At 72.2% G+C, this 114,160-nt stretch carries 104 protein-coding genes (1 of these 104 cut by a window edge); 63 read left to right on the forward strand and 41 right to left on the reverse strand.

From position 1 onward, the window contains the following. Window positions 1-410 (reverse strand): cbb3-type cytochrome c oxidase subunit I (locus tag AB0947_RS06795; protein ID WP_366749189.1); only part of this gene is annotated, 410 nt, incomplete at its 3' end. Then, entirely contained in the window at window positions 407-1,366 is a 960-nt protein-coding gene (coxB, locus tag AB0947_RS06800; protein ID WP_366749190.1) for a cytochrome c oxidase subunit II, read from the reverse strand. The genes coxB and AB0947_RS06795, both read right to left, overlap by 4 nt. 280 nt (window positions 1,367-1,646) lie before the next feature. On the opposite strand from coxB, the gene AB0947_RS06805 reads away from it, so the two are divergent. Further along, window positions 1,647-3,023, forward strand: coding sequence for an aminotransferase class V-fold PLP-dependent enzyme (locus AB0947_RS06805; protein ID WP_366749191.1), 1,377 nt, complete (start codon window positions 1,647-1,649; stop codon window positions 3,021-3,023). Between the two features lie 27 nt (window positions 3,024-3,050). Here the strand turns inward: AB0947_RS06805 and AB0947_RS06810 are convergent, their stop codons facing one another. Further along, the gene (locus tag AB0947_RS06810) at window positions 3,051-4,025 is read right to left on the reverse strand and encodes a carbohydrate kinase family protein (protein WP_366749192.1); all 975 of its coding nucleotides are present in this window, start codon (window positions 4,023-4,025) and stop codon (window positions 3,051-3,053) included. 183 nt (window positions 4,026-4,208) lie between these two features. Between AB0947_RS06810 and AB0947_RS06815 the strand changes: the two genes are divergently transcribed. Both AB0947_RS06815 and AB0947_RS06820 read left to right on the forward strand, forming a co-directional pair. After that, window positions 4,209-4,418, forward strand: coding sequence for a hypothetical protein (locus tag AB0947_RS06815; protein ID WP_366749193.1), 210 nt, complete (start codon window positions 4,209-4,211; stop codon window positions 4,416-4,418). A 102-nt stretch (window positions 4,419-4,520) separates the two neighbouring features. Beyond that, on the forward strand, window positions 4,521-6,053 hold the full coding sequence (locus tag AB0947_RS06820; protein ID WP_366749194.1) for a hypothetical protein: 1,533 nt from the start codon (window positions 4,521-4,523) through the stop codon (window positions 6,051-6,053). A gap of 114 nt (window positions 6,054-6,167) precedes the next feature. Here AB0947_RS06820 and AB0947_RS06825 read toward each other — a convergent pair whose 3' ends face one another. Then, complete coding sequence (locus AB0947_RS06825) at window positions 6,168-6,524, reverse strand: iron-sulfur cluster assembly accessory protein (RefSeq protein WP_028422454.1); 357 nt, start codon at window positions 6,522-6,524, stop codon at window positions 6,168-6,170. Between the two features lie 264 nt (window positions 6,525-6,788). Between AB0947_RS06825 and nadA the strand changes: the two genes are divergently transcribed. Next, on the forward strand, window positions 6,789-7,973 hold the full coding sequence (nadA, locus tag AB0947_RS06830; protein WP_366749195.1) for a quinolinate synthase NadA: 1,185 nt from the start codon (window positions 6,789-6,791) through the stop codon (window positions 7,971-7,973). Window positions 7,974-8,023: 50 nt separating this feature from the next. On the opposite strand, the gene AB0947_RS06835 is transcribed toward nadA, so the two are convergent. The 5 genes from AB0947_RS06835 to AB0947_RS06855 form a co-directional block, all read right to left on the reverse strand. Further along, window positions 8,024-11,125 carry an efflux RND transporter permease subunit gene (locus AB0947_RS06835; protein WP_366749196.1) on the reverse strand — a complete coding sequence of 1,034 codons (3,102 nt, stop codon included), beginning with the start codon at window positions 11,123-11,125 and terminating at the stop codon, window positions 8,024-8,026. A gap of 132 nt (window positions 11,126-11,257) precedes the next feature. After that, complete coding sequence (locus AB0947_RS06840; protein ID WP_366749197.1) at window positions 11,258-11,938, reverse strand: response regulator transcription factor; 681 nt, start codon at window positions 11,936-11,938, stop codon at window positions 11,258-11,260. Then, complete coding sequence (locus tag AB0947_RS06845) at window positions 11,935-13,170, reverse strand: sensor histidine kinase (RefSeq protein WP_366749198.1); 1,236 nt, start codon at window positions 13,168-13,170, stop codon at window positions 11,935-11,937. The genes AB0947_RS06840 and AB0947_RS06845 overlap by 4 nt, the downstream gene beginning before the upstream one ends. A gap of 223 nt (window positions 13,171-13,393) precedes the next feature. After that, complete coding sequence (locus AB0947_RS06850; RefSeq protein WP_366749199.1) at window positions 13,394-13,672, reverse strand: hypothetical protein; 279 nt, start codon at window positions 13,670-13,672, stop codon at window positions 13,394-13,396. A gap of 33 nt (window positions 13,673-13,705) precedes the next feature. After that, window positions 13,706-14,497, reverse strand: a complete 792-nt coding sequence (locus AB0947_RS06855; RefSeq protein ID WP_171157028.1) for a PspA/IM30 family protein — start codon at window positions 14,495-14,497, stop codon at window positions 13,706-13,708. A gap of 254 nt (window positions 14,498-14,751) precedes the next feature. Between AB0947_RS06855 and AB0947_RS06860 the strand changes: the two genes are divergently transcribed. The 3 genes from AB0947_RS06860 to AB0947_RS06870 all read left to right on the forward strand — a co-directional run bounded on the left by AB0947_RS06860 (window position 14,752) and on the right by AB0947_RS06870 (window position 17,344). Beyond that, entirely contained in the window at window positions 14,752-15,381 is a 630-nt protein-coding gene (locus AB0947_RS06860) for a DUF3043 domain-containing protein (protein WP_366749200.1), read from the forward strand. Between the two features lie 83 nt (window positions 15,382-15,464). After that, on the forward strand, window positions 15,465-16,202 hold the full coding sequence (locus AB0947_RS06865) for a methyltransferase domain-containing protein (protein WP_366749563.1): 738 nt from the start codon (window positions 15,465-15,467) through the stop codon (window positions 16,200-16,202). A 56-nt stretch (window positions 16,203-16,258) separates the two neighbouring features. Further along, window positions 16,259-17,344: a trypsin-like peptidase domain-containing protein gene (locus AB0947_RS06870; RefSeq protein WP_366749201.1), complete on the forward strand. Its 1,086-nt coding sequence runs from the start codon at window positions 16,259-16,261 to the stop codon at window positions 17,342-17,344. A 36-nt stretch (window positions 17,345-17,380) separates the two neighbouring features. On the opposite strand, the gene AB0947_RS06875 is transcribed toward AB0947_RS06870, so the two are convergent. After that, entirely contained in the window at window positions 17,381-17,590 is a 210-nt protein-coding gene (locus AB0947_RS06875) for a hypothetical protein (RefSeq protein WP_030658323.1), read from the reverse strand. Between the two features lie 126 nt (window positions 17,591-17,716). On the opposite strand from AB0947_RS06875, the gene AB0947_RS06880 reads away from it, so the two are divergent. Continuing rightward, on the forward strand, window positions 17,717-18,919 hold the full coding sequence (locus tag AB0947_RS06880; protein WP_366749202.1) for a bifunctional adenosylcobinamide kinase/adenosylcobinamide-phosphate guanylyltransferase: 1,203 nt from the start codon (window positions 17,717-17,719) through the stop codon (window positions 18,917-18,919). An 8-nt stretch (window positions 18,920-18,927) separates the two neighbouring features. On the opposite strand, the gene AB0947_RS06885 is transcribed toward AB0947_RS06880, so the two are convergent. Beyond that, a complete protein-coding gene (locus tag AB0947_RS06885) occupies window positions 18,928-19,911 on the reverse strand; it encodes a class I SAM-dependent methyltransferase (protein WP_366749203.1) in 984 nt (327 codons plus the stop codon). A 134-nt stretch (window positions 19,912-20,045) separates the two neighbouring features. On the opposite strand from AB0947_RS06885, the gene cobT reads away from it, so the two are divergent. The 3 genes from cobT (at window position 20,046) to AB0947_RS06900 (ending at window position 23,848) form a co-directional block, all read left to right on the forward strand. After that, complete coding sequence (cobT, locus tag AB0947_RS06890) at window positions 20,046-21,182, forward strand: nicotinate-nucleotide--dimethylbenzimidazole phosphoribosyltransferase (protein ID WP_366749204.1); 1,137 nt, start codon at window positions 20,046-20,048, stop codon at window positions 21,180-21,182. Between the two features lie 64 nt (window positions 21,183-21,246). Beyond that, window positions 21,247-23,043 (forward strand): phosphatidylglycerol lysyltransferase domain-containing protein, encoded by a 1,797-nt coding sequence (locus AB0947_RS06895; RefSeq protein ID WP_366749205.1) that lies wholly within the window; start codon window positions 21,247-21,249, stop codon window positions 23,041-23,043. A gap of 70 nt (window positions 23,044-23,113) precedes the next feature. Next, complete coding sequence (locus AB0947_RS06900) at window positions 23,114-23,848, forward strand: hypothetical protein (RefSeq protein ID WP_366749206.1); 735 nt, start codon at window positions 23,114-23,116, stop codon at window positions 23,846-23,848. On the opposite strand, the gene AB0947_RS06905 is transcribed toward AB0947_RS06900, so the two are convergent. Beyond that, the gene (locus tag AB0947_RS06905; protein ID WP_366749207.1) at window positions 23,788-24,552 is read right to left on the reverse strand and encodes a hypothetical protein; all 765 of its coding nucleotides are present in this window, start codon (window positions 24,550-24,552) and stop codon (window positions 23,788-23,790) included. The genes AB0947_RS06900 and AB0947_RS06905 overlap by 61 nt on opposite strands. 291 nt (window positions 24,553-24,843) lie before the next feature. On the opposite strand from AB0947_RS06905, the gene AB0947_RS06910 reads away from it, so the two are divergent. The 8 genes from AB0947_RS06910 (at window position 24,844) to AB0947_RS06945 (ending at window position 36,581) form a co-directional block, all read left to right on the forward strand. After that, window positions 24,844-25,575, forward strand: a complete 732-nt coding sequence (locus AB0947_RS06910; RefSeq protein WP_366749565.1) for an adenosylcobinamide-GDP ribazoletransferase — start codon at window positions 24,844-24,846, stop codon at window positions 25,573-25,575. Window positions 25,576-25,782: 207 nt separating this feature from the next. Then, on the forward strand, window positions 25,783-27,339 hold the full coding sequence (locus AB0947_RS06915) for a leucyl aminopeptidase (protein WP_366749208.1): 1,557 nt from the start codon (window positions 25,783-25,785) through the stop codon (window positions 27,337-27,339). Window positions 27,340-27,620: 281 nt separating this feature from the next. Continuing rightward, on the forward strand, window positions 27,621-29,009 hold the full coding sequence (gene lpdA / locus AB0947_RS06920; RefSeq protein ID WP_366749209.1) for a dihydrolipoyl dehydrogenase: 1,389 nt from the start codon (window positions 27,621-27,623) through the stop codon (window positions 29,007-29,009). A 61-nt stretch (window positions 29,010-29,070) separates the two neighbouring features. After that, window positions 29,071-30,909 carry a 2-oxoglutarate dehydrogenase, E2 component, dihydrolipoamide succinyltransferase gene (gene sucB / locus AB0947_RS06925; RefSeq protein WP_366749210.1) on the forward strand — a complete coding sequence of 613 codons (1,839 nt, stop codon included), beginning with the start codon at window positions 29,071-29,073 and terminating at the stop codon, window positions 30,907-30,909. Window positions 30,910-31,083: 174 nt separating this feature from the next. After that, window positions 31,084-31,707 carry a GntR family transcriptional regulator gene (locus AB0947_RS06930; RefSeq protein WP_132783808.1) on the forward strand — a complete coding sequence of 208 codons (624 nt, stop codon included), beginning with the start codon at window positions 31,084-31,086 and terminating at the stop codon, window positions 31,705-31,707. A 284-nt stretch (window positions 31,708-31,991) separates the two neighbouring features. After that, window positions 31,992-34,694: a pyruvate dehydrogenase (acetyl-transferring), homodimeric type gene (gene aceE / locus AB0947_RS06935; RefSeq protein WP_366749211.1), complete on the forward strand. Its 2,703-nt coding sequence runs from the start codon at window positions 31,992-31,994 to the stop codon at window positions 34,692-34,694. A gap of 61 nt (window positions 34,695-34,755) precedes the next feature. Further along, on the forward strand, window positions 34,756-35,739 hold the full coding sequence (locus AB0947_RS06940) for a WYL domain-containing protein (RefSeq protein ID WP_366749212.1): 984 nt from the start codon (window positions 34,756-34,758) through the stop codon (window positions 35,737-35,739). A gap of 323 nt (window positions 35,740-36,062) precedes the next feature. Beyond that, entirely contained in the window at window positions 36,063-36,581 is a 519-nt protein-coding gene (locus AB0947_RS06945; protein WP_366749567.1) for a DUF4240 domain-containing protein, read from the forward strand. Here AB0947_RS06945 and AB0947_RS06950 read toward each other — a convergent pair. Continuing rightward, window positions 36,571-36,795, reverse strand: a complete 225-nt coding sequence (locus AB0947_RS06950; RefSeq protein WP_366749213.1) for a hypothetical protein — start codon at window positions 36,793-36,795, stop codon at window positions 36,571-36,573. The two genes, AB0947_RS06945 and AB0947_RS06950, sit on opposite strands and share 11 nt — an antisense overlap. A gap of 276 nt (window positions 36,796-37,071) precedes the next feature. On the opposite strand from AB0947_RS06950, the gene AB0947_RS06955 reads away from it, so the two are divergent. Beyond that, window positions 37,072-38,256, forward strand: a complete 1,185-nt coding sequence (locus tag AB0947_RS06955; protein ID WP_366749214.1) for a MarP family serine protease — start codon at window positions 37,072-37,074, stop codon at window positions 38,254-38,256. Between the two features lie 12 nt (window positions 38,257-38,268). On the opposite strand, the gene AB0947_RS06960 is transcribed toward AB0947_RS06955, so the two are convergent. After that, on the reverse strand, window positions 38,269-38,757 hold the full coding sequence (locus AB0947_RS06960; protein WP_366749215.1) for a GNAT family N-acetyltransferase: 489 nt from the start codon (window positions 38,755-38,757) through the stop codon (window positions 38,269-38,271). 74 nt (window positions 38,758-38,831) lie between these two features. Here AB0947_RS06960 and AB0947_RS06965 point away from each other — a divergent pair, with 74 nt between their 5' ends. After that, window positions 38,832-39,728 (forward strand): TIGR01777 family oxidoreductase, encoded by an 897-nt coding sequence (locus AB0947_RS06965; protein WP_366749216.1) that lies wholly within the window; start codon window positions 38,832-38,834, stop codon window positions 39,726-39,728. Between the two features lie 220 nt (window positions 39,729-39,948). Continuing rightward, window positions 39,949-41,313: an NAD(P)/FAD-dependent oxidoreductase gene (locus AB0947_RS06970; protein WP_366749217.1), complete on the forward strand. Its 1,365-nt coding sequence runs from the start codon at window positions 39,949-39,951 to the stop codon at window positions 41,311-41,313. Window positions 41,314-41,340: 27 nt separating this feature from the next. Here AB0947_RS06970 and AB0947_RS06975 read toward each other — a convergent pair whose 3' ends face one another. Beyond that, the gene (locus tag AB0947_RS06975) at window positions 41,341-42,807 is read right to left on the reverse strand and encodes a regulator (RefSeq protein WP_366749218.1); all 1,467 of its coding nucleotides are present in this window, start codon (window positions 42,805-42,807) and stop codon (window positions 41,341-41,343) included. A gap of 240 nt (window positions 42,808-43,047) precedes the next feature. Here AB0947_RS06975 and lipB point away from each other — a divergent pair, with 240 nt between their 5' ends. From lipB to AB0947_RS07005, 6 genes are all read left to right on the forward strand, one after another. Next, on the forward strand, window positions 43,048-43,845 hold the full coding sequence (lipB, locus tag AB0947_RS06980; RefSeq protein ID WP_366749219.1) for a lipoyl(octanoyl) transferase LipB: 798 nt from the start codon (window positions 43,048-43,050) through the stop codon (window positions 43,843-43,845). A 144-nt stretch (window positions 43,846-43,989) separates the two neighbouring features. Next, window positions 43,990-44,949, forward strand: a complete 960-nt coding sequence (gene lipA / locus AB0947_RS06985; protein ID WP_366749220.1) for a lipoyl synthase — start codon at window positions 43,990-43,992, stop codon at window positions 44,947-44,949. Window positions 44,950-45,178: 229 nt separating this feature from the next. Then, on the forward strand, window positions 45,179-45,376 hold the full coding sequence (locus AB0947_RS06990; protein WP_366749221.1) for a hypothetical protein: 198 nt from the start codon (window positions 45,179-45,181) through the stop codon (window positions 45,374-45,376). A 78-nt stretch (window positions 45,377-45,454) separates the two neighbouring features. Further along, on the forward strand, window positions 45,455-46,156 hold the full coding sequence (locus AB0947_RS06995; protein ID WP_014672279.1) for a DUF4191 domain-containing protein: 702 nt from the start codon (window positions 45,455-45,457) through the stop codon (window positions 46,154-46,156). A gap of 79 nt (window positions 46,157-46,235) precedes the next feature. Continuing rightward, on the forward strand, window positions 46,236-47,324 hold the full coding sequence (locus AB0947_RS07000) for a right-handed parallel beta-helix repeat-containing protein (RefSeq protein ID WP_366749222.1): 1,089 nt from the start codon (window positions 46,236-46,238) through the stop codon (window positions 47,322-47,324). Window positions 47,325-47,367: 43 nt separating this feature from the next. Next, window positions 47,368-48,432: a methyltransferase gene (locus AB0947_RS07005; RefSeq protein ID WP_366749223.1), complete on the forward strand. Its 1,065-nt coding sequence runs from the start codon at window positions 47,368-47,370 to the stop codon at window positions 48,430-48,432. A gap of 60 nt (window positions 48,433-48,492) precedes the next feature. Here AB0947_RS07005 and AB0947_RS07010 read toward each other — a convergent pair whose 3' ends face one another. The 7 genes from AB0947_RS07010 to AB0947_RS07040 are packed head-to-tail and all read right to left on the reverse strand — an operon-like array spanning window position 48,493 to window position 53,662. Further along, window positions 48,493-48,822 carry a TcmI family type II polyketide cyclase gene (locus AB0947_RS07010; protein ID WP_366749224.1) on the reverse strand — a complete coding sequence of 110 codons (330 nt, stop codon included), beginning with the start codon at window positions 48,820-48,822 and terminating at the stop codon, window positions 48,493-48,495. Window positions 48,823-48,843: 21 nt separating this feature from the next. After that, complete coding sequence (locus AB0947_RS07015; RefSeq protein WP_366749225.1) at window positions 48,844-49,323, reverse strand: SRPBCC family protein; 480 nt, start codon at window positions 49,321-49,323, stop codon at window positions 48,844-48,846. A gap of 1 nt (window position 49,324) precedes the next feature. Further along, window positions 49,325-49,579, reverse strand: coding sequence for an acyl carrier protein (locus AB0947_RS07020; RefSeq protein WP_014672284.1), 255 nt, complete (start codon window positions 49,577-49,579; stop codon window positions 49,325-49,327). Window positions 49,580-49,599: 20 nt separating this feature from the next. Next, window positions 49,600-50,844 (reverse strand): ketosynthase chain-length factor, encoded by a 1,245-nt coding sequence (locus AB0947_RS07025; protein ID WP_366749226.1) that lies wholly within the window; start codon window positions 50,842-50,844, stop codon window positions 49,600-49,602. A 7-nt stretch (window positions 50,845-50,851) separates the two neighbouring features. Further along, a complete protein-coding gene (locus tag AB0947_RS07030; protein ID WP_366749227.1) occupies window positions 50,852-52,111 on the reverse strand; it encodes a beta-ketoacyl-[acyl-carrier-protein] synthase family protein in 1,260 nt (419 codons plus the stop codon). Next, on the reverse strand, window positions 52,108-52,545 hold the full coding sequence (locus tag AB0947_RS07035; protein WP_225811672.1) for a cupin domain-containing protein: 438 nt from the start codon (window positions 52,543-52,545) through the stop codon (window positions 52,108-52,110). Before AB0947_RS07035 ends, AB0947_RS07030 begins: the two co-directional genes overlap by 4 nt. A gap of 34 nt (window positions 52,546-52,579) precedes the next feature. After that, a complete protein-coding gene (locus tag AB0947_RS07040) occupies window positions 52,580-53,662 on the reverse strand; it encodes a SchA/CurD-like domain-containing protein (protein WP_366749228.1) in 1,083 nt (360 codons plus the stop codon). A gap of 200 nt (window positions 53,663-53,862) precedes the next feature. Between AB0947_RS07040 and AB0947_RS07045 the strand changes: the two genes are divergently transcribed. Next, window positions 53,863-55,521, forward strand: coding sequence for an FAD-dependent monooxygenase (locus AB0947_RS07045; RefSeq protein ID WP_366749229.1), 1,659 nt, complete (start codon window positions 53,863-53,865; stop codon window positions 55,519-55,521). Window positions 55,522-56,043: 522 nt separating this feature from the next. On the opposite strand, the gene AB0947_RS07050 is transcribed toward AB0947_RS07045, so the two are convergent. After that, entirely contained in the window at window positions 56,044-56,514 is a 471-nt protein-coding gene (locus AB0947_RS07050) for an RDD family protein (protein WP_366749230.1), read from the reverse strand. 210 nt (window positions 56,515-56,724) lie between these two features. On the opposite strand from AB0947_RS07050, the gene glnA reads away from it, so the two are divergent. After that, complete coding sequence (gene glnA, locus AB0947_RS07055) at window positions 56,725-58,134, forward strand: type I glutamate--ammonia ligase (protein ID WP_366749231.1); 1,410 nt, start codon at window positions 56,725-56,727, stop codon at window positions 58,132-58,134. A 160-nt stretch (window positions 58,135-58,294) separates the two neighbouring features. On the opposite strand, the gene AB0947_RS07060 is transcribed toward glnA, so the two are convergent. Both AB0947_RS07060 and AB0947_RS07065 read right to left on the reverse strand, forming a co-directional pair. Further along, window positions 58,295-58,495 carry a hypothetical protein gene (locus AB0947_RS07060; RefSeq protein WP_366749232.1) on the reverse strand — a complete coding sequence of 67 codons (201 nt, stop codon included), beginning with the start codon at window positions 58,493-58,495 and terminating at the stop codon, window positions 58,295-58,297. A gap of 163 nt (window positions 58,496-58,658) precedes the next feature. Next, complete coding sequence (locus AB0947_RS07065; protein ID WP_366749233.1) at window positions 58,659-59,249, reverse strand: isochorismatase family protein; 591 nt, start codon at window positions 59,247-59,249, stop codon at window positions 58,659-58,661. Between the two features lie 111 nt (window positions 59,250-59,360). On the opposite strand from AB0947_RS07065, the gene AB0947_RS07070 reads away from it, so the two are divergent. From AB0947_RS07070 to AB0947_RS07085, 4 genes are all read left to right on the forward strand, one after another. Then, window positions 59,361-60,350, forward strand: a complete 990-nt coding sequence (locus tag AB0947_RS07070; protein ID WP_366749234.1) for a helix-turn-helix domain-containing protein — start codon at window positions 59,361-59,363, stop codon at window positions 60,348-60,350. A gap of 98 nt (window positions 60,351-60,448) precedes the next feature. Further along, window positions 60,449-60,703, forward strand: coding sequence for a hypothetical protein (locus AB0947_RS07075; RefSeq protein WP_366749235.1), 255 nt, complete (start codon window positions 60,449-60,451; stop codon window positions 60,701-60,703). A 127-nt stretch (window positions 60,704-60,830) separates the two neighbouring features. After that, the gene (gene htpX, locus AB0947_RS07080) at window positions 60,831-61,751 is read left to right on the forward strand and encodes a zinc metalloprotease HtpX (RefSeq protein WP_366749236.1); all 921 of its coding nucleotides are present in this window, start codon (window positions 60,831-60,833) and stop codon (window positions 61,749-61,751) included. Window positions 61,752-61,754: 3 nt separating this feature from the next. Further along, entirely contained in the window at window positions 61,755-62,339 is a 585-nt protein-coding gene (locus tag AB0947_RS07085) for a hypothetical protein (protein WP_366749237.1), read from the forward strand. An 18-nt stretch (window positions 62,340-62,357) separates the two neighbouring features. On the opposite strand, the gene AB0947_RS07090 is transcribed toward AB0947_RS07085, so the two are convergent. After that, on the reverse strand, window positions 62,358-62,639 hold the full coding sequence (locus AB0947_RS07090) for a hypothetical protein (RefSeq protein ID WP_366749238.1): 282 nt from the start codon (window positions 62,637-62,639) through the stop codon (window positions 62,358-62,360). A gap of 116 nt (window positions 62,640-62,755) precedes the next feature. Between AB0947_RS07090 and AB0947_RS07095 the strand changes: the two genes are divergently transcribed. Further along, window positions 62,756-63,460, forward strand: coding sequence for an alpha/beta fold hydrolase (locus AB0947_RS07095; protein WP_366749239.1), 705 nt, complete (start codon window positions 62,756-62,758; stop codon window positions 63,458-63,460). Between the two features lie 97 nt (window positions 63,461-63,557). After that, window positions 63,558-64,739 carry a winged helix DNA-binding domain-containing protein gene (locus AB0947_RS07100; protein WP_366749240.1) on the forward strand — a complete coding sequence of 394 codons (1,182 nt, stop codon included), beginning with the start codon at window positions 63,558-63,560 and terminating at the stop codon, window positions 64,737-64,739. Window positions 64,740-64,819: 80 nt separating this feature from the next. Here AB0947_RS07100 and AB0947_RS07105 read toward each other — a convergent pair whose 3' ends face one another. Continuing rightward, the gene (locus tag AB0947_RS07105; protein WP_366749241.1) at window positions 64,820-65,134 is read right to left on the reverse strand and encodes a hypothetical protein; all 315 of its coding nucleotides are present in this window, start codon (window positions 65,132-65,134) and stop codon (window positions 64,820-64,822) included. A gap of 163 nt (window positions 65,135-65,297) precedes the next feature. Between AB0947_RS07105 and AB0947_RS07110 the strand changes: the two genes are divergently transcribed. The 8 genes from AB0947_RS07110 to AB0947_RS07145 all read left to right on the forward strand — a co-directional run bounded on the left by AB0947_RS07110 (window position 65,298) and on the right by AB0947_RS07145 (window position 74,563). Continuing rightward, the gene (locus AB0947_RS07110; RefSeq protein WP_366749242.1) at window positions 65,298-65,669 is read left to right on the forward strand and encodes an ArsC/Spx/MgsR family protein; all 372 of its coding nucleotides are present in this window, start codon (window positions 65,298-65,300) and stop codon (window positions 65,667-65,669) included. A gap of 119 nt (window positions 65,670-65,788) precedes the next feature. Continuing rightward, window positions 65,789-66,472, forward strand: coding sequence for a hypothetical protein (locus tag AB0947_RS07115; protein ID WP_366749243.1), 684 nt, complete (start codon window positions 65,789-65,791; stop codon window positions 66,470-66,472). Between the two features lie 349 nt (window positions 66,473-66,821). Beyond that, window positions 66,822-67,853 carry a glutamine synthetase gene (gene glnII / locus AB0947_RS07120; RefSeq protein ID WP_366749244.1) on the forward strand — a complete coding sequence of 344 codons (1,032 nt, stop codon included), beginning with the start codon at window positions 66,822-66,824 and terminating at the stop codon, window positions 67,851-67,853. Between the two features lie 493 nt (window positions 67,854-68,346). Further along, window positions 68,347-68,922, forward strand: a complete 576-nt coding sequence (locus AB0947_RS07125) for a winged helix-turn-helix domain-containing protein (protein WP_366749245.1) — start codon at window positions 68,347-68,349, stop codon at window positions 68,920-68,922. An 898-nt stretch (window positions 68,923-69,820) separates the two neighbouring features. Next, a complete protein-coding gene (locus AB0947_RS07130) occupies window positions 69,821-70,870 on the forward strand; it encodes an NAD-dependent epimerase/dehydratase family protein (protein ID WP_366749246.1) in 1,050 nt (349 codons plus the stop codon). A 31-nt stretch (window positions 70,871-70,901) separates the two neighbouring features. Then, entirely contained in the window at window positions 70,902-72,179 is a 1,278-nt protein-coding gene (locus AB0947_RS07135) for a histidine kinase (RefSeq protein ID WP_366749247.1), read from the forward strand. Beyond that, window positions 72,164-72,817: a response regulator transcription factor gene (locus AB0947_RS07140; protein ID WP_366749248.1), complete on the forward strand. Its 654-nt coding sequence runs from the start codon at window positions 72,164-72,166 to the stop codon at window positions 72,815-72,817. The genes AB0947_RS07135 and AB0947_RS07140 overlap by 16 nt, the downstream gene beginning before the upstream one ends. A gap of 135 nt (window positions 72,818-72,952) precedes the next feature. Next, on the forward strand, window positions 72,953-74,563 hold the full coding sequence (locus AB0947_RS07145) for a DUF1996 domain-containing protein (protein WP_366749249.1): 1,611 nt from the start codon (window positions 72,953-72,955) through the stop codon (window positions 74,561-74,563). A gap of 80 nt (window positions 74,564-74,643) precedes the next feature. Here the strand turns inward: AB0947_RS07145 and AB0947_RS07150 are convergent, their stop codons facing one another. Then, entirely contained in the window at window positions 74,644-75,036 is a 393-nt protein-coding gene (locus tag AB0947_RS07150; RefSeq protein ID WP_366749250.1) for a hypothetical protein, read from the reverse strand. A 115-nt stretch (window positions 75,037-75,151) separates the two neighbouring features. On the opposite strand from AB0947_RS07150, the gene AB0947_RS07155 reads away from it, so the two are divergent. The 3 genes from AB0947_RS07155 to AB0947_RS07165 all read left to right on the forward strand — a co-directional run bounded on the left by AB0947_RS07155 (window position 75,152) and on the right by AB0947_RS07165 (window position 78,415). Continuing rightward, window positions 75,152-75,652: a tetratricopeptide repeat protein gene (locus tag AB0947_RS07155; protein WP_366749251.1), complete on the forward strand. Its 501-nt coding sequence runs from the start codon at window positions 75,152-75,154 to the stop codon at window positions 75,650-75,652. Between the two features lie 49 nt (window positions 75,653-75,701). Beyond that, a complete protein-coding gene (locus AB0947_RS07160) occupies window positions 75,702-77,621 on the forward strand; it encodes a hypothetical protein (protein WP_366749252.1) in 1,920 nt (639 codons plus the stop codon). 104 nt (window positions 77,622-77,725) lie between these two features. Then, a complete protein-coding gene (locus tag AB0947_RS07165; RefSeq protein ID WP_366749253.1) occupies window positions 77,726-78,415 on the forward strand; it encodes a TetR/AcrR family transcriptional regulator in 690 nt (229 codons plus the stop codon). Between the two features lies 1 nt (window position 78,416). Here the strand turns inward: AB0947_RS07165 and AB0947_RS07170 are convergent, their stop codons facing one another. The 7 genes from AB0947_RS07170 to AB0947_RS07200 all read right to left on the reverse strand — a co-directional run bounded on the left by AB0947_RS07170 (window position 78,417) and on the right by AB0947_RS07200 (window position 90,987). Continuing rightward, a complete protein-coding gene (locus AB0947_RS07170; RefSeq protein WP_366749254.1) occupies window positions 78,417-78,779 on the reverse strand; it encodes an isomerase in 363 nt (120 codons plus the stop codon). A 32-nt stretch (window positions 78,780-78,811) separates the two neighbouring features. Next, window positions 78,812-84,217, reverse strand: coding sequence for a pullulanase-type alpha-1,6-glucosidase (gene pulA, locus AB0947_RS07175; RefSeq protein ID WP_366749255.1), 5,406 nt, complete (start codon window positions 84,215-84,217; stop codon window positions 78,812-78,814). A 91-nt stretch (window positions 84,218-84,308) separates the two neighbouring features. Beyond that, window positions 84,309-85,685 (reverse strand): alpha-amylase family protein, encoded by a 1,377-nt coding sequence (locus tag AB0947_RS07180; RefSeq protein ID WP_366749256.1) that lies wholly within the window; start codon window positions 85,683-85,685, stop codon window positions 84,309-84,311. Between the two features lie 177 nt (window positions 85,686-85,862). Then, a complete protein-coding gene (locus AB0947_RS07185) occupies window positions 85,863-87,530 on the reverse strand; it encodes an alpha-amylase family glycosyl hydrolase (protein ID WP_366749257.1) in 1,668 nt (555 codons plus the stop codon). 150 nt (window positions 87,531-87,680) lie between these two features. Then, window positions 87,681-88,586, reverse strand: coding sequence for an ABC transporter permease subunit (locus AB0947_RS07190; protein ID WP_366749258.1), 906 nt, complete (start codon window positions 88,584-88,586; stop codon window positions 87,681-87,683). A gap of 19 nt (window positions 88,587-88,605) precedes the next feature. Next, on the reverse strand, window positions 88,606-89,610 hold the full coding sequence (locus AB0947_RS07195) for a sugar ABC transporter permease (RefSeq protein WP_366749259.1): 1,005 nt from the start codon (window positions 89,608-89,610) through the stop codon (window positions 88,606-88,608). A gap of 102 nt (window positions 89,611-89,712) precedes the next feature. Continuing rightward, entirely contained in the window at window positions 89,713-90,987 is a 1,275-nt protein-coding gene (locus AB0947_RS07200) for an extracellular solute-binding protein (protein ID WP_366749260.1), read from the reverse strand. A gap of 377 nt (window positions 90,988-91,364) precedes the next feature. Here AB0947_RS07200 and AB0947_RS07205 point away from each other — a divergent pair, with 377 nt between their 5' ends. Then, the gene (locus tag AB0947_RS07205) at window positions 91,365-92,399 is read left to right on the forward strand and encodes a LacI family DNA-binding transcriptional regulator (RefSeq protein ID WP_366749261.1); all 1,035 of its coding nucleotides are present in this window, start codon (window positions 91,365-91,367) and stop codon (window positions 92,397-92,399) included. A gap of 69 nt (window positions 92,400-92,468) precedes the next feature. Continuing rightward, a complete protein-coding gene (locus AB0947_RS07210; RefSeq protein ID WP_366749262.1) occupies window positions 92,469-93,329 on the forward strand; it encodes a phosphatase PAP2 family protein in 861 nt (286 codons plus the stop codon). Here the strand turns inward: AB0947_RS07210 and AB0947_RS07215 are convergent. Next, window positions 93,311-96,331 (reverse strand): bifunctional [glutamine synthetase] adenylyltransferase/[glutamine synthetase]-adenylyl-L-tyrosine phosphorylase, encoded by a 3,021-nt coding sequence (locus tag AB0947_RS07215; protein WP_366749263.1) that lies wholly within the window; start codon window positions 96,329-96,331, stop codon window positions 93,311-93,313. The two genes, AB0947_RS07210 and AB0947_RS07215, sit on opposite strands and share 19 nt — an antisense overlap. An 862-nt stretch (window positions 96,332-97,193) precedes the next feature. Next, window positions 97,194-98,117 (reverse strand): DUF72 domain-containing protein, encoded by a 924-nt coding sequence (locus AB0947_RS07220; protein ID WP_366749264.1) that lies wholly within the window; start codon window positions 98,115-98,117, stop codon window positions 97,194-97,196. 127 nt (window positions 98,118-98,244) lie between these two features. Here AB0947_RS07220 and AB0947_RS07225 point away from each other — a divergent pair, with 127 nt between their 5' ends. From AB0947_RS07225 to AB0947_RS07240, 4 genes are all read left to right on the forward strand, one after another. Then, on the forward strand, window positions 98,245-99,141 hold the full coding sequence (locus AB0947_RS07225) for an alkaline phosphatase family protein (RefSeq protein ID WP_366749265.1): 897 nt from the start codon (window positions 98,245-98,247) through the stop codon (window positions 99,139-99,141). 1 nt (window position 99,142) lies between these two features. After that, window positions 99,143-100,396 carry an MFS transporter gene (locus AB0947_RS07230; RefSeq protein WP_366749266.1) on the forward strand — a complete coding sequence of 418 codons (1,254 nt, stop codon included), beginning with the start codon at window positions 99,143-99,145 and terminating at the stop codon, window positions 100,394-100,396. Continuing rightward, window positions 100,393-101,415 (forward strand): TolB-like translocation protein, encoded by a 1,023-nt coding sequence (locus AB0947_RS07235; protein ID WP_366749267.1) that lies wholly within the window; start codon window positions 100,393-100,395, stop codon window positions 101,413-101,415. The genes AB0947_RS07230 and AB0947_RS07235 overlap by 4 nt, the downstream gene beginning before the upstream one ends. Before the next feature lie 141 nt (window positions 101,416-101,556). Continuing rightward, window positions 101,557-103,887, forward strand: a complete 2,331-nt coding sequence (locus AB0947_RS07240; protein ID WP_366749268.1) for an Orn/Lys/Arg decarboxylase N-terminal domain-containing protein — start codon at window positions 101,557-101,559, stop codon at window positions 103,885-103,887. A 17-nt stretch (window positions 103,888-103,904) separates the two neighbouring features. Here AB0947_RS07240 and AB0947_RS07245 read toward each other — a convergent pair whose 3' ends face one another. Continuing rightward, entirely contained in the window at window positions 103,905-105,254 is a 1,350-nt protein-coding gene (locus AB0947_RS07245; RefSeq protein WP_366749269.1) for an MFS transporter, read from the reverse strand. 105 nt (window positions 105,255-105,359) lie between these two features. Next, the gene (locus AB0947_RS07250) at window positions 105,360-105,467 is read right to left on the reverse strand and encodes a glutamine synthetase (protein ID WP_366749270.1); all 108 of its coding nucleotides are present in this window, start codon (window positions 105,465-105,467) and stop codon (window positions 105,360-105,362) included. 240 nt (window positions 105,468-105,707) lie between these two features. Between AB0947_RS07250 and AB0947_RS07255 the strand changes: the two genes are divergently transcribed. The 4 genes from AB0947_RS07255 to AB0947_RS07270 all read left to right on the forward strand — a co-directional run bounded on the left by AB0947_RS07255 (window position 105,708) and on the right by AB0947_RS07270 (window position 109,295). Continuing rightward, the gene (locus AB0947_RS07255; protein ID WP_366749271.1) at window positions 105,708-107,258 is read left to right on the forward strand and encodes a proline-rich domain-containing protein; all 1,551 of its coding nucleotides are present in this window, start codon (window positions 105,708-105,710) and stop codon (window positions 107,256-107,258) included. Beyond that, window positions 107,255-108,115, forward strand: a complete 861-nt coding sequence (locus AB0947_RS07260; protein ID WP_366749272.1) for a DNA adenine methylase — start codon at window positions 107,255-107,257, stop codon at window positions 108,113-108,115. The genes AB0947_RS07255 and AB0947_RS07260 overlap by 4 nt, the downstream gene beginning before the upstream one ends. Window positions 108,116-108,267: 152 nt before the next feature. Beyond that, a complete protein-coding gene (locus AB0947_RS07265) occupies window positions 108,268-108,714 on the forward strand; it encodes a winged helix-turn-helix domain-containing protein (RefSeq protein ID WP_366749273.1) in 447 nt (148 codons plus the stop codon). An 11-nt stretch (window positions 108,715-108,725) separates the two neighbouring features. Next, window positions 108,726-109,295, forward strand: coding sequence for an HD domain-containing protein (locus AB0947_RS07270; protein ID WP_366749274.1), 570 nt, complete (start codon window positions 108,726-108,728; stop codon window positions 109,293-109,295). Here the strand turns inward: AB0947_RS07270 and AB0947_RS07275 are convergent. Both AB0947_RS07275 and AB0947_RS07280 read right to left on the reverse strand, forming a co-directional pair. Continuing rightward, window positions 109,283-109,756 (reverse strand): NUDIX domain-containing protein, encoded by a 474-nt coding sequence (locus tag AB0947_RS07275; RefSeq protein ID WP_366749275.1) that lies wholly within the window; start codon window positions 109,754-109,756, stop codon window positions 109,283-109,285. The two genes, AB0947_RS07270 and AB0947_RS07275, sit on opposite strands and share 13 nt — an antisense overlap. Beyond that, the gene (locus tag AB0947_RS07280; RefSeq protein WP_366749276.1) at window positions 109,756-110,523 is read right to left on the reverse strand and encodes a helix-turn-helix transcriptional regulator; all 768 of its coding nucleotides are present in this window, start codon (window positions 110,521-110,523) and stop codon (window positions 109,756-109,758) included. The genes AB0947_RS07275 and AB0947_RS07280 overlap by 1 nt, the downstream gene beginning before the upstream one ends. Before the next feature lie 544 nt (window positions 110,524-111,067). Between AB0947_RS07280 and AB0947_RS07285 the strand changes: the two genes are divergently transcribed. From AB0947_RS07285 to AB0947_RS07310, 6 genes are all read left to right on the forward strand, one after another. Beyond that, a complete protein-coding gene (locus AB0947_RS07285) occupies window positions 111,068-111,337 on the forward strand; it encodes a DUF6284 family protein (RefSeq protein ID WP_366749277.1) in 270 nt (89 codons plus the stop codon). Further along, entirely contained in the window at window positions 111,334-111,783 is a 450-nt protein-coding gene (locus AB0947_RS07290; RefSeq protein WP_366749278.1) for a Pycsar system effector family protein, read from the forward strand. Before AB0947_RS07285 ends, AB0947_RS07290 begins: the two co-directional genes overlap by 4 nt. After that, window positions 111,780-112,643 carry a protein spdB gene (locus AB0947_RS07295; protein WP_366749279.1) on the forward strand — a complete coding sequence of 288 codons (864 nt, stop codon included), beginning with the start codon at window positions 111,780-111,782 and terminating at the stop codon, window positions 112,641-112,643. Before AB0947_RS07290 ends, AB0947_RS07295 begins: the two co-directional genes overlap by 4 nt. Continuing rightward, window positions 112,643-112,984, forward strand: a complete 342-nt coding sequence (locus AB0947_RS07300) for an RRQRL motif-containing zinc-binding protein (RefSeq protein WP_366749280.1) — start codon at window positions 112,643-112,645, stop codon at window positions 112,982-112,984. Before AB0947_RS07295 ends, AB0947_RS07300 begins: the two co-directional genes overlap by 1 nt. 1 nt (window position 112,985) lies before the next feature. Beyond that, window positions 112,986-113,303 (forward strand): hypothetical protein, encoded by a 318-nt coding sequence (locus AB0947_RS07305; protein ID WP_366749281.1) that lies wholly within the window; start codon window positions 112,986-112,988, stop codon window positions 113,301-113,303. Window positions 113,304-113,437: 134 nt separating this feature from the next. Then, window positions 113,438-114,160, forward strand: partial view of an FtsK/SpoIIIE domain-containing protein gene (locus tag AB0947_RS07310; RefSeq protein ID WP_366749282.1) — the beginning only. Its footprint extends 1,425 nt past the window's final position; only the first 723 of its 2,148 coding nucleotides appear in the window; it begins with the start codon at window positions 113,438-113,440; its stop codon lies off the right edge, out of view.

The raw sequence follows: 114,160 nt of genomic DNA on the forward strand, positions 1-114,160 counted from the left end.
GAGCCGAACAGGTACAGCCAGTAGGCGAACATGTTCAGCCGCGGGAAGGCCACGTCCGGCGCGCCGATCTGCAGCGGCATGATCCAGTTCGCGAAGCCGGCGAACAGCGGCGTCGCGAACATCAGCAGCATGATCGTGCCGTGCATCGTGAACGCCTGGTTGAACTGCTCGTTCGACATGAACTGCAGGCCCGGCCGGGCCAGCTCGGCGCGCATCAGCAGCGCCATCACGCCACCGATCAGGAAGAACGCGAACGACGTCGCCAGATACATCGTGCCGATCGTCTTGTGGTCGGTGGTCGTCAGCCACTTCACCACGACATTGCCGGGCTGCTTGCGCCGGACCGGCAGCTCGTCGGCGTGTGAGCCTTCAGCTGCCGCGGCACCCTGGGGTTCGTTGAGGATGCTCACAGGTTGTTCGTCCTCTGGTTCTTCTCGTGGCTCGTCTGCGCGATGCCGGCCGGAATGTAACCGGTCTGACCCTTCTGCGCGAGCTCCTTGAGGTGCTGCGCGTAGCGCTCCGGGGAGACGACCTTCACGTTGAACAGCATCCGGGAGTGGTCCACGCCGCAGAGCTCGGCGCACTTGCCGAGGAAGGTGCCCTCCTTGTTGGGGGTCACCTGGAAGGCGTTGGTGTGACCGGGGATGACGTCCTGCTTCATCAGGAACGGCACCACCCAGAAGGAGTGGATGACATCACGCGAGGTCAGGACGAAGCGGACCGTCTTGCCCTTGGGCAGCCACAGCGTCGGGCCGGGGTTGTTCGTCTGCGGGTTCCGCGTGCCCGGCGTGCCGACGTCGTAGACACCGCCGGCGTTGGCCGGGAACTGCTTCCGCAGCGGGTCCGGAATGGCGTCCAGGTTCTTGTCGGTCTTCGCGTCACCGGAGGAACCAGGGACGTTCTCGATGTAGTTGAAGCCCCAGCTCCACTGGAAGCCGACCACGTTGACCGTGACGTCGGGCTTCTTCGAGGTGTCCAGGAGCTTCGACTCGTCCCGGGCCGTGAAGTAGAAGAGCACCGAGATGATGATGATCGGGACCACCGTGTACAGGGCCTCGATCGGCATGTTGTACCGGGTCTGCGGAGGAACCTCGACCTTGGTGCGGCTGCGCCGGTGGAAGAGGGCACTCCACAGGATCAGGCCCCACACCAGCACGCCGACGGCGAGCGCGGCAGCCCAGGAACCCTGCCACAGGGAGAGGATCCGCGGAGCCTCTTCCGTGGTGGGGGTGGGCATGCCAAGGCGGGGGAAGTCCTTGTATGTGCAACCGGTTGCGGTCGCCAGGACCAGGCCCGCGGTCAGTGCCTGCAGCAGCTTCCGCCGCATCGGGCGCCGCGGCGAGCGGTCGGAGCCGTTGGGACTCACGTAGCGCCTTCCCGAGAGTCTCGCCCGCGCGGTCGGCTGCGGCCTTCTCGCTGGTCGGTCGCCGCCCTGCGTCGGGCAGGGGTTTGGATGTTTATGCGGACCAAACCCTAGCCCACCCTCTCCGGGGGTTCGCGGGGAGGGGTGCCTACTGGGTGGGGTGGTTCGCTTGATTGGCCGCCGCGGGAGCGTCGTGGCTGGTCGCACCCCGCGGCGGAGCCGCTCGAGCCACCGGCCCGCGCCCCCGGGCCGGCCGCCTCCACCGGGGTCTTAACGTTGCCGTATGGCCTACTTTGACGCTGCCTCCGCCGCTCCTCTCCATCCCGTCGCCCGCCAGGCGCTGTCGGCCTCCCTGGACGAGGGATGGGCCGATCCGGCCCGGCTCTACCGGGAGGGACGCAGGGCCCGGATGCTGCTGGACGCCTCGCGGGAGGCGGCCGCCGAGGCCGTCGGCTGCCGGGCGGACGAGGTGGTGTTCACGTCGTCCGGCACCCGGGCCGTACACAGGGGCGTCGCGGGGGCGTTGGCCGGACGGCGGCGGGTGGGACACCACCTGATCGTGTCGTCCGTCGAACACTCCTCCGTACTCCATTCGGCGGAGGCGTTCGAGGCGGACGGCGGGACGGTCACCCGGGTGGCCGTCGACCGGGCGGGAGCCGTCGACCCGGCGGGGTACGCGGCCGCGCTCCGGCCGGACACCGCGCTGGCGTGCCTGCAGTCGGCCAACCACGAGGTGGGGACCGCGCAGCCGGTGGCCGAGGTGGCCGAGGTGTGCCGGGCGGCCGGGGTGCCCCTGCTGGTGGACGCGGCGCAGTCGCTGGGCTGGGGGCCGGTGGAGGGCGACTGGTCGCTGCTCGCGGCCAGCGCGCACAAGTGGGGCGGCCCGTCGGGGGTCGGGCTGCTCGTCGTGCGCAAGGGCGTGCGGTTCGCCGCCCAAGGGCCGGTGGACGAGCGGGAGTCGGGGCGGGCGCCCGGGTTCGAGAACATCCCGGCCATCGTGGCGGCCGTGGCCTCGCTGCGCGCGGTCCGGGCCGAGGCGGCCCAGGAGGCGGTACGGCTCCGGGGGCTGACGGAGCGGATCCGGGCGCGGGTGCCGGAACTGGTGCCGGACGTGGAGGTGGTCGGCGACGCCGTGCGCCGGCTGCCCGGGATCGTCACCTTCTCCTGCCTCTACGTCGACGGCGAGGCACTGCTGCACGAGCTGGACCGGGCCGGCTTCTCGGTGTCCTCCGGCTCCTCCTGCACGAGCAGCACGCTGACTCCCAGCCATGTGCTGAAGGCGATGGGGGTGCTGAGCGAGGGGAACGTACGGGTGTCCCTGCCGCCCGGCACGGCGGAGGCGGACGTGGAGCGGTTCCTGGAGGTGCTGCCCGGGGCGGTGGCCGGGGTGCGGGAGAAGCTGGGCGCGCCCGCCCCGGTCACCCGGGGCGGTCGGGAGGAACTGCTCGTCGACTCCCTCGGCAAGCGCTGCCCGATCCCGGTCATCGAACTGGCGAAGGTGTTCGGCCGGGTGCCGGTGGGCGGGACCGTCCGGGTCCTCTCCGACGACGAGGCGGCCCGCCTGGACATCCCGGCGTGGTGCGAGATGCGGGGGCAGGAGTACGTCGGAGAGGAACCGGCGGAGCGGGGGACGGCGTACCTGGTACGCCGGGTGAGCTGAGCGGTCGCCTGGGCGCCCGGGGCCGCGTCAGCGCAGGTGGGCGCGCACTTCCTGGCCGGCCTCGTCGCCGTACGCCTTCACGAACCGCTCCATGAAGTGGCCCCGGCGCAGCTGGTACTCCTGCGTGCCCACGGTCTCGATGACCAGCGTGGCCAGCATGCACCCCACCTGGGCGGCGCGCTCCAGGGAGACGCCCCAGGCCAGTCCGGACAGGAATCCCGCGCGGAACGCGTCGCCGACGCCCGTGGGGTCGGCCTTGCGCTCCTCCTCCGGGCAGCCGACCTCGATCGGGTCCTCGCCGGTCCGCTCGATGCGCACGCCCCGGGAACCGAGCGTGGTGACCCGGTGGCCGACCTTCGCCAGGATCTCCGCGTCGCTCCAGCCGGTCTTGGACTCGATGAGCCCCTTCTCGTACTCGTTGGAGAAGAGGTAGGTCGCCCCGTCCAGCAGTATCCGGATCTCCTCGCCCTCCATCCGGGCGATCTGCTGGGAGAAGTCGGCGGCGAACGGGATGTTCCGGGAGCGGCACTCCTCGGTGTGGCGGAGCATCGCCTCGGGGTCGTCGGCGCCGATGAGGACCAGGTCGAGACCGCCCACGCGCTCGGCGACCGTCTGCAGTTCGATCAGCCGGGCCTCGCTCATCGCGCCGGTGTAGAAGGAGCCGATCTGGTTGTGGTCGGAGTCGGTGGTGCACACGAACCGGGCGGTGTGCAGGGTCTCGGAGATGCGGACCGACTCGGTGTCGACGCCGTGCCGGTCGAGCCAGGCCCGGTACTCGTCGAAGTCGAAGCCGGCGGCGCCGACCAGGACGGGCCCGGTGCCGAGCTGGCCCATGCCGAAGGCGATGTTGGCGCCGACGCCGCCCCGGCGTACGTCGAGGTTGTCGACCAGGAAGGAGAGCGAAACCGTGTGCAGCTGGTCCGCGACCAACTGGTCGGCGAAGCGGCCGGGGAAGGTCATGAGATGGTCGGTGGCGATGGAGCCGGTGACTGCGATGCGCACGACGGGATTCTCCTGCGGAAATAAGAAGGTGCGCGCGTGAGCGCTCGTGGGAAGGGCGGTGGTGGCAGACGGGAGGGCGGATCGACAGTTCACGCTACCCGGTCGGAAGCCGCCACTGAAGCTGGCGAAACTACCCGATAGTAGCTCTTTTGCCGCGGCCCGGGTCGTGCCTACGGTGCGGACATGACGAACCTCGAGGTCACCTCTTCCGCCCCGGCCGATCCCGACGGCGACCTCGCCGCGCTGCGCGGCGACTGCGCCCGGATGGCCCCGCACTGGGCGGTCCCGGAGCACACCGAGTCCCGGCCGGTGCCGCCGTCCCTCATCCACGGGGTGCGCGTGCCGGCGCGGTCCGCGCGGCTGCTGGACGCGATGTCGGACTACGGCGACTGACCGAGGGCCGCGACCCGCCCGGGAACCGCGCGCTCCCCTCCCGCGTCCCATCGCCGTCCCCCGCGGGGGACCCGGGACACGAGGCAGCGAGGGAGCGATGCGGTGAACACCGAGCGGTCTGAGAACTCCGGCGCCCCCGAGGAGCGCGACCAGTCCCCCACGGACCCGCGGCCGGCGACGGCGGGACCGGGACGGGCCGGGGGCCGGCGCCCCACGGCCGTCGTCGTCGCCGTCGCCACCGCGGCCGTCCTCCTGATCGGAGGCGGTGGCGCCTACCTCGCCGCGGGCAGCGGCACGGAGCAGCGTCCGGGCGGTACGGCCGCCCCCGGCGGAGCCCACGGCACTCCCCCGCCGCTCGCCCTGGACGGCTGGGCGCGCTCCGGCACCGGCGGGATCGCGCCCGGCGAGCCGGACCCGTACGGCACCCGGTACGTGGCACGGGGCGAGCTGCCCGCCGGGCCCGGGTCGGCGCCGGTGTACGAGCCGGAGGCCGAGGTCGGCCGGGAGCGGGTGGTCCGGCTGGCGAAGGCGCTCGGGGTCGACGGCGCGCCGGTGGCCGAGGGGCGGATCTGGCGCGTCGGCGGGCAGGACGGCTCCGGGCCGAGGCTGACGGTGAACCGGGACGCGCCGGGCGGCTGGAGCTTCGACCGGTACGCGCCCGGCACCGACAACTGCCGGAAGGTGACCGTCTGCGGCCAGGACCCCGGCGCCCCGGCCGGCGACCCGGTGAGCGCGGCCGAGGCGGAGAAAGCGGCGGCACCGGTGCTGGAGGCGGCGGGGCTGGACGGCGCGAAGCTCGACGCGAGCCGGGTCATGGGCGCCCGGCGGGTGGTCGACGCGGACCCGGTGGCCGGCGGGCTGCCCACGTACGGCTGGACGACCGGTCTGACCGTCGACCGCGACGGCGAGCTGGTCGGCGGTCACGGGCTGCTGGCGGCGCCGGTGAAGGGGGACACGTATCCCGTGGTGGGCGCGGCGCAGACGCTGGCGCTGATGAACGGGACGGCGGGGGACGGCCACCGGATGGGGATCGGGGGGTGCGCGAGCCCGGAGCCGCTGAAGGACCGGCTGGAGCGGCCGTGCGGCGCGTCGACGGGGGCACCGAAGGCGGCCCGGGACACGGTGACGGTCGACAAGGCGGTGTTCGGGCTGGCCGCGCACTCCGTGGGCGGGCGGCAGACGCTGGTGCCGTCCTGGCTGTTCCGGGTGCGCGGGTCCGCTGCGGGCGGCGCGTTCACGGTGACGTATCCGGCGGTCGACCCGGCGTACCTGACCTCGGTGTCCGCGTCGCCGGCGCCGGAGCCCTCCGCGTCGTCCCCGGCGCCCGGGGAGAGCCGGAGCGTGAAGGTGAACGGCTACACGGCCGACGGGCGGACGCTGACCTTGAGCTTCTACGGCGGGGTGTGCGCCGACTACCGGACGTCGGCGCGGGAGAGCGGCGACCGGGTGACGGTGACGGTCACCGAGCGGCCCTGGCCGGGCCGGGTGTGCGTCCTGATCGCCAAGGAGTACGTGAAGACCGTGACCCTGGGCGCGCCGCTGGACGGGCGGACGGTGGTCGGCGCGGACGGTTCGGCGGTCCCGAAGGCGAAGCCGGGCTCGCTGCGGCCGGACGCGTCGGCCCAGCCGCGCTGACCGGGCGCGGCGGTCCCGCAGCGGCGGGCGGGTGAGACGTGAAGGCGGCGGCCCCCGGAAGGGGACCGCCGCCTTCTCCGGCCGTCAGACCGTGCGGCTCTGCCGGCCGTCGGCTCAGCTGAAGGAGTCGCCGCAGGCGCAGGAGCCGGTCGCGTTCGGGTTGTCGATCGTGAAGCCCTGCTTTTCGATCGTGTCGACGAAGTCGATGGTGGCGCCGCCGAGGTACGGAGCGCTCATCCGGTCCGTGACGACCTTGACCCCGCCGAAGTCCTTCTCCACGTCACCGTCGAGCGAGCGCTCGTCGAAGAAGAGCTGGTAGCGCAGGCCGGAGCAGCCGCCGGGCTGGACGGCGACGCGCAGCGCGAGGTCGTCGCGGCCTTCCTGGTCGAGCAGGGCCTTGACCTTGGCCGCGGCGGCGTCGGTCAGGATGATGCCGTCGGTGACGGTGGTGGTCTCGTCCGATACGGACATCTACATCTCTCCCGGGTTGTACGGAGACTGCTTGCCGACGATTGCAACCGGCGCTTCCGCGGATTCATTCCGGGCCGGGCATTGTCGTTGTCGCGTTTTTCCTTCCGGCTTCATGCTCGCACATGGTCCCGGGCGCCGACAGCGGCCTGTGGAGGGACCCGGGCGGGATTCACGTCACATGGACGCTATGGCCATCGTCAAAGTGACGTGAACCGGTTATGATAGATAGCGTCAGATAGACGAAAAGTAGAAAGGGTGCGTGTGGTGACCACCGCCCAGACCCCGGAGCTCGACGTGCAGCCGACTCCGCTCGCCCTGCTGCTGCTCGGCCGCGAGGCCGACCCGAAGAGCGAGCGGGGCGTCGAGTGTCCCGGAGACCTCCCGTCGCCCTCCGACCCCGACCTGGTCGAGCGCGCCCGCGCCGCCAAGGCCCGGCTCGGCGACAAGGTCTTCGTCCTCGGCCACCACTACCAGCGCGACGAGGTCATCCAGTTCGCGGACGTCACGGGCGACTCCTTCAAGCTGGCCCGGGACGCGGCCGCGCGCCCGGAGGCCGAGTACATCGTCTTCTGCGGTGTGCACTTCATGGCCGAGTCGGCCGACATCCTGACCTCCGACGACCAGAAGGTCGTGCTGCCCGACCTCGCCGCCGGCTGCTCCATGGCCGACATGGCGACGGCCGAGCAGGTCGCGGAGTGCTGGGACGTGCTGACCGAGGCGGGCGTCGCCGAGCAGGTGGTCCCGGTGTCGTACATGAACTCCTCCGCCGACATCAAGGCGTTCACCGGCAAGCACGGCGGCACCATCTGCACCTCCTCCAACGCCAGGCGCGCCCTCGACTGGGCCTTCGAGCAGGGGGATAAGGTCCTCTTCCTGCCGGACCAGCACCTGGGGCGGAACACCGCCGTCCGCGACATGGGGATGTCCCTGGACGACTGTGTGGTCTACAACCCGCACAAGCCGAACGGCGGGCTGACGGCCGAGGAGCTGCGGGCCGCCAGGATGATCCTGTGGCGCGGGCACTGCTCGGTCCACGGCCGCTTCAGCCTGGACTCGGTCGACGACGTGCGCGCGCGCATCCCCGGCGTGAACGTGCTGGTCCACCCCGAGTGCAAGCACGAGGTCGTGGCGGCGGCGGACTACGTCGGCTCGACGGAGTACATCATCAAGACCCTGGAGGCGGCCCCGGCCGGTTCCAAGTGGGCGATCGGCACGGAACTGAACCTGGTGCGCCGCCTGGCGAACCGCTTCGCTCCGGAGGGCAAGGAGATCGTCTTCCTCGACAAGACGGTCTGCTTCTGCTCGACGATGAACCGCATCGACCTGCCCCACCTGGTCTGGGCGCTGGAGTCCCTGGCCGACGGCAACCTGGTCAACCGCATCGAGGTCGACCAGGAGACGGAGGCGTTCGCCAAGCTGGCGCTGGAGCGGATGCTCGCGCTGCCCTAGCGAGCCGGAAGGGCCGGGTCCGCGACGGGACCCGGCCCTTCGTCGTGCCGTCACACCCCGGCCGGCTCCGGCTCCTTCCGCGGTGCCGGCTGGTTCCTCGCCGCCCGCTTCCGCGTCCGGCGCTCCTTGCGGAGCTCCAGCATCGCGTAGAGGGTCGGGACCAGCAGGAGCGTCAGCAGGGTCGACGTGATCAGGCCGCCGATGACGACCACGGCGAGCGGCTGGGCGATGAAGCCGCCCTCGCCGGTGACGCCCAGCGCCATGGGGAGCAGGGCGAAGATCGTCGCCAGCGCCGTCATGAGGATGGGCCGCAGCCGGTGCCGGCCGCCCTCGATCACGGCCTCCACCACGCCGTGGCCCTGCGCCCGGTACTGGTTGATCAGGTCGATCAGCACGATCGCGTTGGTCACCACGATGCCGATCAGCATCAGCATGCCGATCATCGCGGGCACGCCCATGGGGGTGCCGGTGGCGACCAGCAGACCGATCGCGCCCGTCGCCGCGAACGGGACGGAGACCAGCAGGATCAGCGGCTGGGCGAGCGAGCGGAACGTCGCGACCAGCAGCATGAACACGATCGCGATGGCGGCCAGCATGGCCAGGCCCAGGTTCTTGAACGCGTCGTCCTGGTCGGAGGAGACCCCGCCGATCTCGGCGGTGGCGCCCGCCGGCAGCTTCAGGTCCTTGATCTTCGACTGGAGCTTGGAGCTGATCGCACCCGTGTTGTCACCCGTCGGCGTGGCCGTGATCGTGGCGGCGCGCTGCCCGTCGATGCGGGTCATGGACACCGGCCCGTCCACCAGCTTGACCGTGGCGATGTCACCGAGCTTCACCGGGCCGAGGCGCAGCGCCCTGAGCTGGGCGAGCGTGGTCGCGGGCTTCGCCGACCGCACGACGACGTCCCGCTCGGTGTCGTCGAGGACCGCCTTGGCCGCCGTCGTGCCGCGCACGGCCTGCGCCACCGCGGCACCCAGCTTCTGGTCGTCGAACCCGGCCGCCGCCGCCTCGGCGTTGGCCCTGACCGAGATCCGCGGCACGCTCTGCGCGAGGTCGCTGGTGACGTCCGTGACGTGGTCGAGGCCGGCGACCGTGGAGCGGACCTGCTCGGCCGCCGTCCGCAGCACCCCGGGGTCGGACGCCTTGACCACCACGCTCAGGTTCTGGTCGCCGAAGCCGTCACCGCCCGACACGGTGGTCGTACCGCTGCCCTTGAGCTTCTTCAGGCCGTCCTCGAGCTGCTCGCGCACGTCGTCGTAGGACGCGGAGTCCTTCAGCATCACCTGGTACGACGCCTGGTTGGTGTCGGTGCCGCCGCCGAAGGCCGCCATGAAGCCGGAGGAGCCGACGGTGACCTGGTAGTCCTTCACGCCCTCGGTGGCGGCGAGCAGCTTCTCCACCCGCTTGGCCTGCGCGTTCGTGGCGGCGAGGCTGGTGCCGGGCTTCAGCCGCTGTTTGACGGTGAGGACCTCCTGGTCGCCCTGGTCGAAGAAGTTCGTCTTCAGCAGGCCGGACATGCCGAACGTGACGACCAGGACGACGAGCGCGATGAGCACGCTGGTGAGCCTGCGGCGCGTCGCGAACCGCAGGACGGGCACGTACGCCCGCTGGAGGCGGCTGCCGGCCTCCTTCTCCTCGGCCGCGCGGCGGGCCTCCGCCGCGTCCTCGGGGGTGCCCTTGGGGGCGCGCAGGAACCAGTACGACAGGACGGGCACCACCGTCAGCGACACGAGCAGGGAGGCCAGCAGGGCCGCCGTCACCGTGAGGCTGAACGAGCCGAACAGGGCGCCCACCATGCCGCCGACCAGGCCGATCGGCAGGAACACGGCGACCGTGGTGAGGGTGGAGGAGGTGACCGCGCCGGCCACCTCGCGCACCGCCGTGAGGATCGCCTCCCTGCGTTCCTCGCCGTAGCCGAGGTGCCGCTTGATGTTCTCCAGGACCACGATCGAGTCGTCGACGACCCGGCCGATGGCGATGGTCAGGGCGCCGAGCGTGAGCATGTTCAGGGACAGGCCGCGCGTCCACAGCACGATCAGGGCCAGCACCACCGACAGCGGGATGGAGACCGCCGTCACCAGCGTCGAGCGGACCGACGCGAGGAAGACCAGGATCACCAGGACCGCGAAGAGCAAGCCGAGCGCGCCCTCCGTGGTCAGGCCCTTGATGGACTTGGACACGGCCGGGCCCTGGTCGCTGACGACCGTGAGCTTCGCGCCGGTGCCGAGGTCCGCGCGCAGGCGGGGCAGCTTGTCCTCGACCGCCTTGGAGATGGACACCGCGCTGCCGTCGTGGTCCATGGTCACGTTGACGGCGAGGCTGGGCCGGCCGTCGGTGCGGGTGAGGGAGTCGGCCGGGGCCGGCTGCTCCTCGACCGTGGCGACGGCGCCGAGACGCACCGGCCGCTTCCCGCCCTCGCCGGTGACCATCAGGTCCTCGATCTGCCGCAGCGAGGTGAAGCCGCCGCCGACCCGGACGGTGCGGTTGACGCCGTCCTCGTCGAAGGAGCCGGCCGGCACGGTCGCGCCGCCCGCCTGGAGGGCCTGGCCGAGCGCGGCGGGGGTGAGGCCGGCCCGCGCCAGCTTCGCGTCGTCCGGGGTGACGGTGACCTGGAGGCCGCGGACGCCGGTGACCTGGACGCGGCCGACGCCGTCGATGTCCTTCAGGGCCGGCACGACCGTCGTGTCGAGCTGGTCGGCGAGCGCCTGCTGGTCCTTGTCGGAGGTGACGGCGAGGACCACGGTCGGCATGTCGTCCGTGGAGCCGGAGACGACCTGCGGGTCGACGTCGTCCGGGAGCTGGTTGCGGGCCCGGTTCACGGCCTGCTGGACGTCGGAGACGATCCGCTTGGTGTCGTTGCCGTACTCGAAGGACGCCATGATCACGGCGTTGCCCTCACTGGCGGTGGAGGTGACACCGGTGACGCCGTCGACGCCTTGCAGGTTGTTCTCGATGGGTTCGACGACCTGCTTCTCGACCACGTCGGGCGAGGCGCCCTGGTACGGCGCGATCACCGACACCATGGGCAGTTCGATGGTGGGCAGGAGCTGCTGTTTGATCTGGGGTATCGCGATCAGCCCGAAGGCGAGCGCGATGAGGGACACGAGCCCGACGAGGGCGCGCTGGGCGAGGCTGAACCTGGACAGCCAGGACATGGATCGGGGTCTCTCTTCTGTGAGCGGCAGAAGTCTCCACCACCCTGGGCCATCCCGGAGGGCCGTTGTGTCGGCCCCAGGTCCCGTTCCTCCGGCGGCCCCTACTCCGCGCGCAGTAGACGCGGGTGGAGATCAGTCCGTCCTCGGACGTACCAGCCCCGACTCGTACGCGATGACGACGAGCTGGGCCCGGTCCCGCGCGCCCAGCTTGGCCATGGCCCGGTTGACGTGCGTCTTCACCGTCAGCGGGCTGACCGCCAGCCGCTCGGCGATCTCGTCGTTGGAGTGGCCGCCGGCGACCAGGACGAGGACTTCCCGCTCCCGGCCGGTGAGGGTGGCGAGCCGCTCGGAGCGGGCCGGGTCGGGGCCGTCGCCGTCGTCGCCGCGGGCGAGGAAGCGGGCGATCAGGCCCTTGGTGGCGGCGGGGGACAGCAGGGCCTCGCCGCCGGCCGCGACCCGGATGGCGTTCAGCAGCTCCTCCGGTTCGCTGCCCTTGCCGAGGAAGCCGGAGGCACCGGCGCGCAGCGCCTGGACGACGTAGTCGTCGACCTCGAAGGTGGTCAGGATGACCACGCGGACCGGCGCGAGGGACGGGTCGGCGCCGATCTGCCGGGTGGCGGCCAGGCCGTCGGTGCCGGGCATCCGGATGTCCATGAGGACGACGTCGGGGCCGTGCTCCTTCGCCAGCCGGACCGCCTCCGCGCCGTCCGAGGCCTCCCCGACCACCTCCATGTCGGGCTCGGAGTCGACCAGCACCCGGAACGCGCTGCGCAGCAGGGCCTGGTCGTCGGCGAGCAGGACACGGATGGTCATACGGGTTCCCCCTGGGCCGTCGTCGTCTTGACGGGCAGGATCGCATGGACGCGGAAGCCGCCGCCGTAGCGGGGGCCGGTGGTCAGGGTGCCGCCCAGGGCGGTGACCCGCTCGCGCATGCCGAGCAGCCCGTGCCCGCCGCCGTCCTCGGACGCGTGCCCGGCCCCGGGGGCGCCGGGCTTGCCGGGGCCGTCGTCCAGGACGGTGACCTCGACGTTCGGGCCGACGCGCACGACGCTCACCTCTGCCCCGGCGTCGGGGCCCGCGTGCTTGCGCACGTTGGTCAGCGCCTCCTGGACGATCCGGTAGGCGGCCAGGTCGACGGCGGCGGGCAGTTCGGTGCCCTGGTCGGCGCGGGCCACGGACACCGGCAGCCCGGCGCTGCGGAAGGTGTCGGCCAGCTCCTCCAGGCGGCTCAGGCCCGGAGCGGGTTCGGTGGGCGCCTCGGGATCACCGCTCTGGCGGAGCAGGCCGACGGTGGCGCGCAGTTCGCCGAGCGCGCTGCGGCTGGCCTCGCGGACGTGTGCGAGGGCCTCCTTGGCCTGGTCGGGCCGCTTGTCCATGACGTGCGCGGCGACCCCGGCCTGCACGTTCACCAGGGCGATGTGGTGGGCGACGACGTCGTGCAGATCGCGGGCGATGCGCAGCCGCTCCTCGGCGACCCGGCGGCGGGCCTCCTCCTCCCGGGTGCGTTCGGCGCGCTCGGCGCGGTCCCGGATGGCCTGGACGACCGCACGGCGGCTGCGCACGGCGTCGCCCGCGGTGGCGCCGATGCCCGTCCAGGCGAGGACGCCGAGGTTCTCCTGGGCGTACCAGGGCAGCGGGCCGGCGAGCATGGCGGCGGCCGTCAGCACGGTCATGGTGAGCAGGCCGAGGCGCCAGGTGGTGGAGCGGTCGGTGGTCGCGGCGACGGTGAACAGGGCGATGACGGCGGACATCGCGACCGGGGCGCGGGGGTCGCCGGTGACGCACTCGACCAGGGAGACGGTGCCGGTGACGGCCAGGACCGTCTTGGGTGCCCGGCGCCGGAAGGCGAGCGCCGCCGCGCCGGCCAGCATGAGGACGAGGCTGAGGACGGCGGGGGCGTGGACGTCCCAGGTCAGACCGTGGTGACCCTGGGGCGCGGCGAAGGAACCGGCGACCATGCAGGCCAGCACGCCGGCGGCGAGCGCCGCGTCCGCCGCCAGGGGGTGTGCCTTGAGGCCGCACCGGGCGCGTTCGAGAGTGCTCACGGTCTGCACAGTACGGGCCCACCACCGATCCCCGGCAGAGCGCCGACCACTACCGGCACCCGGAGAGCGCCCAAGGGGCGCGGGGAACTGCGCGACCAGCCACCTACAACCCGCAGCCGCGAACCCGCGCGGCGCCCCGGACCAGTAGGCATCACCGAAGCCTGGCCGACCGCTCGACGCCCCGGGCCACCGGGTACCCCCGCCCCCAGGGGACCGCCCACGCTCAGCCGGGGATCAGCCCCTCGTCGCTGAGCATCTCCCGGACCTCCTCAAGCGTCGCGTCCGGCGACGGGAGGATCAGTTCGGAGGGTTCCAGCGCGTCGTCCGGCAGCGGGGTGCCGAGCCGGCGGACGGAGTCGAGGAGGGCGCCGAGCGTGCGGCGGAAGCCCTCCTCGTCGCCGCCCTGCACCTCCTCCAGCAGCTCGTCGTCCAGCTTGTTCAGCTCGACGACGTGGGAGTCGTCCAGCGTCACCTGGCCCTCCCCCATGATCCGTACGATCACGTCGGCCTCCTCGGCTCGGGCCCCGGCGCCGGGCTACTGCTTGTCGAAGCGCGGGGTGTCCTGCGGCTGCTGCTGGGACTGCCCCTGACCGGTGCCGCCCTCGATGGCCTGCTGCGGGGAGCCCCCGGCCAGCTCGGCCTTCATGCGCTGCAGTTCCAGCTCTACATCCGTACCACCGGAGAGCCGGTCCAGCTCGGCCTGGATGTCGTCCTTGTGCATGCCGGACGGGTCGTCCAGGGCGCCCGAGGCGAGCAGTTCGTCGATGGCGCCGGCCCGGGCCTGGAGCTGGGCGGTCTTGTCCTCGGCGCGCTGGATGGCGAGGCCGACGTCGCCCATCTCCTCGGAGATGCCGGAGAAGGCCTCGCCGATACGGGTCTGGGCCTGGGCGGCGGTGTAGGTGGCCTTGATGGTCTCCTTCCGCGTGCGGAAGGCGTCCACCTTGGCCTGGAGGCGCTGGGCCGCCAGGGTGAGCTTCTCCTCCTCGCCCTGGAGGGTCGCGTGCTGGGTCTCGAGGTCCGTGACCTGCTGCTGGAGTGCGGCGCGGCGGGACAGCGCCTCGCGGGCCAGGTCCTCACGGCCGAGGGCGAGCGCCTTGCGGCCCTGGTCCTCCAGCTTGGAGGACTGCTGCTGCAACTGGTTGAGCTGGAGTTCCAGGCGCTTGCGGGACGTGGCCACGTCCGCGACGCCACGGCGGACCTTCTGGAGCAGCTCCAGCTGCTTCTGGTACGAGTAATCGAGGGTCTCGCGCGGGTCCTCGGCCCGGTCAAGGGCCTTGTTCGCCTTCGCGCGGAAGATCATCCCCATACGCTTCATGACACCGCTCATGGGCTTCGCGCGCCCCCTTCTGACGGACTCCAGCTCACAGATCCTGCGACAGGACCCACAGTACGGGCCCTGCTTCCATTACCGCACTGTTCGCGGGGCGATGCGCTCATCCCCGAGGACGACTGCGGACCGTTCCGCTCCGGCGTAGGGAGTAGGTGATCCACCCAGATGCCGCCAGAAGCCCTCTGTGTGTCCCCTCTGTCCCCCTGAAGACGTCCGGTGTTGCCGGATCGTTCCCCAACGGGCTGGGGTCCATGCCGGTGCAGCCCTTACCCTTGGGTTTTGTGTTCCGTAGCCGTGCCAAGGAAGAGAAGGCCCCGACCGCCGACAAGGCGCAGGTGACCCTCTCCAAGCAGCCCCGCGACCCGCAGGCCCCGAAGGGCAGGCCCACTCCCAAGCGCAGTGAGGCCCAGTCCCAGCGCCGCAGCGTCGCCCGTACGCCGACCAACCGCAAGGAGGCCGCGAAGCGCCAGCGCGAGGACCGGCGCCAGGCCCTGGAGCGGCAGCGCCAGGCGCTGGCCAGCGGCGACGAGCGGTACCTGCCGGCCCGGGACAAGGGCCCGGTGCGCAAGTTCGCCCGGAACTGGGTGGACTCGCGGTTCAACGTGGCGGAGTTCTTCCTGCCGCTCGCGGTGGTCATCCTGGTGCTGAGCGTGGTGCGGGTGCCCGCGATCCAGAGCATCGCGCTGCTGCTGTGGCTGATCGTGATCGTGCTGATCGTGCTGGACGCGGCGGTCAGCGGTTTCCGGCTGAAGAAGCGGCTCGAGGAGCGCTTCCCGGACGAGAACAAGCGCGGCGCGGTCGCCTACGCCCTGATGCGGTCCCTGCAGATGCGCCGGCTCCGGCTGCCGAAGCCGCAGGTCAAGCGCGGAGAGCGGCCCTGAGCGCTGACGCTTTCGCCGGGGGCGCGGCCGATGCCTGGCTGGACGGGCTGGGCGGCCTGCGGGACGTCGTGCGCCAGGAGCTGGTGGCCCGGCAGCTGGACGAGCAGATAGCCGGGCGGTTCAAGGTCGGGCAGCGGCTGCGGGTGCTCGACGTGGGGATGGGCCAGGGCGCGCAGGCGCTGCGGCTGGCCCGGCTCGGCCACCACGTGACCGGGGTCGAGCAGGACGCGGCGATGATCGCCGCCGCGCGGGACGCCGTGGCCCGGGAGCCGGAGGGCATCCGGGAGCGGGTGCGGCTGGTGCAGGGCGACGGGCGGGACACCGGTGTGCACTTCCTGCCGGGCAGCTTCGACGTGGTGCTGTGCCACGGCGTGCTGATGTACGTGGAGGAGCCGGACCCGCTGGTGGCGGGGCTGGCCCGGGTGCTGGCGCCCGGCGGCCTCCTCTCCCTCCTGGTCCGCAACGGCGACGCGCTCGCCATGCGCCCGGGGCTGTCCGGGGACTGGTCGTCGGCCCTGGCCGCCTTCGACACCACCTCTTACCTCCCCCATCCGCGAACGGACTCGGACGGGGGGACCCCCATCCGCCTCGGCCTGGAGGTGCGGGCCGACCGGCTCGCGGCGCTCACCGCCACGCTCGACGGCATCGCCGCCCCGCTGCACGCCTGGTACGGCGTGCGGGTCTTCACGGACACGGCGGCGGACGGCGCGGCGCTCCCGGACGACCTGGAGACCCTGCTCGCGGTCGAGGAGCGGGCCGGGCGCACGGACCCCTACCGCGGGGTGGCGGCGCTGCTGCACCTGTGCGGGGTACGCGGCTGAGCACGTTCGGGGGAACAGCGCGGGACGGGTGATCACCGCGCGGTGAGACTCGGGACATGGACGCTTCCCGTACCCGCGCGCGTCGGCTCCGCAGAGCCGCCCCGGCCGCCGCGCTGGTGTGCTGCGCGGCTCTGGCTCTCGCCGCCGGCTGCACCGCCCCCGCCGCCCAGGCCGGACGGGACACCGCGGCGCCCACCCGGGCGGCCCTGCCGATGGCCGCGAACGACCTGCAGGGCCAGTACCAGAGGGTGATCCGCGAGGTGCTGCCGTCGGTCGTGCAGATCCAGGCGAGCCGGGACCTGGGCTCCGGGGTGGTGTACGACGACAAGGGGCACATCGTCACCAACGCGCACGTGGTCGGGTCGGAGAAGACCTTCCAGGTGACCACGGCCAACAGCGAGGAACCGCTCACCGCGAGCCTGGTCTACTCCTACCCCGAGCAGGATCTCGCCGTGGTCCGGCTGGACCGGGTGCCGGACGGGCTGAAGCCGGCGGTGTTCGGGGACTCCGAGAAGGTGCAGGTCGGGCAGATCGTGCTGGCCATGGGGTCGCCGCTCGGGCTGTCGTCCAGCGTGACCGAGGGCATCGTCTCGGCGACCGGGCGGACCGTCAGCGAGGGCGACTCGGGCGGCGGTACGGGCGCGACGATCGCGAACATGGTGCAGACCTCGGCCGCGATCAACCCCGGCAACAGCGGCGGCGCCCTGGTCGGCCTCACGGGGCAGGTGATCGGCATCCCGACGCTCGCGGCGGCCGACCCGACCTTCGGCAACAGCGCGGCGCCCGGCATCGGGTTCGCGATCCCGGCGTCGATGGTGCGGACGGTCGCCGACCAGATCGTCCGGGAGGGGAAGGTCGTCGAGTCCGGGCGGGCGGCCCTCGACATCACCGCGCGGACGGTCGTGAACGACCGCTACCAGCCGATCGGGGTCGCGGTGGTCACCGTACGCGCCGGCGGCGCGGCCGACCGGGCGGGCCTGCGCGCCGGCGACATCATCACCGCGGTGGGCGGCCGGTCCGTCACCACCATCACCTCGCTCGCCGAGGCGCTGGCGGACGAGAAGCCGGGCCGGCGCACCGCGGTCACCTACCAGCGGGACGGCACCGCGAAGACGGCCGAGGTGACACTGGGCGAGCAGTGAGGAGGGTGGCCCCTCCTCACCCCGTTCACGGCCGGGTCACGCGTCGGCGTGCAGGCTCATCGGGCCGTAGATCTCAGCCGTCTCCTCGAACAGCCGCACCTGGTCGGCCCCGCCCTCCAGCAGCGCCTTCCAGTGCTCGCCGATCCAGGACTCGGCATCCCCCTGCGTGGTGAACTCCTCGGGCTGCACCGCCGGCTGGACCTCCGTCCCGTCGGCCTTCTCGAACCGCCACGTCCATGCCGTCATCTGGGCCTCCTTTGATCCAACACCTGCCCCCGCAGCGTATGCGCTCAGCCGGGTCGGCCGTTAGAGGCGGTGGATCATCCGGGTGGCCGGTCGTGCGGGAGGTCGGGGGCAGGCGAAAATCGGTGCGTGGAAGTAACTCTGCTCGGTACCGGTGCCCCGGCGGGACTGCCTCGCCCCGACTGTTCCTGTGCCGTGTGCGCGACCGCGCTCGGTCCGGACGCGCGGGCCGCGACCGCGGCGCTCGTGGACGGGACGCTGCTGCTGGACCTGACGCCGGGCGCGGCGTTCGCGGCGGCGCGCGCCGGGCAGTCGCTGGGCGGGGTACGGCAGGTGCTGCTGTCGCACCCGCACGACGGCCCGGCGGTGGAGGTGCCGGCCGGGCTGCCGCAGCCCGGCCGGGTGCCGGACGGGCGGGAGTTGGCGCTGCTGACGGGGCATCGGGTGCGGGCCGTGGCGATGGACGCGGGCGGCACCGGGTACGCGGTGACCGGGCCGGACGGGCAGCGGCTGCTGTACCTGCCGCCGGGCGGGGCGCCTGCGGGGCTGGAGGGGGCGACGGCGGAGTCGTACGACATGCTCCTCGCGGACGTCGTGGGCCGTCCCGACGCGCTCGCCCGGCTCCGCGCGGTCGGCTCGGTCGGCCCCACGACGGATGTGCTCGCCGTCCACCTGGACCACGACGTGCCGCCCGGCGCGGAGTTGCGGCGCCGGCTCGCGGCGGCGGGGGCGCGGGCGGTGCCGGACGGTACGACGCTGGTGGTGGGGGCGTACGAGGAGGTGCCGGACGTGCCGCGGCGGACGCTGGTGCTGGGCGGGGCCCGCTCGGGCAAGTCGGTGGAGGCGGAGCGCCGGCTGGAGACGTTCCCGGAGGTGCTGTACGTGGCGACGGGCGGCACGCGGGGCGGGGACACCGAGTGGGCGGCCCGGGTGGCCGTGCACCGGGAGCGGCGGCCGGGGTCGTGGCGTACGGCGGAGACGACGGACCTGGTGCCGGTGCTGGCGCAGGACGGGCCGCCGGTGCTGATCGACTGCCTGTCGCTGTGGCTGACGGACGTGATGGATTCCGTGGGGGCGTGGGACGACGCGCAGTGGGCGGGCGGGGGTGAGAAGGCGCTGCGGGAGCGGGTGCGGGAGCTGACGGACGCGGTGCGGGGCACCCGGCGGACCGTGGTGGCGGTGTCCAACGAGGTCGGCTCCGGGATCGTCCCCGCGACGGCTTCCGGCCGCCGCTACCGCGACGAACTGGGCCGCCTGAACGCGGCGTTCGCGAGCGAGTGCGAGCAGGTCCTGCTGGTGGTGGCGGGCCAGGCGCTGGTGCTGCGGGGCTGACCGCCCCGTTACCCCGCGTCCTTCCGCGCCACCACCCGGTACGCGTTGGACAGGCGCGTGCGGCGGAACAGCGGGGCGCAGCCGTGGTCCAGGGCCGAGGCCAGGGACTGGACGGGGACCGCCGCCAGTTGGACGACCGGGTGGGCCTGGGCCACGGCGAGGGCGACGGCCGCCGAGAGGTCGTACGGCACGTGGGGGGTCGTGCGGTCGGTGACCAGGACCGTGCAGCCCAGGGAGCGCAGTTCCGCGCGGAGGTTGGCGAGCGGCATCAGGTGCAGATGGCGCGGCTGGCCGTACGGCAGCCACCACCTGCCCAGCAGCGTGGCGAACAGGCAGCGCGGGTCGGGGACTTCGACGACCAGGTGGCCGCCGCGCCGCAGCACGGTGAGCGCGGCGCGCAGCTCGGCCCGTGGGTCGGGGGCGTGCTGCAGATGGTGGAACATGGTGACGACGTCGTAGCGGGCGCGCAGGCGGGCCGCCATGCCGGGGGTCGTGAGGTAGCCGCGGTACGCCTCCTCCACGCGCCCCTCCAGCAGCGCCTGCTCCACCCGGGCCGTCGGGTCCAGCCCGTCGAAGCTGGTGTAGGGGAAGAACTCCTTGGCCGCCTCGGGGAACCGGGCGTGGCCGGTGCCGACGTCCAGCCAGCTCTCCGGTTCCCGCAGCTCGGACAGCCGCCAGGCGGTGGCGCGGTGCCGGCGGCGCACCGCCCGGGCGGGGAGGATCCGCGCGGCGAACTCCTCCAGGTGTCTTTCGTAGAAGTCGCGGTGGAAGAAGGCGAGCCCCTCCGCGCTGAGCCGGGGGTTCTGGAAGGCGTGCCCGCAGTCCCGGCACGCGTCGAGGACGAACCTGCCCGACCGGTGCCGCAGCGGGTCGGGCGCGCGCAGCCGGGTGCGCAGGCGGGGGGAGCCGCACCAGGGGCAGTCCGCGCGGCGGGGCTCCTGGAAGGGGTCGTGGGGGGTGGTGATCTGCGGGGTGAGGGGCGAGGTCGGCATGGGCGTGCTCCCTGTGCGACATTCCGCGGCAAACCGGAACGTATGGGATCACGCTCCGGGGTGCAAAGACGTTGTAGGGGTGTGGTGGCGATGTGGCGCGGGCGCGTTCGCCCGCTGGCGGTACTGTTCGGCGAATGAGCAGCCTTAATCTGGACGATTTCACCGATCTGATCGAGCGCCCGGACGGGGGCGTACGCCGTGACGCCGAGGCCCGGCGGGAGCGTCAGATCGTGCCGGCGGGAGCGCTCGGCCGCCTGGACGAGCTGGGCGAGTGGCTGGCCGCCGCGCGCGGCACCGTGCCGGTGCGGCCGGTCGAACGGCCCCGGGTGGTGCTGTTCGCCGGCGACCACGGCATCGCGGAGCTGGGCGTGTCGGCGCGGCCGGCGGGCGGTGCCGAGCAGCTGGTGCGGGCGGTGCTGGAGGGCGCGAGCCCGGTGGCCGTGCTCGCGCGCCGCCTGGAGGTGCCCGTACGGGTGGTGGACATGGCCCTGGACTGCGACCCGGCCGCCTTCCCCGCGGACGTGGCGCGGCACCGGGTGCGGCGGGGCAGCGGCCGTATCGACGTCGAGGACGCGCTCACCCTGGAGGAGGCCGAGGCCGCACTGCGGGCGGGGGTCGCGGTCGCCGACGAGGAGGCCGACTCGGGGACCGATCTGGTGGTGCTCGGCGATGTCAGCGTGGGCGGGACCACGGCGGCGGCGGTGCTGGTCGCGGCGCTGTGCGGGACCGACGCGTCCGTGGTGACCGGGCGGGGCGGCGAGGCGATCGACGACCTGGCGTGGATGCGCAAGTGCGCGGCGGTCCGGGACGCGCTGCGGCGGGCCCGGCCGGTGCTCGGGGACCAGTTGCAGCTGCTGGCGACCGTGGGCGGGGCGGACCTGGCGGCGATGACCGGGTTCCTGCTGCAGTGCGCGGTGCGGAAGCTGCCGGTGATCCTCGACGGGGTCGTGGCCGCCGCGTGCGCGCTGGTCGCGCAGCGGGTCGCGTTCCGGGCGCCGGACTGGTGGCTGGCCGGGCACGACAGCGGGGAGCCGGGGCAGGCGAAGGCGCTGGACCGGATGGCCCTGGAGCCGCTGCTGGAGCAGGGGGTGCGGGTCGGCGAGGGCGTCGGCGCGCTGCTGGCGCTGCCGCTGGTGCGGTCCGCCGCCGCGCTGGCGGCGGAGCTTCCGGAGCGGCCGCGGGCCGGCCAGGAGCCGGAAGCGGTGAAGGAACCGGTGGAGGAGAACGAACCGGAGGCCGAGAAGGAGCCGGCGGAGGAGAAGGACATGTGAGGCCGATGCCCCCGACGGGCTGAAAAGTATGGTTCGCCGGGGCCGCGCCCATATGATCCTGGACATGGAAGATGTCCGGATTGCCGGTGAGCAGCGAGCCGAGGCGGCGCGGACGGGCGGGCCGGCGCGGCGGTCCACCGGGGCCTCCCGGCGGGCCGCCGCGTTCGCCGTCTGGTACCTGCGGACCGTCGCCTTCATCAACTTCCTCAGCGCGGTGTGGGTCTCGCTCGGCCAGGACGTGCGCCGGCACAACCAGGACGACTTCTTCACGCCGTACCTGCTGACGGCCGGCTTCGCCTCCGGAGTGTTCACCGCCTTCCTCGCGATCACCATGCGGCGCCGCAAGCGGGCCTCCTGGATCCTCAACCTGGTGATGAGCGGGCTGTTCCTGGCGCTGTTCGCCTTCGCCATGGCGTTCCCGGAGATCCGGCGGTACCCGCAGAACTGGGTCTCCCTCGCCCTGACCGCCGCCTTCGTGGGCGCGCTGCTCGCCGGACGCCGGGAGTTCTACGCCAAGGGCGACCGGTCCAACCCCCGGCTCGCGGCCACGGTGGCCGTCGGCGGCGGGCTGGTGGCGAGCCTGCTGGCCGGGCTGCTGGTGACGGTCACGAACCAGGCGCCGGACGCGGCCCGGTCCTCGTTCCCGGAACGCTGGCACTACGGCGCCCTGCGCCTGGTGTCGGTGGCGGCCGAGGAGTCCCACTTCCCCGGGATCGACCCGCCCAACTGGGCCAACGTGGCGATCAACGTGCTCAGTACGGCCCTGGTGCTCGCCGTGTTCTACGCCGCCTTCCGGTCCCGGCGGGCCGTCGACCCGCTCACCGAGGACGACGAGAAGCGGCTGCGCGAGCTGCTGGAGCGGCACGGCGACCGGGACTCGCTCGGCTACTTCGCGCTGCGCCGGGAGAAGAGCGTCGTGTGGTCGCCGACCGGGAAGGCCGCCGTCGCCTACCGGGTGGTCGGCGGGGTGAGCCTCGCGTCCGGGGACCCGATCGGGGACCCCGAGGCGTGGCCGGGGGCGATCGCCCCGTGGCTCGCCCAGGCGCGGGCGCACGGCTGGATCCCGGCGGTCATGGGGGCGGGCGAGGAGGCCGGGACGGTCTACTCCCGGCACGGCCTGGACGCGCTGGAACTCGGGGACGAGGCGGTCGTGGAGGTCGCCGAGTTCACGCTGGAGGGGCGGGCGATGCGCACCGTCCGGCAGGCGTACAACCGGGTGCGGCGGGCCGGGTACCGGGTGCGGATCCGCCGGCACGAGGACATCCCGGCCCACGAGATGGCGCATCTGGTGGAGCGCGCCGACGACTGGCGGGACGGTGCCACCGAACGCGGCTTCAGCATGGCGCTCGGCCGGCTCGGGGACCCCGGGGACGGCCGGTGCGTGATGCTGGAGTGCACGGACGCCGAGGGACGGCTGCGGGCGCTGCTGTCCTTCGTGCCGTGGGGGCCGCACGGGCTGTCCCTGGACCTGATGCGGCGCGACCGGGACTCCGACAACGGGCTGATGGAGTTCATGGTCATCGAGCTGTTGCGGCGGGCCGGGGAGATCGGGATCACTCAGGTCTCACTCAACTTCGCGATGTTCAGATCGGTCTTCGAACGTGGCGCGCGCCTCGGCGCCGGACCGGTGCTGAGGCTGTGGCGGTCGCTGCTCAGCTTCTTCTCGCGCTGGTGGCAGATCGAGTCGCTGTACCGCGCCAACGCCAAGTACCGGCCCATCTGGGAGCCGCGGTTCCTGCTCTTCGAGAAGAGCGCGGACCTGCCGCGCATCGGCCTCGCGTCGGCGCGCGCGGAGGGGTTCCTGGAGGCGCCGGGTCTTCCCAAGTGGCTGCATCGCAGGCACTTGGAAACGCACCGATGAGACGCGTACGACGGGGGAACGCTCGATGGCCACGACGCTCGGCGGGGGAACGTTCGAGGAGGGGCGTCCGATGAGGACGCCGGCCGGCTGGGCCCGTGCCGAGTGGGGGGCGCTGTACGCCGCCGTGCGCGGGCCGCTGCGGCGCCGGGGCCCGGCGGCGGCCCCGGCGACGCTCGCGGCGGTGGGTCTGACGGCGCTGCTGCAGTACGTGCAGAACCAGCCGTGGGGGTACCAGCTGGTGCAGGACCTCGGTGCCGTACGGGCCGACGACCCGCTGTGGCTCGCCCTGCTGCGCACTCCCCTGTCGCTGTTCGTGCCCGCGCTCGACCTGCCGGTGTGGGGGGCGCTGGCGCAGGTCCTGCTGGTCTTCGGGATCGCCGAGCTGTGCCTGGGCTGGAAGCGGACGCTGACCATCGCCTACGTCGCCACGCTCGCCGGAACCCTGTACGCGCGCCTGGGCATCACCCTGGGCGCGCATGCTCCGTTCGGGCTGCCGTGGACCGACGGGCAGGTGGTGGACACCGGCCCCTCGGCGGCCGTCGTGGGGCTCGCGGTGTTCGTCTGCTGGCGGTACGGCGCCTACGTGACGGCGGGCGCGGTGACGCTGGCGATGGTCGTCGAGGTGCTGCTCAAGGAGAACCTGGCGGGCAAGGAGCACCTGGCCGCGCTGATGGCGGTGGGCCTGCTGTGTCTGCTGGCGGCGGCACGGCAGCGCGGCACGGCCCCGGCCGGCCGCGGCCGCGGTCAGCGGTGGCCGGGCAGGCGCGCCGGGCGGGGGTCGGGCTTGCCGCCGATCCAGTCCTGAACGGCACGGCTCGGCCGCGCCCAGCGGCGGTCGTGCCGGTAGGCGCGCAGGGCGGCCCGGGCGCGGGCGCGGGGGCGGCGGCCGTAGAAGCGGCGGGCCCACGGGGAGCCGGGGCGGGCGAGCCGGACCGCGCCGACGAGCGCGACCAGCGGCACGATCACCCCGAAGAGCGCGGTGCGGGCCTTTCCCTTGTGCAGGGCGACGAGGGAGAGGAGGAAGTTCGCGACGATGTTGGAGATGACCGTGCCGCGGTCGGCCAGCTCCTGCTGGGAGAGGTCGTTGACGCCGAGCGGGACGAAGCCGGCGAGCAGCAGGCCGACCAGGGCGGCGGTGAGCACGACGACCTCGACGCTCTTGCGGCCCTCCTCGCTCCAGTAGACGTCGTCCAGGTGCAGGATCAGCGCGAACTCGTCCAGGACCAGGCCCGCGCCCACGCCGAACAGCACGGCCGAGACGACCCCGCCGGCGCCGTGCCGGTCGCTGGCCACCGCGCCGAAGCCGCCGACGACGGTGAGGACGACGCCGGGGACGACGTGGTGGATGTGCAGCCCGCCGGCCCTGACGTTCCCGAACGGCCCCCGGCCCGCCCGGATCAGCCGGGTGATGACCCGGGTCACGACGAAGGTCAGCACGAAGGCGGCGAGGGCCAGCAGCAACGGAAGCTTTCCCGGCTCGACGACGTTCCGCACCCACCAGTGCCCCATGTGCGCACTTTATCCCTCCGGGGGTCGGGGGGAGGATCGCGTGGTCCCTCCGGGGGCCGGGGGAAAGGACGTGCCATCCCTCCGGGGGACGGGGGGAGCGGCGTGTTGCCCCTCCGGGGTGGGAGGACGGCCGCCGGACGGGGACCGGGGCCGGTCGGGGCGGGCGGCGGGTAGCCTGCGGCGGTGTTCTCGTCGTCCTCCTCCTCGGCCTCCTCGCCCTCCTCGCCCTCCTCCCCCGCTTCTTCGGCCTCCCTCCGGGACGGACTCCGGTTCGCCTTCGGCACGCTCACCGTGCTGCCCGTGCGGGTGCGCCGCTGGGACCGGGGGGCCGCGCGCGGCGGCATGGTGTGCGCGCCGGTGGCCGGGCTGGTCGTCGGCGGGTGCGCGGCCGGCCTCGGCCTGCTGCTGCTCCTCCTCGGCGCCGGTCCGCTGCTCGCCGCCGTCGCCTCGGTCGCCGTACCGGCCGCGCTGACCCGCGGGCTGCATCTCGACGGGCTCGCCGACACCGCCGACGGGCTGGGCAGCGGCGCACCCGCCGAGGACGCCCTGCGGATCATGAAGCAGTCGGACATCGGGCCGTTCGGGGTGCTCACCCTCGTCCTGGTGCTGCTCGCCCAGGTCGCCGTACTGGCGCAGCTCTACGGCGGCTCCTGGGCCCGCGGTGCCCTGGCGGCCGTGGTGTCGGCGGTCGCGGCCCGGCTGGCGCTCACCCTGGCCGCCCGCGCCGGGGTGCCGGCGGCCCGCCCGGAGGGGCTGGGGGCGGCGGTGGCCGGGGTGGTCCCCAAGGGCACGGCGCTGGCCGTGGCGCTCGCCGTCGTGGCGGCGGCCGGGGCGGCGGGCGCCGGCCTCGGCGGGTACGACGGCGTGCGCACCGCGCTCGCGGTGGCCGTCGCCGCCGCCGTCGCCGACCTGCTGCTGCGCAGATGCGTCCGCAGGTTCGGCGGGGTCACCGGTGACGTGTTCGGCGCGGTCGCGGAGACGGCCGCGGTCACGGCACTCGTGGTGCTGGCGCTCGGCCGTTAGCGCCTTCCCGCCCGGGGCCGCACGTCCCGCGCCCCTTCGGGGCACGTCGGCAACGGGCGTAGTCTCATCACGGGTGTTCGCCGACAGGGTGAAGGCCCCGGTTGCCACCAGTGCCCAGCCCTGGGCCTAGGGTCGGCTCTCGGGCCCGGTCGACCCACCCCATTTCGGCCACAGCGAACTTCACATCGGAAGCGAGATTTCACCACCGTGACTGCTCTGACTCTCAGCACCGCCGCGGCGCCCGGCCTGCGGGCCGACGCGATCGTGATCGGTGTCGCCAAGGGCGCCCAGGGGCCCGTCGTCGCGCCGGGCGCCGAGGCCGTGGACAAGGCGTACGACGGCAAGCTGGCCGGCGTCCTGGAGACCCTCGGCGCCTCGGGTGCCGAGGGCGAGCTGACGAAGCTGCCCGCGCCGGCCGGCTTCAAGGCCCCGCTCGTGGTGGCGGTGGGCCTGGGCGCGCAGCCCGACGCCAAGGACGGCGGCGAGGACGGCGGCGCCGGCTACGACGCCGAGGCGCTGCGCAAGGCCGCCGGCGTGGCCGCCCGCGCGCTCGCCGGATCGAAGAAGGCCGCGTTCGCGCTGCCCGTGGACAGCCCCGGCGCGATCGGCGCGATCGGCGAGGGCGTCCTGCTCGGCGCCTACTCCTTCGACGCCTACAAGGGCAACGGCCAGGACGGCGGCAACGCCAAGGCCAAGAACGGCAGGGCGCCGCTGGCCGAGGCGGCGCTGCTCGGCGGCAAGCCGCGCGACGCCGCCCACAAGGGCGCGATCGCCCGCGCGGTCGCGGTCTGCGAGGAGCTGAACCGCGCCCGCGACCTGATCAACACCCCGCCGAACGACCTCACCCCCGCCGCCTTCGCCGGCATCGCGCAGGCCGCGGCCAAGGAGCACGGCATCAAGGTGCAGGTGCTCGACGATAAGGCCCTGGTCAAGGGCGGCTACGGCGGCATCCTCGGCGTCGGCGGCGGCTCCGCGGCCGCTCCCCGCCTGGTGAAGCTGTCGTACACGCACCCGAAGGCGGAGAAGCACCTGGCCTTCGTCGGCAAGGGCATCACCTACGACTCGGGCGGCATCTCGCTGAAGCCGGCCGGGCACAACGAGACGATGAAGTGCGACATGAGCGGTGCCGCCGCCGTGTTCGCCTCGGTCGTCGCCGCCGCGCGCCTCGGCCTCCAGGTCAACGTGACCGGCTGGCTGGCGCTGGCCGAGAACATGCCGTCCGGCTCCGCCGTGCGCCCGGGTGACGTGCTGCGCATGTACAGCGGCAAGACGGTCGAGGTGCTCAACACCGACGCCGAGGGCCGGCTGGTGCTCGGCGACGCGCTGTGGGCGGCCTCGCAGGAGAACCCGGACGCGATCGTGGACGTGGCCACGCTGACCGGCGCGATGATGCTGGCGCTGGGCAGCCGGACCTTCGGTGTGATGGCCAACGACGACGCGTTCCGCTCCGCGGTGCACGAGGCGGCGGAGGAGGTCGGCGAGCCGGCCTGGCCGATGCCGCTGCCGGAGCACCTGCGCAAGGGCATGGAGTCGTCCGTGGCCGACATCGCGAACATGGGCGAGCGGATGGGCGGCGGCCTCGTCGCCGGGCTCTTCCTGCGCGAGTTCGTCGGCGAGGGCATCTCGTGGGCGCACCTCGACATCGCCGGGCCGGCGTTCAACGAGGGCGGCCCCTTCGGGTACACGCCGAAGGGTGGTACGGGCACGGCGGTGCGTACGCTGGTCCGTCTCGCGGAGCTGACCGCCGCGGGCGACCTGGGCTGAGCCGCCCGGGGACCCGGTCCGGTCCGTAGTACGGCGTCCGCAGGGGTGTGGGGCTGTTCGCGCAGTTCCCCGCGCCCCTGCCCCCGCGCGCCTTGGTTCGCCGGGGAACGTGGGACGTCTCACACACCGGCCCCGCGTCTCGATCGCCTCCGACAAGTGCGAAGATGGAGCCCGGCAGGACAGGGCCCCCACCGAAGGGCCGAAGCATCAAGCGGCCGGACACCAGCCGCCCGCCGGTCAGTGAAGACCGGCGCAAGGCGCACATGCATGGAGGACGTGACGTGGCGAACGACGCCAGCACCGTTTTCGACCTAGTGATCCTCGGCGGTGGTAGCGGTGGTTACGCCGCGGCCCTGCGCGGGGCGCAGCTGGGCCTGGACGTCGCCCTGATCGAGAAGGACAAGGTCGGCGGCACCTGCCTGCACCGGGGTTGCATCCCCACCAAGGCCCTGCTGCACGCGGGCGAGATCGCCGACCAGGCCCGCGAGAGCGAGCAGTTCGGTGTGAAGGCCACCTTCGAGGGCATCGACGTCCCGGCCGTCCACAAGTACAAGGACGACGTGATCTCGGGCCTGTACAAGGGTCTGCAGGGGCTCATCGCGTCCCGGAAGGTGACGTACATCGAGGGCGAGGGCCGGCTGTCCTCCCCCACCTCCGTGGACGTCAACGGCCAGCGCATCCAGGGCCGTCACGTCCTGCTGGCGACCGGCTCCGTGCCGAAGTCGCTGCCGGGCCTGGAGATCGACGGCGACCGCGTCATCTCCTCCGACCACGCCCTCGTCCTGGACCGCGTGCCGAAGTCCGCGATCATCCTGGGCGGCGGTGTCATCGGCGTCGAGTTCGCCTCGGCGTGGAAGTCCTTCGGCTCGGACGTCACGATCATCGAGGGCCTGAAGCACCTCGTCCCGGTCGAGGACGAGAACAGCTCGAAGCTCCTGGAGCGCGCGTTCCGCAAGCGCGGCATCAAGTTCAACCTGGGCACCTTCTTCCAGAAGGCCGAGTACACCCAGGACGGCGTGAAGGTCACCCTGGCCGACGGCAAGGAGTTCGAGGCCGAGGTCCTGCTGGTGGCCGTCGGCCGCGGCCCGGTCTCGCAGGGCCTGGGCTACGAGGAGGCCGGGGTCGCCATGGACCGCGGCTACGTCCTCGTCGACGAGTACATGCGCACCAACGTCCCGACCATCTCCGCCGTCGGTGACCTGGTCCCGACGCTCCAGCTCGCGCACGTCGGCTTCGCCGAGGGCATCCTGGTGGCGGAGCGCCTGGCCGGCCTCAAGGTCGTCCCGGTCGACTACGACGGTGTCCCGCGGGTGACGTACTGCCACCCGGAGGTCGCCTCCGTCGGTATCACCGAGGCCAAGGCCAAGGAGATCTACGGCGCGGACAAGGTCGTCGCTCTGAAGTACAACCTGGCGGGCAACGGAAAGAGCAAGATCCTGAAGACCGCGGGCGAGATCAAGCTCGTCCAGGTCAAGGACGGTGCCGTCGTCGGCGTCCACATGGTCGGCGACCGCATGGGCGAGCAGGTCGGCGAGGCCCAGCTGATCTACAACTGGGAGGCGCTGCCGGCCGAGGTGGCCCAGCTCATCCACGCCCACCCGACGCAGAACGAGGCGCTCGGCGAGGCCCACCTGGCCCTGGCCGGCAAGCCGCTGCACTCCCACGACTGACCCTTCGGTCAACGGGCGCGACGACACAGACTTCCGCAATTCGTTAGGAGCAACCGAAACCATGGCGGTTTCCGTAACCCTTCCGGCGCTCGGTGAGAGCGTCACCGAGGGCACTGTCACCCGCTGGCTGAAGGCCGAGGGCGAACGCGTCGAGGCCGACGAGCCGCTGCTCGAGGTCTCGACCGACAAGGTCGACACCGAGATCCCGGCCCCTGCCTCCGGCGTGCTGGCCTCCATCAAGGTCGCCGAGGACGAGACGGTCGAGGTCGGCGCCGAGCTGGCCCTGATCGACGACGGCACGGGCGCTCCGGCCGCCGCTCCGGCCCCCGCCGCCGCCGAGGCCCCCGCCCCGGCCGCCGAGCCCGCCCCCGCCCCGGTCGCCGAGGCCCCGGCCGCCCCGGCCCCGGCCCCCGCCGCCGAGGCCGCCCCGGCCGGCGGCGCCGAGGGCACCGACGTGGTCCTGCCCGCGCTCGGTGAGTCCGTCACCGAGGGCACCGTCACCCGCTGGCTGAAGTCGGTCGGCGACAGCGTCGAGGCCGACGAGCCGCTGCTCGAGGTCTCCACGGACAAGGTCGACACCGAGATCCCGGCGCCCACCTCCGGTGTGCTGCTGGAGATCGTGGTCGGCGAGGACGAGACCGCCGAGGTCGGCGCCAAGCTCGCCGTCATCGGCGCCCCGGGTGCCGCCCCGGCCGCCGCTCCGGCGCCCGCCGCCCCGGCCCCCGCCGCCGCTGCCCCGGCTCCGGCCGCCGCCGCTCCGGCTCCCGCGCCCGCCGCTCCGGCCCCTGCTGCCCCGGCTCCGGCCGCCGCCGCTCCGGCCCCGGCGCCCGCGCCCGCCCCGGCCCCGGCTCCCGCCGCTGCTCCGGCGCCCGCCGCCGCTGCCCCGGCTCCCGCCCCGGCCCCGGCCCCGGCTCCCGTCACGCCGGCCACCGCGCCGACCTCCCCGACCGCCACCCAGGCGACGGACGAGGGCGCGTACGTCACCCCGCTGGTGCGCAAGCTCGCCGCCGAGAACGGCGTCGACCTGGCCACCGTCAAGGGCACCGGCGTCGGCGGCCGTATCCGCAAGCAGGACGTCGTCGCCGCCGCCGAGGCCGCGAAGGCCGCCGCCGCTGCCCCGGCACCGGCCGCTGCCGCCGCCCCGGCCGCCAAGAAGGCCCCGGCGCTGGAGGTCTCCCCCCTCCGTGGCCAGACCGTCAAGATGCCCCGCATCCGCAAGGTCATCGGCGACAACATGGTCAAGGCGCTGCACGAGCAGGCCCAGCTGTCGTCGGTCGTCGAGGTCGACGTCACCCGCCTGATGAAGCTGCGCGCCAAGGCGAAGGACTCCTTCGCGGCCCGCGAGGGCGTCAAGCTCTCCCCGATGCCGTTCTTCGTCAAGGCCGCCGCGCAGGCGCTGAAGGCCCACCCGGTCATCAACGCCAGGATCAACGAGGCCGAGGGGACCATCACCTACTTCGACACCGAGAACATCGGTATCGCGGTGGACTCCGAGAAGGGCCTGATGACCCCGGTCATCAAGCACGCCGGCGACCTCAACATCGCGGGCATCGCCAAGGCCACGGCGGAGCTGGCGGGCAAGGTCCGGGCCAGCAAGATCACCCCGGACGAGCTGTCCGGCGCGACCTTCACCATCTCCAACACCGGTTCGCGCGGCGCGCTGTTCGACACGATCATCGTGCCGCCGAACCAGGTCGCGATCCTCGGCATCGGTGCCACGGTCAAGCGTCCGGCCGTCATCGAGACCGAGGAGGGCACGGTCATCGGCGTCCGCGACATGACCTACCTGACCCTCTCCTACGACCACCGCCTGGTCGACGGCGCCGACGCGGCCCGTTACCTGACGGCGGTCAAGGCGATCCTGGAGGCGGGCGAGTTCGAGGTCGAGCTCGGCCTGTAAGCCTCGTCCTCACCGAACACCCCGCCCGGAACCTCTCCGGGCGGGGTGTTCGTGTTTGTCGGCATACGGAGCGTGTAAGCCTCGTCTCACCTGCACCACAGCACCCCTGCGCGCCCCACCCGCGGCGCGAACCGGCCGTATTGTCTAAGCGTCAGCCCTCCCTAAGGAGCCCTCATGACCGCGCCCGTCGTCCACTCGCTGCGCGAGCAGATCCGCGAGCACATCGTGGAGGGGATCGTCAGCGGGCGCTGGCAGCCGGGCGAGCGCATCGTGGAGCGCCGGATCGCCACCGAGCTGGAGGTCAGCCAGACCCCGGTCCGCGAGGCCCTGCGCGAGCTGGAGTCCCTGCGCCTGATCGAGTCGGCCCCCAACAAGGGCGTCCGGGTCCGGAACCTGACGGCGGCGGACCTGGAGGAGAGCTACCCGGTCCGGGCCGGTCTGGAGGCCATCGCGGCGGAGCTGGCGGCCGACCGCCTCGCGGAGGACTGCTCGGCGCTGGAGCCGCACGTCCTGGCGCTGTACGAGGCCGACCGGGAGGCGGACGGCACGGCGCAGGTGCGGCACACGGTGGGCTTCCACCGGGAGCTGGTCCGCGCGGCCCGCAACTCGGTGCTGCTGCACACCTGGGAGGGCCTCGGCATCGAGGTGTTCACGGCGCTGTCGATCCGCTGGCTGGGCACGGTCCAGCAGTCGTACGCGGAGGAGCACGAGGAGCTGGTCCAGGCGTTCAAGCGCCGGGACCCGCGGATCGCCGAGCTGGTCAAGGCCCATGTGCTGGGGTGCGCCCCGCGCGCCTGACCCAGTCGAGCATCCCCGCGCTCACCTGCGAAAACGAGGCATTCCAGCGTCACCGGGTGCCATAACCGAAGGCACCCCGTGCCGACTTTCTCCAAATCAAGAGGTTTTGGCCCTCAACCCTTTGATCGATCATCGATCAGGGAGTTACAGTCACCGACGGACGCGCGACGGAGTCGCACAACGACGCCGCCTTCGAGGTCCGCCTGCCCTGTCCTGCCAAAGACCAAGGGCACCCCCGAACCCTTACCGATGAGGGAACCCCTTCGACTGAGGAAGGCGGCGACATGACCGACCCCAACGCCATCCAGCCGAGCGCGCTCGACCAGCTCCCGGACCGCGACCCGGAGGAGACCGCCGAATGGCAGGCCTCCCTCGACGCCGTCGCCAGGGAGGCCGGGCCGCACCGCGCCGCGTACCTGATGCGCCGCACGCTGGAGCGCGCCGAGGCGGGCGGCATCGCGCTGCCGAAGCTCCTCGAGACGGACTACGTCAACACCATCCCCACCTCCGCGGAGCCGGCGCTGCCCGGCGACCCGGAGATGGAGGCCCGGATCACCGCGTGGAACCGCTGGAACGCGGCCGCCATGGTGACCCGCGGCGCGAAGCACGGCGTCGGCGGCCACATCGCCACCTTCGCCTCAGCGGCCTGGCTGTACGAGACCGGCTTCAACCACTTCTTCAAGGGCAAGGAGGGGGACGGCTCCGGCGACCAGCTCTACATCCAGGGCCACGCCTCCCCCGGCATCTACGCCCGCGCCTTCCTCGACGGCCGGCTCGGCGAGCAGCACCTGGACAACTTCCGCCAGGAGGCCGGCGGCAACGGCCTGCCGTCGTACCCGCACCCGCGCCGTCTGCCCTGGCTGTGGGAGTTCCCGACGGTGTCGATGGGCCTCGGCCCGCTCTCCGCCATCTACCAGGCGCGCTTCAACCGCTACCTCACCAACCGCGGCATCAAGGACGTCTCCGCCTCCCACGTCTGGGCCTTCCTCGGCGACGGCGAGATGGACGAGCCGGAGTCGACGGCGGCCCTCGCGCTGGCCGCGCGTGAGGAGCTGGACAACCTCACCTTCGTCATCAACTGCAACCTCCAGCGCCTCGACGGCCCGGTCCGCGCCAACTTCAAGATCGTGCAGGAGCTGGAGGCCCAGTTCCGCGGCGCCGGCTGGAACGTGGTCAAGACGCTGTGGGGCTCGGCCTGGGACGAGCTGTTCCAGCTCGACACCACCGGCGCGCTGGTACGCCGGCTGCGCGAGGTACCGGACGCGCAGGTCCAGACGTACCAGACCCGCGGCGCCGCCTACATCCGCGAGGACTTCTTCGGCAAGGACCCGGCGCTCGCCGAGATGGCGAAGCTGCTGAGCGACGACAAGATCCTCGACTGTTTCCACTTCTCCCGCGGCGGTCACGAGCCGCGCAAGGTCTACGCGGCGTACAAGGCCGCCGTCGAGCACAAGGGCGCGCCGACCGTGATCCTGGCCCAGACGGTCAAGGGCCACACCCTCGGCGAGGGCTTCGCGTCGAAGAACGCCAACCACCAGATGAAGAAGCTCTCGGTGGACGAGTTCAAGGCGATGCGCGACCGCCTCGGCCTGCCGATCAAGGACAGCGACTTCGTCGACGGCGTGGTGCCCTACGGCCACCCGGGCGCCGACTCCCCGGAGGTCCGCTACCTCCAGGAGCGCCGCGCGGCCCTCGGCGGCCCGGCCCCGGCCCGCCGCACGCACGCGCTGGCCCCGCTGCCGGCCCCCGCCGAGAAGGCGTTCGCCGCCTTCGACAAGGGCTCCGGCTCCCAGAGCGTGGCCACCACCATGGCCTTCGTCCGCCTGGTCAAGGACCTGGTCCGGGACAAGGAGACGGGCAGGCGCTGGGTGCCGATCGTCCCCGACGAGGCGCGCACCTTCGGCATGGAGAGCCTGTTCCCGTCCCTGGGCATCTACTCCCCCAAGGGCCAGACGTACGAGCCGGTCGACCGCGACCAGCTGATGTACTACAAGGAGGCCAGGAACGGCCAGATCCTCAACGAGGGGATCACCGAGGCCGGTTCGATGGCCGACTTCATCGCCGCGTCCACCGCGTACGCGACGCACGGCGAGGCGATGATCCCGTTCTACATCTTCTACTCGATGTTCGGCTGGCAGCGCACCGCCGACCAGATGTGGCAGCTCGGCGACCAGCTCGGCCGCGGCTTCCTCGTCGGCGCGACGGCCGGCCGTACGACCCTCACCGGCGAGGGCCTCCAGCACGCCGACGGCCACTCCCCGGTCATCGCCGCCACCAACCCGGCCGCGCTGACCTACGACCCCGCGTTCGCCTACGAGATCGCGGTGATCGTCCGCGAGGGTCTGCGCCGGATGTACGGCGAGGCCAAGCCGGGCGAGGACCAGAACGTCTTCTACTACCTGACGGTCTACAACGAGCCGCTGCCGCAGCCGGCCAAGCCGCAGGGCCTCGGCATCGACGAGGGCATCGTCAAGGGCCTGTACCGCTTCAACACGGCCGAGTCCGCGGGTGTGTCCGTGCCCGCCAACGCCCCGCGCATCCAGCTGCTGGGCTCGGGCACGGCGATCCACTGGGCCCTCCAGGCGCAGCGGCTGCTGGCCGAGGAGTGGGGCGTGGCCGCGGACGTGTGGTCGGCGACCTCCTGGTCGGAGCTGCGCCGGGACGCCATGGAGGCCGACTCGGCGCTGCTGCGGGGCGAGGAGCGGGTGCCGTACGTCCGCCAGGCGCTCCAGGGCGCCGAGGGTCCGGTGCTGGCGGTCTCCGACTACATGCGCCAGGTCCCGGACCAGATCGCGCAGTGGGTGGAGCAGGACTGGTCCTCGCTGGGCGCCGACGGCTTCGGTCTGTCGGACACCCGTGAGGCCGCCCGCCGCCACTTCGGCGTCGACGCCCAGTCGATCGTCGTCGCGGCCCTGGCCCAGCTCGCCCGGCGCGGCGAGGTGAAGGCGACCGCGGTCAAGGAGGCCCGGGAGAAGTACGGGCTGTAAGGCACCGCGCACCATGTGAGGAGGCCCCCGCTTCGGCGGGGGCCTCCTGCATGATGTGGGCATGCGCGCCGCACGTCTGATCAAGATGGTCCTGCTCCTCCAGTCCCGGCCGGCCATGACCGCCGCCGAGCTCGCGCGCGAGCTGGAGGTGTCGGAGCGGACCGTGACGCGGGACGCGCAGGCGCTGTCGGAGGCGGGGGTGCCGGTGTACGCCGACCGGGGCCGGGCCGGCGGGTACCGGCTGGTCGGCGGGTACCGGACGCGGCTGACCGGGCTGGCCCGCGGCGAGGCGGAGGCGCTGTTCCTGAGCGGGGTGCCGGGGGCGCTGCGCGAGATGGGGCTTCAGGACGCGGCCTCGGCGGCCCGGCTGAAGGTGTCGGCGGCGCTGCTCCCCTCGCTGCGGGACGCGCCGGACACCGCCGCGCAGCGCTTCCACCTGGACGCTCCGGCCTGGTTCCGCGAGCCCGGGACGCCCGCGTGGCTGCCCGTGATCGCCGAGGCGGTGTGGGACGACCGGCGGGTCGACGCCGGCTACCGGCGCGGGGACGGGACGGTCGAGCGGCGGCTTGAGCCGTACGGGCTCGTGCTGAAGGCGGGTGTCTGGTACCTGTGCGCGCGGGTCGCCGGGGCCGGTGCCTTCCGCACGTACCGGATCGACCGGTTCACCGCGGTGACCGGGCTCGACGAGCGGTTCGACCGCGATCCCGGGTTCGACCTGCCCGGCTTCTGGGCGGAGCAGGCCGAGCGGTTCGCGCGGTCGCTGCTGCGCGCGGAGGTGGTGGTACGGCTGTCTCCCGAGGGCGTGCGCCGGCTGCCGCACACCGTCGATCCGCTCGGCGCGCGGGAGGCGCTGGCGGACCCGGGCGCCCCGGATGCCGAGGGCTGGGTGACGGTGACGCTGCCGGTGGAGTCGGAGGAGGTCGCCCACGGCCAGCTGACCGCACTGGGACCGGAGGCGGAGGTACTGGCACCGGCGACCCTGCGGGAGCGCTGCGCGGCCGACGCGGCCCGGCTCGCCGCGCTGTACCGCCGTGACGGCGACTGACGACGCCCCGCCGCCCTCCGCGTGCGCCCGGCAGGGGTCCGCCCCCGCTCAACTGACCACAGCGACCGGGCGAGCCTCCGCGAGCGCTGCGCGGCCGACGCGGCCCGGCTCGGCGCGCTGTACCGCCGTGCGGACAGCTGACGACGCGAGCGGTGCGCCGCACTGTGCCGCCGTGCGGACAGCCGACGCCGCTCCCCCGTGCTCCCCGTGCGCCCGGCCGGTGACCACGCCGGCCGGGTGGGCGTGCCGCCGTGTGGGGCGGCGGTGGGGCGGCCCGTGTTCCGCGTGCGGCGCGTCGGTCGAGGCCCGATGCTGGTGGCGTGATGGACGAGACGGAGTTCTGGGAGCTGATCGACGCCACCCGCGAGGCCGCCGGGGGCGATCCCGAGGAGCAGGCCGACGCGCTGGTGGAGCGGCTGCTCCGGCTGGAGCCCGATCTCGTCCTGGACTTCTCCCGTCACTTCGAGGCCCGCTACAACCGCGCCTACCGCTGGGAGCTGTGGGGCGCGGCCTGGCTGCTGCTGGACGGGTGCAGCGACGACGCGTTCGACTTCTTCCGGTGCTGGCTGATCGGCCAGGGCCGGGAGGTCTTCGAGGGCGCCGTGCACGAGCCGGACGCGCTGGCCGAACTGCTGGCCGACTTCGACGAGGAGATCGACGGCGACGGCGAGGAGCTGGGGTACGCGGCGGACGAGGCGTACGAGCAGCTGACCGGCACCGTCGCGCCGGACCTGGGCATCGCCCCGGCGCCGGCCGAGCCGGAGGGCACGCCCCTGGACCTGGAGGACGACCGGGTGCTCGCGCAGCGCTATCCCCGCCTGTGGCAGCGCTTCAGGGGGTGAGGGCGGTGCCGGCGCCCGTCGTCAACGCCCCGTCCGTCCCCGCGGGACCCGGGGCCGCGTTGGCCTGGTCGAGGGCGGACGCGGTGACGGCGGCCGGGCCGAGGACGACGGTCGCGACCGCGCAGAGCACCACCCAGGGCCCGCGGAGGGTCCGGGCCCATCCGCCCCGCTCCCGGGCGGACCCGCCACGGCCGTCGGTACGGACACCGCTCATGAACCTCACCTGTCCCCGCCTGCGATCGGTCTCTGCCGGGGTCGACCGTAGGGCGGCCGGCTCGCCGCAGGCTGCGTGCCGCCTGTGGCCCTGCTGTGCGCGTGCCCGTGATGTGCGCTGTGCCACCTGGTGGAACCATCGTCCGGGTCCGGGTCGTTTCCGGTGGTACAGACGTACGTGGCCGGTGCCGCGGCCCCGGTGGCGGCCTCGCGTTGCGCGTGGCTGATCGGCGGACCGCTCCCGTCCGTAGGGAGAGGTGGAGAGAGAGGCGGCTCGGTGGACCTGGTCGACCTGGTGCTCGTACTGGTGATCATCGTCTACGCGGTGTCCGGTTATCGCCGTGGACTGGTGGCCGGATGTGTCTCGCTGGCCGGGTTCGTGGGCGGCGCGGCCGTCGGCGTGTGGGTGCTGCCGTGGGTGACGGGCCAGGTGGAGCGGGGCACCGCGACGGCGACGGTGCTCGCGGTGCTGACGGTGCTGGTGCCGGCGGTGGTGGGGCACGAGCTGGCGGGCCGGCTGGCGCTGCGGCTGCGCGGGGAGCTGGACCGGGGGCCGCTGCGGGTGGCGGACGGGATGGGGGGCGCGGCGGCGAACTCGGTCGCGGTGCTGATCGTGGCCTGGGTGGCGGCGAGCGTGCTGAGCGCGGCCCCGTCGCAGACCCTGGCGACGGCGATACGGAACTCGACGGTGCTGGGCGCGGTGCAGGAGGCGATGCCGCAGACCACGCCCGCGTGGTTCTCGCGGGCCACGTCCGCGCTGACCGAGGCGGGCTTCCCGCAGGTGTTCAACCCGTTCGAGAACGAGTCGACGGCCCGGGTGGCCCGGCCGACCGGGGACAGCGTCACGCCCGCCGCGACGGACGCCGCCCGGCTGAGCACGGTGAAGATCGAGGGCGCCGTGGGCACGGAGGGCCGCGAGGGCAGCGGGTTCGTGTACGCGCCCCGGCGTGTGATGACCAACGCGCACGTGGTGGCCGGCATCGACCGGCCGAGCGTGCGGGTCGGCGGGGTCGGGCCGTCGTACGCGGCCCGGGTGGTGCTGTTCGACCCGGACCGGGACGTGGCGGTGCTGTACGTGCCGGATCTCAGCGCCCCGGTGCTGCGGTTCGACGGGGGCGCGGTGCGCGGGGACTCGGCGGTGGTGGCGGGCTATCCGCAGGACGGGAGCCTGAACCTCCAGGCGGCGACGGTCGGGAACCGGGTGCGGGCGACCGGCCAGAACATCTACAACGACGGCACGGTCACCCGGGAGATCTACGCGATCCGCTCCACGGTCCGGCCGGGCAACTCCGGCGGCCCGCTGCTGACCACGGACGGCCGGGTGTTCGGAGTGGTCTTCGCCCGCTCCACCTCGGACGCCGAGACGGGGTACGTGCTGACGGCGGCCGAGGTGGCGGGCGACGCCCGGCGCGCGGCCACGGCGACGGTGCCGGTGGACACGGGCGAGCTGGTCAGTTCGTAGCTGTCACCGGGCTCACAGGGCGCGGCCCATGCAGACGTCGTCGACGTACGCGCCGTCGATGAGGAACTCCCCGGGCAGCACGCCCTCGACGGCGAAGCCCTCGGACTCGTACAGCGCCCGGGCCGGGGCGTTGTGCCCGAGCACGCGCAGGGTGAGGCGCCGTGCGCCGCGCCGCCGCGCCTCCTCGACGGCGGCCCGGACCAGCGCGCGTCCGACGCCCCGGCCGCGCGCCTCCTCGGCGACGGCGAAGCCCTGGATCGCCAGGACGTGCGCGTTGGAGGCGAGCGGGGTCGGGTGGGTGAGCCGGATGTAGCCCAGGACGCGCCCGTCGGCCTCGGCGACGAGGTACTCCTGCGGCGGGTGCCGCTCGTCGAAGAAGGGCTGGTAGGGCGGCTCCGGCGGGGGCATCACCGCGTGCAGGGGGGACCAGGTGGCCCGGTCGAGGACGGCCAGCGGCTCCTCGTCGGCGGCATGGGCGTTGCGTATGTACGGCTCCGGCATGGTGATCACCTTACGGCGGGCCGTCCGGGCGGCCCCAACGGGTTTCCGGCCCGCGGTGCGGTCATGCTGGGGCCATGGAACGTTCACGTATCGCGGTGGCCGGCGCGTCCGGTCTCATCGGCAGCGCTCTGGTGCGGTCCCTGACGGCGGACGGGCACGAGGTGGTCCGGCTGGTGCGCCGGGAGCCCCGGGGCGCGGACGAGGTCCGCTGGGACCCCGGGCGGGGTCACGTCGACGCGGCCGGGCTGACCGGGTGCGACGCGGTGGTCAACCTGGCGGGGGCCGGGGTGGGCGACCGGCGCTGGACGCCGGAGTACAAGCGGCTGCTGCGGGACAGCAGGGTGCTGGGCACGGCCGCGCTGGCGCGGGCGGCGGCCTCGCTGCCGCGGCCGCCGCGGGTGTTCGTCAACGGCAGCGCAATCGGCTTCTACGGCGACACCGGCGACCGGGCGGTGGACGAGGACGCGCCGCCGGGCGACGGTTTCCTGTCCGCGCTGTGCGTGGAGTGGGAGCAGGCCGCGGCGCCCGTGACGGAGGCCGGGGTGCGGACGGTGTTCCTGCGCACGGGTCTGGTGGTGTCCCGGGGCGGCGGGGCGTGGGGGCGGCTGTTCCCGCTGTTCAAAGCGGGGCTCGGGGGGCGGCTGGGTGACGGGCGGCAGTACTGGTCGTACATCGCGCTGCACGACGAGGTCGCCGCGATCCGGCACCTCGTCGACGGTGACGGCCTGTCCGGGCCGTTCAACCTGACGGCGCCGCAGCCGCTGACGAACGCCGAGATCACGGAGGCGATGGCGCGGGTGCTGCGCCGGCCGGCGGTGTTCGCGGTGCCCGCGCCGGTGCTGCGGGCGGCGCTCGGGGAGATGGCCGCGGATGTGCTGGGCAGTCAGCGGGTGGTGCCCAGGCGGTTGCTGGAGTCGGGGTTCCGGTTCGCTTTCCCGGGCATCGACGAGGCGATCCGCGCGGCGGGGTGAGCGGATGGCGTGAACGGGTGGGACGGTCGCGGCGGAATGAGCCGGCTGACAACCCCGGCGAACGAAAGTGACCGTATGCGACCTCCATGCGACCGTGCCCTGTTGATGCGCGACTGCCTCTGACCGATCACGCCCCTACCCTCGACCCCAACTCGGGTATCCCTTGCGCCTGTTGGGGGCATCACGTCTCCACCGGTCGCGCAACCCACAGGAGGGCCTCGTGCTTGAGCCCGCGTACCAGGTGGACGTCGTCATCGTGGGAGCCGGGATCGCCGGTCTCTCGGCGGCTCATCGGCTGACCAGCGCAGGAATCACCACCGCGGTCCTGGAGGCCGCCCCGTACGTCGGCGGCCGCATGTCGACCGAGAAGGTCGACGGCTTCCGCCTCGACCGCATCGGACAACTGCTGTCCACCTCCTACCCCGAACTCCGCCTGAGTCCGGGCCTGGACGCCCTGACCGTGCGCCGTTTCGCACCGGGCGTGCTCCTGCACCGCGACGGCCGCACCCATCGCGCGGGCGCGCCGGCGGGCGGCGGGAGCGCGCGGGGCGCACGGGGCGCACTCCATGTGGTGCGCGCCCTCGCCAACGCGCCCCGGGGTACGGCGGTCACGCCCGGCGCGCCGGTGGGCGGCGCGGTCGACCAGGCCCGGCTGGGCGCGGCGCTCGGCCGGATCGCCGCGACCCCCGTCGAACGCCTCCTGGCCCGCCCCGAGATGCCGGCCGCCCTCGCCCTCGCCCGGCGCGGGATCCCGGCGCGCACCATCGACGGCTTCCTGCGCCCGCTGCTCGCCGCGCTGCTGTGCGACCCGGAGCTGACCACCTCCAGCAGGTGCGCCGACCTGGCGCTGCGCGCCTTCGCGAGCGGACGGCTGTGCGTGCCGGAGGGCGGCGCCGAGGTGCTGCCGGAGCTGCTGGCCGGGGGGCTGCCGCCGGGCACGGTGCACACCGGGGTGCGGGTCACCTCGGTGTCCACGACCTCGGTGACGACCGCCGAGCACGGGGAGATCCGCTGCCGGGCGGTGCTGCTGGCGACGGACGCGCGCGCCGCGGCCGGACTGCTGCCGGGGCTCAGGGTGCCGGACTTCCACCCGGTGACGGTGGTCCACCACACCACGGACGAGCCGGCGGCGGCCTTCCCGACGGGCCGCTCGCTGCTCCTGGACGCCGACCGGGGCGGCCCGGTGGCGCACACGGCGGTCCTCAGCAACGTGGACCCGAGCCGGGCACCGGCCGGCCGCGTCCTGATCTCCTCGACCGTGCTGGGCACGCCCCCGGAAGGGGTGGACACCGCCGTCCGCATCCACCTCTCCCGCCTCTACGGCACCTCCACGCGCCGCTGGGAGACGCTGGCCGTGCACCACACCCCGGAGGCGGTCCCGTCGATGCGTCCGCCCCACGACCTGCGCCGCCCGGTGCGCCTCCTGGCCGGCCTCTACGTCTGCGGCGACCACCGGGACACCAGCACGGTCCAGGGCGCCCTGCACTCGGCCCACCGCGCCGCGTCGGCCATCCTGGCGGACCTGGGCGCGAGGGGCTCGATGCACAGCGCGGACCCGCTCCCGACGATGCCGAGGGCGGCGTAAGGCGCCCGTGGCGGCGCGGGGCCGCGCCTATCCCAGTGCCGCGACCTTCTCCCGGTACACCCGCACCGGCGCCGCGTCCCGGTAAGGCTCCAGCCTCCGCTCGAACTCCTTCACGTACTCCACCGCGCGAGCGCTGCGCATCTCCGCGGCCTGCCCCGCCGCCTCCGCGGCGATCGCGCACGCCTGGTCGAGTTCGCCGAGGCCGAGGCGGGCGGTGGCGAGGACGACCCGGCAGAACAGGCGGCTGCGGGCATAGGCGGGCGCCCGCAGCTGGAGGGACCGCTCGGCGTGCTGCGCGGCGGCCCGGAACTGCTGGAGGTCGCGGTGGCAGTGGCCGAACTCGTCGGCGAGCTGCGCCTCGTCGAAGAAGGCGGCCCAGTACGGCACGTCGTCCCCGGGCCGGGCCGCCTCCAGGGCGCGTTCGGCCCGCACGAGCGCCGCGGTGCACGCCCGCACCTCCCCCAGCACGCCGTGCGCCCGCGCCTCGGAGGCGTGCAGCAGCGCCTGGACGACCGGCGGGCCGCCGGTGCCGACCCCCTGCTGGGCGACCCGGGCCAGCTGGACGGCCTCCCTGCCGTGGCCGAGGTAGACGGCCTGGCGGCTCATGGTGACCAGGACGTAGGAGCCGTAGGCCCGGTCGCCGGCCGCCTGGGCGAGCCGCAGCGCCTGTACGAAGTACCGCTGGGCGAGCCCGTGCGCGGCGATGTCGTACGACGTCCAGCCCGCGAGCCGGGTCAGGTCGGCGGCGGCGCCGAACAGCCGGCGGCCGGTCTGCTCGTCGTAGCTGCCGCGCAGCATCGGCTCGCACTCGTGCTCCAGGTAGCGCACCAGCGCCTGCCGGGCGTGGCCGCCGCCGAACCGGTCGTCGAGGGTGCGGAACAGCTCGCCCACCGAGTGCAGCGCGGCGATGTCGCCGCCGGTGACCCTGTGGCCGGGGGCCCGCTCGGCGTGCGTCCGCAGCCGCGGCGGGAGCAGCGGCGCCTGCTGCGGCGCCCTGGCCGCGCCGGGCCGGCCCTGCGCCGGCACCCGGGGTGCCGGTTCGCGGGCCACCCGGTCGTCGGCCTTGCCGATCAGCCAGTCCCGGCTGGGCACCACGAGCCCGGCCGGGGTGAAGGCGATCTTGCGCAGTTCGGCGTGGCTGCCGGAGTCCTTGCGCCACAGCCCGCTGACGATGTCGACGGCCTCCTCGGGGGTGGCCGCGAACTCCAGCCCGGCGTACACCGGCGCACACGCGTCCAGGCCGAGGTCCTGGGCGGTGAGCCGGCGCCCGAGCCGGCGGGTGAAGACCTCGGCGATCAGGGCGGGGGTGGTGCCGCGTGGCTGCTGGCCGCGCAGCCACCGGGTGACCGAGGTCTTGTCGTATCTGAGGTCCAGCCCGTGTTCCAGGCCGAGCTGGTCGACGCGACGGGCCAGACCCGCGTTGGAGAACCCCGCTTCTGCGATGAGCGCGGCGAGCTGGCGGTTGGGGGTGCGCTGCGCGGGTCGGTCCGTCATCTGCGGTGCGGTCTCCTGCCTTCCGGGCCGGTCGATGTGCCCGGATTGCCTTTGAGCAGCCCTTATGGCCTCACGAACGGCGCGAATGTAGCGGAGAGTGAGCAGTTGGTCGCACACTTCGCCGTGCATTCATCCGATCGTGTGAGGAACGCCCGCAGGGCTGACGTACTCCGGTCGGACGTACAGTGGCGAGGGCGCGTCACGTGCCTGACACACCGGTCGCTGAGGGAGGCGCTTGCCGTGAGTGAGTTGCGGTTCGTCCGCATGGGGTTCGGTGCGGATGCCGTCGATTACCAGGAGGCCTGGGACGAGCAGCGCCGGGTGCACGCGGCCCGGTTCGCCGACGAGGTCCCGGACACCGTGCTGCTCCTGGAGCACCCCCCGGTGTACACGGCCGGCCGGCGCACGGAGGACAGCGAGCGCCCGCTGGACGGCACCCCGGTCATCGACGTGGACCGCGGCGGCAAGATCACCTGGCACGGTCCGGGCCAGCTGGTGGGCTACCCGATCCAGAAGCTGCCCCGCCCGGTGGACGTGGTCGCGCACGTGCGGCGGCTGGAGGAGGCGATCATCCGCGCCTGCGCCGAGTTCGGCCTGGAGACCACCCGGGTGGAGGGCCGCAGCGGGGTCTGGGTCCTCGGCGACCCGGTCGAGCAGCGGCCGGCGCTCGGAGGGCTGTCCCTGGACTTCGACCCCCGGCTGACCGACGAGGAGTTCGACCCCCGGCTGAACGGCCCGGAGTACGCCCCCTCCAACGCGGGCCAGCGCCGTGAGGACCGGAAGATCGCCGCGATCGGCATCCGGGTCGCCAAGGGCGTCACGATGCACGGCTTCTCCTTCAACGTGAACCCGGACAACGCCTGGTTCGACCGGATCATCCCGTGCGGCATCCGGGACGCCGGGGTCACCTCCCTCGCGAACGAGCTGGGCCGGGACATCACGGTCGAGGAGGTCCTGCCGGTGGTCGAGAAGCACCTGCGGGACGTCCTGGAGCACGCGGACCTGAGGCCGCGGGTGATCGAGAAGGCGTCCGCCTGATCGTCCGCCGGGGAATGCGCCCTGCGACAGCGGGGTTGGCCCGAGCGGCAGGGCGTACACAGTACGGGCGTACCCTGGGGTACGCCGAAGAATCGAAGTCACAGGGAGCCGGTCGTGTCCGCAGTCGCACCCGACGGGAAGCAAATGCCAAGCCCTGACGGGCGGCGATTGCTGCGCCTTGAGGTCCGCAACAGCCAGACCCCCATCGAGCGCAAGCCCGAGTGGATCAAGACCCGGGCGAAAATGGGCCCCGAATACACGAAGATGCAGAACCTCGTGAAGAGCGAGGGCCTGCACACGGTGTGCCAGGAAGCCGGCTGCCCGAACATCTACGAGTGCTGGGAGGACCGCGAGGCGACCTTCCTCATCGGCGGCGACCAGTGCACCCGGCGCTGCGACTTCTGCCAGATCGACACCGGCAAGCCCGAGGCGCTGGACCGCGACGAGCCGCGCCGCGTGGGCGAGTCCGTGGTCACCATGGACCTGAACTACGCCACCATCACCGGCGTCGCCCGCGACGACCTGGCGGACGGCGGAGCCTGGCTGTACGCCGAGACCGTGCGCCAGATCCACCAGCAGACGGCGCAGCGCGAGGGCGGCCGGACCAAGGTGGAGCTGCTGGCCCCGGACTTCAACGCGGTCCCCGAGCAGCTCGCCGAGGTGTTCGCGTCCCGCCCCGAGGTCTTCGCGCACAACGTCGAGACGGTCCCCCGCATCTTCAAGCGGATCCGCCCGGGCTTCCGCTACGAGCGCTCCCTGAAGGTCATCACCGAGGCCCGCGACCACGGCCTGGTGACCAAGTCGAACCTGATCCTCGGCATGGGCGAGACCCGCGAGGAGGTCAGCGAGGCGCTGAAGCAGCTGCACGACGCGGGCTGCGAGCTGGTCACCATCACCCAGTACCTGCGCCCGTCGGTGCGCCACCACCCGGTGGAGCGCTGGGTGAAGCCGCAGGAGTTCGTCGAGCTGAAGGAGGAGGCCGAGCAGATCGGCTTCTCCGGTGTGATGTCCGGCCCGCTGGTGCGCTCCTCCTACCGCGCCGGGCGGCTGTACCAGATGGCCGTGGAGAAGCGCGGCACCTACGTCGCCGCCCAGGCGGTGTGAGCCGCGCGTGTGAATTCGCGCACAAGTTCCTACTGGCCAGTAATGGCCGAGACGACGCGGTCCCGACCGTCCTCGCTGATGAGGGCGCCGGCGGGGCCGCGTCGGCGTTCCAGCCCCTCACATCAAGGCTTCACGCGTGTTTGACCGGTCGGTCACGCCCTGGTAACACCAATCAGTGACTCTCATATCACGCCCCGCATCTCCATCGCTCAGAGGGGGGACCTCGATCATGCAGGCCGCACCCGTACGCGCCACCGCCATCCCGACCTTCACCGGCGCCCTGCGCGCCGTGGAGTCCCTGCTCATGAGCGGCGGCCAGCGCACCGCCCGCCGCAACGCCTGGACCAGCGTCCTGGAGGACCGCCGCCGCGCCAAGGACCGGGTCGAGGCCCAGCGGTTCCTCGACCAGGCCGCCGGCCAGTCCTGACGCCGCCCCCGGCGGGCCCGTTCCGCCCGCCGGGCACTGCCGTCGTCCGCACTCCCGGGGGCACGTAGACTTCGTGGCATGGCGAGGAAGGAAACCGCGGCGGACGCCGCGAACGCAGGGCGACTGAAGCAGATCGCCCTCACGTACAAGATGACCCGCAAGGCCGACACGAAGATCGGTCTTGTACTCGCGGCCGTCGGCATCGGCACCCTCGGTGTCTTCCTCGCGATCGGCTTCCTGATCGGGCACCCGGTCTACCTGGGCATCTTCGGCCTGCTGATCGCCCTGCTGGCGACCGCGATCGTGTTCGGCCGCCGCGCCGAGCGGGCCGCGTTCGGTCAGATGGAGGGCCAGCCGGGCGCCGCCGCGGCCGTGCTGGACAACATCGGCCGGGGCTGGACGACGACGCCGGCGGTGGCGATGAACCGCAGCCAGGACGTGGTGCACCGGGCCGTCGGCAAGGCCGGCATCGTGCTGGTCGCCGAGGGCAACCCGAACCGGGTGAAGACCCTGCTGGCCGCCGAGAAGAAGAAGATGAACCGCATCGTCGCCGACGTGCCGGTGCACGACCTGATCGTCGGCAACGGCGAGGGCCAGGTAGAGCTGAAGAAGCTCCGCACGACGATGCTGAAGCTCCCGCGCGTGCTGACCGGCCCCCAGGTGACGGCCACCAACGACCGGCTGCGGGCGCTGGGCGACCTGATGAGCAACATGCCGCTGCCGAAGGGGCCCATGCCGAAGGGCATGAAGCTGCCCAAGGGCGGACCCCGGGGCCGCTGACCCCGGCTCCTGCCGTGGACACGCCGCCGAACGGAGTATCCGGCGGGTAATCGGCTCATGCGCTCCTAGCCTTCGGAATGTGACAAAACGACACATTGCGTACCTGGCATGCGCCACGACCCTCGTCGGCACGGTCATCGGTGCCACTCCGGCGTCCGCTGCCCACAGGACCCTCGTGGTGCAGCCGGGTCAGTCGATCCAGAAGGCGGTCAACGCCGCCAAGGCCGGCGACACCGTGTTCGTGCTCGCCGGCACCTACCGTGAGAGCGTCACGGTGAAGACGGCGGGCCTCAGCCTGCGGGGCGCGGGTCCCGGCACCGTGATCCAGCCCCCCAAGAAGAAGACCAAGCCCGCCCCGCACGGCAAGAAGGCCGCCGTCACCTGCCTCTCGGACGGCAACGGCATCTGTGTGGTCGGGGGCAAGAACAAGCCCCTCAAGGACGTCACCGTCTCCGACCTCAAGGTGACCGGCTTCGCCAAGTCCGGCGTCTTCACCATGGGCACCGACCGGCTGACCGTGAAGCGCGTGATCGCCGAGCACAACGGCCAGTGGGGCATCGCCCAGGAGCACTCCACCCGCGGGGTGTTCCGGAACAACACCGCCCGCGGCAACGGGGACGCGGGTCTCTTCCTCGCCAACAACGTCAAGGCCGAGCAGGGGGCCACGGACAGCAAGGGCGCGGTGGTCGACCACAACCGGCTCGAGGGCAACCGGATCGGCATCACCGTCCGCCGGCTGCGCAACCTCGCCGTCACGCACAACTACGTCCTCGCCAACTGCGCGGGCGTGTTCGTCGTCGGCGACGAGAACAAGCCGCGGGCCGGCGCCCTCGCCGTCAGCGACAACCTGGTCGTGCAGAACAACAAGTACTGCCCCAAGACCGCCCGGCTGCCCTATCTCCAGGGCTCCGGCATCGTCCTGACCGGCACCGAGAAGGTCCTGGTGACGCGGAACAGGGTCACCGGCCACTCGGGCAGGTCCCCGCTGTCGGGCGGCATCGTCCTGTTCAAGAGCTTCGTGGGCGCCGGCAGCGAGAAGAACCGGATCACCGGCAACAAGCTGGCGGATAACTCCCCGGCGGACCTCGTCAACCAGGAAGCCACCAAGACCGGCAACGCCTTCACCGGCAACGCCTGCCGGGTCTCCAAGCCCGCGGGCCTGTGCTGACCGGACGGCCGTACCCGATCCACGCAAGGAAGGAAGGCGGCACATGACCGCACCATCCCGCGCGCCCTCGGCTCCCCCGGAGCCGGGGACGGTCCCCTCCCCTCCCCCGCCGATGCGACTGCGCGAGCTCGTGTTCGGGGCGGCCTGCGCCGCCGCGGTCCGCGCCGCCGCCCGGCTGGGCGTCGCCGACGCGCTCGGGGACGCCCCCATGACCGTGGAAACCCTGGCGACCGCGGTGCGCGCCGAGCCGAAGCCGCTGCGCCGGCTGCTGCGCGCCCTGTCCTGCTACGGCGTCTTCGCCGAGCGGCCGGACGGCACGTTCGCCCACACCGAGATGTCCCGGCTGCTGCGCGAGGACGACCCGGACAGCCTGCGGGCCATCGCCCTGTGGTGCACCGAGCCGTGGACCTGGGACGCCTGGCCCCTGCTGGACCAGGCCGTGCGCACCGGCCGGAACGTCGTGGAGGACCTCTACGGCAAGGAGTTCTTCAGTTACCTCAACGAGGACGCCCCCGAGTCCGCGGACGTCTTCAACCGCGCGATGACCCGCTCCAGCGAGCAGTCGGCGCGTGAGGTGGCGGCCCTGCTGGACCTGTCCGGCAGCAGCTCGGTCGCGGACCTCGGCGGCGGCCAGGGGCATGTGGTGGCGTGCCTGCTGGACAAGTACCCGGCGATGCGCGGCAGTCTGCTCGACCTGCCCCGGGTGGTGGAGAACGCCCTGCCGCGGCTGCGCGAGGGCGGCGACCTCGCCGACCGCGCGCGGATCGTGCCCGGCGACGTCCGGGAGGCCGTCCCGGTCGAGGCCGACGTCTACATCATCAAGAACATCCTGGAGTGGGACGACGAGTCCACGGCCCGGCTGCTGGGCAACGTGGTCGAGGCGGGCGGTCCCGGCACCCGGGTGGTGGTGATCGAGAACCTCGTCGACGACACCCCGTCGATGCGGTTCAGCACGGCCATGGACCTGCTGCTGCTCCTGAACGTCGGCGGGGCCAAGCACACCACCGACAGCATGGTGGGCCGACTGGAGGCGGCGGGCCTGGCGGTCCGCGACATCCGGCCGGTCAACCCGTACCTGCACGCGTTCGACTGCATCGTCCCCGCATGACCGGCTCCCCGCGCCCCGAAGGGGCGCGGGGAACTGCCTCGCCGCTGTCCGGCGGAGCGCTCAGCCGGCGTCGCGCTCCCAGAGGTAGAAGCGCTCTGCCATGGCGTCCTTCGGGGACCGCCACGTCTGCGGGTCGTACGCGCTGACGTACGCCGTCAGCCGCTCGCTGACCTCCTTGAACTCGGGGTGGGAGGTGATCTTGGCGATGGCCGGTCCCGGCTCCCGCTCGGACTCGATCAGGTGCATGTACACGTCGCCGAACTGGAAGAGGCTGCGCCGGACGACTCCGACGAGGTGGGGCAGCTCTCCCCGGTCGGACTCCGCGAACACCTTGGCGATGTCGGGGGCGGAGCCCGGGGCCATGCGGGCGACGATCAGGGCCTGGTGCACGGTCGTCTCCTGTCGTCCGGCTCAGTCGGCCAGGGCCGGGGCGGGCCGCTCACCGGCCGCCGCTTTCTCGATCTTCTGCCGGATCAGTTCCAGCTGGATCTTCGAGTTCTTGTTGATGTTGTCGGTCATCCAGTCGTCGTCGACCGGCGCGTCGGGCTTCATCGCGAAGTCCTGGGTCCAGACCATCCGGGTGCCGGCGGGGACCTCCTCGTACCGCCAGTGGATGTTCATGTGGGCGAAGGGCCCGGTCTCGACCCGGCGGGCCTTGACGGTGCGGGTGGCGCGGTCCGGCTCGCGCTCGGAGACCCAGCTCCAGACGGTGCCGTTCTCGTCCGGGTGCATGGTGAGCCGGAACGTCGTCTTGTCGCCCTCCTTCTTGAGGACCTCCACCGACGCGTACTCGCTGAACAGCTGGGGCCAGCGCTCCAGGTCGTTGGTCATGTCCCAGACCAGGTCCAGCGGGGCGGCGATGGTGATCTCGTTCTGGGTGTGTCCTGCCATCTCAGGCTCCTGCCATCAGGGTGCTGTTGACGAGGTTGAGGAACTGCTGGGGTGTCTTGCAGCGCTCGGCGTCGACCGGCATCGGGGTGCCGTGCGTGTTCTCCAGCTCGCCGACGATGCCGAGCAGGCCGAGCGAGTCGACACCGAGGACGTCGAAGCCGGTGTCCGGCTTCTCCTTCAGCTGCTGGGGGCTGACGGTCACGCCGGCGGCCTTCTTCATCAGCGCGGCGAGTTCTTCCACGGTGATCTGGGGCATGTGCTCTCCTCCTTCTGTGCTCACTGCGCGGTGCCGCGTCGCAGCACCAGCGCCGAGTTCGACCCCATGAGTCCGCGGCTGAGGATCAGCGCCGTCCGCAGTTCGGCGGCGCGGGCGCTGCCGGTCACGAGGTCGAGGTCGTGGCAGACGTCGAAGACGTTCGGCGTCGGCGGGATCAGGCCGTGCTCCATCGCGAGCACGGCCGCCGCGGTGTCCAGGACGGGGGCCGCGCAGTACCCCCGGCCGATCCCGGTCTTCGGCGCGGTGACCGGGACCCGGGCGCCGTGCTCGCCGAGGACGTCGGCGATCGCCAGCGCCTCGGCCCGGTCGGCCTCCGGTACCCCGAGGGCGTCGGCGAAGACGACGTCGACCTCCTCGGGAGCGCACCCGGCCTCCGCCAGGGCCTGCCGGACGGCCTGGGCGAGCCCCTCGCGGGACCGGTCCCAGCGGGAGGCGCCGGTGAAGGTCGCCCCGTGTCCGGCCACGACGGCCTTGATGTCGGCGCCGCGGGACCGGGCGGCGCCGGCCGCCTCGACCACGAGCATCCCGCCGCCCTCGGCGGGCACGAACCCGCAGGCGCCGTCCGTGAACGGGCGGTAGGCCCGGGACGGGTCCGTCTCCCGGCTCAGTTCCTCGTAGCCGAGCTGGCAGACCATCGAGTACGGCGCGAGCGGCGCCTCGGTGGAGCCGGCCACGATCACGTCGGTGCCGCGCCGCACGGCCCGTGCCGCGTGGGCGAGGGCGTCCAGGCCGCCGGCCTCGTCGGAGGCGACGACCGAGCAGGGTCCCTTGAAGCCGCGGCGGATGGACACCTGGCCGGTGCTCGCGGCGTAGAACCAGGCGATGGACTGGTACGGCCCGACGAACCGGCTCCCCTTGCCCCACAGTTGCTGGAGTTCGCGCTGGCCGAACTCGCCGCCGCCGGACCCGGCGGCGGTGACCACGCCGATGGAGTACGGCGCGTCGGGGATGTCGCCCAGCGCGAGCCGGGCGTCGTCCAGTGCGAAGTCGGCCGCGGCCATGGCGTAGTGCGTGAACCGGTCGGTCTGGACGAGGAAGCGCTCCTCGATCGTGGCGGCCGGTTCGAAGGCGCGGACCTCACCGGCCACCTTGAGGGGAAGGTGCTCACAGCCCTCGCGGGTGACCCGGTCGAGGACGCTGAGGCCCTCCTGGGTGGCCTTCCAGAAGGTGCCGGTGGTGGTGCCGTTGGGCGCGACCACCCCGATACCGGTGATGGCCGCCTGCCGGTCCTGCGGTTCGCTCATCGTGTCCTCACTCCCTCGGCCGGGTCAGGATCACCGCGGACTGGAATCCGCCGAATCCGCTGCCCACGGACAGCACGCTGGTCAGCTTCCGTTCGCGGGCGACGCGCGGGACGTAGTCCAGGTCGCACTCGGGGTCGGGGATCTCGTAGTTCGCGGTCGGCGGGACGACCTGCTTGGCGAGGGCCAGGACGCACGCGACGAGTTCGATGGCGCCGATCGCCCCGAGGGAGTGCCCCACCATGGATTTGATGGAGCTCATCGGGGTGTCGTAGGCGTGGTGGCCCAGCGCCCGCTTCACGGCCGCCGTCTCGTGGCGGTCGTTCTGCCGGGTGCCGGAGCCGTGCGCGTTGACGTAGTCGATCGCCGTGGGGTCGAGACGCGCCTGGTCCAGTGCGGTGTCGATGGCCCGCGCCATCTCCAGGCCCTCCTTGGTCAGGCCGGTCATGTGGTAGGCGTTGCCGAAGGTGGCGTAGCCGCCGAACTCGCAGTACACGTGGGCGCCGCGGGCCCGGGCGTGCTCCAGTTCCTCCAGGACGAGCACCGCGCCGCCCTCGCCCATGACGAAGCCGTCACGGTTGTTGTCGAAGGGGCGGGAGGCGTGCGCGGGGTCGTCGTTGTTCGGTGAGGTGGCCTTGATCGCGTCGAAGCAGGCCATGGTGATCGGGGAGATCGGAGAGTCCGAGGCTCCCGCGATGCATATGTCGGCGCGGCCCTCCTGGACGGTGTGGAAGGCGTAGCCGACCGCGTCGAGTCCCGAGGTGCAGCCGGTGGAGACGGTCTGCACGGGACCCTGGGCGCCGAAACGTTCCGCCACCGCGGAGGCCACGGTGCTCGGCGAGAACGCCCGGTGCAGCTGCGGCTCCGCCTCGGTGTGGTCCACGTCCCAGCGCTGCCCGCGATGGCTGACCAGGACGTAGTCGTGCTCCAGCCGGGTGGTGCCGCCGACGGCGGTGCCCACGGAGACACCGACCCGCCAGGGGTCCTCCTGGCCGAGGTCGAGACCGGAGTCCCGGACCGCCTCCGCGCCGGCGACCAGGGCGAACTGTATGTACCGGTCCGCCCGTTCGACCTGTCCGGCGTCCAGGCCGTACGCGGCGGGCTCGAAGTCGCACTCGGCGGCGATCCGGGACCGCAGCCCGGTCGGGTCGAAGAACGTGATGCCCCGCGTCGCGGTACGGCCGTCGGCGAGCAGATCCCAGAACGCCGGTACGCCGATCCCTCCCGGGGCGACGACGCCTATGCCGGTGACCGCCACGCGCCGGTTCATGAGCCGACCCGTGCCCGGTCGGCCGGATCGGCGGCGACGGCGACGGCCTCCGTCTCCTCGGTGTCGACGTGGCCGAGGGCCGGCCGGGGGGCCAGCGGGCCCAGGTGGAAGACGATCCGCGCCTCCACGTTGCCGACGTTGCGGAAGCGGTGCCGCATGTTCATGGGGATCATCAGCCCCTGCTCGGGCCGCAGCGGGTGCGGCTCACCGTCCAGGTCCACCTCCAGCTGTCCGCACAGGACGTACACGAACTCCTCGGAGTAGGGGTGGTAGTGCTCGCCGATGCGGTCGCCGGGCTGCACGATGGCCACGCCCATGAAGCCGCTGGTGGAGCCCACCGTGGCCGGGGTGAGCATGGCGCGCAGATCGCCGCCGCGCCGGGTGTTGGGCTCGATCTCGCTGAGGTCCACGATCTTCGGAAGGGGTTTGATCACGACGTTCCTCCGTTGGTGTGCTGGCCTGCCGGGCTCAGGCGTCCGGCGAGCGGCGGTCGGTGACGAGGTCCATGCCGACGGGCTCGCCGTCCAGCAGGGCGCTCAGCGCGGCCTGACGGCCGGGCTCCGGCAGCGGGACGCGGGCGCCGGTGCCGGGGCGTACGTCGACCAGCCGGACGACGACGTCGTCACGCTGGAAGATCGTGCTGCGCAGCACCGGGCTGTCCGGGTCCTCCGTCGCCGCCTCGTCCTGCTGGGCGAGCAGCTCCGCCAGCCGCATCCCGCAGTCCGGCCGGGCCGGGTAGTACAGCGCCTGCCGCTCGCCCTCGGCGGACTCGTCCGCGGTGACGTGGTGCACGGCCGGCAGCGCCGCCCGGGTGAAGAACACCCGCGCGGACTCCTGGTCGTTCAGGTCCCGCTCCTGCTCCAGGTAGGGGTTGATGGCCTCCTCGACGGCCCGCACCTCGGGCTGCCGGGCGACGTGCCGCAGCGCCGCGAGCAGGTCGCCGCGCACCTCGATGGCCCGCACGACCCGGTTGCCGTGCATGAACAGCGAGGTCCTGCACAGCCGGGTGGTCTCGTCGACCCGCGCCTGGGGCGAGGCGTAGTCCGCGAGGATCTTCGCGACCTTCTCCTCGCTGCCCGGCCTGACCGTGAAGGTCAGCGCGTGCCGGATCACGCCGTCCCCGATCCGCGGGGACGCCTGGAGCCGGCGCCGTGACGCGGCCCCGGCCGGCTCGCCGCCGGTCTCGCGGACGATGTGGAACCGCAGCGACCGGGTGTCCCGGACGCAGCTGTGCAGCGGTTCCACCATCCGCACGTGCTCCTCGCTGTTCACCCAGGTGAGGAACGGCGGGGCGCTCTCCCACTCGCTGGTGATGAGCCATTGGGAGGGGTTCTCGATCGACTGGCACAGCTGGTCGCTGACGTGGCCGGGCACCTGCGCCACCTGGTTGCACAGCTGCTCGTAGGCCTCCAGGAACTGCTGCTGGGCGCCGTCGTTGACGTCCACGAGCAGGACGACCCGGAGACGGGAGCCGTCGAACACGGACTGGGAGACCCTCGTCGACGCCTGACGCGTCGACTGGTCCGACATCTTTTCCGACAAGGTGGTCATGCTGCGCATCTCCTTCACGGGGGCAGAGGCGAACGCCGGCCGCCGATGACGCGACGTCAGCGCTTCTTGATCCTGTGCCGCTTCCCGCACAACGCGCGACTCGCGTGAACCACGTGGGTGATTGAGCACGCGAAACCCGTCCCAGAGGGCACAGAAACAGCAGCGCGCCTCACATCCCGCCCCCTGCCTCTGGAGCCTTGATGCAGCACAAAGCCGATCACCAGGTGCCCGTCCTCGTCGTGGGCGGTTCGCTGGTGGGCCTGTCCCTCTCCCTGTTCCTGGGCCGTCTCGGCGTACCCCACATGCTCGTCGAGCGGCACTCCGGGACCTCGATCCACCCGCGTGGCCGCGGCAACAACCTGCGGACGATGGAGCTGTACCGGGTCGCCGGCATCGAGCCGGACATCAAGGCGGCGGCCTCGCTGCTCGCGGCCAACCATGGCATCCTGCAGACCCCGACCCTGGTCGGCGACGCCGGCGAGTGGCTGTTCAAGCACATCGACCCGGGCGGCGGGCTGGCGAGGTTCAGCCCCACGGCCTGGTGCCTGTGCAGCCAGAACGACCTGGAGCCGGTGCTGCTGAAGGGGGCCCGCGCGCTCGGCGGGGACCTGCGGTACTTCCACGAGCTGGAGGGCTTCGAACAGGACCCCGAAGGAGTGACGGCGTTCGTCCGGGACCGGGACAGCGACGAGCTGTACACGGTCCGCGCGGACTACCTGGTCGCGTGCGACGGCCCGCGCAGTCCCGTACGGCGCCGGCTCGGCATCGGGCAGAGCGGCCCCGGCGACCTCTTCGCGAACGTGAGCGTCACCTTCCGGTCCAAGCTGCTCGCCGAGACGGTCGGCGACCGGCACTTCATCTGCTGCTACCTCACCAATCCGGAGGCCGACGGCGCCCTGCTCCCGGTCGACAACAAGGAGCACTGGGTCTTCCACGCGCCCTGGCACCCGGAGCAGGGCGAGACGCTGGAGGAGTTCACCGAGGAGCGGCTCCAGCGGCACATCCGGCTGGCCGTCGGCGTCCCCGACCTGGACGTCGAGATCACCGGAAAGGCGTCCTGGCGTGCCGCCGAACGCGTCGCCGAGCGGTACACGGCCGGCCGGGTGCTGCTGGCCGGCGACTCCGCCCACGAGATGTCCCCGACCGGCGCCTTCGGCTCCAACACCGGCATCCAGGACGCCCACAACCTGGCCTGGAAACTCTCCGCCGTCCTCGACGGCTGGGCCGGGCCCGCCCTGCTGGAGACCTACGACACCGAGCGCCGGCCCGTCGCGATGGCGACCAGCGCCCGCGCCTCCGCCCGCTCGGTGGAGCACAGCCACCCGGGTTTCGCGCCCACGCCCGGCGTCGGCGGCGGCCCGCGCAGCGGCATCCTCCCCGTCGTCCTCGCCTACCGCTATCTGGAGGGGGCCGTCATCGGCGCCGACCCCGCCCAGCCGGTCGTACCCGACGGGGTGCGGCTGACCGCGGACCCGGGCAGCCGGGCGCCGCACCTGTGGCTGCGCCGCGCGGGTGACCGGCTCTCCACGATCGACCTCTACGAGCGCTCGCTGGTGCTGCTCTGCGACGCGGGGTCGGCCGCGGGCGGGGCCTGGCACGCCGCCGCCCGGAAGATCGCCCGCACGGACGGCGTACGGCTGGAGGCGTACCGCATCGGTACGGGCGCGGACGCCGACCTCACCTACGACGGGGACGGCACCGGAGACGGCGGTGACTGGGCCGCGCTGCACGGCACGACGGCGGACGGGGCGGTGCTGGTACGCCCCGACGGTTTCGTCGCCTGGCGCGCGACCAGCGCCGCGACCGACCCGGAGACGGAGCTGCGGTCGGTACTGGCGGCGGTGCTGCGCAGGAGGTGACGGCGGTGCGGGGATGACTGCTGCGGGTGGCTGCCGCCGGTGGCCGGGCCCGGCGCCGGGCTCTGTGAGACTTCGCCGGGCGGGGCCGTGCCTTGGGGCCCCGCGTGGCCCCGGCGCGGTGGCGCTCCGCGGGGCCGTGGCACCTCGCGGCTCGGCCCCGACGACGCGACGGGCCACGGGCGGGCCGCGTGGCGTGTCCGCTGGGGCGGCGCCGTGACCCCGTGCGCCCCGGCCCCGACGGCGCGACCGGCTACGGGCAGCCCGCATGACGCCGCGGGACTTCGCTGAGGCGGGGCCGTCACCCGTGCGGCTCGACCCCCACGGCGCGACCGACCACCGGCGAGCCGCATGCCGCCGTGGCGCACCGCTGGGCCACGAGGCCGTGACCCCGTGCCCCCATGGCGCGACCGGCTACGGGCGACCCGCATGACGCCGTGGGACTTCGCTGAGGCGGGGCCGTGACCCCGTGGGACCCGGCCCCGATGGCGCGACCCGCCACGGGGGAAGCGCGGGGGCGCTCGGTCAGATGCGTACTTCGACCGTCTGTGCGATCCGGTCGTGCAGGCCGCGGCCGTCGCGGTCCCAGACCAGGGCGGGGATCGCGAGGCACAGCAGGACGGTGCGCAGCAGGGCGCGTCCGGGGTTGACCGTGCCCGTCCGCAGGGCCACGACCCGGATGCCGAAGAGCCGCTTGCCGGGGGTGAAGCCGACCGTGCCGACGGTCAGGATGCTCATGACGAAGAAGACACCGAGCGCCCAGTTGCTGGTGGCAGGGGCCCGGTAGCCGCCCGTGATCAGGCCGTATGCGATCAGGACGCACAGCGCCCAGTCCACGGCGAGTGCGCCGAGGCGCCGTCCGGGCCGTGCGATCGAGTTCGGCCCGTGCTCCGGGAGGCCGAGCTGTTCGCCCCGGTACCCGAAGTCGGCGCCCGCCTCTTCCAGGGCCGCGCGCGGCCCGGAGAGCCACGATCCGATTGCCTGCCTGTTGTCCACGCCTCCACGGTACTGTGCCCGGTTTCGGGCACTACGCACAGGGGTGTGTCAGGGCTACGGTGGACACGTGGCCGGTTAACTTCTGCGAAACAAATGGGTCACGCCCGAGAAATCACCCGTCCCTAGGGTCGAGACCAGCGTGTGCCACCGCACTGGCCGCACGAACGATCTACCACCCCGGCGAGGACGGTCGGGAGTAGGAGGAGCTGGATGTTCCAGAACGCCGACGAGGCCAAGAAGTTCATCGCGGACGAGGACGTCAAGTTCGTCGACGTCCGCTTCTGCGACCTGCCGGGCGTCATGCAGCACTTCACGGTGCCCGTTGAGGCGTTCGACCCGGACGAGGAGCTGGCCTTCGACGGATCGTCGATCCGTGGTTTCCAGGCCATCCACGAGTCCGACATGGCTCTGCGTGCCGACCTGTCCACCTCGCGTGTGGACCCGTTCCGCCGCGACAAGACCCTCAACATCAACTTCTTCATCCACGACCCGATCACGGGCGAGCAGTACTCCCGTGACCCGCGCAACGTGGCGAAGAAGGCGGAGGCGTACCTGGCGTCGACCGGGATCGCGGACACCGCGTACTTCGGCCCCGAGGCCGAGTTCTACGTCTTCGACAGCGTCCGTTTCGCCACCTCCGCGAACGAGTCCTTCTACCACATCGACTCCGAGGCGGGCGCCTGGAACACCGGCGCCGTCGAGAACAACCGCGGGTACAAGGTCCGCTACAAGGGCGGCTACTTCCCGGTGGCCCCGGTCGACCACTTCGCCGACCTGCGCGCCGAGATCTCCCTGGAGCTGGAGCGGTCCGGCCTGAAGGTCGAGCGCCAGCACCACGAGGTGGGCACGGCCGGCCAGGCGGAGATCAACTACAAGTTCAACACCCTGCTCGCCGCCGCCGACGACCTCCAGCTCTTCAAGTACATCGTGAAGAACGTCGCCTGGCGCAACGGCAAGACCGCGACCTTCATGCCGAAGCCGATCTTCGGTGACAACGGCTCGGGCATGCACGTGCACCAGTCGCTGTGGTCGGGCGGCGACCCGCTGTTCTACGACGAGGCCGGTTACGCGGGCCTGTCGGACATGGCCCGCTACTACATCGGCGGCATCCTCAAGCACGCCCCGTCGCTGCTGGCCTTCACCAACCCGACGGTGAACTCGTACCACCGTCTGGTGCCGGGCTTCGAGGCGCCGATCAACCTGGTGTACTCGCAGCGCAACCGCTCCGCCGCGATGCGTATCCCGATCACGGGCTCCAACCCGAAGGCCAAGCGCGTCGAGTTCCGCGCGCCCGACTCCTCCGGCAACCCGTACCTTGCGTTCTCGGCCCTGCTCCTCGCGGGCCTGGACGGCATCAAGAACAAGATCGAGCCGGCCGAGCCGATCGACAAGGACCTGTACGAGCTGGCTCCCGAGGAGCACGCGAACGTCGCCCAGGTCCCGACCTCGCTGAACGCCGTCCTCGACGCGCTGGAGGCCGACCACGAGTTCCTCCTCCAGGGCGACGTGTTCACGTCCGACCTGATCGAGACGTGGATCGACTTCAAGCGCACGAACGAGATCGCCCCGCTCCAGCTGCGCCCGCACCCGCACGAGTTCGAGCTGTACTTCGACGTGTGACATCGCCCCAGGCCGGAGCGGGTAGCCGCTCCCCTGGTTGGGCTGTGGGCCGTCGGCCGTGTTCTTCCTCCCCGGGAAGGGCACGGCCGACGGCCTGTTCCGGGCGGACGCCCGGCCGCCGGGTGGCGTTCGTGGCTGTGCCGAAGGGCCACGCTCAGCTTCACCAGGAGTGAGACCGCGTTCGATTACCGCCAAGAAGTCTCCGGATCAGCATGAACGTGCCCGCGACGATCAGGGCCGCCCCGATCAGGATCAAGGCCACCCCAATGGTGATCAGGAACGTCCCGACAAGGACCAGAAGCGCCCCGATCAGGACCAAGAGCGTACCGATGATGAGCAGAAAGATCGCGAGGACGGTCACGGTCGTCTCCTGTCCTCCCTCCCGCTCTGACCCCTTCCCTGCCGCCGCACAAACACTCCGCTCCGCGATCACCGCTGACGTCCGGTTTTCACTGGTCGGAAGGGCCCGTTGACCGGGACTCCAAGGCAGCGGCGCCGCACCATCACTTCCCGGCGTTCCCGGCTCAGGTCAGCGCGGACGCCGACGGTGCGACCACGCCGTAGAGGTCCGTGACGGTGGCGAGGGCGCTGTGGTGGAGCTGGGTCGCGGGGACCTCGCCGAGCGGGGTGCGCAGGGGGCGGGTCGCGCAGGCGTCGGCGACCACGGTGGGGCGGTTGCCGCGCAGGAACGCGCCCTGCGCGGTGAACAGGACGCACATGTGGGTCATGAAGCCGGCGATCACGACGTCCCGGTGGCCGGCGGCGTCCACGTGCTCGGCGAGGCCGGTGCCGTGGAACGCGTCGGGGGCGGTCTTGACGACGACCGCTTCGCCGTCGAGCGGGGCGACACGGGGGTGGATGCGGCCGATCTCGGCGCGGATGTCGTACGGGGTGCCCTCGCCGCCGTCGTTGACCACGTGGACGATCCGCGTGCCCGCCGCACGGGCTGTGGCCAGCAGGCCGGCCGCGGCGTCGAGGGCGGCCTGCCAGCCGTCCAGCTCCATCACGCCGCGCGTGTAGGTGTTCTGGTAGTCGACCAGGATCAGCGTGGAGCCGGCGAGCGAGGCCGGGGTCTGGTCGAAGCCGTTCAGGTCGCGCAGGGTCGTGCTGGGCATGGCGGCCCCTTCTCGGGTGGCGGTGTGGGTACGGCGACCACGCTAGGAGCCGCCCCGGATGGCGGCAATGTCGGGTAACTTGCAGATCCGGACATCCGAAAGGGGGAGGGCGTGGGCGACGGCCGGCGGTTCGTGGTGATCATGCTGTTCGACGGCGTCGACCTGCTGGACGTCACCGGCCCGCCGGAGGTGTTCGCCCTGCTCCGGCGGGAGACCGGCGGCGAGAGCGGGTACGAGGCGGTGCTGGCCGCCGAGACCATGGAGCCCGTCACGACCGCCGCCGGGGTGCGGGTGCTGCCCGACCGCACCTTCGCGGAGGTGTCCGGGCGCGCCATCGACACCCTGCTGGTGCCGGGCTCGGTCGAGGTCGACGGGGAACGCCGGGTGCGCGCCCTCGCCGATCCCGGCGTCGTCGCCCGGGTGCGCGCGCTCGCCGCCCGCAGCCGGCGCGTCGCCTCCGTCTGCGTGGGCGCGCACCTGCTCGCCGCCGCCGGCCTGCTGGACGGCAGGCGGGCCACCACCCACTGGTCGACCGCCGGGCAGCTCGCCGCCGAGCACCCCTCGGTCGAGGTCGACGCCGACCCGATCTTCATCCGGGACGGCGGGGTGTGGACCGGCGCGGGCATCACCGCCTGCCTGGACCTGTCGCTCGCGCTGGTCGCCGAGGACTTCGGGGAGGCCGTCGCCCTGCGGGTCGCCCGTCAGCTGGTCATGTACCTGAAGCGGCCGGGCGGGCAGAGCCAGTTCAGTGTGCCCGTCGAGCCCGTCTCGACCACCCGGCGCATGGCCGGCCTGCGCCACTTCGTCGCGGAGCACCTCACCGGGCCGCTGACCGTCGCCGACCTCGCCCGGCACGCCCACGTCAGCGAGCGCCAGCTGGCCCGCGTCTTCAAGGCGGAACTCGGCATGACCCCGGCCGCCTACCTGGAGGCGGCCCGCGTCGAGGCCGCCCGGAACCACCTGGAGACCACGGACGACACCCTCGACCGGATCGCCTCCGCGTGCGGTTTCGGTACGACCGACACCCTGATCAGGGCGTTCCGCCGCAAGCTGGACACCACTCCCACGGAGTACCGCAGCCGTTTCCGCCACTCCGGCTGACCATGTCCCGGCCCGTGCAACCTTTCCCGCTTCTCAGACTTCCTATTGTCGGGGGATCATCCCTCCGGATCGTGTCGGACGAGAGAGGTTGAACGGGGATGCCGGAACAGGACGAATGGGAGCGCGAGTTCGATCACCGGTGGGCGAACTCCGCCGAGCACAAGGAGCCCTCCGCCCGGGCCCGGATGCTCGCCGCCCGCTGGAAGGAGAACCCCCCGGACCCGGCGCCGTTCCGCGCCGACCCGGACCCGGTCCCGCGCCGGTCCTCCTGGGTCTCGACGGCCGTGGTCCTCGGCTGCGTGGCGGCGGTCATCGTGCTGCTGGGGTATGCGCAGATGCGTTCCCCCTACTGACGCTTCGCCCCGCTGACTGCCCCGCTGACCCTTTGCCCCGCCTAGAGGGGTTCCGGACCGCTTCATGGGCATCCGCAGGTGCACACTGGACAGCGGGACGAGTGCCTGACTTTCGGGGTGATGCAAGATGCGGAGCCGGTTCCGGAGCGATCGGCGGCTGACCGTGCGCATGGGTCTGACGCTGTTCCTGCTAGGGCTGCTGTACGTGGGCTTCGTCGCCGCACTGATCGTGCTGCTGAAGTCCTGGATACTGGTCGCCGTCCTGATCGGGGCGCTGTTCGTGGCGCAGTTCTGGTTCTCCGACCGGATCGCGATGTTCGCCATGCACGGGCGGGTCGTGGAGCGGGAGGAGTATCCCGGGCTGCACGCCGTCGTCGACCGGCTGTGCGCGATCGCGGACATGCCCAAGCCGGTGGTCGCCGTGTCCGCGATGGACATGCCGAACGCGTTCGCGACCGGGCGCAGCCCCGAGCACGCGGTCGTCTGTGTGACCACCGGGCTGCTGCGCCGGCTGGAGCCGGCGGAACTGGAGGGCGTGCTCGCGCACGAGTTGTCGCACGTGCGGCACAAGGACGTCGCCGTGATCACGGTCGCGTCGTTCCTCGGGGTGCTCGCGGGCCTGATCGTGCGGTTCGCCCTCTACTCGCAGGTCTTCGGCTCGGGCCGCCGGGACCAGAACACGGCCGCGGTCTTCGCCGCGGTCCTGGGCGTCTCGGTGGCCGTGTACGCGATCAGCTTCCTGCTGATCCGCTCGCTGTCCCGGTACCGGGAGCTGGCGGCCGACCGCGCCGCGGCGCACCTGACCGGCCGGCCCTCGGCGCTGGCGGCGGCGCTCACCAAGGTCTCCGGGGAGATCGCGCGGATCCCGACCAAGGACCTGCGCACGGCACAGGCGTTCAACGCCTTCTACTTCACCCCGGCGACCGGCCGCGAGCCCGGCATCGAGCGGTTCTTCTCCACGCACCCGACCCTGGAGCAGCGGCTGGAGCAGCTCGGCCGGATCTCGGCGGAGCTGGGCGAGGCCGCCACCCCGGGGAAGGCGGGCTGAGCGGTGGGGCTGCTGGACATCCTGCTGGGCCGTACGAAACCGGTCGCGCCCGATCTCGACCGGCTCTTCGCGCTGCCGTCGGCGGCCGTGACGCTGGAGGCGGCGGCGGGTTTCACGCCGACCGGGGAGGGGGCGGTGTGCTTCGCCACGGTGGAGGGCGCGGCCTTCGAGCAGACGCACCGCGAGGTGCAGGCGCTGCTGGACGCGGACACCGACCGGACCGGTCCGCCGGTGGAACTGCGCCGGGACGGCTACGGCTACTCCTGGCTGGTGTCCCGGCGCTCCCCCGGCCAGCTGCCCGAGCTGGTCAACGATCTGCACGCCGTGAACAGTTCGCTGGAGGTCAACGGCTTCGGCCCGCAGCTGCTGTGCTCGCTGGCCGGGTTCACCGACGGCACCGGCCGGAAGCTGGCGCTCGTCTACCTCTACAAGCGCGGCACGTTCTACCCGTTCGCCCCGCTGCCCGGCGCCGCCGAGCGGCGGGACACCCCACTGGAACTCCAGCTGAAGGCCACGCTCGACAACGACCTGCGGATCGAGCAGGACCTCGGCCGCTGGTTCCCGGTGTGGGGCGCCCCCGGCCTGTGACGGCCGGCGACGCCCCGCTCACTTCCCGCCCTTCTCCCGCTCCTGCCGCCGGGCCTCGAAGGGCCGCTCACGGCGGTAGCGGCGCTCCCACCTGGCCTGCCGGTCCCGGCGGTCCCGGTACGCCCGGTAGCTGTCGGGCGGGGCGCCCGGGCCGGGGCCGGCCGGCGGGGTGGTGCCGGGCGAGCCGCGGCCGTGCGTCGCGTACAGGTACAGCAGGACGACGGCGGCGAGCCACCACAGGTGGTCACCGGTTCCGAGGAGCGCCAGGACGACGGTCCCGGCCGCGAGAATGCCACGCATGACGGACCTCCTGGGTGGGTCGCGGGGACGCGCTTCGTTCGCTCAGCGTAGTGAATTGGTAACATTCCGTGCACCCGTTTTTCCGGGGCGCGGGCGGCCGTGAGTGAATGGCCCGCATGGACGAACTCACCGGTTTCCACCACCCGTACGACGGTGAACGGCTCAGCGGGGTGAGCGCCGGACGGCCCGGCCGCACCACGGCACTCCTGTTGCACGGCGCGGGCAACGGCAGCAAGCAGCGGCTGCTGCCCCTCCTGGCCGACTTCGCCGCCCGCGGCTGCCGCGCCCTGGCGTTCGACTTCTCCGGCCACGGCGAGAGCACGGGCGCGCTCGCGGAGTCGAGCCTGCGGCGGCGGTACGAGCAGGCGGTGGCGGTGCTCGACGCGCACGTCCCGGAGGACGACCCGCTGATCCTGGTCGGCTTCAGCATGAGCGGGCAGACGGTGGCGGACCTGGTACGGCACTACGGGCGCCGGGTGGCGGCGGTGGGCCTGTGCGCGCCCGCCGTCTACCCGCCCGCGGCCTGGGACGTGCCGTTCGGCACCGGCGAGGGACGCTTCTCGGAGCTGATCCGCACGCCCGACGGCTGGCGCGACTCCCCCGCCCTGGAGGCGTTCCGTGCGTACGAGGGGCGGGCGGTGCTCGCGGTCCCGGGGACGGACACGATCATCCCCCCGGCGGTGACCCGGGCCGTCCAGGAGGCGCTCTCGACCCGCGCCGACTGCACCCGCCTCGACCTCCCCGACGCCGACCACATGCTGGGCCGGTGGCTCCACGACCACCCCGGGGACCGCCGGGAGTTCGTGAAGACCCTGCTGTAGCCCGGCGCGCGGCTCCGCCGCCTCGCCCCCGCGAGCGTTGTCAGTGGCACCGGCGACCATGGCGGCAACGGATCGTTGAGCCGAAGGGGAGGCCGGTATGGCGGAGGGACGGCGGTACGTAGACGGGGTGGAGCGGCGGGCCCGGCTGGCCGTGCGGCACCGGCTGGCCGGGGCGGCGCGGGCGGTGACGCCCGAGGAGGTCGCGGCCTCCCTGGTCGCCCTGCACGGCTCGGACCCGGCGACCGTGCACCTGGCGGTGGCCGCCCGGCTGACCGACCCCGCGAAGGCGGTGCCGGAGACGGAGCGGGCGCTGTACGAGGACCGCACGCTGGTGCGGATGCACGGCATGCGGCACACGGTGTTCGTGTTCCCGGCGGCCCTGACGGCCGTCGTCCACGCCTCGACGGGCCTCACGGTAGCCGCCCGGGAGCGCGCGGCCCTGCTCCGGGACATGGCGCTGGCCGGTGCGCCGGACGCGGCCTGGCTGGCGGAGGTCGAGGAGGCCACGCTCGCCGCGCTGGCCCGGCGCGGCCAGGCGACCGCGGCGGAGCTGGCGGCGGACGAGCCGCGCCTGCGCGAGCGGTTCGTCCACGCGGCCGGGAAGAGCTACGAGGGCGTCCACACCGTCTCGACCCGCCTGCTGCGCGTGCTCGGCGTGGAGGGCAAAGTCGTCCGCGGCCGCCCGCTCGGCTCCTGGACGTCGAGCCAGTTCCGCTGGGCGCCGGCGCCGCCCCATCCCGAGCTGGACCCGGCCGCGGCCCAGGCGGACCTGCTGCGCCACTGGCTGCGGGCGTGCGGCCCGGCGACCGAGGCGGACCTGAAGTGGTGGACGGGCTGGACGCTCCGGGAGGTCCGCCGGGCGCTGGCCGCGATCGGCGCGGAGGAGGTCGCCCTGGACGAGGGCACCGGATACGTCGACGCCGGCGACGCGGAGCCGGTGACGGGACCCGGCGCGCCGTGGGCGGCGCTGCTGCCCGCCCTGGACCCCACGGCCATGGCCTGGCAGCAGCGCGACTGGTACCTGGACCCGGCGCTGCGCCCCCTGCTCTTCGACCGCAGCGGCAACGTGGGTCCGACGGTGTGGTGGAACGGCCGCGTGGTGGGCGGCTGGACCCAGCGCGCGGACGGCGGGATCGTCTGGCGGATCCCCGGGGAAGGTGTCCGCCGGGAGGCCGCGGCCGAGGTCGCGGCGGAGGCGGAGCGGCTGCGCGGCTGGCTGGGCGCGACCCGGATCACCCCGCGCTTCCGGACTCCGCTGGAGCGGGAACTGACGGCGTGACGGTGCGCTGGAGCGGGCTGACGGCGTGACGGTGCCGGGTGCCCGCGCCGGTGACGCGGGCACCCGGCACCACGGCCGGCTCAGCGCGAGTAACGCATCAGCGCCCGCACCATGTGGCACGTGGTGTCGGACGGCGGGCGCATCCCGATCCGCTCCGCCGTGTCGCAGATCGTCTCGTTCCGGGCCTGGTTGGGCAGGTACACGCCGGAGTCGAGCAGGGCTATGGCCAGGCGCATGGCCTTCAGACGCCGGTTGTGCGTGACGTACCACTCGCGCGGCCGTCCGGCCGGCAGCGGCCGCTTCGCCACGGGCTCGTAGGGCGAGTCGAACAGCACGGAACGCTGGGCGGTGGACTGGGTCGGCAACGGCTTCGGCTTCAGGGCGGCAGCGGGCACAGGCATCCTCCTGTCGCGGTCAGGGCACGCACCGGGGTCCGGCGCGCACCCTCGAACACTGCTTCTATTCTACGGGGCACCACTGACAAAAGCCCCTGGCCACAAGGGCTTTAGGGGCTCCAGTGACGGGGGTGCCCAACGGTTTTCGCGTACCGTGTCCGGCATGGAGATCTGGATCAATCCCGCCTGTTCCAAGTGCCGCAGCGCGGTCGGTCTGCTGGACGCCGAGGGGGCCGAGTACACCGTCCGCCGTTACCTGGAGGACGTGCCGAGCGCCGACGAGATCAGGGCCGTACTGGACCGGCTGCACCTCGAACCGTGGGACATCACGCGCACCCAGGAGCCGGCCGCCAAGGAGCTGGGGCTCAAGGAGTGGCCGCGGGACGCGAGCGCGCGGGACCGCTGGATCGCCGCGCTCAGCGAGCACCCCGAGCTGATCCAGCGCCCGATCATCACCGCGGACGACGGTACGACGCTGGTGGCCCGCAGCGAGGAGGCCGTGCGGGAGGCCATCTCCCACAGCGGCAAGGGCTGAGGCCGGGGCAACTCCCGCGTGACACAGGTCACTTCACCGACTCCTGTAACCGCTGAGTAACCACGTTCGGTATCTCGTACATAGCGGCGTACGCTCCCCTACCTCTTCAGGAGGCGCGCATGTCGCGCAGGAGAACCCTCGGTACCAAGAAGAAGCTCGCGCTGCTCGTCAGCGCCGCGGCGGTGGCGGGCGGCGGGGCCTTCGCCCTGGCGACCACCTCCAACGCCGCGCAGAGCCCGCAGGGCGCCAGGACGCTGTCCGCCGGGGACGCGACCGTCTGCCAGGGGCTGGCCACGGCCCTCGGCAACAACGAGAGGTTCATCGCGGACCAGAAGGCGAAACCGGACGCGCAGTCGGCGGCCCGGATCGCCAACCGGCAGGCGGTCGTCGAGCAGATCAAGGTCCAGCAGAAGGCGTCCGGTTGCACCGTCGGGGAGTCGGCTCAGGGCTCCCAGGCGGCGCCGGGCGGCGGCACCGGGCAGAGTGCGGGCCAGCAGGGCGCAGGCCAGCAGGGCGGGGGTGCGCAGCAGGGCGGAGGCGCCCCGCAAGGCGCAGGCCGGCAGGTGTGCAAGGGCTCCACCGTGACGCTCTCCGGCGAGGGCGGCGCCCCGGCCGCGTCCAGCAACCAGTTCCCGGCGGGGACGACCCTGAAGGTCACCAACCTGGACAACGACAAGTCCACCACGGTGAAGGTGACGTCCGTCTCCGGCAGTTGCGTCCTGCTCAACAACGCCGCCTTCGAACAGGTCCGGGAACCGGGCAAGTTCCTCATCCGGCGCGCGGTGATCGAGAAGGTGGGGTGAGGCTCGGGAAACCGACAGGAAACCGGTGAGGTGGCGGACCAGGGCCGGTGGTGCCGTCCGCGGCAGCAGCGCACCGGCCCGCGCCACCGCCTCGTGAGGGTCGAGGGTCCTGCTGCTCGCGGCCTCGGGCAGCAGGACCGGCGCCGGCCTCCTGGCGGGCCGGCCGGCCGGGGCCGGGCGACCAGGTGGGCCCGGACGCGGAACGACCAGGTAACACGGGGTTCACGGACGGGCAATGGACGGGAAACGGCCTGTTGACAAGCTGCCCGGCAGATCGAGCGGCGCACCGGTGCCGCCGCGCGGCAGCACCCGCGCGTGCACCCGACCCACCCCCGAAGGATGTGGCCCCGTGACCTTCAAGGCTGAGTACATCTGGATCGACGGCACCGCGCCGACGGCCAAGCTGCGGTCCAAGACGAAGATCATCACGGGTGCCCCGGCCGGTCTCGACGCGCTGCCGGTCTGGGGCTTCGACGGCTCCTCCACCAACCAGGCCGAGGGCCACTCCTCGGACTGCGTGCTCAAGCCGGTCTTCACCTGCCCGGACCCGGTCCGCGGCGGCGACGACGTGCTGGTGCTGTGCGAGGTCCTCGACACCGACATGGAGCCGCACCCGTCCAACACCCGTGCCGCGCTGGCCGAGGTCGCCGAGCGGTTCGCCGCGCAGGAACCGGTCTTCGGCATCGAGCAGGAGTACACCTTCTTCGACGGCTCCCGCCCGCTGGGCTTCCCCGAGGGCGGCTTCCCCGCCCCGCAGGGCGGCTACTACTGCGGTGTCGGCGCCGACGAGATCTTCGGCCGGGAGATCGTCGAGGCCCACCTGGAGAACTGCCTGAAGGCCGGTCTCGGCATCTCCGGCATCAATGCCGAGGTCATGCCGGGCCAGTGGGAGTTCCAGGTCGGCCCGCTCGCCCCGCTGGAGGTCTCCGACCAGCTGTGGGTGGCCCGCTGGCTGCTGTACCGCACCGCCGAGGACTTCGGCGTCTCCGCGACCCTGGACCCGAAGCCGGTCAAGGGCGACTGGAACGGCGCGGGCGCGCACACCAACTTCTCCACCAGGGCCATGCGTGAGGGCTACGACGCCGTCATCACCGCGTGCGAGTCGCTCGGCGAGGGCTCGAAGCCGCTGGACCACGTGAAGAGCTACGGCGCCGGCATCGACGAGCGGTTGACCGGCCTGCACGAGACCGCCCCCTGGGACGAGTTCTCCTACGGCGTCTCCGACCGCGGCGCCTCCGTCCGTATCCCGTGGCAGGTCGAGAAGGACGGCAAGGGCTACATCGAGGACCGCCGTCCGAACGCCAACGTCGACCCGTACGTGGTGACCCGCCTGCTGGTGGACACCTGCTGCACCGCGCTGGAGAAGGCCGGCCAGGTCTGATCCGTACCCACGCGTCCGAGGGGCGCCCGCCGTGAGGCGGGCGCCCCTCGCGCGCGTGCACGCCCCGCCCCCGCCCCGCCGCCGTCCGAGGAGTGAGACGGTGATCCAGCCACCGAACGGCCATGACAAGGCGCTGACCAGGGCGGAAAGCCGGGGCCCCGGGTGGACGCAACGTCAATTTCACGCCAAGGAAGCGTCCAAGCAGTGAGAGGAGACTCCTGCCCGGCGCACGCCTCTGCTTCAATGGGCGCATGAACGGCTTCCAGCAGATCACCGCGACGGGTCGCCACGACCTTGAGCCGTTCTGGCCTTCCCGTCAGCACCACGACTTCGACCGTGTGTGTCGCCGCGCGAGGAACGCGCAGGCCCTCTAAAGCCGTACACCCCGGCCTTCGGCCAGCGCGGAACGACGTACGTCCTCCGGCGCGCCCGACCACGAATCGCGGCCGCCGCACCTTCCGACGAACTCCTCGCGCGAAAGAGCTGACCTCTCATGGCGACCTCCCGTTCCCTCTCCACCGCCGCCCTGTCCGCCCCCGCCTCGAACGGCACCCGGCACCGGCTGCGCGCCGTCGACCGGGACGAGGTGGTGAACGTCGCGGACTTCCTGCCGCCCGGCGCCACCTGGCTGCCCGCGCCGCAGCACACCCTGCCGACCCTGCCGGGCCAGCCGCCGATGGTCGGCTACCTGGTGCTGGTCCCGGCCGACCAGCGGCCCCCGTTCCTGCCGGTCGCGGTCCCGGACCAGCCGGAGACCGAGGCGGTCCCCGGCACCGAACCGCTGGTGCGGATCGACCCCGTGCGGCGCACCGCCAGCGTCGACGGACGTGAACTCGACCTCACCTACCTGGAGTTCGAGCTGCTGGCGCACCTGGTGGCGCACCCGCACCGGGTGCACACCCGCGACCAGCTGGTCACCACGGTGTGGGGTTACGGCCACGTCGGCGACGGCCGCACCGTCGACGTCCACATCGCCCGGCTGCGCCGCAAGCTGGGCGCCGAGCACCGCCAGGCGATCCAGACGGTGCGCCGGGTCGGCTACAAGTACACCCCGCCGACTGCCCGCTGACGGTCCGGCCCGAACCGGTGCCGCCCCGAAGCCGCACACGGCCAGGGCGGGGACGGAGGCGGCCGCCCAGCCCAGTGCCGGGCCAGGCGGGGCAACCGCCGGCTGCCGCCGGCCTCGGCACCACCGGCCGTACGGCCCCGGCGAAGCCCCCGGAGGGCCGCCGGCAGCGACGGTCCTGGGCACCACGGTCCGCAGGGAGCCGGCGAGGCGCCGGGACCCCTGCGGCCACCCCCGGGGGCCCTACGGCGGCCGCCGGACCGGCGCGGCCACCCTGGTCCGGCCCGAACCGGTGCCGCCCCGAAGCCGCACACGGCCAGGGCGGGGACGAAGGCGGCCGCCCAGCCCGGTGCCGGGCCAGGCGGGGCAACCGCCGGCTGCCACCGGCCTCGGCACCACCGGCCGTACGGCCCCGGCGAAGCCCCCGGAGGGCCACCGGCAGCGACGGTCCTGGGCACCACGGTCCGCAGGGAGCCGGCGAGGCGCCGGGACCCCTGCGGCCACCCCCGGGGGCCCTACGGCGGCCGCCGGACCGGCGCGGCCACCCTGGTCCGGCCCGAACCGGTGCCGCCCCGAAGCCGCACACGGCCAGGGCGGGGACGAAGGCGGCCGCCCAGCCCGGTGCCGGGCCAGGCGGGGCAACCGCCGGCTGCCACCGGCCGTACGGCCCCGGCGAAAGCCCCCGGTGGGCCGCCGGCATCCTGCGGCCACCCCGGGAGCCCCAGGGTGGCCGCCGGGATCGTCACGGCCGCCCGGCTCCGGCCCGAGCCGGTGCCGGCCGCCCGCCCTGCGGTTCCGGTGCGCGCCCGGCGCCGGGGTCTCCGTATCCGCGTCCCGTCGGCCGTTCCGCCCTCGGCGGAGCCCCGCGCCGGCACCGGCCCGGACCGGGCACGATCCCGGCATGAGACTTCTCGTGCTGGGCGGAACACAGTTCGTGGGGCGGGCCGTGGTGGAGGCCGCGCTTCGACGCGGCTGGGAGGTGACCGTCTTCCACCGGGGACGGCACCGGCCCCCGGCCGGGGTGCGGTCGCTGCACGGCGACCGCACCGCGCCCGACGGCCTCGCCGCCCTCGCGGCGGACGGCGGCGAGGGCTGGGACGCCGTGGTGGACACCTGGTCGGCCGCCCCGCGTGCCGTGCACGAGGCGGCCCGCCTGCTGCGCGGCCGGGCCGGGCGGTACGCGTACGTCTCCAGCCGGTCGGTGTACGCCTGGCCCTGTCCGCGCGGCGGCGCGGAGGACGCCCCGCTGGTCGGGGGTGCCGCCGCGGACGCGGGGGCGACGGACTACGCGCGGGACAAGCGCGGCGGGGAACTGGCCGCCGTCGGGGCCTTCGGCGCTGCGGGCTCGCTGCTGGTCCGGGCCGGGCTGATCCTCGGCCCGTACGAGAACGTCGGCCGGCTGCCCTGGTGGCTGACCCGGATCGCCCGCGGCGGCCCGGTCCTGGCCCCCGGCCCGCGCGACCTGCCCGTGCAGTACGTCGACGTGCGCGATCTCGCCGAGTGGCTGCTCGGCGCGCTGGAGCGCGGGCTGTCCGGGCCGTACGACCTGGTGAGCCCGCCCGGCCACACCACCATGGGCGGGCTGCTCCGGGCGTGCCTGCGGGTCACCGGCGCGGACGCGGAGCTGCGCTGGACCGGCCCGGAGGTGATCCTCGGGGCCGGGATCGAGCCGTGGACCGAGCTGCCGGTGTGGGTGCCGCCGGGCGGCGAGACGTACGACGCCGTGCACGGCGCGGACGTGTCGCGGGCGGTGGCCACGGGGCTGGTGTGCCGGCCGGTGGGCGAGACCGTCGCGGACACCTGGCGGTGGCTGACGGAGATCGGCGGCACGGCGCCCCGGCGCCCGGACCGGGCCCGCGTCGGCCTGGACCCGGAGGTGGAGGCGGAGCTGCTGGCACGGACCGGGGGTGTACCTGGCACCACCCTCCAGGAGGGGCCCTCGGACGACTGACCCCGGCGCGGGCTTCGGCAAGACTGGCGGCATGAACACCGACGAAGACAGGGCCGGCTTGCGCGCCCAGGTGAGGGAGACGCTGCTGGCCGCCGTGCGGGGGCTGGTGCTGGCCCTCGTGGTCCTGCCGTGCGGGGTGGCGTTCCTCGCCCTGACCCTCCTGTCCGTGGCGCTCGTCCCGCTCGGCATCGGGCTCGTCACCACCCCGGCGGTCCTCACGGGGGTGAGGGCGCTGGCGGACGCCCGCAGGAGGCTCGCGGCCGAGTGGTGCGGGGTCCGCATCCCGGCGGTGTACCGGCCGCTCCCGGCGGGCGCCAACCCGTGGACGCGCACCGTGGCGCTGCTCGGGGACCCGCAGGTACGGCGGGACGTACTGTGGCTGCCGGCCGACATGACCGCGGGCTTCTTCACCGCGCTGCTGCCGGCGGTGCTGGTGTTCTTCCCGGTCCAGGGGTTCCTGGTGGGCGCCGGGCTGTGGCGGACGGACGTCCGCGAACCGGGCGACGTCTACTGGTACGGCTTCGTGCCGGTCACCGGCCAGGCGACGGCCCTCGGCGCGGCCGCGCTCGGCGCCGTGGTCCTCGCCGCCACCTGGCGCCTCCCGCCGCGCCTGCTCACCGCGCACTTCACGCTCACCCGGGCCATGATCGGCGCCTCCCACGCCGCACTCGCCGAGCGGGTCCAGGTGCTGACCGAGACCCGGCGGGACGCGGTCGACACCTCGGCCGCCGAACTGCGCCGCATCGAACGGGACCTGCACGACGGGGCGCAGGCCCGGCTGGTCGCCATGGGCATGGACCTCGGCACCATCGAGATGCTGGTCGAGCGGGACCCCGCGCAGGCGAAGAAGCTGATCGCCCAGGCCCGCCGGAACTCCGCCGACGCCCTGGAGGAGCTGCGCGACCTGGTGCGCGGCATCCATCCGCCGGTCCTCGCCGAACGCGGGCTCGGCGACGCCGTACGGGCGCTGGCGCTCCGGCTGCCGCTGGCCACGGAGGTCGCCGTGGAGCTGCCCGGCCGCGCGGACGCGCCGGTCGAGTCGGCGGCGTACTTCGCGGTGAACGAGCTGCTCACCAACGCGGTCAAGCACTCCGGCGCCGACCGGGTGTGGGTCGACGTGCACCACACCGACGGCCGGCTGCGGGTCACCGTCACCGACAACGGCCGGGGCGGGGCGGCGGTCGGGGCCGGCTCGGGGCTCGCCGGGGTGGAGCGCCGGCTCGGTACATTCGACGGCGTCCTGGCCGTCAGCAGCCCCGCCGGCGGTCCCACCATGGTCACCATGGAGATCCCGTGCGTGTTGTCCTAGCCGAAGACCTCTTCCTGCTGCGCGACGGACTGGTGCGGATGCTGGAGGCCTACGGCTTCGAGATCGCCGCCGCCGTCGAGTCCGGGCCCGAACTCGCCCGCGCGCTGGAGGAGTTGGAGCCGGACGTGGCCGTGGTCGACGTACGCCTGCCGCCGACGCACACCGACGAGGGTCTGCAGTGCGCGCTCGCGGCCCGGCGGGCGCGGCCGGGACTGCCGGTGCTGGTCCTCTCCCAGCACGTGGAGCAGCTCTACGCGCGCGAGCTGCTCGCCGACGGCGACGGCGGGATCGGCTATCTGCTGAAGGACCGGGTGTTCGACGCGGAGCAGTTCGTCGACGCCGTACGGCGGGTGGCGGCGGGCGGTACGGCGATGGACCCGCAGGTGATCCAGCAGCTGCTGTCCCGGCGGTCGGCCGGCACGACGCCGCTCGGCCGGCTCACCCCGCGCGAGCGGGAGGTGCTGGAGCTGATGGCGCAGGGCCGGTCCAACGCGGGCATCGCGGCACAGCTCGTGGTCACGGAACGCGCGATCGCCAAGCACACCTCGAACATCTTCGCCAAGCTGGGACTCGAGGTGTCGGACGACGACAACCGGCGCGTCCTGGCGGTCCTCGCCCATCTGGACCGGGACCGGTGACCTGTCAACTCCCTTGTTGCGCGAGGAATTTGTGAGACCGCTGAACACCTCCGGGGCGGCGTCCGTATGGAAGGGCGCCGCTTCACTCCTGTCGGGCGCCTCGATGCTGCCCCGCAAGGAAGTCAGAGGAGTTCCATGGGACGCAACACACGAAAACGCCGTACGCCGCTGGCCACCAAGGCCATAGCCGCATCGGCGGCCCTAGCGCTCGGTGGGGGCGGGCTGATCTGGGCGAACTTCTACGCCTCGGCTCACGAGTCGGACAACCAGTCGTGGGGAGGCAACCAGACGAAGGCCGCGACGGCGCAGGTCGCGACCATCTCCTGCCCGGACGTGGGCCAGAAGCTCACCAACGTGCCGGCGCAGGCCCGTACCGAGGTCGCCGGTGAACTGGCCAACCTCGACCGCCAGATCACCGACGCCTACCAGCGTCTGGCGACGACGCGGGACGCCCAGGCCAGGGACGCGAGTTTCGTGCAGAACTCCATCCTCCAGCCGCTCCAGGACCGGCGGAAGGCGATCCTCGACCGGATCAGGCTGGAGATCACCCGTGTCGGCGGCACCGCTCCCGGCAGCCTGGACACCCTGGCCAACTGCACGGCGCAGAACGCCAACCAGACCACCGCCGGCGGCCAGCAGCAAGGCGGCGGCCAGCAGCAGGGCGGCCAACAGCAAGGCGGCCAGCAGAACGGCGGCCAGCAGCAGGGCGGCCAACAGCAAGGCGGCCAGCAGAACGGCGGCCAGCAGCAGGGCGGGCAGCAGGGCGGCCAGCAGCAAGGCGGCCAGCAGGGTCAGAACGGCCAGCAGGGCAACATCGGCGGGCAGGCCGGCAACGGCCCGGTCGCGGCCGACTTCGTGGACATCACCAAGGTCCAGCCGAACGTCAAGGCGAAGCCGCGCGCCGGCCGCAACGCCTCGACCGGCTCCTTCACCACACGCTGCGGAGTGAACGCCAACAAGAACCACAACACCGACAACGTGATCGTGGCGCCCGGTGTGGCCAACGGCGCACACCACCTGCACGACTACGTCGGCAACCAGAAGGTCAACGCCTTCTCCAGCAACCAGACGTTCCTCCAGGCCGCCACCAGCTGCCAGAACCAGAGCGACCTGTCGTCGTACTACTGGCCGGTGGTCCGCGTCCAGGACGGCACCCAGGACTTCGACCAGAACGCCGACGGCGGCGGCAAGGAAGGCAACGTCGGCCGCATCCTGACCCCGGTGCAGGCGCAGATCAAGTACGTGGGCAGCCCGCGCGGCAAGGTCGTGGCGATGCCGCAGTTCCTGCGCATCATCACCGGTGACGCCAAGACCACCACCAACGGCCTGGCCAACGCCAACGCGCACTGGAGCTGCACCGGCTTCGAGAACAAGGTGCAGCTGACCACGCAGTACCCGATCTGTCCGCAGGGCAGCAAGGTGGTGCGCACGTTCGCCTTCCAGAGCTGCTGGGACGGCCAGAACACCGACAGCGCCAACCACCGCACGCACGTCGCGTTCGCCGACGCGAGCGGCAACTGCCAGAACGGCTTCAAGGCGATCCCGCAGCTGACGATGCGCCTGGTGTACGCCATCACGCCCCCGACCCTCCAGAACGGCCAGGTGAAGAACGCCTACGCGGTGGACGGGTTCCCGGAGCAGCTGCACAAGGCGGCCACGGACCACGACGACTTCATCAGCGTCACGAAGAACGGTCTGGCCAACAAGATCGCCAACTGCGTCAACCGCGGTCAGAACTGCTCGTGATGCCCTAGCGGGCGCGGGACAGAAGGCCGGTGACGAACCCCCCTTCCGTCACCGGCCTTCGCCGCGCCCGGACGCGCTCGTCAGCCGCTGTGCGCGTGGTGGTCGGCGCCGTCCTCCAAGTCGCCGCCGAGCGTGCCGCGCAGCGCCTTGACCACCCCGTCGTCGCCGACGGCGACCCACTTGCGGCCGACCAGGTAGTGACCGCCGTAGTCCTTGGCGTCGTTGATCCACTCGCGCTGGCCGCGGTCGGTGGCGAAGGTGGCGAGGATGAACCTGCCCTTCCCGGTGCCGCAGATGGCCTGACGGATCTCGTCCGCGTCGGTCTGCATGTTCGGCTCGCACTTCACCTCGGCGGCCAGGTGTTCCAGGCTGCCGGTCGCGGTGGGCGGCACGGACTCCGTCGTGCCGCCCGAGCCGCAGCCCGCCAGCGTCAGTACGGCCGCGGCGCCGAGCAGCAGTCCTGTCAACCTCATCTGTTTCCTCCGGTCGGGTGTGCCGAGCATGCCCCAGCGCCCTCGGATACGGCTCCCGCGCTCGGTGCGCTCAAATCCGGTGGCCGGGCGGGCACGGGTGTGCGAGGGTGACGCGGTGAACCGGAACTGGGAAGAGCGCGTGACCGCGGCCTGGGCCGCCTTCGACGAGTATCCGGAGGAGCGCGCGCACGAGTTCCGGGCCCTGATCGACTCCCTCGTCGCCGAACTGCCGGACGGCAGCCCGCTCGGGCCCTTCGAGCGGGCCTGCGCCTGGGACTCCACCGGGCACTCCGACAAGGCGGTGCCGCTGTACCGGGAGGCACTGGCCCGCGGACTCGACGGGTACAAGGGCCGCCGGGCCAGGATCCAGCTGGCGAGTTCGCTGCGGAACACCGGTCAGGCGGAGGAGGGCGTCAAGCTGCTCACGCCCGAACTCGACGCCCCATCCGACGAGTTGGACGACGCGGTGCGGGCCGCGCTCGCCCTGTGCCTGTCCAGCCTGGGCCGCGACCGCGAGGGCCTGTCCCTGGTGCTCGGCGCGCTCGCCCCCCATCTGCCGCGCTACCAGCGGTCGATGGCGAACTACGCGCGCGCCCTGGTCGAACCCGGGGTGTGAACCACTCGTCCGGCGGTGACCAACCGCCGGCTCGCTCGTTCTCCCGGACGTGCAGTCACAGGATGTATCCCAGCGTCACGCACCCTCCCCCGGCGGGAACGCCGGCCCGGTCGGCTTCGAGCAGGCCGAGGCCGCGTTCGTCGAGCACTACCCCCGGCTGGTCCGGCTCGCCTACCTGGTGCTGCCGCCGGGCCTCGGCCGCAGCCGCCGGGTCCTGACCGCACACGCCCTCGTCCAGCGCGCCCTGCCACGGGGCCGCAAGCAGCCGTCCGTGCTCCCGGCCCAGGCCTCCGGCCGGGAGGCCGACCCCGGGTACGCCTACCTGCGCGAGCGGGTCCTGTGCACGGCCCTGGCGGCGGCCCGCCCCCGCACGGGCCTGCCCCGGCTCGCCCAGCTGCCGCCGCCGCTGCCCCAGGTGTGGGGCCTGAAGCTGTTCCCGCGCTCCGGCGGCGCCGACGAACTCGCCCTGGACCAGCGGCTGTCCGCCCTGTCCGGCCCGGCCCGCGCCGCCTACGTCCTGCGCGGCCTGGAGAGGCTGCCCGACCCGGACATCCGCGACCTGCTCGACGCCGCCGGGGTCTCCGACCCGGGGGGCGCGCTGGCCTCCGCGAACAGCGTGCCCATGCAGCCGGGGCTGCTCGCCTCCCCCGAGTTCGACCCGTGCTCGCTCCAGGCCCGGCCCACCGATCTGATGCGCCGCCGCCAGCACACCAAGGCCGCCCTCGCCGCGGCGGCGGCCCTCGCGGTGTGCGGCGCGCTGGTCGCCCTGCCCGGCGGTGGCTGGGGCCCCGACGGCGCCGCCGCCCCCTCCTACGCCGAGAACCCGGCCGCCGAGGCCGCCCTCGACCCCGGCAAGGTGGTCCGGGCCGCCCCCACCGCCTGGCGGACCTCGGCCCGTACCGACTTCTCCGTGTGGCCCGCGCGCGGCCCGCTCACCGGCGACCGGGCCCTGCTGCGCCGCGCCCTCGCCGTCTGGGCCCGCCCCGGGGAGGCGGTCCGCGTCTCGGCGACCCCGGGCACCCAGACCGGCGGCCCGGCCGGCCCGCCCCAGCTGCTGTACGCGGGCGAGGTCGACGCCGCCCGGGTGGTGATCCTCTACGACGGCCTGCGCATCGCCCGTTACGCCGAGCCGAAGAACGGCACGCGGGGCGCGGCCCTGGACTTCGCCCGGGTCGACGGGGCCACGGGCGCCGGGGCGAGCGCGCTGGTACTGGGCCGCTCCGACGGCAACGTCCGCTACCTGACCGCCCCGTGGGTGACGAAGGCGGCGCAGCGGGACCTGACGAAGCCGGACGCGGCCGCGACGCCGCTCACCCTCGCCGACGGCGTCACCGCGCCGCTGGCCAGCCCCGCCGTGCGGACCGGCGGCTGCACCTCGTGGACCGTGCTCCAGCTGACCGACGCCTCCGGCACCCGGCTCACCACCGACCTCGGCGAGCTGGTCCCGGCCCACCTCACGGCCGGCCGGCCCGGAGCGGCCGGGGAGGCGTCCGGCGCGCGCGGCCTGCGCACCTGGGCGCCGTTCGCCTGCTCCCTGGCGGCCGAGCGCTCGTCGGGCATCCGCAGCGTCAACGCCTGGGCGTACGCCGAGCAGCCGCTGCCCGAAGGCACCGGGACCGGTGCGTGGGTGTGCACGCGGGCGGAGACCTGGCGGGGCGACGGCACGGCCGTGCTGGCCCAGTTCCGCACGCCGGGCGGGGCGGCCGGGGCGGTCGTCGCCAAGGCCACGGACGTACCGGCCTGCGGACCGCGCGATCCCCATGTGCTGGCCGGGGTGCTGTGGAAGTCGGCGGCGGGGAGCTGGTACCTGCTGGCCGCGGGCAGCGAGGGGACGTCGTCGGTCTCCGCGACGGGCGGGGTGACCGCGTCCGGGCAGGGGCCGCTGCTCGCCGTCAAGGCCGAGCAGGGAGCGCGGGCGGACCTGAAGGGCACCCTGACGGACGGTCGGGGGATCAGCGGGCTGCACTAGGGCCTGGGTGATCCGCGCCGGTCCGCGGCTCCCCGACGCGGAGTGGCCACCCGGTTCTCGACAGATGATCACGGGCGGCCGGAATCGATCGGTAAAGTGTTCGCATGAGTACCGGGGTTCGCCGCAGGATGGGCGTCGAGGAACGTCGGCAACAGCTGATCGGCGTCGCCCTCGACCTGTTCAGCCGACGCTCGCCCGACGAGGTCTCCATCGACGAGATAGCCTCGGCGGCGGGCATCTCGCGGCCGCTCGTCTACCACTACTTCCCGGGCAAACTCAGCCTGTACGAGGCCGCGTTGAAGCGTGCGTCGGAGGACCTCGCGAGCCGTTTCGCCGAGCCGCACGAGGGCCCGCTGGGCGCCCGGCTGCATCGCGTGATGGGCCGCTTCTTCGACTTCGTCGACGACCACGGCCCCGGTTTCTCGGCCCTGATGCGCGGCGGCCCGGCCGTCGGCTCCACCACGACCAACGCGCTCGTCGACTCCGTCCGGCAGGCCGCGTTCGACCAGATCCTGTCACACCTGGGCGTGACCGAAGCCTCCCCGCGCCTGGAGCTGGTCGTCCGCTCCTGGATCTCGCTCGCCGAGTCCACGGCGCTGATCTGGCTCGACGGCCGGCACATCCCGCGCGCCGAGCTGGAGAAGCAGCTCGTGCAGGACTTCGCCGCGCTGGCCGCCGTCAGCGCCGCCCACGACGAGGGCATGGCCGCCCTGCTGCGCACGATGGCGAAGGACGAGCCGGCCGACGGCCCCTTCGCGGAGCTGGTCGGCCGGCTGCTGTCCCTGGCGTCCTGAGCTACCGGTCGAACTTCCGGTACGACGGGTCGAGGTCGCGGATCTCGGCGGAGGCGTGCAGTGTGAACGCCGCGTCCGTCACGTGCTCGCGGAGCAGCTCCAGGGCCGTCTCCGTCAGCTTCGCCTTCGTCTCCTCGCCGCGTCCGGCGAGAAGCCCGATCGTCACGTGCACGACGGCGTGCCCGCGCGCCTCGGGGTCCTCGTATCCGAACACCGTGTACGCGCTCGGCCGGAACTGCGTCTTGCAGGCCTCCGGCTTCGCCGCCGCGATCCGAACGGTCGCCTCGTGCAGCGCCCGGGCGAAGCCCGCACGGTCGAAGGCGTCCTCCATGGCGGCGGAGTAGTCGATGGTGATCTGCGGCATGCGCGCTCCTGTTCTACGGCAACGGCCTCACCCTAGTTCCCCGCCCGGGTGAACACCGCGACGGTCCGCGCGGGGACGGTGAAGGTGCCCGAGCCGGCCGCGTAGGCGGCGGTCCGCACCACCTCGTCGGCGCCCGCCGCCTGCACGGGGTGCAGCCGGTACGGCGTCCCGGCGAGGGTGCCGATCCGCTGCTCCTGCCGCTGCGGAGTGGCGTTGAGGACGACCACCAGGTCACCGAGGCGCATGGTGATCACGCCCGGTGTCTCGTCCTTCCCCGAGAGCGGGAACGACAGCTCCTGCTGCACCCGCGCGGCCGTGCCGAGGGAGAACGCCTTCTCGGTCGTGCGGATCCTCAGCAGGTCCCGGTAGGCGGCCGAGGCGCCGGTGATCTGCTCGCAGCCGACCTTCACCGTGCTCAGCAGCGGTTTGGCGTACTGCCACTTGGACTGGTTGTCGGCCGCCGGGGGCAGCCCGCGCCCGAAGCCGTTGCCGTCGGCGCAGTTCCAGTGGATGGCGTTGAACCAGTCACCGCTGTCGAAGGAGTTGCGGTCCAGGGACTTGGAGCGCAGCAGGTCGGTGCCCGCCAGGGAGAGCGCGGGGCCCTGGGAGAGGGCGGCCGTGGCCATCGCGAGGACCTGCATCCGGGCCCGGTCGGACGCGGAGGTGTCCTTCGGCAGCTTGTAGGTCAGCGCGTCGAACAGCGACTCGTTGTCGTGGGCGTCCACATAGGCCAGGGCGTCACCGGGCGCGTGCGCGTACCCGGCAGGCGCGCCGTTGTAGTCGACCCCGGCGCCGGTCACCTCCTTGCCGTCGGTGCCGGTGAAGCGGTACCCGGCCAGGTTGCCGGTCAGGCCGACCTTGATGAGGTCCTGGTAGTGCAGCAGGCGCGCCTTCTGCTCCTCCTTCGTGCCGTTGGCCGTGGAGGAGTTGGGGTCGGTGTAGAGCCCGGACGCGAAGCCCTGGACACCGGGGTCCTCGTCGAAGGGGCCGCCGCCGCGCACCGCGTCACGGGCGCGGTCGGAGAAGGTGGCGATGCCGGTGCCGGCCATGTTGGCCTGCGTGGCCTGCACGAACCGGGCGTCGTCCGCGACCTCGCCGAAGTTCCAGCCCTCCCCGTACAGGATGATCTTCTTGCCGTCGACGCCGTCCTTCTTCAGGGTCAGCGCGTCCAGGGCCTTGCGGACGGCCAGGATGTTGGCCTTCGGGTGGTGGCCCATGAGGTCGAAGCGGAACCCGTCGACCTTGTACTGCTTCGCCCAGGTGACGATGGAGTCCACCACCAGCTTGCCCATCATCGCGTTCTCGGGCGCGGTGTTGGCGCAGCAGGTGCTGGTGGCCACCGAGCCGTCGGCGAGGAGCCGCTGGTAGTAGCCGGGCACGATCCGGTCCAGGACGCTGGTGTCCGCCTGACCGCTCGCCGCCGTGTGGTTGTAGACGACGTCCATGACGACCCGGAGCCCGTCCTGGTTGAGCGCCCGCACCATCTGGCGGAACTGGACGGTACGGGCCGTGCCGTCCGGGTCGGTGGCGTAGGAGCCCTCGGGGACCGTGTAGTGGTACGGGTCGTAGCCCCAGTTGTAGGCGTCCTTGGCGGCGGTCTTCGCCACGCACTCCTGCTGCTTGTCGGAGTCGGCCGGGTAGGAGGCCAGGTCGCAGTCCGGCCTCGACTGGTCGGCCCTCTTCTCGGGGATGGTGGCGATGTCGAAGGCGGGCAGCAGGTGCACGTAGGAGGTGCCGGCCTTGGCCAGCGCCCGCAGGTGCTTCGAGCCGTCGCTGTTCTTGTCGGTGAAGGCCAGGTAGGTGCCCTGGTCCTTGGCCGGGACGGTCTTGTCGGCGACCGAGAAGTCCCGGATGTGCAGCTCCTGGATCTGCGCGTCCTTCAGCGGGACGGGCTTGGGCTTGCTCAGGGCCGCCCAGCCGCTCGGGGAGAGCGACTTGTCGTTCAGGTCGACGACGAGGCTGCGCGCCGAGTTCGCGGTCAGGGCGACCGAGTAGGGGTCGGTGACCTTGTTGGTGACCACCTTGCGGACGCTGGGCGCCCAGACCTTCACGACGTAGCGGTAGGGCTTGCCCTTCCAGGAGGCCGGGCCGGTGACGGACCAGACGCCGGTGGTGTCGTCGCGGTGCATCCTCACGGACGTGCCGTCGAGGTCGAGGCGGACGCTCTGCGCGGTCGGCGCCCAGACGGCGAGGGTCGGCCTGCCGTCGTGGAACGTCGGCCCGAGGGCGGCCTTCGTCGCGCCGGGGTACAGGTCGTCCAGCACGCCGGCGGTCTGCACGCCGGTCGCGGCCAGGACGGCACCGTTGGCGGCCCGCTGGGTGGCGACGAGCTGCCCCGCGAGCGCGCCGCGCACGCGGTCCCGGTCGCGGGGGTCGACGGACCAGGCGGTGTAGTCCCTCAGGTGCGGGAACTTCGCCTTCTGGGCGTCGGTCAGGGTGGTCTTGGCCAGTCGCAGCCAGCGCTCGTCGTCGCTGGTCAGCACGCCGTCCTTGACGGTGATCGAGCCGTCGTGGGAGGAGAGCAGCTGGGTGGAGGCGGCGCCGTCGACGCCGTTCCAGGCGACGGTGTCGCGGTCGATCCAGATCGCCTTGGAGGTGGTCAGGTCGAGTGCGGCCGCGCTGCCCGCGGGCTGCGGCAGCAGGTACTTCTCCTGGCCGTTCAACAGCCACACCTCGTGGCCGTTCGACGTGAGGTCGAGGGACTGGTCGGTGGGCAAATCCTTGTCGTCGCCCTTGTGGATGATGTAGCTGAGACTGGTGGCACCCGCGCTGAGCGGCACCTCGAAGACCGCGCCATAGGCGTCAGTCTTGACCGGCTTCACCGGGTTCGGCCAGTCGGTGGGGTTCGCGGCGCCGGTCCAGACGTGCAGGCCCCAGCCGTCGTAGTTCCCGTCGGCCCGGTGGTAGTGGATGACCGCCTTGGTCTCGTCCTGCGCCGGGTAGCCGGGCTTCGTGGTCAGGACGTCGGCCTTGCCCTGCTCGATCCACACCTCACCCGTCCTGGTGACGTCGATGGACCGGTCGGCGGAGACGTCCTTGTCGCCGTTCTTGTCGATGACCAGGAAACCGACGTTCGAGGCGCCCGGCCTGAGCTTGACGTAGGCGAAGGCGCCGTAGGCGTCCCGGCCCACGAAGGGGTGGCTGGCGGGCCAGTCCGTGGCCTCGCCGTCGGCGAGGTCGCCCCAGGCGTACAGGCCCCAGTCGGCGTAGTCGCCGTCCGTTCGCTTGTAGTGGACGATCGCGTAGTCCCGGGAGGAGGCCGTGGGGACCTCGGGCGCGGGCGGGGTGCCGGTGGTGCTGCTCGCCGTGGCGCTCGCGGTGTGCCCGGCGGAGTCGACGACGACGGCCTTGTAGCGCAGGGCGGTGCCGGCGGGCACGTCCCTGCCGAGGGTCTGGGTGACCTGGTAGGGGGCGTGGTCGGCGGAGCCGAGCGTCTTCCACGCGCCGTCGCCGACCTGGGCGGCGAAGACGACCCGGTTGAGCTGTCCGCCGTCGACGTCGGCCTTCAGCACGGCCGTCCCGGTGGCCCCGGCGGCCGGGGCGGTCAGGGTGATCACCGGCTTGGCGGCCGGCTCGGCCAGGGTGCCGGTGGCCTTGTAGACGACGGCGGCGCCGGCCGGGACGGTGACGGTGACCTTGCTGTCGCCGTCCGACCGGACGGTGCCGGTGGCGCCGTGGATCCCCCGGTAGGGCATGTCCGCGGATCCGGTCGCGAAGGTGGCGGTCCTCGCGGAGCCGGCGTTGTTGAAGGCGACGACGTACTCCTGGCCCGTCCGGGCGTCGGTGCGCGTGAAGGCGTAGACGCCGGGCCCGTCGGCCGCGTACCGCTCGGTCTGCACACCGTCGGTCAGGGCCGGGTTGGCCTTGCGGAGCTTCGCGAGCGCGGCGATCTGCCGGTACAGCGGGGCCCTGGTGTCGTAGGCGGCGCTCGCGTGGGTGCGGTCGGTGCCGATCTCGTCGTCGTCCAGGTAGTCGGCGACCTTGGAGGCGAACATGGTCTGGCGGGCGTCCTTGTCGCCGCCGGAGCCGGTGAAGCCCTGCTCGTCGCCGTAGTAGACGACCGGGTTGCCCCGGCTGAGGAACATCAGCTCGTTGGCGAGCCTGTCCTTGTCCAGGATCTCGGCGTCGGTCGCCTTCGGGTTGTCCTGCTTCAGGAAGTACCCGATGCGGCCCATGTCGTGGTTGCCGAGGAAGGTGACCTGCTCGTACGCGTTGGCCTTGTCGGTCGTGTACCGGTAGTCGTCACCGAAGACACCCGCCAGCTTGCGCGCGCTGCCGCCCTGGGAGGCGTAGGCGCGGGCCGCGTCCTGGAAGGGGAAGTCGAGGGTGGCGTCCAGGCGGCCCTGGGTGACGTACGGGGAGGTGACGGCGGTGTCGGCGGAGTAGACCTCGCCGAACATGAAGAAGTTCTTCCGTCCGCGCCCGGCCGCGTACCGGTCCAGCGCGGTGGCCCACTGGGTCCAGAACTCCATGTTCACGTGCTTGACGGTGTCGATCCGGAAGCCGTCGACGGCGAAGTCCCGCACCCACCGCTCGTAGATCTTCTCCATGCCGTGCACGACCTCGGGACGCTCGGTCCACAGGTCGTCCAGGCCGGAGAAGTCGCCGTAGGTGGTGGACTCGCCGGCGTACGTCGAGTCGCCCCGGTTGTGGTACATCGCCGGGTCGTTGAGCCAGGCCGGGACCTTGCTCCCGCTCGTGGCCCTCGGGGTGTACGGGAAGGAGCCGGCGTCGACGGCCGGGAACGCGCGCCTGCCGTCGGCGTAGTCGGCGTCGTCGAAGGGCTTGCCGTCCTTCGTCAGGTAGGGGAAGGCGCCCTTGGAGAGGTAGCCGTAGGACTTCTCGTCGTAGTCCACGACGTCGGCGGTGTGGTTGGTGATGACGTCGAAGAAGACCTTCATGCCCTTGGCGTGGGCCTTGGAGATGAGGGACTTGAGGTCGTCGTTGGTGCCGAAGTGCGGGTCGACCTGGGTGAAGTCGGTGATCCAGTAACCGTGGTAGCCGGCGGATGCGTTGCTGCCGGTGCCCTGCACGGGCCGGTTCTTGAAGATCGGCGCCAGCCAGATGGCCGTGGTGCCGAGGCCCTTGATGTAGTCCAGCCGCCGGGTCAGGCCCTTGAGGTCGCCGCCCTGGTAGAAGCCCTTGTCGGTGGGGTCGTACCCGGTGGACAGGCGGGAGCCGGTCAGGCCGCCCCTGTCGTTGGAGGCGTCCCCGTTGGCGAAGCGGTCCGGCAGGACGAAGTAGAACTGCTCGCGGGTGTCGTCGTGCCGGGCGGGCACGGCGGCGAGCTTCGCGTCCGAGGGGGGCGCGGGCGGGGTGGCCGCGTGGGCGGCCGGCGGCTGGAGCAGTGCGGCGGCGAGGGCGGCGACGGTGACGGCCGCGGCCCGTCCGCGGTGCGGGGTACGGCGCCTGCGCGGCGCCGGCCATCTCGGTATCACAGGGGATGACTCCTTGCGGGGGTCGCTGGATGCTTGCAGCAAGGGGCGTGAAACCTCCGGCAAGAGGTTTCACGCTCCGTCAGACGAGGGCTCAGCAGCTCGACTTGCCGGCGTAGAGCGCGAGGGCCGTGTTCGAGCCGAGGGTGGCGGTGAACTGCCCGCTGGAGTTCACGGTCACCGGGGTGTTGTTCTGGACGTTGCAGTACGTCCCGGCCGGCAGGGACGTCTGGTAGGTGCGGGTCAGGGACGAGGACTCGTGGTTGATCGCCACATAGCCCTTGCCGCCCCGGCCGAACGCGATCGCGTTGTTGCCGTTGTCCCACCAGTTGGTGACCGCCTGGCCGCGGGTCGCGTTGCGGAAGGCGACCATGGACTTGATCTCGGGCCAGGCGTGCTGGCACTTCCAGCCGTCCTGCCAGCAGGCGTTCACCTGGCCGCCGTTGGGCGGGCCGGCGTCGGCGTCCGACCACTCGTAGCCGGAGTTGACGTCGGGGGCGCCGTAGGGCCAGGCGAGCATGAAGACGTTGGCCAGCGTGTAGGTGGCGCCGCTCTTGTAGTTGAGCGTGCTGCCGTTGCGCTCGGTGTCGTGGTTGTCGACGAAGACACCGGCGACCGAGCTGTTCAGGTAGCCCCAGCCCTCGCCGTAGTTGGTGAGGTAGGCGAGCTTCTCGCTGGTGAAGACGCGCTTGAGGTCATAGGCGTAGCGGAACTCCTGGACGTCTCCGTTGCCGGTGTACTCGGAGGGCTGGACGGCCTCGCCCGCGCCGTAGATGACCTCCTGCTTCCAGTAGGCGGACGGGTTGGTCAGGCGGCTCTTGATGTTCGCGAGGTCGTCGGCCGGGATGTGCTTGGCCGCGTCGATGCGGAAGCCGTCGACGCCGAGGCCGAGCAGGTCGTTCAGGTATCCGGCGATCGTCTTGCGGACGTACTCCTCGCCGGTGTCCAGGTCGGCGAGGCCGACGAGTTCGCAGTGCTGGACGTTCCAGCGGTCGGAGTAGTTCGACACCTGGGACGTGCAGTCGTCGAAGTCGTAGACCGAGTACTGGCCCGGGTAGTCGTACTTCGTGTACGACGAGCCCCCGGTGCCGGTGCCGCTGCCCGCCGACATGTGGTTGATCACGGTGTCGACGACGACCTTGACCCCGGCCGCGTGACAGGTGTTCACCATGTTCCGGAAGGCCGTGCGGTCGCCGAGGCGGCCCGCGATCTTGTACGACACGGGCTGGTACGACGTCCACCACTGCGCCCCCTGTATGTGCTCGGCGGGCGGGGAGACCTGGACGTATCCGTAGCCGGCGGGGCCGAGGGCGGTGGTGCACTCCTTGGCCACCGACGCGTAGTTCCACTCGAAGAGGACGGCGGTGACGTCCTTGGTGCCGGGCGGGGAGGCCTCGGCGGCCGTCGGGGTCATGCCAACCAGAGCGGCGGCTGTGAGGGCGACCGCCGTGGGGAGGGTTCTGCGTGCCATGTGGGGTTCCTTCGACGTTGAAGGCAACGGGATCGCTGAAGGCGCTTGCTGAAATATTTCAGCAAGCTTGCGGTGACGCAGATGTTAAAGGCCCGCTGGCCGAAGCGCAGCGGGCCGTTGTGAACTTGATGCAAGAACTTTCAGACGGGGCCTCAGAAGCGGCTCCGCGTACGGCCGTCAGTCCGCCGTCGTCCACCAGACGGTGGTGTCGGCGGGCACCTTGGTCTCGCCGTCCGCCTCGGTCACCTCGCCGCTGGTGAGCAGGACACGGCCGTACGACGGGGTCGTCACCGACTCGCCCGTGGTGTTCGCGACGCACACGAAGTCGCCGCGCCGGAAGGCCAGGACGCCCTCGGGCGCCCGCAGCCACTCCACCGCCTCCCCCGCGCCGAGGTCCGGGTGGGCCCGGCGCGCGCGCAGCGCGGCCCGGTACAGCTCCAGCGTGGAGCCGGGGACGCCGGTCTGCGCCGCCACGCTCAGCCCGGCCCAGTCGGCGGGCTGCGGGAGCCAGCTGCCGCCGCTGCCGAAGCCGTAGGAGGAGCCCTCGCGGGTCCACGGGATCGGCACCCGGCAGCCGTCGCGGAAGCCGTCCTGGCCGGCGCCCCGGAAGTACGCCGGGTCCTGGCGCACCTCGTCGGGCAGGTCCACGACGTCCGGGAGGCCCAGTTCCTCGCCCTGGTAGATGTACGCCGAGCCGGGCAGGGCGAGCATCAGGAGGGTGGCCGCGCGGGCGCGGCGCAGACCCAGCTCCCGGTCCCCGGCGGTGCGGATCTGGGTGCCGAGGCCGGGCGGGTTGGCGAAGCGGGTGGCGTGCCGGGTGACGTCGTGGTTGGACAGCACCCAGGTGGCGGGGGCGCCGACCGGGCGCATGGCTTCCAGGGTGCGGTCGATGACCGCCCGCAGTTCCTCGGCGTCCCACTCCGCGCTCAGGTACTGGAAGTTGAAGGCCTGGTGCAGCTCGTCGGGGCGGACGTAGTGGGCGGTGCGCTCGATGGTCGGGGTCCACGCCTCGGCGACGAAGATCCTCTCCCCCGCGTACTCGTCGAGGATCCTGCGCCACTGGCGGTAGATCTCGTGCACGCCGTCCTGGTCGAAGAACGGCATGACATCGTTGCCCAGCAGCTTGAGCTGGTCGTGGGCGCCGAGGTCGGGCAGGCCGTCGGCCTTGACCAGGCCGTGGGCGACGTCGATGCGGAAGCCGTCCACGCCCATGTCCAGCCAGAAGCGCAGGATGGAGCGGAACTCGTCGCCGACGGCCGGGTGGTTCCAGTTGAAGTCGGGCTGCTCGGGGGCGAACAGGTGCAGGTACCACTCCCCGTCGGCCACACGCGTCCAGGCCGGGCCGCCGAAGATGGACTCCCAGTCGTTGGGCGGGAGTTCGCCGTTCTTGCCCTTGCCGGGGCGGAAGTGGTAACGCTCGCGGAGCGGGGAGCCGGGGCCCTCGGCGAGGGCGCGCTTGAACCACTCGTACTGGTCGGAGGAGTGGTTCGGGACCAGGTCGACGATGATGCGCAGGCCGTGCGCGTGGGCGTCGCGGATGAGTGCGTCGGCGTCCAGCAGCGAGCCGAACATCGGGTCCACGGCGCGGTAGTCGGCGACGTCGTAGCCGGCGTCGGCCTGCGGGGAGGCGTAGAAGGGGCTGAGCCACACGGCGTCGACGCCGAGGTCACGCAGATAGGGCAGGCGGGAGCGTACGCCTTCCAGGTCGCCCATGCCGTCGCCGTTGCTGTCGGCGAAGCTGCGCGGGTAGACCTGGTAGATGACCGCGTCCCGCCACCAGTCGCGGCGGTCGGCGACGGAGACGGCGGAGTGGCGGGCCGGTGCGGCGGAGTGCTGCTGGCTCATGGCGTCCTTGATACGTAACTGGGGCGTGGTGGGCAGTCGGTGGGTGCGGCGGCGAGGCGGGCCGCGGTGACAGCGGGGTCTGGGGGTCCCCCCGGGTCGGGCGAAGCCGGGAGCTGGGGAGGCACCGCGGCCGCCTGGTCGGTGTGGGCGTCAGCCCTTGGTGCCGCCGGCGGTGAGACCGGTGACGAGGTTCTTCTGCACGAGGTAGAAGAACACGGTCACGGGTATCGCGATCAGCACCGCGGTGGCGGCCATGTAGTTCCACTGGGCGTCGTGCTCGCTGACGAAGGTCTGCAGGCCGACGGCGAAGGTGTACTTGGAGTCGTCCAGCAGGAAGGTGGTCGCGAAGGCGACCTCGCCGACGGCGGTGATGAAGTTGTAGAACGCGGCCACGGCCAGGCCCGGGCGGGCCAGCGGCAGGATGAGCCGGAAGAAAGTGCCGAAGGGGCTGAGCCCGTCCACCCGGCCGGCCTCGTCGATCTCGAAGGGGATGGTGTCGAAGTACCCCTTGAGCAGCCAGGCGCTGTACGGCACGGCGGTGGAGCAGTTGATGATGATCAGCGCCCAGTAGGTGTCGATGAGGCCGAGCTCGCTGAAGATCTCGTACATCGGCACGATCAGGATGGCGATCGGGAAGGCCTGCGTGAGCAGCAGGACCCACATCAGCTGCTTGTAGCCGGGGAAGCGCATGCGGGAGACCGCGTAGCCGGTGGTGGCGGCGACGAAGACACCGATGAGGGTCGTGCCGAGGGCCACGATCATCGTCGACTTGAACCAGTCGAGGAACCCGGTGTGCTCCAGCACGAAGCTGTAGTTGGAGAAGCTGAACTTGCCCGCGATGCCGGCCGGGTGCAGGTAGTCCTCCTTGTCCGGGCCGAGGGACAGGTAGAACAGCCAGGCCACCGGGGCCAGGGCGATGAGGCTCGCCACGACGAGCCCGCCGTGCAGCAGGGCGGCGCCGGCCGGGCCGCGCTCGCCGCGCCGGCGCACGCGGCGCCGGGGCGCGGGTGCGGGGGCCGGGGCGGTCTCGGTCTTGTCCAGGGTGGTGGTGCTCATGGCGGCGGCTCCTGCGGCGTCAGACGGCGAGCTGGTCATTGCGCTTCAGCCAGCGGAAGTAGAAGGAGGTGAAGACGGTCAGGATCGACAGCAGCAGCACGCCGTACGCGGCGGACTGGGCGAAGTCGCGCGGCTGCTGGCCGAAGCCCAGCTGGTAGGCCCAGGTGACGAGGATCTGGGCGTCCGGGGCGGAGTTCTTGCCGAACAGCAGGAAGATGATGACGAACTGGTTGAAGGTCCAGATGATGCCGAGCAGCACGACGGTGGAGCTGACCGAGCGCAGGCCGGGCAGGGTGACGTGCCGGAAGCGCTGCCAGGCGCTGGCGCCGTCCATCTCGGCGGCCTCGTAGAGCGAGGAGTCGATGGACTGGAGGCCGCCGAGCAGGGACAGCATCATGAACGGCACACCGCACCAGGTGTTGACCATGATCGCGGAGAACCGCTGCCAGAAGGTGTCCTCCAGCCACTCCGGCTGGGGCAGGTGGAGGGAGCCGAGGATCTGGTTGAGCACGCCGGAGTCGGCGAGCATGATCCGCCAGGAGAACACGGTGACGAAGGTCGGCACGGCCCAGGGCAGGACGAGCAGCAGCCGGTAGACGGTGCGGCCGCGCAGCTTCTGGTTGAGCATGAGCGCGAGACCGAGACCGATGCCGTAGTGCAGGGCGACGCAGGCGGCCGTCCAGAACACGGTCCACAGGAAGTGCGACCAGAACCGGTCGTACGCCGTCGGGCCGAAGAGGATGTCGTGGTAGTTGTCCAGGCCGATGAACTTGTACGTGGCGTCGATGTGGTTGACGCCGATCGTGCGCGCCGAGTTCAGGCTGTTGGCGTCGGTGAGGGTGAGGTAGAAGCCACGGACCAGCGGGTAGCCCACGAGGACGCCGAGCACGACGACCACCGGGGCGATCATCGCGTAGGCGTACCAGTACTTCTGCAAACCGTTTCTGACGCGCTGCCCCAGCCCGGGCCGAGGCGCGCGGTCACCGCGGCGCTTGCCGGTCGCGCGGTCGATGGCGACTGTCATGGTTCGACACCTTCAAAGATCAAGGGGTTGGGCCGGGCACAGGGCGGTGGCCGTCGGATCCTTCCCCCCGTTCCCGCGGGAGGGATCCGACGGCCACGCGGGCTACTTGCTGAAGCCGTTCACCAGCTTGGAGATGGCCAGCTCGGCGTTGCCGAGGCCCTTGTCCAGCGACTCCTTGCCGCTGGCGACCTTGGGCAGCTCGGTGTCGAGCGGACCCCACAGGGAGCTGTACTCGGGCAGCGCCGGGCGCGGCTGGGCGGCGGCCAGGACGCCCTGGTAGCCGGCGATGCCCGGGTCGGCCTTGACCTTGTCGGTGTAGGCGTCGGAGCGGGTGGGCAGGGTGGAGTTCTTCAGGGCGATGGTCTCCTGCGCCTGCGCCGAGGTCATGAACTTGACGAACTTCAGGGCCGCCGCCTGGTGGGCCTTGTCCGAGCCGGCGTAGACCGAGAGGTTGTGGCCGCCGGTCGGGGCGCCCGCCTTGCCGGCGGAGCCGGCCGGGACGGTGGCGATGCCGAGGTTGGACTTGTCCGAGAAGGCCGAGCCCTTGTAGAAGTTCGTGATCTCCCAGGGGCCCTGGATGATCGCGGCGACCTTGCCGTTGACGAACGCGTCCTGGATGTGGGCGTAGGCGTCGGCGGTGGCGTCGGCCTTGTGCAGGCCCTTGCCGGAGAACAGGCTCAGCCAGGTGCCGTAGGCCTTCTGGGCGGCCGGCGAGTTCACCGTGATCTTCTTGGCGGCGACGTCGACGGTGTCCGTGCCCTCGCCGTAGAGGAAGGTCTGGGCGTAGTAGGCCTGGGTGGAGCCCCAGTAGCCGTCGACCTTGGCCTTGTCCTTGATCTTGGCGGCGTCGGCCTTCAGCTCGTCCCAGGTCTTGGGGGCCTCGGTGATGCCGGCCTTCTTGAACAGGGCCTTGTTGTAGACCAGCGCGAGGGTGTCGGTGACGAGCGGCACGCCGTAGGTCTTGCCCTCGTACTGGGCCTGCTTGATCAGGTTCGGCTCGAACTTGCCCTGGTCGGCGAGGGCCTCGGTGCCGTCGAGGGGCAGGAAGAAGCCCTTCTTGGCGAAGGCGGGGGTCCAGCCGACCTCGGAGCGCAGCACGTCCGGGGCACCCTTGGCGCCGGCCGCGGTGTCGAACTTGTTCTGCGCCTGGTCGAAGGGGACGTTGACGTACTTGACCTTGACGTCCTTGTGGGCAGCCTCGAACTGCTGGACCAGGGCCTTGTACGTCGGCGCCTCATTGGTGGCGTTGGAGGTGTCCCACCAGGTGATGGTGACCGGGCCGTCCGACTTCCCGCTGTCGCTGTCGCTCCCGCCGCACGCCGTCGCCGTCAGGGCGAGGGACGCCACCAGCGCGGAGGCCGCTATGCCACGCCGCATGAGTTCTCCTTGAGGGTAAAGCCCGAGTGGTACAGGGGACGGTCCCGTCCGCCCCTGCGACTTGCCGACTGCGCCGTTGCCGCGGCCGGGCGACTGGGAACGTAACAGCCATGTAAGCGTTTCGAAAGACCTTGCAGAAAAAAAGTGCAAGGCGACACGATGGTTACCCCGTCGTGACCAGCCGTCGACCGTGGCGCGGCCCAATGGCGCGGGCGCTGAGCGGCGGTGACGGCACTTGTGCAAGACTTGCAAGCTCTTGCCACCCACATTCCCGAGGGAGCGCGATGACGCAGCAACCCACGGCAGGCCGTGCGCCCGCCCGCGCCCGGCGTCCGGCCGGTGTGCAAGGGAAGATACGACCGGTACAGTCCAGTGGCGTGACCACACGGCTTGCCGACATCGCTGCGCAGGCGGGGGTGAGCGAAGCGACCGTCAGCCGGGTCCTCAACGGCAAACCGGGAGTCGCCGCCACCACCCGCCAGTCCGTGCTCGCCGCACTGGACGTGCTGGGCTACGAGCGCCCGGTACGGCTGCGGCAGCGCAGCGAGGGCCTGGTGGGCCTGATCACGCCGGAGCTGGAGAACCCGATATTCCCCGCCCTGGCGCAGGTCATCGGCCAGGCGCTGACCCGCCAGGGCTACACGCCGGTGCTCGCCACGCAGACCCCGGGCGGGTCGACCGAGGACGAGCTGACCGAGATGCTGGTGGACCGCGGGGTCGCCGGGATCATCTACGTCTCCGGACTGCACGCGGACACCACCGCCGACATGCAGCGCTACGAGCGGCTGCGCGCCCAGGGCGTGCCGTACGTGCTGGTGGACGGGTTCTCGCCGAAGGTGCAGGCGCCGTTCATCTCCCCCGACGACCGGGCGGCGATGTCGCTGGCGGTGACGCACCTGGTGTCGCTGGGGCACACCCGGATCGGGCTGGCGCTCGGGCCGAAGCGGTTCGTGCCCGTGCAGCGCAAGATCGAGGGCTTCGTCCGCGCGGTGCAGGACCAGCTGGGGCTGGCCGCCCAGACCGTCGAGACGGAGCTGATCCAGCACTCGCTGTACACCCTGGAGGGCGGTCAGGCGGCGGCGGCGGCGCTGATCGACCGGAACTGCACGGCCGTGGTCTGCGCCAGCGACATGATGGCGCTGGGCGCGATACGGGCGGCCCGGCAGCGGGGCCTGGAAGTGCCCCGGGACGTGTCGGTGGTCGGGTTCGACGACTCCCCGCTCATCGCCTTCACCGACCCGCCGCTGACCACGATCCGCAAGCCGGTCCCGGCGATGGGGCAGGCGGCGGTGCGCACGCTGCTGGAGGAGATCGGCGGGACGCCGGCGCCGCACAGCGAGTTCGTGTTCATGCCGGAACTGGTGGTGCGCGGTTCCACCGCTTCGGCGCCGCATGTCCTCCGTACGTCGTAGGAGGTGCGCCGCGGACCCGACCTTGGGATGATCGGCCGAGGGAAGGCTTGTCTGGCAGACTCTGTGCCTATGAGTGACTCGACCGTGACAGAACCGGAAGGTCGCGAGGAGGTGGCCGTTCCGCGGGCCGTCACGGGCGAGGCCCCACGTGGTCCGCTGGGCCGGCTGCGGCGGCCCAGGCGGCCCCGGCTGTGGTTCGAGATCCTTCTGATCGCGGTGAGTTACTGGACGTACTCGCTGATCCGCAACGCCGTGCCGGAGCAGCGGTCCGCGGCGCTGCGCAACGCGGACTGGATCTGGCGCGTGGAGCACGCGCTGGGCATCGGCGTCGAGCAGTCGGTCAACCACGCCGCGAACTCGGTGACTTGGCTCATCATCGGGATGAACTACTACTACGCCACACTGCACTTCGTCGTCACCATCGGGGTGCTGGTCTGGCTGTACCGCCGGCATCCCGGCCGCTACGCGGCGGCCCGGCTGGTGCTGTTCGCGACCACGGGCGTGGCCCTCGTCGGTTACTACCTGTTCCCGCTCGCGCCGCCCCGGCTGATGCGCGGCGGGCACTTCGTGGACACCGTGATGGCGCACCACACCTGGGGCTCGATGGCCTCCGGGGACCTCAAGCACATGTCCAACCAGTACGCGGCCATGCCGTCGATGCACATCGGCTGGTCACTGTGGTGCGGGCTGACCGTCTGCGCGCTGGCGTCGGTGCCGTGGGTGCGGGTGCTGGGGCTGCTGTACCCGGCGACCACCCTGCTGGTGATCGTCGCCACCGCCAACCACTTCTGGCTTGACGCGGTGGGCGGTGTGCTCTGCCTCGCCTTCGGGTTCTCGGTGGCCCGGGCGTGGTACGGCAGCCTGCCGCACACGCTGCCCCGGCGGGTCCCGGCCCGGACCCCCGCGCCGGCTCAGGCCCTGTCGCCGTAGAACAGCTCCTCCACCACCGTGCGCGCCCGGCGGGTGGTGCGGCGGTACGCGTCCAGCATGTCCCCGGCGTGCCCGGCGCCGTAGCCCAGGTAGCGGCCGACGGCGGCCAGCTCGCGCGGCTCGGTCGGGAAGGTGTCCCCGGCCCGGCCGCGGACCAGCATCACCGCGTTGCGCACCCGGGTGGCCAGCACCCACGCCTCGTCCAGGATCTCCGCCTCCTCCGCGGACAGCAGCCCGGCCCCGCGGGCGGCGGCCAGGGCCTGGCGGGTGCGGGTGGTGCGCAGGGCCGCCTCCTGGTGGCCGTGGCGCATCTGGATCAGCTGGACCGTCCACTCGACGTCGGACAGACCGCCGGGGCCCAGCTTGGTGTGCAGCTTGGGGTCGGCGCCGCGCGGCAGCCGCTCGGACTCCATGCGGGCCTTCAGCCGGCGGATCTCGCGGACCCCGTCCTCGGTGAGGCCCTCGGCCGGGTAGCGCAGCGGGTCGGCCAGCTCGACGAACCGGCGGCCCAGGTCCGCGTCGCCGGCGACCGGCTCCGCCCGCAGCAGCGCCTGTGACTCCCAGACCAGGGACCACCGGCGGTAGTACGCCTCGTACGACTTCAGGGTGCGCACCAGCGGGCCCGACTTGCCCTCCGGGCGCAGGCCGGCGTCGATGAGCAGCGGCGGGTCGGCGCTGGGCAGCTGGAGCAGGCGGCGCATCTCGGCGACCACCTTGTTCGCGGCGGCGGACGCCTCGTGCTCGTCCACACCGTCCTGCGGCTCGTGCACGAACAGCACGTCCGCGTCGGAGCCGTAGCCCAGCTCGTGCCCGCCGAAGCGGCCCATCCCGATGATCGCGAACCGGGTGGGCAGGGTGTCGCCCCAGCCCTCCCGGACCACCGCGCGCAGCGTCCCGGCGAGCGTCGCCTTGGTGAGGTCCGAGACGGCCGCGCCGACCCGGTCCACCAGGGCGCCCTGGTCGGCCTCGGCGGGGCTGGTCTCGGTGCCGTAGGAGCCGACGATGTCGGCGGCGGCGGTGCGGAACAGCTCGCGGCGGCGGACGCCACGGGCCGCGGTGACACCCTGCGCGGCGTTCTCCGCGCGGCCCACGGCGGCCAGGATCTCCTGTTCCAGCCCGGCCCGCTGCCGCGGCGCGAGACCGCCGCCGGCCGCCGCGGGGCCCGCCCCGCTGCCGTCGCCGAGCAGGGCCACCGCCTCGGGGGCGCGCATCAGCAGGTCGGGGGCGAGGCGGCCCGCCGACAGCACGCGGGCGAGGTTCTCGGCCGCCGCGCCCTCGTCGCGCAGCAGGCGCAGGTACCAGGGGGTCTTGCCGAGCGCGTCGGAGACCTTGCGGAAGTTCAGCAGGCCGGCGTCCGGGTCGGCGGAGTCCGCGAACCAGCCGAGGAGGACCGGCAGCAGGGTGCGCTGGATCGCCGCCTTGCGGGACACGCCGGAGGCCAGGGCCTCCAGGTGGCGCAGGGCGGCGGCCGGGTCGGCGTAGCCGAGCGCCACCAGGCGTTCGCGGGCCGCCTCCGGGCGCAGCCGGGCCTCGCCGGGGGCGAGTTGGGCGACCGCGTCGAGCAGCGGGCGGTAGAAGAGCTTCTCGTGCAGCCGGCGCACGACGCCGGTGTGCCGCTTCCACTCGCGGTTCAGCCCGGCCACCGGGTCGGCGCGCAGGCCCAGGGAGCGGCCGAGGCGGCGCACGTCCGGCTCCGCCTCCGGCACGAGGTGGGTGCGGCGCAGGCGGTACAGCTGGATGCGGTGCTCCATGGAGCGCAGGAAGCGGTACGCCTCGTCCAGGCGGGCGGCGTCCTCCCGGCCGACGTAGCCGCCCGCGGCGAGGGCCGTCAGGGCGTCCAGGGTGGTGCCGCTGCGCAGGGCGGGGTCGGTGCGGCCGTGCACCAACTGCAGGAGCTGCACGGCGAACTCGACGTCCCGCAGGCCGCCGGGGCCCAGTTTGAGCTCGCGGTCGATCTCGGCCGCCGGGATGTTCTCGACCACCCGGCGGCGCATCTTCTGCACGTCCGCCACGAAGTTCTCGCGGTCCGCCGCCTGCCACACGAGGGGTTCGAGGGCCTCGATGTACGCCTCGCCGAGCGCCGCGTCGCCCGCCACCGGGCGGGCCTTGAGCAGGGCCTGGAACTCCCAGGTCTTCGCCCAGCGCTGGTAGTAGGCGAGGTGGCTGCTGAGGGTGCGCACGAGGGGGCCGTTGCGGCCCTCGGGGCGGAGGTTGGCGTCCACCGGCCAGATGGAGCCCTCGACGGTGGTCTCGGAGCAGATCCGCATCAGGTGCGCGGCGAGTTTCGTCGCGGACTTCAGCGCCTCGGTCTCGGGGGTGCCCTCGGCCGGTTCCGCCACGAAGATGACGTCCACGTCGGAGACGTAGTTCAGCTCGTGGCCGCCGCACTTGCCCATCGCGATCACCGCGAGGCGGCAGGCGGCGGCGTCCTGCGGCGCCGCGCGTTCGGCGAGGGACAGCGCCGCGCGGAGGGTCGCCGTGGCCAGGTCGGCGAGCTCCGCGGCCGCCTGGGCGACGTCCGTGGTGCCGCAGACGTCGCGGGCGGCGATGGAGAGCAGGCAGCGGCGGTAGGCGACGCGGAGCGAGACCGGGTCGGTGGCCTCCGCCAGGCCGCGCTCGAACTCCGCGACACCCGGGTGGAGGTCGTGCGGCTCGTAGGTGACCAGGGCGTGCCAGTCGCCGGGGTGGCGGGCGAGGTGGTCGGCGAGGGCGGCGGAGGCGCCGAGGATGCCCAGCAGGCGGTCGCGCAGCGGCTTGGCCGCGATGAGGGTGTCCAGCAGTTCCCGGTGGGCGGTGGGGCCGGGCTGGGCCTCCAGGAGGCGGACCAGGCCGTGCAGGGCGAGGTCGGGGTCGGCGGTGGCGCCGAGGGCTTCGAGGAGGACGGGGTCGTCGCGGACGGGGGCCAGTTCGGGGCCGTCGAGGAGGCGTTCGGCGGCGGACGGGTCGGTGAAGCCGTGCCGCAGCAGACGGGTGAAAGTGCTGCTCCTGCGCCCCGGCGTCATGTCCGTGGTCTCCCCTCGGATCCGCTGTCGTCCTGGCCAGAGCCTAACCGGAGCGGGTGCCGTCCGGCGGTTGGGGCGGACGAGGTGGTGGGGCGGGGGGTGGGGTGCGTCCGGCGGTTGGGGTGGAGGGGGCGGAAGCCGCGCCCGCGGCGGCCGCCGGCCTTTGCCCGGAAACCCCGCCGGCCGGGGCCCGCCCCCGCTTCGGCACACTCCGATGCCTGCGGCACCGCCGCCCCGGCGGGCGCCACCAGCCCTGTGCCGGCGGCCCGTCCGTGCCGGGTGCCTGTCCGTGCCGGGTGCCTGTCCGTGCCGGATGCCCGTCCGTGCCGGATGCGTCCGTGCCGGATGCCCGTCCGTGCCGGATGCGTCCGTGCCGGGTGCCCGTCCGTGCCGGATGCGTCCGTGCCGGATGCCCGTCCGTGCCGGATGCCCGTCCGTGCCGGATGCCCGTCCGTGCCGGATGCCCGTCCGTGCCGGGCGGGCGGTCCTGTGCCTGCGGCGGCCCGTCCCGGTGAGTCGTGGCCCGGGTCGCGCCTGCCGGGGGGTGGGGGTCGGGGCCGCGCCGGGTGGTGTCCGTCCTCGGTCCGGCGGGCTGTTGCTCGTGCGGTGCCGGGGTTTTCGCCGGCCGCTGCGGGCGGACACCACCCGACACGTCCCCTTCCCGCCGTACGCGGGTGCGGGCCGTCGCCGGTTCCCGAGTGGCCTCCCTTCTATGCCGGTCCTGCCTGGGCGGGGGCCGCCGTGGGCGACTGCGGGGGCGTCGCGGCCCCGGTTACGCCGGGCGCGGGTGCGGGCCGTCGTGGGTCCCGCTTGCCCGCCCGCCTCCGGCGGCCCTGCCTCGCCGGGGCCGCCGTGGGTTCGGTCATGCCGGGCGCGGGTGCGGGGCCTCGTGGGTTTCCGCTTGTCCTCCCGCCTCTGTCTCGTGCGGGGCGGCGCGGTGTTGTTGGTGTGGGAGTGTCGTCGCCAGCAGGTCGCGCAGTGTCTGGGCCGCCGTCGGGGCCGCGTCTCCGCAGCAGTTGTTGAAGAGGATGTGCACCTCCTCGGCCTGGGCGGCCGCCTGCCGGATGGGGGGCAGCCAGGTGGCGAGTTCCCGCTCGGTGTAGCTGTGGCGGAAGCGGTCCTCCTTCGTGCCCTTTCCCCAGTGGGGGCTGCGGCCGTGGAAGCGGAGCAGGTGCAGGCGGGGGGTGGTGACGGGGGCGGGCGGCGGGGCGTCGGGGGTGTCCGTGGCCACCGCCGTCGCGTTCAGGTCCCCGAGGAACGCCGCCGTACGGTTCGCCCGGTCGGGGTGCCACCAGGCGGGGTCGCGGAACTCCACGGCGAAGGGCCAGTCGTGGGCGCGTTCGCGGGCGGCGCGGACGAAGGCCTCGGCCTCCGGGCCGGGGGTGAGGGAGGGCGGGTACTGGAAGAGCAGGGTGCCCAGGCGGCCGGCGTCGCGGAGCGGGGCCAGCGCTTCGGCGTAGCGGGTCCAGACCTCCGTGCGCAGGGCCTCGTCGCGGGGGTGGTCCCGCAAGTCGGGCGGCAGGGCGGCGGGGCGGGTACGGTGGCCGGTGAGCAGGGAGAATGCCTTGACGTCGAAACGGAAACCGGGAGGTGTGCGTTCGGCCCACAGGGCGGTGGTGCGCGGGGCCGGGAGGGCGTAGTACGGGGAGTCCGCCTCGACGAGGGGGAAGCGCGTGGCGTAGTGGCGTAACCGCTTCTCGGCGTCCCGGTGGCCGGGTGGGTACCAGCCGCTCCGGAGCAGCGCCGGGTCGGTCCAGCCGCAGGTGCCGATGAGGATGTCCGCCATGCGGACGCGAGTACCCGGCGTTCACCGGGTTTTCACCCGCGGGGTTGGCGGGCGTGGGCCACGGGCTTGTCGGCATGAGCATGCTCTGTCCGCACCGCCAGCCGCCCATCCTTACCCGGAGGTTGATGTGTCCGGCAGTTCTGCTCGTTCGGCGTACCGCCGTGCCCGCGCCGTCGTGGCGTCCGCGGCCGCCCTCGCCGCGGCCGCGGTCGGGCTGTGGACCGGGCTCGGGGAGGGGTCCGCGCACGCCGCGGGCGCCGTGCCCAGCCCGGACCACGTGGTCGTCGTGGTCTTCGAGAACCATGCCTACAGCCAGGTCATCGGCTCCTCCAGCGCGCCGTACATCAACTCGCTGAAGGCGGGGGGTGCCAACCTGACCCAGTCGTACGCCGAGACCCACCCCAGCCAGCCGAACTACTTCGCGCTGTTCTCCGGGTCGACGCAGGGCATCACCGACGACAGCTGCTACACCCCGGGGTTCTCCTCGGCGCGCAACCTCGCGTCCGAGCTGATCGCCGCCGGCCGCACCTGGGCCAGCTACAACGAGACCCTGCCCAGCCAGGGCTCCACGACGTGCAGCAGCGGCAACTACGCGCGCAAGCACAACCCCTGGTTCGGGTTCAGCAACGTGCCGACCTCGACCGCGAAGACGTTCGCCCAGTTCCCGACGGACTACTCGACGCTGCCGCAGGTGTCGTTCGTGGTCCCGAACCTGTGCAGCGACATGCACGACTGCTCGGTGTCCACCGGTGACACCTGGCTGAAGAACAACCTGGGCGCCTACGCGACCTGGGCCAAGACCCACAACAGCCTGCTCGTCGTCACCTTCGACGAGGACAACCGGCTGAGCGGGAACAAGATCCCGACCGTGTTCTACGGGCAGCCCGTCGCCGCCGGGTCCAGCTCCTCGACCACGTACAACCACTACGACCTGCTGCGCACCCTGGAGGACTCCCAGGGCCTGACCACGCACGCGGGCAACGCGGCCTCCGCCCAGGACATCACCGGGATCTGGGCGTCCTGACGTGTACGTAGCGGACAGCCGTGCGAGTACGTCCGCTCAGGGTGCCGTCCGGCCTGCGGCCGGGCGGCACCGTGCGGCGGTCGCGCCGACCGTGCTCGCGCTGGGGACGGTGAGCCTGGTCACCGACGTCTCGTCGGAGATGGTGACGGCGGTGCTGCCGCTGTACCTGGTGACCGGCCTGGGTCTGTCGCCGTTGGGTTTCGGCCTGCTCGACGGCGTCTACAACGGGTTCTCGGCGCTCGTGCGCCTGGTGGGCGGGCACTTCGCCGACCGGGGCGGCGGGCGGCACAAGTGGGTCGCCGGGCTCGGCTACGGCATCTCGGCCGTGTGCAAGCCGCTGCTGCTGGTGGCGCACACGCTGACCCCGATCGGGCTGGTGCTCGCCGCCGACCGGACCGGCAAGGGGCTGCGCACGGCGCCCCGCGACGCGCTGATCTCGCTCGCCAGTACGCCGGAGACGCGCGGGCGGGCCTTCGGGGTGCACCGGGCGATGGACACGGCCGGGGCCCTGCTCGGGCCGCTGGTGGCGTTCCTGATCCTGCGGGCCACCGTCGACGGGTACGACGCGGTGTTCACCGTGAGCTTCTGCGTCGCCGTGCTGGGCGTCCTGGTGCTGGTGCTCTTCGTGCCGGGCGGGCGGGGCGGCGCGGTCCCGGCCGAACGGCCGACGGTCCGGGCGGCCCTCGCCCTGCTGCAAGGCCGCGATCTGCGCCGGATCACGGTGTGCGCGCTGCTGCTGGGCCTCGCCACGGTCAGCGACTCCTTCGTCTACCTGCTGCTCCAGCGCCGCCTCGGCGTCCCGGACCGCTGGTTCGCGCTGCTGCCGCTGGGCACGGCCGCCGCCTTCCTGCTGCTGGCGGTGCCGCTCGGCCGGCTCGCGGACCGGGTGGGCCGCTGGACGGTGTTCCTGGCCGGCCACGGCGCGCTGCTCGTCGTGTACGCGCTGCTGCTCACCTCCTGGCACGGCACCGGCCTGCCGTACCTCGTGCTCGCCCTGCACGGCTGCTTCTACGCCGCCACCGACGGGGTGCTGATGGCCGCCGCCTCGGACAGCGTGCCGGAACGGCTGCGCTCCTCCGGGCTGGCCGTCGTGCAGACCGGGCAGGCGCTGACCCGGTTCGCCTGCTCGCTGCTGTTCGGCGCGGCCTGGACGGTGTGGGGCGACCGGGCGGCGCTGGCGGGCGCGGCGGTGGCGCTGGCCGTGTGCGCCGCGTCCTCCCTCACCCTGCGCCCGAAGGGAACGGTGCCCGCATGACGACCGTACGCACCCGCGTCCTGATCCTCGTCTCGGCCGTCTGCGTGCTGGCGGCGGTCGGGCTGGCGTCGGTGCTGCACGCCTCCGCGCGGGCGGACCGCCGTGACCGCGCACAGGCGGGCGGGCCGAGCGTCACGCCGGGGACGGTGACGCTGCGCGAGCCGGGGCGGCTGGTGTTCCGCAACATGGCGTGGGGCCCGCACCGCGACGAGCTGACCAGCGTCCCGGCCTCCGCCCCGGACGCGCCGCGCACCGCCTCCGGCCTCAAGTGCCTGCGGTTCTACGCCGCCTCGGGCACCGGCGTGTGCCTCCAGGCCGTGCACGGGCCGGTCTCGGACACCTACCGCGCGCTGATCCTGGACGCCCGCCTGCGGACCGTGGACCGCTACGACGTGCCGGGCATCCCCTCCCGCGCCCGGGTCTCCCCGACCGGGCACTTCGCCGCCTGGACGGCGTTCGTGGGCGGCGACTCGTACGCCGGGACGGACTTCTCCACGCGCGCGGCCATCGTGGACACCCGCACCGGGAAGCTGATCCCGTCCCTGGAGGCCTTCCGGATCGTCAAGGACGGGCGTCCGTACCGGGCGGCGGACGCCAACTTCTGGGGGGTGACGTTCGCGGCCGACGACCGCACCTTCTACGCGACGCTGGCCACCGAGGGGCGGACGTACCTGGTCCGCGGCGACCTGCGCCGCCGTACCGTCACCACGCTGCACGCCAACGTGGAGTGCCCGTCCCTGTCACCGGACGGCACCCGGGTCGCGTACAAGAAGCGGGTCGCGGGGCTGCCGAAGGACGCGCCCTGGCGGCTGTACGTGCTGGACCTGCGCACGCTGCGCGAGACCCCGCTCGCCGAGCCCCGCAGCGTGGACGACCAGGCGGTGTGGAAGGACACCCGCACCCTCGTGTACGCGCTGCCCGGCGACTACGGCGCCGACCTGTACGAGGTCCCGGCGGACGGCTCCGGCCGCCCCCACCGGATCAGCTCGGCGGCGGTGTCACCGGCGTACCTCGGCTAGCCGCGCCGGGGTCAACGCGACAGCCCGGGTTTTCCGTCGTTCCGGTGGTTTGCCGCACGCCGCCCCCGTCGTCGTCCGCGGTCACGGCCGAGACTTTCCGGCGGGGTGGCCGGGTGGCCGCCGGGGAGGCGAGGGCACGCCATGGCCGACAGCAGGATCCTGGTCGCGGTACCGCAGCACCCACGGGCCGAGGGCGCCGGGGCCGAGCAGCTGCGCAAGATCCGGGACGCCGTGGAGGCGGACGGCTTCGAGGTGCGCTGGGCGGTCACCGCCGAGGACGCCGAGGCCGTGCTGCGGACCGAGGCGGGCCTCGCCGCGGCCGTGGTCGCCTGGGACCTGCCCGGCGCCGCGCCCGCCCCGGCGGACGGCACTCCCGGCGGGGACCCGGGCGGGGCCGCCGTACTGCGCCGGATCGGGCGGCGGTTCCGGGACCTGCCGGTGTTCCTGGTCATGGCCGAGGAGGGCGTGCGGGAGCTGCCGCTGTGGGTGTCGGAGACGGTCGTCGGGTACGTGTGGCCGCTGGAGGACACCCCGGGGTTCATCGCGGGCCGGATCACCAGCGCGGCCCGCGCCTACCGGGAGGACGTGCTGCCGCCGTTCTTCCGGGCGCTGCGGCGCTTCGACGACGCCCACGAGTACTCCTGGCACACCCCGGCCCACTCCGGCGGCGTCGCCTTCCTCAAGTCGCCCGCGGGGCGAGCCTTCCACGACTACTTCGGCGAACGGCTGCTCCGCTCCGACCTGTCGATCTCGGTGGAGGAGCTGGGCTCGCTGTTCGAGCACACCGGCCCGATCGGGGAGGCGGAGCGCAACGCGGCCCGCGTCTTCGGCGCCGACCTCAGCTACTTCGTGCTGCACGGCGACTCCACCTGCAACCGCCTGGTGGGCCACTTCAGCGTCACCCGTGACGAACTGGCGCTGGTGGACCGCAACTGCCACAAGTCGGTGCTGCACGGCCTGGTGGTCTCCGGCGCCCGGCCCGTCTACCTGGTGCCCACCCGCAACGGGTACGGCCTCGCCGGGCCGCTGCCCCCGGCGGAGCTGGCGGCGGACTCGATCGCGGCCCGGATCGCCGCGCACCCGCTGGCCGAGGGGGCCGTGTCCCGCGAGCCGCAGTACGCGGTGTTCACCAACTCCACCTACGACGGCCTGAGTTACGCCGCCGTACCGGCCGCGCGGGCGCTCGCGGCCAGCACGCCCCGGGTGCACTTCGACGAGGCGTGGTTCGCGTACGCCCGGTTCCACCCGCTGTACCGGGGCCGGTACGGCATGTCGGTGGACGCGGACACCTTCCCCGGGCCGGACCGTCCGACGGTCTTCGCGACCCAGTCCACGCACAAGCTGCTGGCCGCGCTGTCCCAGTCGGCGATGGTGCACGTACGGCCCGCGCCCCGGGCGCCGGTGGAGCACGACCGGTTCAACGAGGCCCTGATGATGCACGGCACCACCTCGCCGCTGTACCCGATGATCGCCTCGCTGGACGTGGCGACGGCGATGATGGACGGCCCGCAGGGCGAGTGGCTGGTGGACGAGGCGGTGACGGAGGCGGTCCGCTTCCGGCAGGAGATGGTCCGGCTGCGCCGGCGGGTGGAGAGCGCCGGGGACCGGCCGCCGTGGTTCTTCGGCGTCTGGCAGCCGGAGGAGGTCACCGACCCGGCGACCGGCGCACGCCTGCCCTTCGAGGAGGCCCCGCCGGAGCTGCTGCGCACGGAACAGTCCTGCTGGCTGCTGGAGCCGGGCGCCGCCTGGCACGGCTTCCCCGGGCTGACCGAGGGCCACTGCATGCTGGACCCGGTCAAGGTCACGCTGACCTGCCCCGGCGTCACCGCCACCGGGGAGATGGCCGAGGAGGGCATCCCGGCGCGCGTGCTGACCGCGTATCTGGCCACCCGGAACATCGTGGTCGAGAAGACCGACAGCTACACCGCGCTGATCCTGTTCTCGATGGGCATCACGAAGGGCAAGTGGGGCACGCTGCTGGACGCCCTGATGGACTTCAAGGCCCTGTACGACGCCGACGCCCCGCTCGTCCGGGTCCTGCCCGGGGCGGTCGCCGCGCACCCTCGCCGCTACTCGGGCCTGACCCTGCGCGAGCTGTGCCGGCAGATGCACGAGCAGCTGCGCTCGGCGCGCCTGGTGGAGCTGCTGGACACCGCCTTCCAGCAGCTCCCGGAGCCGGTCCACCCGCCGCAGCACTGCTACCAGCGGCTGGTGCGGGGCGGTACCGAGCGGGTGCGGATCGCCGACGCGGCGCACCGGGTGGCGGCGGCGATGGTCACGGTCACCCCGCCCGGCATCCCGGTCCTCATGCCGGGCGAGTCCACGGGCGCCCCCGACGGCCCCCTCCTGCGCTACCTGACGGCCCTGGAGACCTTCGACCGCCACTTCCCGGGCTTCCGCAGCGAGACCCACGGGGTGACGATCGACGAGGACAGCGGGGAGTACGGGATCGAGTGCCTGCGCGAGCAATGAGCCGGCCGTCGGACGCGTCACGGGGCGGTGGCCCGAGCCGTCCCGGCCGGCCCGCACCGCCACGCCAGGCCCGCCGCCAGCAGGTAGGCGAGGGCGCCGAAGGCCATGCCGAGGCGCACCCCGGAGCCGTAGCCGGCACTGGTCGCCAGCAGACTGCCGCCGAGTGCGACGCCGGTGGCGCTGCCGATCTGCCGGGTGGTGTTGAACAGGGCGGAGGCGGCTCCCGCGTACGCCCGCGGCGCGGCGCCCATCACCGTGGCGGTCGAGCCGGTCAGGGCGAAGGAGGTACCGAACCCGGCGGCCATCATGGGCGCCACCAGCAGCGGGTAGGCCGGATCCGCCCCGGCGGCGGCCCAGCCGGCCAGCCCCAGTGCGCCCAGGAGCATGCCGGTGACCACCAGCGGGCGGTCTCCGGTACGGCGGGTCAGCCGCCCGGACAGGACGGAGGCGAACATGGTCACCGCCACGGCCGGGAACAGCGCCAGTCCGGTCCGCAGCGCGCTGAAGCCGCGCTGGTGCTGGAAGTACAGGCTGGCGGTGAACACCATGCCGTAGAAGCCGAAGTTGAACAGAAGCCCTACGACGGCCGCTCCGCCCATGGCCGGTGAGCGCAGCAGCCGCAGGGGGAGGGCCGGCGCCCGGGCGAGCCGCTCACGCAGCGCGAACCCGGCCACGGCCAGGGCCGCCAGCCCCAGTCCGGCGAGGACGGCCGGGTCGGACCAGCCACGCCGTCCGGCCTCGTTCAGGGCGGCTGTCAGCAGGGTGACGGCCGCCACCACGGCGGCCTGGGCCGGCCAGTCCACAGCCCGGTCCGGGTGCCGCGGCGAGGGCGCTACGAACCGCGCCGTCAGGACCAGGCAGGCCGCGCCGACGGGCACGTTGATGAGGAACACCCACCGCCAGCCGACGGTGGACACCAGGAGCCCGCCCAGCAGGGGCCCGGCGGAGGCGGCGATCCCCGCCATCGACCCCCACAGCCCGAAGGCTCGCGAACGCGCCGCCGGCTCGGGGTAGGCCTCCTGGAGCAGGGCGAGCGAGCCGGGAACGATCAGTGCCGCGCCGAGCCCTTCCACCAGCCGGGCCGTGACGAGGGCCGGGGCACTGGGCGCGCCCGCGCACAGGGCCGACGCCACCGTGAACAGCGCCACTCCCGAGCAGAAGACCCGCCGGTTGCCCAGCCGGTCACCGAGCGCTCCGCCCGTCATCAGGAACCCGGCGAGGACGAGGGTGTACCCGTCGGTGATCCACTGGATGCCGGTGAGCGAGGCCGCCAGCTCACGGCCCACCGCGGGCACGGCGACATTGATGATCGTGACGTCCAGGATGACCATGAAGTACCCGGCGCACACGGCGAGCAGCGGTGCCACAGGCGCATGCTAGGACCGGGCGAACGCCGGATCGACGACCTCGGGTGCGTGTTCACGGCCCTAGGGGCCGACGATCGATGACCGCCGGCCCCTCCGGGATCGGACCTACAGCACCGGCAGGTTCTTCCGCAGCTCGAACGCGGTGACCTCCGACCGGTACTCCTCCCACTCCTGCCGCTTGTTGCGGAGGAAGTGGCGCCGAGGATACGCCACCAGCCAGGACTGGTCACAGCACACCGCTGACCAGCAACGTTATGGCTGTTGGTGGTCGTTGTTGGTCGGTCGAGGCCGCCCTCCCACGGCCCACGCACGGCCCCACCGCTCAGCGTTTCCTGAGGCTTCTGACCATCGTTACCCAGGGGGTAGATCTTGCCGTAGTCATGGACATACTGTAAGTAGATGATGATCGCAGCCGCTTCCAAGGTTCTGCGAGTTTAGCCCTGGGGGGGATGCATGATCGACATGTCGGCATGGGAAGAGATTAGCGTCGACGTGGTCGACGAGCTGGAATTAGACCCGAAGAACGTGCGGCTGGAACTCGGGGAGACTGCCCCCGAATCAGACATCATCCATGACCTATTCCACAACGAGAAGGCGCTCACTCTCGTTGAGAGTATCTGCAAAGTCGGGCTACTGACACACGAAACTCCCATAGCCCTCAGGAGAGATGGCGAACTAGTTGTCGTTGAGGGAAATAGACGCGTAGCAGCACTGAAGGCCATCCAGAATCCCTTTCTGGCCCCCGGACATCAGGCCCGGATCACAAAAGCCAGAAATGGCGTGGACCTGAATAGGCTGCGGCGCGTATCGGTGAAGATAGCACCCAACGAGGACGAAGCTAATCAACTCATCGCCGCCATCCACACCGGAAACCAACGGGTGAGTTGGTCGCCCGCACGACAGGCGGCATTCTTTCAAGCTCAAATCGACTCAGGAAAATCCCCGGAATACCTGATCGCACACTACCCGACCGTCGAAGTAAAAAAGTTCATCATTCGGAGTCAGATACTCAAGCTGTTTCGTGATGCCAATTACCGCGACGACTCTCTAAAGCAGTACGTTAAGACCCGCACCTTCCCCGTTTCTGTACTGGCCAGGCTTTACAGTAATGAAGAGTTCCTACTCCTTGCCCAAATACAAATAGACGAAAATGAGCCCAAGGTCAACCTGGGATCGACACAGACCCAGTTCGATAAGCTCGCCGAGAAAATCGTCGGAGATATAAAGAGCAAGCGAATCAATACGCGAACTCTCAACTCAACGAAGTCCGAGTCATACGCGGACTACATGGACCAGATCCGCGAACTCGTATCTTCCTACGACGAGAGCGATGAGGCACCCCCCTCAAACATGAGCAAGCCTCAGTCGGCGTCCACAAACACTCAACCCCCCTACAGTGCGGCACCACAGGGTCCGAACCCACCAGCCCAGCAGAAAGCACCACAGGGTCCGAACCCACCAACCCAGCAGAAAGCACCACAGGCGGCCACGGCCTCCGCACCTCCTACTCAAGCGCAGTCGAAGCCAAGCGACAAGCCAAAGGAGCTAAGCCCGAATTACCTCAACCTAAGCCAAATCAAGATCGACCCAAGTTACCCTCCCGCAATTCGTAAGATGTGCGAGGAGCTTGCGGCCATCAATGTCAGGAAGTTCCCTAATGCCACCCTCGATCTGCTGCGGACCTTCTTGGAGAAAACAATCAAGGCCTACGCAGAGAAGCTAGGAGTGGACCTTAAGAGGCATGCAGGACAGCAACAGAGCGGCGGGTTCATCCAACTGGGACACTGTCTGAACTGGCTCGAGGAACACCTTAAGGCGACGAATAAGACGGCCTTCGTTCAGGTGATCAAAAAGATTCGAGGAAATAAGCTCGGGGGCTACATCCCTACCGTGGACCACATGAATGCCATAAACCACAACCATCACGTGTTTGCCACAGCGGATGAAGTGAAAGCCTGCTGGGACGGCATGGAGGGCCTGATTAGGGTGATGCTGAAGCCATGAATAATTCAGGCGCCTCCATGAGGCATCACAAGAAGCCGATCATCTCGCCGCTACGCTATCCCGGCGGCAAGGCGTCTCTCTACACACGATTGCGCGCGATTGTGCGAGCTAACGATTTAACTGCTGGCACATACGTAGAACCCTATGCGGGCGGTGCCGGCGCGGCTCTCGGCCTTCTCGTGACTGGTCAGGTCCGACGCATCGTGATCAATGATCTAGACCCGGCAATCTACGCCTTTTGGAAAGCTGTAACCAGCGAACCGCTGGCCATCTCCCGGATGGTCGAAAAGGCCGAACTGACTGTTTCCGAATGGTCTCGCCAGAAGGACATCTACCTCAACGCCCCACGCGACGACTATCTGAATCTCGGATTCGCCACCTTCTTCTTGAATCGAACGAACCGGTCTGGCGTGTTGAATGGTGGTCCGATCGGGGGGATGGATCAGACCGGGAAATATAAGATCGATGCTCGCTTCAACCGGTCCACTCTTGTCGAACGGCTACGTCTAATCTCTCTACACGCCAAAAGAATTTCGGTCACCAACACTGATGGCATGACCGTGATTAAGAGATACTCGAAACGCGAGAACACTCTCATTTATGCCGACCCACCGTATTTCGAGAAGGCTGGGTCTTTGTACCTCAACTCATTTGAGGACGCACACCATTCCTCCCTCGCCGCATGTCTGAACTCAGTGAGTGATGCCAAATGGTTGCTTACCTATGACAATGTCCCGAGAGTTCCAGAACTTTATCCTGACAGGAGGCGTGAGGTTTTCTCTCTGAATTACTCGGCTCATAGGGTTACCAAAGCGAATGAAATCATGGTCTTCTCTGATGCACTAACGGTTGCATGAGCATCTGATAGCGACTGTGGGCCTCTTCAAACCACGGAGGTTCCGTCGAAGCAAGCAACTCCCGCAGTAGCTCACACCGAGGGCTGAAACATGTCGTGGCATGCGAAGCTTGGAGCCAGCATCCATGAAGCCTCGGACAGAAGGGTGAACAGGTGCCGCAGGCCAGTCCGCGAGGTACGTACTTGCAGGTCTCTGAGTCTCTGCGCCAACAGATCGATTCAGGAGACGTAGCTGACGCCTTGCCGTCGGAGGCTGCCCTCATGCAATCCCACGGTGTCTCTCGTAACACGATCAGGCGCGCGCTCAAGGCACTGGAAGCCGATGGCATCGTGGTGTCGGCCCCCGGCATCGGATGGCGCATCGCCCGAGACAACGACCGACGCTCCCTCTCAGAGCGGATGGCTGATCTGATCGTGGAAGATTCACTCTCAGTGGGGGACACCTACCCGTCTGAAGCGAAGTTGTGCGAACGGTTCAGCGTCTCCCGTACTGCCGTGCGCCGTGTACTCGCCCAGATGGAAGGGAACGGCCTGCTCGCCACCGTTCACGGCAAGGGACGAACCGTACGCGCTCTCCCAACCCCGACCGGCCAGCCGTAGCCTTGGCCGACATGGGACTGACTGAGTGGGCGTACGCGCTCTCTGAATCGCTGTTGTCCGATCCGCTCCCGCGCCGGTGGGCGCACTCGCTCGGTGTCGCCAAGCGCGCTCGTTCCCTGAGTCCGATCCTGGGAGACGACGCCGAGCTGTTGGAAGCCGCCGCCGTCCTGCATGACATCGGCTACTCGCCGACCATCGCCGTTACGGGCTTCCATCCTTTGGATGGCGCGCGATTCCTCAGGGATCAGGAAGGGGCGGACGAACGGGTTGTTCGTCTTGTGGCGCATCACTCCTGTGCCTTGCTGGAAGCGGAGGAACGCGGACTTCGACAGGAACTTGAGGGCGAGTTCGAGATGGAGCGCCCTGACCTGGTCGATGCCTTGGTCTACTGCGACATGACGACGACGCCGGACGGAACGCAGACGACGCCGGCTGAGCGGCTAGACGAGATCGTGCAGCGCTACGGCCCCGACACGATCGTCGGGCGGTTCATCCAACGCGCGGCCCCCGACATCCATGCAGCCTCCAAGCGCGTCGGGGACCGGATGGCGAACGCTTCCGCTGGCGGTCAGCCGATGTAGGGCTCTCGCCGCGCGTCCTCAAGACCGTGCCTGATGCGCAACATCATCGAAGGGTGGATGTCCAGCCCGTCAAGGTCCGTCGGATCAATCCAGCGGACCTCTTTCGACTCGCTACTCGTGCGCAGGGAACCGCCGACCGGATGGGCCCGGAAGCAGATGGAGAACTGTTGTCGGACCTCACCATCGTCGTACGCCAATACGTGCCCGGGGTCGGTGTAGAGCCCCACGATGTTGTCGACCTCAACGTCGATGCCTGTCTCTTCCCGGACCTCACGAACAACCGTGTCCGCGATGCGTTCGCCGATGTCGTGGCCACCACCGGGCAGCGCCCAAAGATCGTTGTCGGTTTTGTGGATGAGCAACAGCCGTCCCGCACCGTCCCGGACCACCGCCGTCACCGACGGCACCACTGAGTTGGCTTTAGGGGCGTTCGGGTCGCGGAAGTAATCAATCCGGCTCATCAGCGTGTGCCTTCCCATTCGGCGGGTGACGAGATCGGGCGGGCCGACTGCCACACCTTCTCAACGCTCTCAGCGTAGGCGTCGAAGAGTTCACCGCCTGGTACGCGTTGCAGATGGAGCACCGGAGCCATGTAGGCGCCGACCCCGTATAGGTGGCCGTTGGCCAGCATCTCGTCATCGGCCCGGTAGATCGAGTTGTAGAGCGTGGTGCTGTGTAAGCGGAACTCGACACCCGGGAGGCCGAAGAGCGGGCCATAGTTGATGAGGGCGTTGCGAATCTTGCCGGCCATCGCGGCCCCGATCCCTTCGTCCTCGCCCCGCACGGCTACGGCCGGCGAGTCGGGTTCGCCCAGCATGAAGCGGATGGGAACCCCGTCAGCCGCCTTCTCCTTCACGATGCGGTGAAACGTCGCGTCCTCGGTGAGCCAGAACCCGGAGTACACCAGTAGGTCAAACTGCCGGGTCGCCTTGGAGTACAGGTTCGTCCAGAGGGTCTGCATCACGACGGACCGGTGTGGATACAGCCTCACCAACTCCGCGTTACCGGTGGCGGTCACTTCGGCCGACGTCCGTTCGTCCGGCCAGAGGTACGAGACTTCGCACTTCAAAAGTGAGGCGGTCGCGTACTGGAAGCGGCGGTACGGCTTGCGCTCCGGGTCATTGATCCATCGTTCGACCGTCTTGGCCGCCACACCGAGACGTTCGGCCACGTCATCAAGAGTCAGGCCTAAGTCGACTATCGCGCCGCGCAGCCGCTCGTTCGCCACGGCCAACCTCCGCTCACCCGGGACGACTTGGTACGACTTCACGCTAGCTAAGAACGACCTGAGTCGTACAGGCGCGAAGTCGAGCGTCGGCGTCGCCGGCGCCACTCTGTAGGTACATCGAGCGCGAGGGGCGCACGAACTCCAAACAGCCGAAGGGCTTGACGGGGCGAACCTCCCTCTGCAAGATGAGGAACAGGTAATACATGTTCCTTCTGATCGGTCGCTTCGGCGGCCCGATCGAGCGCACGACAAGGGGCCCGGGACAGAGCGGGCCGAGGGACCCGGACCCCTGGTCAACCGGAGGGCTCAGACCGAAAGGTCACGTCTCCATACGCCTGAAACGGGAGCCCGTGTTCCCGAAGGAGACACATCCGCAAGACCACAACTTCGCAACTCAAAGGGCTGCGCCGGTTGCCTCCGCTGTTCGTCTCGCTACGAGCAGCGCTGAGGGGAGCCGGAATCCGACTCCAACGGCGAGCGGCTCCCGGGGTGCCACCCGGGAGCCGCGTTTCGGGCCGTTCCTGACTGGAAGGAACCAGACCCAATGAAGCACATCGTCACTGTTCAGGACGCTGTTACCGCGTTCGCCGACTTCATGGAGCCGACCGGCGCGGAGCTGGACGCGATCGAGGAGGAGATGCCGCTGATCCTGGCGGACGTCGACCTGCTGGACGCGCAGATCATCACCCTGGACCGCACGCCGAGCGAGCTGGACACCCGCCGCATCCGCCGGGCCCGCCGCCGGGTGCTGACCGAGCGCATCGCGCTGGCGAACCGCGCGGCGACCGCGAGCCTGCCGGGGGGTGCGGCATGACCGCCACGACCGGACGGGACTTGATGGCCGCGCACGCCGAGGTGAAGGCGGAGATCGCGCGGACGGACGGCAAGACCAGCCTGTTGCTGGCGTTCGTCGGCGCGGTCCTCGCCGGGGCCTGGAGCGTCGGTCACGACCTCTCCCTGGCCTGGCCCGCCCGTATCGCCGGCGGCGCCGGTATGGCGGTGCTGCTGACGGCGGCCGGTCTGCTGCTGCGCTCGGTCCGCCCGAACCTGGGCGGCCGGCACGGCTTCCCGCTGTGGGCCACGCTCACCGCGCAGGAGATCGCCGACACCGTCTCGCGGGACCTGGCCGCCGACATCGCCGGCCTGTCCCGCCTGGCGGTCGCCAAGTTCACCTGCCTGCGCCGCTCCGTCGACCTCACCCTGGCCGGAGGCGCCCTGCTCGTCCTCGCCGCCCTGCTCGCCATCGGGGGTGCGGCGTGAACGCCAAGACCGTGCTGCCGGCCGTTGCGATGACGGCCGTGTCGATGGTTCTCACGCTGGCCGTGGTGGTGATGTGGCTGGGCACGGCCGTGCCGTGGCCGGTCGCCCTGGTGGTCGGTCTCGGCATCGACGGGGGATGGCTGGCCACCCTCGCCTACGAGCGCCGCCTCGCCGCGCAGGGCGATCACAACCCCACCGTGACCGCGGTCGGCTGGTCGTTCGGGCTGATCGCGACCGGTGTCCTGGTCGCGCATGCCCTGACCGCCGACGGCTCCGCCGCCGCGTGGCTGGCCGTGGCCTGGCTGCCCATCGCGGCCAAGGCCCTGTGGCTGGTCCACGGGCTGTGGGAGCGCACCGCGCTGACCCCGCACGCGCTGGACGCCATCCGGGGTATCCAGCAGGAGGCCCGCGACGAGGCGGCCGTGGCCCGCGCACGGTTGCGGGCGGAAGCGGCCACGGAAGAGACCCGGCTGACGGCCGTGACGCAGGCCGGCGCCCGCGTCGCACGCGTCCAGGCAAAGACAGCCGCAACGCTCTCCGAGGCGTGGGCGACGCTGGAGACGGCCCGCAAGGGCGAGGAGACGGGCAGGGCGCTGACCAGCGTGACGGGCCCCGTCACGCCCGGCGTCACGGCCCGCTGGGAACTGCCCGTCTGGGGACCCTCCGAGCCGGTACCGGCGCTCACGCTGGAAGCCGGACCGGCCCTCTCGGACGACGCCCTTGACGCGCTGGTGGACCAAATCCGGCACAGCGAAGTCCCCGCCCTGTCGTACCGGGAGATGGCCACCCGCTTCCGGGCGGCCGGTCACTCCGCCTCCGAGGTCCGCCTGCGGGCCGCCTGGAAGCGCGTAGCCGCCTGATGGGAGCTCTGCCCGTCTACCGGTGGCGGCCCGCCCCGGACGGCTATGCCACCCGTCGGCAGCTCCGTGCGCGGGGTCTGCGGCCGGGTGGTCAGGAGGTGGCGGCGCAGCTCGAACGGCCGCGCCGCCGCCGGGGCCCGCTGGTCGCCTACCTGTACCGCGTCGACCTGGCCAAGCCCGTGCGTCCCATGACGCCGGCGCGGTGGGCGGCGCTGGCCAAGGCCAACCGCGCCCGCCGCACCTGCCCGAACTGCCGGCGCGACGCCGGCTACGTCATCCCCACCTCGCTCGGCACGTGCGTGCCCTGCGCTTCCCCTTCCACCTCGCCGAGGAGTGCCTGACATGGGCAAGCCCGACACCCGCCGCCTGGACAAGGAAATCCAGCGCAACGAACGCAAACTTCAGGCGGTGCAGAACCGGGAGCTGTGGCCGCTGGACGGCCGCGAGCGCCGCGCCGTGCTGGGCGCGGCCGTCTCCGGTGCCCGCAGCCTGCACCGGGGCAACGGCACCGCCCGTGCGGACCAGCGGATGGACACCGCCTGGCAGAGCGCCGAGACCCGGCTCCTCACGGAGATCGCCGCGCTGAAGGCCGAGCGGCAGCGCATCGTGACCGAGGCCGCCACCGCCAAGGCCGCCAAGAAGTCGTCCGGCTGGTGGTGACCGTGCGCACGACCCGCGCCGGCGCCTGATCGACCTTCACCGCTCGGGGTGGCCGCACCGCGCCACGATCCCGGCCACCCCGAGCGTGTTCCTCAACTTCTCGTCCCGGATCGGGGCAGTCAGGAGAGCACCGCATGAACGGCGACGTCGTTCACCTCTACAAGGACCCCAACCCCGACCCCGCCCCCGGCTCCGCCGCAGGTGAAGCGTCGACTCTGACCATCGTCACCGACACCCCGGCCGCGCCGGCCGCGCCGGTGCTGCCGCTGTGGGTGCGCTCGGGGCGGGCCGTCCGCGCGGCCGTCACCCATGAGCAGACCCGGACCGCCGCGCGTGCGGTGGTCCGGCACTCCCTGTACGTGGCCGGCGGCGCCCGGATCGTGGCCCGCCGTGCATGGGACGGCCGCACGGCCGCCCGCTACGAGCGGATGCTCCGTGCGGCGGAAGCCGCGGGGAACATGGAGGCCGCCGCCGAGTGGGAGGAACGCGGGCAGCGCTTCCGCGAGGCACGTCACCGCCGCCGCATGGACCTGCTGCACTCCCCGTTGGACGCGGCCAAGGGCGCCGCCGTGAGCGCCGGCATGGGCATCGGCGGTCTCGTGCTGCTCGGTATCGCCATGGCGGTGGCCACCAAGGACCCCGCCGACGTCGTCACCCCGCTGATGGCGGTCATCAAGTTCATCAACCTGATGATCACGATCGTGCGGGTGGTGTGGGGCCCGGCCCTGACGATCGGCCCGTTCCTGGCCCTGCTCGCCCTGTGGTCGGTGGGTGCCCATCAGAAGGCCGCACCGCAGTGGGCCCTGCCCGCAAGTGCCCGCAGCGGTGAGGGAGAGCCGATCACCCCGTCGATCGTG

The sequence above is a fragment of the Streptomyces sp. NPDC047841 genome (assembly GCF_040704085.1).
GTDB classification, from domain to species: domain Bacteria; phylum Actinomycetota; class Actinomycetes; order Streptomycetales; family Streptomycetaceae; genus Streptomyces; species Streptomyces argyrophylli.

Coding starts and splice junctions, on each gene's coding strand:
- AB0947_RS07235 (WP_366749267.1), top strand. CDS start 100,393: ATGACGACCGTACGCACCCGCGTCCTGATCCTCGTCTCGGCCGTCTGC.
- AB0947_RS07180 (WP_366749256.1), bottom strand. CDS start 85,685: ATGGCACGCAGAACCCTCCCCACGGCGGTCGCCCTCACAGCCGCCGCT.
- AB0947_RS07005 (WP_366749223.1), top strand. CDS start 47,368: ATGACCGCACCATCCCGCGCGCCCTCGGCTCCCCCGGAGCCGGGGACG.
- AB0947_RS07305 (WP_366749281.1), top strand. CDS start 112,986: ATGGGCAAGCCCGACACCCGCCGCCTGGACAAGGAAATCCAGCGCAAC.
- AB0947_RS07195 (WP_366749259.1), bottom strand. CDS start 89,610: ATGACAGTCGCCATCGACCGCGCGACCGGCAAGCGCCGCGGTGACCGC.
- AB0947_RS06855 (WP_171157028.1), bottom strand. CDS start 14,497: ATGAGCGGTGTCATGAAGCGTATGGGGATGATCTTCCGCGCGAAGGCG.
- AB0947_RS06875 (WP_030658323.1), bottom strand. CDS start 17,590: ATGACGGCATGGACGTGGCGGTTCGAGAAGGCCGACGGGACGGAGGTC.
- AB0947_RS06950 (WP_366749213.1), bottom strand. CDS start 36,795: ATGAGCGGTGTCCGTACCGACGGCCGTGGCGGGTCCGCCCGGGAGCGG.
- AB0947_RS06945 (WP_366749567.1), top strand. CDS start 36,063: ATGGACGAGACGGAGTTCTGGGAGCTGATCGACGCCACCCGCGAGGCC.
- AB0947_RS07210 (WP_366749262.1), top strand. CDS start 92,469: ATGAGTGACTCGACCGTGACAGAACCGGAAGGTCGCGAGGAGGTGGCC.
- AB0947_RS06860 (WP_366749200.1), top strand. CDS start 14,752: ATGCCGGTGCAGCCCTTACCCTTGGGTTTTGTGTTCCGTAGCCGTGCC.
- AB0947_RS07075 (WP_366749235.1), top strand. CDS start 60,449: ATGCCGGAACAGGACGAATGGGAGCGCGAGTTCGATCACCGGTGGGCG.
- AB0947_RS07115 (WP_366749243.1), top strand. CDS start 65,789: ATGTCGCGCAGGAGAACCCTCGGTACCAAGAAGAAGCTCGCGCTGCTC.
- AB0947_RS07185 (WP_366749257.1), bottom strand. CDS start 87,530: ATGAGCCAGCAGCACTCCGCCGCACCGGCCCGCCACTCCGCCGTCTCC.
- lipA (WP_366749220.1), top strand. CDS start 43,990: ATGCCAAGCCCTGACGGGCGGCGATTGCTGCGCCTTGAGGTCCGCAAC.
- AB0947_RS06885 (WP_366749203.1), bottom strand. CDS start 19,911: ATGCCGACCTCGCCCCTCACCCCGCAGATCACCACCCCCCACGACCCC.
- AB0947_RS07240 (WP_366749268.1), top strand. CDS start 101,557: ATGGCCGACAGCAGGATCCTGGTCGCGGTACCGCAGCACCCACGGGCC.
- AB0947_RS06815 (WP_366749193.1), top strand. CDS start 4,209: ATGACGAACCTCGAGGTCACCTCTTCCGCCCCGGCCGATCCCGACGGC.
- AB0947_RS07220 (WP_366749264.1), bottom strand. CDS start 98,117: ATGGCGGACATCCTCATCGGCACCTGCGGCTGGACCGACCCGGCGCTG.
- AB0947_RS06960 (WP_366749215.1), bottom strand. CDS start 38,757: ATGCCGGAGCCGTACATACGCAACGCCCATGCCGCCGACGAGGAGCCG.
- AB0947_RS06990 (WP_366749221.1), top strand. CDS start 45,179: ATGCAGGCCGCACCCGTACGCGCCACCGCCATCCCGACCTTCACCGGC.
- AB0947_RS07270 (WP_366749274.1), top strand. CDS start 108,726: ATGGGACTGACTGAGTGGGCGTACGCGCTCTCTGAATCGCTGTTGTCC.
- AB0947_RS06930 (WP_132783808.1), top strand. CDS start 31,084: ATGACCGCGCCCGTCGTCCACTCGCTGCGCGAGCAGATCCGCGAGCAC.
- AB0947_RS06835 (WP_366749196.1), bottom strand. CDS start 11,125: ATGTCCTGGCTGTCCAGGTTCAGCCTCGCCCAGCGCGCCCTCGTCGGG.
- aceE (WP_366749211.1), top strand. CDS start 31,992: ATGACCGACCCCAACGCCATCCAGCCGAGCGCGCTCGACCAGCTCCCG.
- AB0947_RS07130 (WP_366749246.1), top strand. CDS start 69,821: ATGAGACTTCTCGTGCTGGGCGGAACACAGTTCGTGGGGCGGGCCGTG.
- AB0947_RS06900 (WP_366749206.1), top strand. CDS start 23,114: ATGAGGACGCCGGCCGGCTGGGCCCGTGCCGAGTGGGGGGCGCTGTAC.
- AB0947_RS07040 (WP_366749228.1), bottom strand. CDS start 53,662: ATGACCACCTTGTCGGAAAAGATGTCGGACCAGTCGACGCGTCAGGCG.
- AB0947_RS07170 (WP_366749254.1), bottom strand. CDS start 78,779: ATGCCGCAGATCACCATCGACTACTCCGCCGCCATGGAGGACGCCTTC.
- AB0947_RS07090 (WP_366749238.1), bottom strand. CDS start 62,639: ATGCGTGGCATTCTCGCGGCCGGGACCGTCGTCCTGGCGCTCCTCGGA.
- AB0947_RS07030 (WP_366749227.1), bottom strand. CDS start 52,111: ATGAACCGGCGCGTGGCGGTCACCGGCATAGGCGTCGTCGCCCCGGGA.
- AB0947_RS07025 (WP_366749226.1), bottom strand. CDS start 50,844: ATGAGCGAACCGCAGGACCGGCAGGCGGCCATCACCGGTATCGGGGTG.
- AB0947_RS07215 (WP_366749263.1), bottom strand. CDS start 96,331: ATGACGCCGGGGCGCAGGAGCAGCACTTTCACCCGTCTGCTGCGGCAC.
- AB0947_RS07145 (WP_366749249.1), top strand. CDS start 72,953: ATGGGACGCAACACACGAAAACGCCGTACGCCGCTGGCCACCAAGGCC.
- htpX (WP_366749236.1), top strand. CDS start 60,831: ATGCGGAGCCGGTTCCGGAGCGATCGGCGGCTGACCGTGCGCATGGGT.
- cobT (WP_366749204.1), top strand. CDS start 20,046: ATGAGCAGCCTTAATCTGGACGATTTCACCGATCTGATCGAGCGCCCG.
- AB0947_RS07290 (WP_366749278.1), top strand. CDS start 111,334: ATGACCGCCACGACCGGACGGGACTTGATGGCCGCGCACGCCGAGGTG.
- AB0947_RS07110 (WP_366749242.1), top strand. CDS start 65,298: ATGGAGATCTGGATCAATCCCGCCTGTTCCAAGTGCCGCAGCGCGGTC.
- sucB (WP_366749210.1), top strand. CDS start 29,071: ATGGCGGTTTCCGTAACCCTTCCGGCGCTCGGTGAGAGCGTCACCGAG.
- AB0947_RS06905 (WP_366749207.1), bottom strand. CDS start 24,552: ATGGGGCACTGGTGGGTGCGGAACGTCGTCGAGCCGGGAAAGCTTCCG.
- AB0947_RS07015 (WP_366749225.1), bottom strand. CDS start 49,323: ATGGCAGGACACACCCAGAACGAGATCACCATCGCCGCCCCGCTGGAC.
- AB0947_RS07065 (WP_366749233.1), bottom strand. CDS start 59,249: ATGCCCAGCACGACCCTGCGCGACCTGAACGGCTTCGACCAGACCCCG.
- AB0947_RS07135 (WP_366749247.1), top strand. CDS start 70,902: ATGAACACCGACGAAGACAGGGCCGGCTTGCGCGCCCAGGTGAGGGAG.
- AB0947_RS07020 (WP_014672284.1), bottom strand. CDS start 49,579: ATGCCCCAGATCACCGTGGAAGAACTCGCCGCGCTGATGAAGAAGGCC.
- AB0947_RS06840 (WP_366749197.1), bottom strand. CDS start 11,938: ATGACCATCCGTGTCCTGCTCGCCGACGACCAGGCCCTGCTGCGCAGC.
- AB0947_RS07150 (WP_366749250.1), bottom strand. CDS start 75,036: ATGAGGTTGACAGGACTGCTGCTCGGCGCCGCGGCCGTACTGACGCTG.
- AB0947_RS07045 (WP_366749229.1), top strand. CDS start 53,863: ATGCAGCACAAAGCCGATCACCAGGTGCCCGTCCTCGTCGTGGGCGGT.
- AB0947_RS07200 (WP_366749260.1), bottom strand. CDS start 90,987: ATGCGGCGTGGCATAGCGGCCTCCGCGCTGGTGGCGTCCCTCGCCCTG.
- AB0947_RS06965 (WP_366749216.1), top strand. CDS start 38,832: ATGGAACGTTCACGTATCGCGGTGGCCGGCGCGTCCGGTCTCATCGGC.
- AB0947_RS07285 (WP_366749277.1), top strand. CDS start 111,068: ATGAAGCACATCGTCACTGTTCAGGACGCTGTTACCGCGTTCGCCGAC.
- AB0947_RS06940 (WP_366749212.1), top strand. CDS start 34,756: ATGCGCGCCGCACGTCTGATCAAGATGGTCCTGCTCCTCCAGTCCCGG.
- AB0947_RS07100 (WP_366749240.1), top strand. CDS start 63,558: ATGGCGGAGGGACGGCGGTACGTAGACGGGGTGGAGCGGCGGGCCCGG.
- AB0947_RS07300 (WP_366749280.1), top strand. CDS start 112,643: ATGGGAGCTCTGCCCGTCTACCGGTGGCGGCCCGCCCCGGACGGCTAT.
- AB0947_RS06895 (WP_366749205.1), top strand. CDS start 21,247: ATGGAAGATGTCCGGATTGCCGGTGAGCAGCGAGCCGAGGCGGCGCGG.
- AB0947_RS07095 (WP_366749239.1), top strand. CDS start 62,756: ATGGACGAACTCACCGGTTTCCACCACCCGTACGACGGTGAACGGCTC.
- AB0947_RS06805 (WP_366749191.1), top strand. CDS start 1,647: ATGGCCTACTTTGACGCTGCCTCCGCCGCTCCTCTCCATCCCGTCGCC.
- AB0947_RS07275 (WP_366749275.1), bottom strand. CDS start 109,756: ATGAGCCGGATTGATTACTTCCGCGACCCGAACGCCCCTAAAGCCAAC.
- AB0947_RS07165 (WP_366749253.1), top strand. CDS start 77,726: ATGAGTACCGGGGTTCGCCGCAGGATGGGCGTCGAGGAACGTCGGCAA.
- AB0947_RS06995 (WP_014672279.1), top strand. CDS start 45,455: ATGGCGAGGAAGGAAACCGCGGCGGACGCCGCGAACGCAGGGCGACTG.
- AB0947_RS07260 (WP_366749272.1), top strand. CDS start 107,255: ATGAATAATTCAGGCGCCTCCATGAGGCATCACAAGAAGCCGATCATC.
- AB0947_RS07255 (WP_366749271.1), top strand. CDS start 105,708: ATGATCGACATGTCGGCATGGGAAGAGATTAGCGTCGACGTGGTCGAC.
- AB0947_RS06870 (WP_366749201.1), top strand. CDS start 16,259: ATGGACGCTTCCCGTACCCGCGCGCGTCGGCTCCGCAGAGCCGCCCCG.
- AB0947_RS06975 (WP_366749218.1), bottom strand. CDS start 42,807: ATGACGGACCGACCCGCGCAGCGCACCCCCAACCGCCAGCTCGCCGCG.
- AB0947_RS06825 (WP_028422454.1), bottom strand. CDS start 6,524: ATGTCCGTATCGGACGAGACCACCACCGTCACCGACGGCATCATCCTG.
- AB0947_RS07190 (WP_366749258.1), bottom strand. CDS start 88,586: ATGAGCACCACCACCCTGGACAAGACCGAGACCGCCCCGGCCCCCGCA.
- glnA (WP_366749231.1), top strand. CDS start 56,725: ATGTTCCAGAACGCCGACGAGGCCAAGAAGTTCATCGCGGACGAGGAC.
- AB0947_RS07125 (WP_366749245.1), top strand. CDS start 68,347: ATGGCGACCTCCCGTTCCCTCTCCACCGCCGCCCTGTCCGCCCCCGCC.